82 protein-coding genes, 1 pseudogene and 1 riboswitch (2 of these 84 only partly in view) are annotated in these 115,343 nt (G+C 44.4%); of the genes and pseudogenes, 58 read left to right on the forward strand and 25 right to left on the reverse strand.

All coding sequences use genetic code 11. The features are described 5' to 3' along the window. Positions 1–4,186: the 5' portion of a S8 family serine peptidase gene (locus BK582_RS07945; protein ID WP_078594046.1), read on the reverse strand. It extends 1,124 nt beyond the left edge of the window; only the first 4,186 of its 5,310 coding nucleotides appear in the window; the start codon lies at positions 4,184–4,186; the stop codon falls past the left edge of the window. Between the two features lie 775 nt (positions 4,187–4,961). Between BK582_RS07945 and BK582_RS07955 the strand changes: the two genes are divergently transcribed. Both BK582_RS07955 and BK582_RS07960 read left to right on the forward strand, forming a co-directional pair. After that, complete coding sequence (locus BK582_RS07955; protein ID WP_078594050.1) at positions 4,962–6,005, forward strand: M42 family metallopeptidase; 1,044 nt, start codon at positions 4,962–4,964, stop codon at positions 6,003–6,005. A 335-nt stretch (positions 6,006–6,340) separates the two neighbouring features. Next, the gene (locus BK582_RS07960) at positions 6,341–8,386 is read left to right on the forward strand and encodes a sensor domain-containing diguanylate cyclase (RefSeq protein ID WP_169910901.1); all 2,046 of its coding nucleotides are present in this window, start codon (positions 6,341–6,343) and stop codon (positions 8,384–8,386) included. Between the two features lie 42 nt (positions 8,387–8,428). Here the strand turns inward: BK582_RS07960 and BK582_RS07965 are convergent, their stop codons facing one another. Continuing rightward, positions 8,429–9,403, reverse strand: a complete 975-nt coding sequence (locus BK582_RS07965; protein WP_078594054.1) for a M20/M25/M40 family metallo-hydrolase — start codon at positions 9,401–9,403, stop codon at positions 8,429–8,431. 470 nt (positions 9,404–9,873) lie between these two features. Here BK582_RS07965 and BK582_RS07970 point away from each other — a divergent pair, with 470 nt between their 5' ends. Beyond that, positions 9,874–11,106 carry a M14 family zinc carboxypeptidase gene (locus tag BK582_RS07970; protein ID WP_078594056.1) on the forward strand — a complete coding sequence of 411 codons (1,233 nt, stop codon included), beginning with the start codon at positions 9,874–9,876 and terminating at the stop codon, positions 11,104–11,106. A gap of 655 nt (positions 11,107–11,761) precedes the next feature. Here the strand turns inward: BK582_RS07970 and BK582_RS07975 are convergent. The 6 genes from BK582_RS07975 to BK582_RS08000 all read right to left on the reverse strand — a co-directional run bounded on the left by BK582_RS07975 (position 11,762) and on the right by BK582_RS08000 (position 18,037). Continuing rightward, the gene (locus BK582_RS07975; RefSeq protein ID WP_167553049.1) at positions 11,762–13,330 is read right to left on the reverse strand and encodes an esterase/lipase family protein; all 1,569 of its coding nucleotides are present in this window, start codon (positions 13,328–13,330) and stop codon (positions 11,762–11,764) included. Between the two features lie 94 nt (positions 13,331–13,424). Continuing rightward, on the reverse strand, positions 13,425–13,814 hold the full coding sequence (locus tag BK582_RS07980; protein ID WP_078594060.1) for a 5-carboxymethyl-2-hydroxymuconate Delta-isomerase: 390 nt from the start codon (positions 13,812–13,814) through the stop codon (positions 13,425–13,427). A 51-nt stretch (positions 13,815–13,865) separates the two neighbouring features. After that, positions 13,866–14,624: a fumarylacetoacetate hydrolase family protein gene (locus tag BK582_RS07985; protein WP_078594062.1), complete on the reverse strand. Its 759-nt coding sequence runs from the start codon at positions 14,622–14,624 to the stop codon at positions 13,866–13,868. Continuing rightward, positions 14,621–15,412, reverse strand: a complete 792-nt coding sequence (locus BK582_RS07990) for a fumarylacetoacetate hydrolase family protein (protein ID WP_078594064.1) — start codon at positions 15,410–15,412, stop codon at positions 14,621–14,623. Before BK582_RS07990 ends, BK582_RS07985 begins: the two co-directional genes overlap by 4 nt. A gap of 845 nt (positions 15,413–16,257) precedes the next feature. Beyond that, on the reverse strand, positions 16,258–16,917 hold the full coding sequence (locus BK582_RS07995) for a GntR family transcriptional regulator (protein ID WP_078594066.1): 660 nt from the start codon (positions 16,915–16,917) through the stop codon (positions 16,258–16,260). Positions 16,918–17,086: 169 nt separating this feature from the next. Continuing rightward, positions 17,087–18,037, reverse strand: coding sequence for a LysR family transcriptional regulator (locus BK582_RS08000; protein ID WP_078594068.1), 951 nt, complete (start codon positions 18,035–18,037; stop codon positions 17,087–17,089). Between the two features lie 159 nt (positions 18,038–18,196). Between BK582_RS08000 and hpaI the strand changes: the two genes are divergently transcribed. The 8 genes from hpaI (at position 18,197) to BK582_RS08040 (ending at position 32,865) form a co-directional block, all read left to right on the forward strand. After that, positions 18,197–19,132, forward strand: coding sequence for a 2,4-dihydroxyhept-2-ene-1,7-dioic acid aldolase (gene hpaI / locus BK582_RS08005; protein ID WP_078594070.1), 936 nt, complete (start codon positions 18,197–18,199; stop codon positions 19,130–19,132). Between the two features lie 147 nt (positions 19,133–19,279). Next, complete coding sequence (gene hpaE / locus BK582_RS08010) at positions 19,280–20,797, forward strand: 5-carboxymethyl-2-hydroxymuconate semialdehyde dehydrogenase (protein WP_078594072.1); 1,518 nt, start codon at positions 19,280–19,282, stop codon at positions 20,795–20,797. A 164-nt stretch (positions 20,798–20,961) separates the two neighbouring features. Next, positions 20,962–22,437 (forward strand): 4-hydroxyphenylacetate 3-monooxygenase, oxygenase component, encoded by a 1,476-nt coding sequence (gene hpaB / locus BK582_RS08015; RefSeq protein ID WP_078594073.1) that lies wholly within the window; start codon positions 20,962–20,964, stop codon positions 22,435–22,437. Positions 22,438–22,451: 14 nt separating this feature from the next. After that, a complete protein-coding gene (gene hpaD / locus BK582_RS08020) occupies positions 22,452–23,435 on the forward strand; it encodes a 3,4-dihydroxyphenylacetate 2,3-dioxygenase (RefSeq protein WP_078594074.1) in 984 nt (327 codons plus the stop codon). Between the two features lie 287 nt (positions 23,436–23,722). Beyond that, positions 23,723–24,625, forward strand: coding sequence for a hypothetical protein (locus BK582_RS08025; RefSeq protein ID WP_078594075.1), 903 nt, complete (start codon positions 23,723–23,725; stop codon positions 24,623–24,625). Between the two features lie 599 nt (positions 24,626–25,224). Beyond that, positions 25,225–26,637, forward strand: a complete 1,413-nt coding sequence (locus tag BK582_RS08030; protein WP_244895363.1) for a Glu/Leu/Phe/Val family dehydrogenase — start codon at positions 25,225–25,227, stop codon at positions 26,635–26,637. Between the two features lie 243 nt (positions 26,638–26,880). Continuing rightward, complete coding sequence (gene cls / locus BK582_RS08035) at positions 26,881–28,329, forward strand: cardiolipin synthase (protein ID WP_078594076.1); 1,449 nt, start codon at positions 26,881–26,883, stop codon at positions 28,327–28,329. An 810-nt stretch (positions 28,330–29,139) separates the two neighbouring features. Beyond that, positions 29,140–32,865: a chitobiase/beta-hexosaminidase C-terminal domain-containing protein gene (locus tag BK582_RS08040; protein WP_078594077.1), complete on the forward strand. Its 3,726-nt coding sequence runs from the start codon at positions 29,140–29,142 to the stop codon at positions 32,863–32,865. Positions 32,866–33,047: 182 nt separating this feature from the next. Here BK582_RS08040 and BK582_RS08045 read toward each other — a convergent pair whose 3' ends face one another. Genes BK582_RS08045 through BK582_RS08060 form a run of 4 tightly spaced genes read right to left on the reverse strand, consistent with a single transcriptional unit; the run spans position 33,048 to position 37,200 of the window. Continuing rightward, positions 33,048–34,175 carry a GerAB/ArcD/ProY family transporter gene (locus tag BK582_RS08045; protein WP_078594078.1) on the reverse strand — a complete coding sequence of 376 codons (1,128 nt, stop codon included), beginning with the start codon at positions 34,173–34,175 and terminating at the stop codon, positions 33,048–33,050. Further along, a complete protein-coding gene (locus tag BK582_RS08050; RefSeq protein ID WP_078594079.1) occupies positions 34,172–34,393 on the reverse strand; it encodes a hypothetical protein in 222 nt (73 codons plus the stop codon). The genes BK582_RS08045 and BK582_RS08050 overlap by 4 nt, the downstream gene beginning before the upstream one ends. A gap of 2 nt (positions 34,394–34,395) precedes the next feature. Then, complete coding sequence (locus tag BK582_RS08055; RefSeq protein ID WP_078594081.1) at positions 34,396–35,559, reverse strand: Ger(x)C family spore germination protein; 1,164 nt, start codon at positions 35,557–35,559, stop codon at positions 34,396–34,398. 21 nt (positions 35,560–35,580) lie between these two features. Next, a complete protein-coding gene (locus BK582_RS08060; RefSeq protein WP_078594083.1) occupies positions 35,581–37,200 on the reverse strand; it encodes a spore germination protein in 1,620 nt (539 codons plus the stop codon). 285 nt (positions 37,201–37,485) lie between these two features. Here BK582_RS08060 and BK582_RS08065 point away from each other — a divergent pair, with 285 nt between their 5' ends. The 15 genes and pseudogenes from BK582_RS08065 to fabG all read left to right on the forward strand — a co-directional run bounded on the left by BK582_RS08065 (position 37,486) and on the right by fabG (position 55,975). Continuing rightward, on the forward strand, positions 37,486–40,965 hold the full coding sequence (locus BK582_RS08065; RefSeq protein ID WP_078594085.1) for an ATP-binding protein: 3,480 nt from the start codon (positions 37,486–37,488) through the stop codon (positions 40,963–40,965). A 30-nt stretch (positions 40,966–40,995) separates the two neighbouring features. Further along, positions 40,996–41,715: a response regulator transcription factor gene (locus tag BK582_RS08070; protein ID WP_078594087.1), complete on the forward strand. Its 720-nt coding sequence runs from the start codon at positions 40,996–40,998 to the stop codon at positions 41,713–41,715. A gap of 66 nt (positions 41,716–41,781) precedes the next feature. After that, positions 41,782–41,887, forward strand: a riboswitch (cyclic di-GMP riboswitch). Between the two features lie 29 nt (positions 41,888–41,916). Next, a complete protein-coding gene (gene sinI / locus BK582_RS08075; protein ID WP_078594089.1) occupies positions 41,917–42,048 on the forward strand; it encodes a DNA-binding anti-repressor SinI in 132 nt (43 codons plus the stop codon). A gap of 276 nt (positions 42,049–42,324) precedes the next feature. Beyond that, a pseudogene (locus BK582_RS08080) lies at positions 42,325–42,900 on the forward strand (peptide-methionine (S)-S-oxide reductase MsrA); the annotation flags it as partial. A 438-nt stretch (positions 42,901–43,338) separates the two neighbouring features. After that, a complete protein-coding gene (locus tag BK582_RS08085) occupies positions 43,339–44,541 on the forward strand; it encodes a substrate-binding domain-containing protein (RefSeq protein WP_078594093.1) in 1,203 nt (400 codons plus the stop codon). Positions 44,542–44,569: 28 nt separating this feature from the next. Next, on the forward strand, positions 44,570–45,331 hold the full coding sequence (locus tag BK582_RS08090; protein WP_078594095.1) for an ABC transporter ATP-binding protein: 762 nt from the start codon (positions 44,570–44,572) through the stop codon (positions 45,329–45,331). Beyond that, a complete protein-coding gene (locus tag BK582_RS08095) occupies positions 45,324–46,022 on the forward strand; it encodes an ABC transporter ATP-binding protein (RefSeq protein ID WP_078594097.1) in 699 nt (232 codons plus the stop codon). The genes BK582_RS08090 and BK582_RS08095 overlap by 8 nt, the downstream gene beginning before the upstream one ends. 24 nt (positions 46,023–46,046) lie before the next feature. Further along, positions 46,047–46,934: a branched-chain amino acid ABC transporter permease gene (locus BK582_RS08100; protein WP_078594099.1), complete on the forward strand. Its 888-nt coding sequence runs from the start codon at positions 46,047–46,049 to the stop codon at positions 46,932–46,934. Positions 46,935–46,938: 4 nt separating this feature from the next. Further along, entirely contained in the window at positions 46,939–48,003 is a 1,065-nt protein-coding gene (locus BK582_RS08105) for a branched-chain amino acid ABC transporter permease (RefSeq protein ID WP_244895364.1), read from the forward strand. Next, positions 48,000–48,191, forward strand: a complete 192-nt coding sequence (locus tag BK582_RS08110) for a hypothetical protein (protein ID WP_078594101.1) — start codon at positions 48,000–48,002, stop codon at positions 48,189–48,191. Before BK582_RS08105 ends, BK582_RS08110 begins: the two co-directional genes overlap by 4 nt. A gap of 161 nt (positions 48,192–48,352) precedes the next feature. Further along, positions 48,353–49,390 (forward strand): 3-oxoacyl-ACP synthase, encoded by a 1,038-nt coding sequence (locus tag BK582_RS08115; RefSeq protein ID WP_244895365.1) that lies wholly within the window; start codon positions 48,353–48,355, stop codon positions 49,388–49,390. After that, complete coding sequence (locus BK582_RS08120) at positions 49,387–50,895, forward strand: class I adenylate-forming enzyme family protein (protein WP_078594105.1); 1,509 nt, start codon at positions 49,387–49,389, stop codon at positions 50,893–50,895. Before BK582_RS08115 ends, BK582_RS08120 begins: the two co-directional genes overlap by 4 nt. A 74-nt stretch (positions 50,896–50,969) precedes the next feature. Further along, a complete protein-coding gene (locus tag BK582_RS08125; RefSeq protein ID WP_078594107.1) occupies positions 50,970–54,206 on the forward strand; it encodes a winged helix-turn-helix domain-containing protein in 3,237 nt (1,078 codons plus the stop codon). A 4-nt stretch (positions 54,207–54,210) separates the two neighbouring features. Continuing rightward, positions 54,211–55,116: an intracellular short-chain-length polyhydroxyalkanoate depolymerase gene (gene phaZ, locus BK582_RS08130; RefSeq protein WP_078594109.1), complete on the forward strand. Its 906-nt coding sequence runs from the start codon at positions 54,211–54,213 to the stop codon at positions 55,114–55,116. Between the two features lie 118 nt (positions 55,117–55,234). Continuing rightward, positions 55,235–55,975 carry a 3-oxoacyl-ACP reductase FabG gene (gene fabG / locus BK582_RS08135; protein ID WP_078594111.1) on the forward strand — a complete coding sequence of 247 codons (741 nt, stop codon included), beginning with the start codon at positions 55,235–55,237 and terminating at the stop codon, positions 55,973–55,975. Positions 55,976–56,066: 91 nt separating this feature from the next. Here fabG and BK582_RS08140 read toward each other — a convergent pair whose 3' ends face one another. The 9 genes from BK582_RS08140 to BK582_RS08180 all read right to left on the reverse strand — a co-directional run bounded on the left by BK582_RS08140 (position 56,067) and on the right by BK582_RS08180 (position 66,258). Further along, positions 56,067–57,995 carry a 5'-nucleotidase C-terminal domain-containing protein gene (locus tag BK582_RS08140; RefSeq protein ID WP_078594113.1) on the reverse strand — a complete coding sequence of 643 codons (1,929 nt, stop codon included), beginning with the start codon at positions 57,993–57,995 and terminating at the stop codon, positions 56,067–56,069. 301 nt (positions 57,996–58,296) lie between these two features. Then, positions 58,297–59,742 carry a YjiH family protein gene (locus tag BK582_RS08145; RefSeq protein WP_078594115.1) on the reverse strand — a complete coding sequence of 482 codons (1,446 nt, stop codon included), beginning with the start codon at positions 59,740–59,742 and terminating at the stop codon, positions 58,297–58,299. Positions 59,743–59,940: 198 nt separating this feature from the next. Then, on the reverse strand, positions 59,941–60,201 hold the full coding sequence (locus tag BK582_RS08150; RefSeq protein ID WP_078594116.1) for a DUF1292 domain-containing protein: 261 nt from the start codon (positions 60,199–60,201) through the stop codon (positions 59,941–59,943). A gap of 398 nt (positions 60,202–60,599) precedes the next feature. Next, the gene (locus tag BK582_RS08155) at positions 60,600–61,049 is read right to left on the reverse strand and encodes an Lrp/AsnC family transcriptional regulator (protein WP_078594118.1); all 450 of its coding nucleotides are present in this window, start codon (positions 61,047–61,049) and stop codon (positions 60,600–60,602) included. Between the two features lie 67 nt (positions 61,050–61,116). Then, entirely contained in the window at positions 61,117–61,956 is an 840-nt protein-coding gene (locus tag BK582_RS08160; protein ID WP_078594120.1) for a 1,4-dihydroxy-6-naphtoate synthase, read from the reverse strand. Then, entirely contained in the window at positions 61,957–62,637 is a 681-nt protein-coding gene (locus BK582_RS08165; RefSeq protein ID WP_078594122.1) for a futalosine hydrolase, read from the reverse strand. Between the two features lie 353 nt (positions 62,638–62,990). Next, positions 62,991–63,890 carry a homoserine kinase gene (gene thrB, locus BK582_RS08170; RefSeq protein ID WP_078594124.1) on the reverse strand — a complete coding sequence of 300 codons (900 nt, stop codon included), beginning with the start codon at positions 63,888–63,890 and terminating at the stop codon, positions 62,991–62,993. Then, a complete protein-coding gene (gene thrC / locus BK582_RS08175) occupies positions 63,887–64,960 on the reverse strand; it encodes a threonine synthase (protein WP_078594126.1) in 1,074 nt (357 codons plus the stop codon). The genes thrB and thrC overlap by 4 nt, the downstream gene beginning before the upstream one ends. Then, positions 64,960–66,258 (reverse strand): homoserine dehydrogenase, encoded by a 1,299-nt coding sequence (locus BK582_RS08180; protein ID WP_078594128.1) that lies wholly within the window; start codon positions 66,256–66,258, stop codon positions 64,960–64,962. The genes thrC and BK582_RS08180 overlap by 1 nt, the downstream gene beginning before the upstream one ends. Before the next feature lie 333 nt (positions 66,259–66,591). Between BK582_RS08180 and BK582_RS27630 the strand changes: the two genes are divergently transcribed. From BK582_RS27630 to BK582_RS08295, 24 genes are all read left to right on the forward strand, one after another. Further along, entirely contained in the window at positions 66,592–66,765 is a 174-nt protein-coding gene (locus BK582_RS27630) for a hypothetical protein (RefSeq protein ID WP_218190712.1), read from the forward strand. Continuing rightward, positions 66,762–68,303, forward strand: a complete 1,542-nt coding sequence (locus BK582_RS08185) for an AbgT family transporter (RefSeq protein WP_078594129.1) — start codon at positions 66,762–66,764, stop codon at positions 68,301–68,303. Before BK582_RS27630 ends, BK582_RS08185 begins: the two co-directional genes overlap by 4 nt. Before the next feature lie 447 nt (positions 68,304–68,750). Beyond that, entirely contained in the window at positions 68,751–69,956 is a 1,206-nt protein-coding gene (locus BK582_RS08190; protein ID WP_078594131.1) for a M20 metallopeptidase family protein, read from the forward strand. Next, the gene (locus tag BK582_RS08195; RefSeq protein ID WP_078597897.1) at positions 69,949–71,253 is read left to right on the forward strand and encodes an amidohydrolase; all 1,305 of its coding nucleotides are present in this window, start codon (positions 69,949–69,951) and stop codon (positions 71,251–71,253) included. Before BK582_RS08190 ends, BK582_RS08195 begins: the two co-directional genes overlap by 8 nt. Positions 71,254–71,721: 468 nt before the next feature. Next, a complete protein-coding gene (locus BK582_RS08200) occupies positions 71,722–72,966 on the forward strand; it encodes a M20 family metallo-hydrolase (RefSeq protein ID WP_078594133.1) in 1,245 nt (414 codons plus the stop codon). A gap of 369 nt (positions 72,967–73,335) precedes the next feature. Then, on the forward strand, positions 73,336–74,658 hold the full coding sequence (locus tag BK582_RS08205; protein ID WP_078594135.1) for a hypothetical protein: 1,323 nt from the start codon (positions 73,336–73,338) through the stop codon (positions 74,656–74,658). A gap of 339 nt (positions 74,659–74,997) precedes the next feature. Further along, a complete protein-coding gene (locus BK582_RS08210) occupies positions 74,998–75,957 on the forward strand; it encodes a Gfo/Idh/MocA family protein (protein ID WP_078594137.1) in 960 nt (319 codons plus the stop codon). 270 nt (positions 75,958–76,227) lie between these two features. Next, positions 76,228–77,409, forward strand: coding sequence for a galactokinase (locus BK582_RS08215; RefSeq protein WP_078594139.1), 1,182 nt, complete (start codon positions 76,228–76,230; stop codon positions 77,407–77,409). 24 nt (positions 77,410–77,433) lie between these two features. Next, a complete protein-coding gene (gene galE, locus BK582_RS08220; protein WP_078594141.1) occupies positions 77,434–78,432 on the forward strand; it encodes a UDP-glucose 4-epimerase GalE in 999 nt (332 codons plus the stop codon). 24 nt (positions 78,433–78,456) lie between these two features. Continuing rightward, positions 78,457–79,968 (forward strand): UDP-glucose--hexose-1-phosphate uridylyltransferase, encoded by a 1,512-nt coding sequence (gene galT / locus BK582_RS08225; protein ID WP_078594143.1) that lies wholly within the window; start codon positions 78,457–78,459, stop codon positions 79,966–79,968. A 72-nt stretch (positions 79,969–80,040) separates the two neighbouring features. Further along, entirely contained in the window at positions 80,041–81,258 is a 1,218-nt protein-coding gene (locus tag BK582_RS08230; RefSeq protein WP_078594145.1) for an ROK family transcriptional regulator, read from the forward strand. Positions 81,259–81,703: 445 nt separating this feature from the next. Then, entirely contained in the window at positions 81,704–83,035 is a 1,332-nt protein-coding gene (locus tag BK582_RS08235; protein ID WP_078594147.1) for an ABC transporter substrate-binding protein, read from the forward strand. A gap of 344 nt (positions 83,036–83,379) precedes the next feature. Beyond that, a complete protein-coding gene (locus tag BK582_RS08240) occupies positions 83,380–84,276 on the forward strand; it encodes a carbohydrate ABC transporter permease (RefSeq protein ID WP_078594149.1) in 897 nt (298 codons plus the stop codon). Beyond that, positions 84,273–85,112 (forward strand): carbohydrate ABC transporter permease, encoded by an 840-nt coding sequence (locus BK582_RS08245; protein WP_078594151.1) that lies wholly within the window; start codon positions 84,273–84,275, stop codon positions 85,110–85,112. Before BK582_RS08240 ends, BK582_RS08245 begins: the two co-directional genes overlap by 4 nt. A 140-nt stretch (positions 85,113–85,252) precedes the next feature. Then, positions 85,253–87,484: an alpha-galactosidase gene (locus tag BK582_RS08250; protein WP_078594153.1), complete on the forward strand. Its 2,232-nt coding sequence runs from the start codon at positions 85,253–85,255 to the stop codon at positions 87,482–87,484. A 118-nt stretch (positions 87,485–87,602) separates the two neighbouring features. Beyond that, positions 87,603–89,588, forward strand: a complete 1,986-nt coding sequence (locus BK582_RS08255) for a beta-galactosidase (protein ID WP_078594155.1) — start codon at positions 87,603–87,605, stop codon at positions 89,586–89,588. A 15-nt stretch (positions 89,589–89,603) separates the two neighbouring features. Next, positions 89,604–90,596 carry a LacI family DNA-binding transcriptional regulator gene (locus BK582_RS08260; protein WP_078594157.1) on the forward strand — a complete coding sequence of 331 codons (993 nt, stop codon included), beginning with the start codon at positions 89,604–89,606 and terminating at the stop codon, positions 90,594–90,596. Positions 90,597–91,316: 720 nt separating this feature from the next. After that, complete coding sequence (locus tag BK582_RS08265) at positions 91,317–91,973, forward strand: ABC transporter permease (protein WP_476729630.1); 657 nt, start codon at positions 91,317–91,319, stop codon at positions 91,971–91,973. 89 nt (positions 91,974–92,062) lie between these two features. Beyond that, positions 92,063–93,031 carry an ABC transporter ATP-binding protein gene (locus BK582_RS08270; RefSeq protein ID WP_078594161.1) on the forward strand — a complete coding sequence of 323 codons (969 nt, stop codon included), beginning with the start codon at positions 92,063–92,065 and terminating at the stop codon, positions 93,029–93,031. A gap of 491 nt (positions 93,032–93,522) precedes the next feature. Continuing rightward, on the forward strand, positions 93,523–94,278 hold the full coding sequence (locus BK582_RS08275) for an ABC transporter permease (protein ID WP_078594163.1): 756 nt from the start codon (positions 93,523–93,525) through the stop codon (positions 94,276–94,278). Between the two features lie 101 nt (positions 94,279–94,379). Beyond that, on the forward strand, positions 94,380–95,297 hold the full coding sequence (locus BK582_RS08280) for a glycine betaine ABC transporter substrate-binding protein (protein ID WP_078594165.1): 918 nt from the start codon (positions 94,380–94,382) through the stop codon (positions 95,295–95,297). A gap of 222 nt (positions 95,298–95,519) precedes the next feature. Beyond that, positions 95,520–97,028 carry an asparagine synthase B gene (gene asnB, locus BK582_RS08285; RefSeq protein WP_078594167.1) on the forward strand — a complete coding sequence of 503 codons (1,509 nt, stop codon included), beginning with the start codon at positions 95,520–95,522 and terminating at the stop codon, positions 97,026–97,028. A 965-nt stretch (positions 97,029–97,993) separates the two neighbouring features. Beyond that, entirely contained in the window at positions 97,994–100,147 is a 2,154-nt protein-coding gene (locus tag BK582_RS08290; RefSeq protein ID WP_078594169.1) for an ATP-binding protein, read from the forward strand. Next, complete coding sequence (locus BK582_RS08295) at positions 100,147–101,553, forward strand: sigma-54-dependent transcriptional regulator (RefSeq protein WP_078594171.1); 1,407 nt, start codon at positions 100,147–100,149, stop codon at positions 101,551–101,553. The genes BK582_RS08290 and BK582_RS08295 overlap by 1 nt, the downstream gene beginning before the upstream one ends. 237 nt (positions 101,554–101,790) lie before the next feature. Here the strand turns inward: BK582_RS08295 and BK582_RS08300 are convergent, their stop codons facing one another. The 4 genes from BK582_RS08300 to BK582_RS08315 all read right to left on the reverse strand — a co-directional run bounded on the left by BK582_RS08300 (position 101,791) and on the right by BK582_RS08315 (position 106,320). Further along, positions 101,791–103,161, reverse strand: a complete 1,371-nt coding sequence (locus tag BK582_RS08300) for a GntP family permease (protein ID WP_078594173.1) — start codon at positions 103,159–103,161, stop codon at positions 101,791–101,793. A gap of 29 nt (positions 103,162–103,190) precedes the next feature. After that, positions 103,191–104,195, reverse strand: a complete 1,005-nt coding sequence (pdxA, locus tag BK582_RS08305; protein WP_078594175.1) for a 4-hydroxythreonine-4-phosphate dehydrogenase PdxA — start codon at positions 104,193–104,195, stop codon at positions 103,191–103,193. Positions 104,196–104,267: 72 nt separating this feature from the next. After that, positions 104,268–105,554, reverse strand: a complete 1,287-nt coding sequence (locus tag BK582_RS08310; protein WP_331248148.1) for a four-carbon acid sugar kinase family protein — start codon at positions 105,552–105,554, stop codon at positions 104,268–104,270. Next, entirely contained in the window at positions 105,523–106,320 is a 798-nt protein-coding gene (locus BK582_RS08315; protein WP_078594179.1) for a DeoR/GlpR family DNA-binding transcription regulator, read from the reverse strand. The genes BK582_RS08310 and BK582_RS08315 overlap by 32 nt, the downstream gene beginning before the upstream one ends. A gap of 195 nt (positions 106,321–106,515) precedes the next feature. Between BK582_RS08315 and BK582_RS08320 the strand changes: the two genes are divergently transcribed. From BK582_RS08320 to BK582_RS08365, 8 genes are all read left to right on the forward strand, one after another. Continuing rightward, complete coding sequence (locus tag BK582_RS08320) at positions 106,516–106,707, forward strand: spore coat protein (protein WP_078594182.1); 192 nt, start codon at positions 106,516–106,518, stop codon at positions 106,705–106,707. A gap of 66 nt (positions 106,708–106,773) precedes the next feature. Then, positions 106,774–107,079 (forward strand): spore coat protein, encoded by a 306-nt coding sequence (locus BK582_RS08325; RefSeq protein WP_139368224.1) that lies wholly within the window; start codon positions 106,774–106,776, stop codon positions 107,077–107,079. Positions 107,080–107,334: 255 nt separating this feature from the next. Then, positions 107,335–107,799 carry a redoxin domain-containing protein gene (locus BK582_RS08335; protein ID WP_236939115.1) on the forward strand — a complete coding sequence of 155 codons (465 nt, stop codon included), beginning with the start codon at positions 107,335–107,337 and terminating at the stop codon, positions 107,797–107,799. 648 nt (positions 107,800–108,447) lie between these two features. Continuing rightward, positions 108,448–108,615 (forward strand): hypothetical protein, encoded by a 168-nt coding sequence (locus BK582_RS26875; RefSeq protein ID WP_169910903.1) that lies wholly within the window; start codon positions 108,448–108,450, stop codon positions 108,613–108,615. Between the two features lie 626 nt (positions 108,616–109,241). After that, positions 109,242–109,733, forward strand: coding sequence for a VanZ family protein (locus BK582_RS08345; RefSeq protein ID WP_244895367.1), 492 nt, complete (start codon positions 109,242–109,244; stop codon positions 109,731–109,733). Between the two features lie 115 nt (positions 109,734–109,848). Beyond that, on the forward strand, positions 109,849–110,691 hold the full coding sequence (locus tag BK582_RS08350; protein WP_078594192.1) for an SGNH/GDSL hydrolase family protein: 843 nt from the start codon (positions 109,849–109,851) through the stop codon (positions 110,689–110,691). Between the two features lie 551 nt (positions 110,692–111,242). Next, positions 111,243–113,294 carry a penicillin-binding transpeptidase domain-containing protein gene (locus BK582_RS08360; RefSeq protein WP_078594197.1) on the forward strand — a complete coding sequence of 684 codons (2,052 nt, stop codon included), beginning with the start codon at positions 111,243–111,245 and terminating at the stop codon, positions 113,292–113,294. A gap of 162 nt (positions 113,295–113,456) precedes the next feature. Then, positions 113,457–115,343 carry the 5' portion of a peptidoglycan-binding protein gene (locus BK582_RS08365; RefSeq protein WP_078594200.1) on the forward strand. It continues 516 nt past the right edge of the window, so 1,887 of the gene's 2,403 nt are visible here — the first part of the coding sequence; the start codon lies at positions 113,457–113,459; the stop codon falls past the right edge of the window.

Raw genomic sequence — 115,343 nt, forward strand, 5'->3', positions numbered from 1 at the left:
CGTTGTCAAAATGAGGCTGGAAAGCTCCCTGGATGTACAGGTAGGAACGTTCTGCATTTGGATGTTCTTCATCGGTTCCTACCGCAGGAGACAGATCGCCGATTTGATCCTGCAGCGTTGTAATAAAGAAGTCACGGTCAGTAACAAAGCCGAACTCGGAAAGGTCGATATAGTTCCAGCCGCCTCGTTCAACTTCTACCGGTACTGGGCCGATAACCCTGCTGTCTGGATTGCCGTTCGCATCTGTATCGTAAACAACGATATTAATTTCATTCCCGCCAGGAGAAGGGAAGTCAGTACCCCAGATGTACATATTCACTCCCCTGAGCTGAGCCATATCGTCCGGAGTAAACTTAACCCCGAGTCCGTTGCCTGCAGCATTCAGTACAAGGGCGTTTTCGGCGACACCGGTATCATAGGCGATTTCATCCTCATAGCCAATGAATGGGCGAAGCTCCACTGTAAGTTCTGTAACTTCCCCGCCGGAAATTTCAACAGGCACTTCCTCCAGATTATATCCGTCCGCACTAATGCGAAGCGTGTACTCTCCTTCAAAAAGGGTTAAATCAAACGCTCCTGTTTCGTCAGAAGTCACTTCAGAAACCCGCGGATCTTCTAAAACCCGAATAGCTGCATCTGCCACAGGCTCCCCAGTACGCTGATCCACAATAGCTCCCTCAACGGTGCCTGACGGAAGCGGCTCCATCATAAAGTTTTGAACAGTTGTAGTATCTTCTTCTACAGTAACTTCAGCTTCCTGCGGATAGTAGCCATAGGCTTCAGCCCGCACTGTCCATGATCCCCCGTCTTCATTTGCAGCATGGCGAAGATCGTACGTGCCGTCTACAGGATTTGTGCGTGCTGTGCGGTTCGTTTCCAGTACAGTAACAGTACCTGAAACCGGAAGGCCGCTTTCTGACAACATAAGCTGGCTGCTGTTGCTGACTTTTTCAAAATTGTAAGCTGATGAATCTTTCTGTATTTTATAATCGATTACAGGCGAAGCAGGTTTTTCATCCTTTACTTCCATGTCTGATTTTTCCGTTTGTTTTGGTTCGGAAATATAATCCACATTGTCCGTTGTTCTAGTGACAAGGACTTCGTCGATATACCAGCCAGGATAGGTAACGGATCCGTCTGTATCGAAATGAAATCTTAACTGGATTGTTTCATCTGTATAGTCTGAGAGAGAGATTTCGTCATGCCCCCAGGCTTGTGCCCTGCCTGTATAAGTGGCCAGAGTATCCCAGGAGTCCCCTCCGTCGCTGCTTGCCTGGACATAGCCGTAATCCCAGTTGTTTTCGATATCCTGCCAGTAGGAGAAGCTCAGCTCAGCGGAGGTCTGCCCGCTTAAATCAATCTCAGGGCTCATAATCCAGCTGTCTTCATTATTGTTATAATTTCCTGTCAGATTTGTTCCCCATAAGTTACCGCCTGTAAGCGACTCTCCAGGACCGGATACAGGGTCGCCCCAAGCCCAGGAATTATTGGATCCGCCTGTTGTAAATCCACCATCGTCTTCCCCGAAGTTACTGTGATAAACAACTTCAACGGAAGGAGCCACTGCGGAAGCTTCATTGGAACGGTCACTTTCATTATTGGAAAAATCGTAAGCTGTTACGGTATAAAAATACTCCTGGCCGCCCTCTGTATCTGAATCTGTGAATCTGGTATTTGAGGTAGACCCGAGCAATTCATAATTGTCTCCGCCGTCGGTAGAGCGGTAGACATTATAACCAGCTACATCCATATCGCCTGGAGCCTCCCAATTAAGGGTAATTCCGATAGAACTCGATAAGGCTTCCAGGTTTTCAGGAGCGCCTGGTGGATCCGTATCTGCTCCCACAAGGTTTACATCATCAACATACCATCCATTGTAGGCTACGCTGTGATCTGTAACGTGAAGAAAAGCAACAAATACCGGGTCAGATGAACCAGCGTAGTCATTGAGGTCAATGAATAAGTCTCTCCATTGCTGGTCCCTGCTCGTTACTTCATGAACGATTTCCCAGTTTTCGCCGTAATCGCCACTGACAGCTGCAACACCAAAGTCCCAGCCATTTTCATAGTCAAACCAGTGGCTCAGGCGTACAGACGCTTCGTCTGTGTCCCGAAGATCCAACGGTGGAAGCAATAGCATATCGTCCGCATTATGTGAATAAGAACCATCAAGGTTTGTGCCTATAAGCCGGCTTCCCGCCACTGGATTCGGACTTGCACCGGATGGTTCTCCCCATTCCCAGTCGCCTTCCATCATCCAGCCAACAGGGAAATTCTCAAAGTCCTGCTGGTATTCATCCGGCACTACACCGAATTCTATTGTAACGGAGTACCGGTCGGTAGCTGCGGTATTACCGCCAAAGTCTCTTGCGATAACCTGGTACTCAAAGCCAGGCTCCTGTACAAACATATACGGGATATATCCTTCGTAGCTGCCTTCCAGGTGATCGCCTGATTTTCGTTCCATAGGGATGAGGACATCATAATTGTGGTCCTCATGGCTTACTAGTATTTCAGCCCTTGTCACAGCGATATCGTCTGTAATTTTTGCTTCCACAAGAAGGTCAAGCCCAGCGAAAGCAAAATCAAAAGGTGTATGTTCAATTTCCGGTGGTGTATCATCCGTGCCTTCTGTTAATACACTGCCGGAAATCCTTCCAAGTCCATCTGCGATACTTGCAACAGCATCGTATGCATTGATCAGCCCAACCCCATAACCATCATTGGGAACGGAGGTATACTGGCTGTCTGTTAACGGAATAGCTGTTTCGTCCATGATTTCTTCCAGTTCATCAATTGTTAAGGAAGCATCAATGGATAAGAGTAAAGAAGCGACTCCGGCTATGTGCGGTGAAGCCATAGATGTGCCATTCCAGCCGCCTTCATACCCGTTTCCTGGTACGGCAGATCGGATATTTACTCCTGGAGCTGATATGTTTGGCTTCTGGTCTCCATCATAGTTTGCCGGCCCGCGGCTGGAGAAGCTGGCAACGGCATCATTGCTGTCAGTAGCTGCAACCGCATAGCTTTCCGGATAGTTTGATGGAGGTGTAACTGTCTGTGCTCCCGGTCCTGAGTTGCCGGCGGAGAATACAGGTAGTATGCCGGAATCACGCCAGGCCTGTACCATTGGACGGAACCATTCACTTATACCTGGCGAGCCGCCCCATGAGTTTTGCACGATATCAGGCGCGAGGTTCGGATCCCCGTTTGGTGCAAGCATGAATTCACCAGATGCAAGAAGGTCGGCCTGGCTTCCTCCTAAGGCAGAAAATGCCCGGGCCGCAATCCACTGTGCATCAGGTGCAACCCCAATAATATTTGTTCCATCTGGTCCTTGCCCCATCACTGTACCAGTAACATGGGTACCGTGTTCCAGGGTATCCACAGGAAGGGAAGAACTGCCAATCCGGTCCAGCCAATTGCCGGACGGGTCAGGGTTATCAGGGTCTTCAGGGTTATATCCACGGAAATTTTCCTTCAGTGCTTCATGGTCCCACTGGACACCTGTGTCGATGACACCGACTACAATTCCCTGTCCTGTAGCTCCAAAGGCCTCCCATGCTTCAGGTGCCTGTACTCTGTCAATATTCCATTCGATATTATCGTCAGTAACGGACAGAGGAGGTTCATCCGTTTTCTCCGGTAAAACTAATTCGATCATCTCGTTTTCAGTTATTCTCTCTACTTCTGGAAAAAATGATAGTTTTTCTACTACCTCTTTTGTAGCTGTTACTGAAATGACATTCATAATGTAGAAGCTTTCGTACTCTTTTACATCTCCCTGATCGAGAGCCTGTTCTAAGGTGGACAGGAGAGGGGCTTGAGTAGTTTCTGCAGTTGTCCGTAACGCGTCAACTACCGCATATCTTGCTGCCATTTTTTGATTATATGCTGTTGTTTCCGGACCAGCCTGCTGTTTAGCTTCGGCTGCAACTTTAGAGGTATCAACCTGTTCGGACAATTCAATGAGTACGTCCACATATTCTTCTTTTTCAAATTCTTTTTTGACCTTATTGTCGATCTTAGAAGAGGCTGCTGACTTTGTTGATTCTTTTAAGGTGGTGATTTCTGAGGCATTTCCTGGTGAGTTGGCGCCTGCTGTTAAAGCTGTAAATGGTGTCAATAGCAGCAGCAGGGTAAGGAGAACTGCAATACGTTTTGTAAAGCGGTGATTAATTACCATAAGATCCTCCCTTTTAATTTATTTACAGGGACAGCGGTTTTACAAAATGACCACTCCTCTCTCTGCCAGATTACCTGTATATGATTGCTGAATATTTCCAGGGGAAGCAGGATGGGGAAAAGGGAGAGCCGCCACGCGCTGCTGAAATAATTACTTAAAGAGCAAGTAACGCTCAATGCCTGCTGGCGAACGGATATATTGGGTAAGGGATAACAGCTGCAAACTCTCCGTTATTCCACCCATTTTCCCCAACTTTAAGCCCTCTTCAGCAATGTAGTTATTATAGTATTTGTAATTTTCTAATAACACAAATTGGTTATTTCGGGCAATTTCTTCCAAATAGGCTAAATCAGACGAGATTATGATAAGAGAAGTTCTATCAATATCTGGAAAAATGATTTTTTTGAGGAGAAAAGCCAAATAACCACGAAAACAAATTTCCAATTTAATGGGGAAATACTATTGGTGATAGTCGATAAAGCCCTATTTAATTACCTATATTTGTATTTTTTAGGATTTAAAATAATAGTTTTTTATGACAAAAACATTCCAGGTGTTCAATTAAACCCGTGTTAGAAGATATAATAGAAAAAAATACTATTTTTTCCCGATGTAACCGTCCGTAAAATTCCCGCCTCAAAATATGAGTGGAAGTGAAGATGTTCAGGCGGGAGATAACGGACGCTAACATCCCGATTGGTTCAGCTAACAATCAGTGGTGAGGAACAAAATCTCCACTGATTGAAGGTTCACTTTATAATTGGAGGAGATTAGTTTGGTATATCCTGACACGAAAGAAACGGTGCAATTAATAAAAGAACTCGTATCCATTCCGAGTCCTTCGGGCAATACAGACAAAGTGATTACCTACGTGGAAAACTTTTTGTTGGAGCATGGTGTGGAAACAAAGCGTAACCGAAAAGGAGGACTTATCGCGGTTTTACCGGGAAAGGACAACAATAACCATCGGATGCTCACAGCCCATGTTGATACTTTAGGAGCGATGGTTAAAGAAATAAAACCGAGCGGCAGGCTGAAACTGGATCTTATTGGAGGCTTTAAGTACAACTCTGTAGAAGGAGAGTATTGTGAGATTGAAACGTCAGCTGGAGAAAAGTTTACTGGAACGATCCTGATGCATCAGACTTCTGTCCATGTTTACAAGGATGCAGGAAAAGCGGAACGGAACCAGGATAATATGGAAGTCCGGATTGACGAAAAAGTACATAGTGCGGAGGAAATAAGGTCGCTCGGCATTGAAGTTGGGGATTTTGTTTCTTTTGATCCGAGAGCAGAGGTGCTGGATAACGGGTATATCAAATCCCGCCATCTTGATGATAAGGCGAGTGTGGGCATTCTTTTGCAGCTTATCCGCCAGATAAAAATGAATAACATTGAGCTGCCATATACAACACATTTTCTTATCTCAAATAATGAAGAAATTGGTTACGGCGGCAATTCGAATATAACTCCGGAGACAGTAGAATATCTGGCGGTGGATATGGGAGCGATGGGCGACGGGCAGTCAACAGATGAGTATACCGTTTCCATCTGCGTAAAGGATGCGAGCGGACCGTATAATTACGGCCTCCGAAAAAAGCTCGTTCAGCTGGCTAAAGACAATGGAATAGATTATAAGCTGGATATTTATCCTTACTACGGATCCGATGCCAGTGCAGCAATCAGGTCGGGCCATGATATTGTTCATGGGCTTGTCGGACCGGGGATCGATTCGTCTCACGCCTTTGAAAGAACCCATACTGATTCCATAGACAATACGACAAAGCTGCTCTATCACTATCTTCTCTCTGCAATTTAAATGCCAGTTACGCGACCAGACCCCATACTAATCAAGTTAAGAGGATTGGACGATAATTTGCACTTAAATATGTGGTTTGAGCGTCGGGCAGCCGACTCCTTCGGAAACAGCAATAGGTGAAGAGCCATTCGGGAGCGATTTTCGTTCCCGAATTAGCTGAAGCATTGCCCGAGGAAAGCGGCTGCCTGGAGAGAAAGCCAGCATTACGATAACCAAGATTTATTAACTTGATGGCAACGGGGCCTGATGGCAACGGGGCCAGACCCCGCACGATTTTGTGAATTTTTCTTGTATGTCATGTAATGGAGGAGATTGAAGGGGAGGGGGGATTTTACTTGCTTAAGAAATTATTTGAGGATAACAGAGATGAATTTATAAACTTCATAAATTACATGTCTGATGCTATTTTCGTCATGGAAGTGGAAAATGAAGGAACTGCTTTCAGGTATCTGGCTGTTAACAAGGCAGCGGAAAACCAGGCGGGTTTCACAGGAAATGTTATTGGTTTACTGATCGAAGACGTCATGCCGGAAACGCCGGCCAGGGAGCTAAACGAGCAATATGAAAAAGTAGCCAAGTCGGGCGAAGAGGCAGTATTCGAACATGGAGGAGAAAACGGCATGATTGGCGAGTCTGCATTCACTCCTATATATGATGACGAAGGAAGGATCAGGCAAATCCTCTCAGTGACAAGAGACATTACAAAACGGAAGAGAGCCGAAGAGAAGCTCCAGGAAAGTGAACAAAAATACCAGTCACTTTTTGAATATAATTCCTCAGCGGTCTTTCTCCTTGATATGGATGGACGGCTGCAGAGTATAAACAAAGCTGCTGAAAGTCTTATAGGGTATGAGCCTCAGGACTTGTTGCAGCAGTCATTCGTCCCGTTCGTCCATACAGAGGAACTGGAAAAGGTTCTCGCTAAATTTTTCCAGGCAAGAAATGGAGAAGCACTGGAATATGAGACAACTCTCATTCATCAGAACAAGCACGAAATAGACTGCTCTATTATTAACCTCCCTGTTAAAGTAAACGGAGAAGTTGTAGGTATTTATGGGATAGTTAAAGATGTGACGGAAGAGAAACGGATGATCAGAGCTATCAGGGACAGTGAAGAAAGATTCAGCCGCCTGATTAATCACTCCCCCGACGCTATCCTGATTCACAGCGAAGGGTTCATTGATTACGCGAATGAGGCAGCGATAAAATTACTGGATGCTCCAGGTTTAAGCAGTCTCATGGGAAAATCAGTATACGATTTTCATCCAATCCGTATGAGAAAAGAGGTAAAAGGACATATTCTTGACCTTGAAGAAAATGAAAAAAAGCAAAACCTTTTTGAAGAAAAAATTCTTACCTTCGACGGAAAAGAGGTAGATGTGGAAGTCTCCCGAATTGCAATCGAGGATAGGGGGAAACAGGCAATTCATTCCTCTATACGTGATATCTCTGGCCGTAAGAGAATGGAGAGGGCTCTGAGAGACAGTGAGGAAAGATACAGGCTTATCGCAGATAATGCGACTGACCTTATCGAACTGACAGATATACACGGTACCTTTCTTTATATATCACCATCACATAAACGTGTTCTTGGTTATGAAATCGAAGCACTTAAAGAGTATTCAGCGATTGGCGAGTGTATCCATCCCCAGTGGAAAGAAGAGTTTCAGGAAAATTTCCAGGAAATTTGCCATTCCGGCGGCTACAAGTCAATGGAAGTGAAAGTGAAGCATGCTGATGGGAGCTGGCTCTGGCTGCACGTAGATCTTATTTCTATTAATAATACAGACGGGGAAGCAGAAAAAGTACTGCTGGTAGGGGAAGAAATAACGGAGAAAAAACAATACCAGCTAAAAATCCATCAAATGGCTTTTTTCGACCAGTTAACAGGCCTGCCAAACAGGAGTCTGTTTAAGGAAAAGCTGGAGCACGCGATGAAGGAAGCTGACGATAAAAATAACCAGTTTGCCGTCCTGTATCTCGACTGTGATAATTTTAAGCCGATTAATGATGAACTCGGCCATGACGCTGGAGACCTTTACCTGCAGTCCCTTGCCAAACTTTTAAAAGATAGTATTGGTGAGGAGGATACGGCTGCAAGGATCGGGGGAGATGAATTTAATATTCTCCTTAAAGGGATAACCAGCCAGGCTGAAATAGAAGGAAAAATAGAAAGGATCCTGGATCTTATAAGGGAGCCGTGGCAGCATGGTGGGACAAGCTGGCAGGTGACTTCCAGTATTGGAGTCGCCGTTTATCCTCATGATGGGCGGACTGTCCAGGAGCTCATAAAGAATGCAGACAAAGCTTTGTATATGGCTAAGGAAGAAGGAAAAAATAATTATTCCTTTTACACTTCAGCCTGCCAGAGCCGTCTTTAAAAACCCCTGCAGGGCAGATAACTGCCCTCAGGGGTTTAATTTTTACTTTGCCGTGCTTGTTTTATTCATAAATTTGATCAGGTCGGTAAGCAAAATACTGTAGCTGGAAAGATGTTTTTCCACTCTCCCAGGAAATTCACGTTCAATAAACTCGAGAGTATCCATGTTGGTGTGCCAGATGCCCCCATGTTTTTCAGTTTGTGTATATCCGTCGAAAGCACCGATTTCCCAGTTCGTTGCTTCCATGTAACCATATGGAATACCAAGTCTCTTAAATGGCGCATGGTCGCTCCAGTCACCGGTCGTTCCCTCAGGATAGGAAGGATTTAAACCAGGGTTAATTCGAATATCGAGCTTCTTTTTATCAGCAATATTCAGTGCCTGGTCCCTGATAAAACCATCTTCTCCTTCACTGCCGTGCATATACATATAATCACCGGCAATCAGGCTGTCCAGGTTGATCATACCTACAGTACTATTAATTTCATCCTCTGTCATATTATTAGCATAGTAGTTAGAACCTTGCAGGCCAACTTCTTCCGCGCCGAATGCGATGAAGACGACAGAATAAGGCGTGCTCACTTTGTGGAGCTTCTCTGCCACTTCCAGCATGATACCTACACCGGAAGCGTTGTCGTCAGCGCCAAGCCCAGCGCTTACAGAATCATAATGTGCACCTACGATGAGCTGTTCACTCGATCTTCCAGGTTTATAGGCTATTACGTTAGAAGACTCTGTTGTTACCCCACGTCTCGTATAGCTGAACTCCTGCACTTCTGTTTCAAAACCCATTCTTTCAAACTGGCTGCGGATGTATTCTTCCGCTTCCCGTTCCGCCGCACTACCTGCAACACGGCGTCCGATTTCCTGTGATAAATATTTCGTGTGCTCATAGGCCATAGCTCCAGGCTTATGTACAAGGGAAGGATGAAACGTGACTGTCTGAGCCGAAACACCACCGAAAGTAACAATAAGTAAAATTAGCGCCAGAATACTTGCAGTTACTTTTTTCTGCAAAACAACTCACTCCTTTTAAGATAAGTTTAACAACTTCATAGCATGTTCGTTATTAAGTACAAATTTATGGGGTATTTTTTAAAAATTTCGAAAAATAGTTCACTAGTCTTTCATCACGCATTAGAATACAACCGGGACTTTTCCCTGAATGTACTCTTGGGAATACAGCCATTATGGACGTGGATAGCATGGAGAGGGGTTAGTCGTATCACTTGAGGAGGAAAATTGGCCTGTTTTTTTCATACAAACATCAATATTTTATTTCTGAGTATCCAAGAATTGTAATTTGAAGCGACCTGACAATAAAGGGCCTATTACTCCGGAACTAAAATTCAGATAATTCAGAAACTAGTACTTTTTTTGAGATTTATTTTGGTACACTAAATATTAAAGGAGGTGATTCCCCAGGTTGACGCAGCAAGGTTTTACATAAGTAAGTTAAATCTGATTTAAACAGAGGAGGCGTTAAAATGAAAAAAACATTTAGTTTATTATTGACCTTAGTTCTCGTAATGTCTATGAGCATTTCTGTTTTTGCTCAGCCTCAATCGAAACCTAACGGTCCGTGGATCCAGCCAAACCAGACAGTGAAGCTTGAGAGCATGGCATCACCTGAAGATCTTGAGAAAGCACTCTTCCAAATTAATGATCGTGCGCGGGAAGGTCGTATGGAGCTGGAGGTAGTTGGTCATTCAGCGACATATGAGTACCCAATTTATGCTGTTAAATTTGGTGAAGCGGACACGGATAATCCAAAAATCTTCATTCAGACTCAAATTCACGGAGACGAGCAGCTTGGCACAGAAGCTTCTATTGACCTCATTCAGCAGTTAGCAATGAGCAACCATCCTGATATTAGGGAAATCCTTGATAACGTGACAGTTTGGTTTATTCCAATGTTGAACCCTGATGGTGCAGTGGTGTTTGAAACACCGCAGGGTCAATCCAAGCAGCGTCAGAACCTGCAAATTTGGGATCCGGCAGAGTTTGGGTTAGCAGAGGATACTCCGGCACCTTGGTATTATCGTCCTGATGCTGTAAGCAGAGAAATGGGTTTTGACGTGAACCGGGATTTCCATCCGGCGCTTGACTTTGATATTTCAACAGAATACACAGCTGGTTTGACGCCAGGGAGAAGTACAGCTCCAGGATTTTATGTCACACCTGAAGCAAGAGCTTCAAGAGCAGTATTTGAAGAGTTGCAGCCGGATTTGTTTATCGATCACCATCACCGGTACAGTAATGTAGTATCTGAAGATGACGACCGACTGAATACTCTTCAGCTAATCGCTCAGGTAGTAGATCAGGATAATGTAGTGGAGCATAACGGTGTGGAATATCGTGTAGACGATGAGTCACTTGCGTTGTCAAAACAAGTAAACAGCCTTGTGTATCAAGTGCTGCAAAAAGGAAACTCTCCATTTGGCGCTGTTTCCAGATATCCAGAAGTAAACCTTCCTGGTACTGCCCTTGGAAGTTACTCCATGAATGGTGCGGCGATTATGCTTTATGAAACTCGCGGCCAGCAGCATCCTGGAGGGCATACTGGCCAAAAAGCAAACGGCCAGTATACGAAGCAATCCTTTATCGGACTTTATGAAACGTTAAGAGGATTTGCTTCTGGGGAAGTGTATGAAATCGACCCTGCATTCTATGATGAGGAAATCCCATACGGAAGCCCTAGGATCGGTCGACCGAACTAAGGTTTTCAGTGCTTTAAAGTGGAAGCCACCCGTTTTTATACATAGCGGGTGGCTTCTTTGAATTCCCAGTTAAATACTCTTTAATATTATAAAGGGGGGGGGGCGGTGAATCTGGACAAATATTGGCTCAACAAGCAAAATTTGTCCAGCAAACGGGAGAATCTGGACAAATCTTCTTCGAAAAGTGAAAATTTGTCCAGCAATGGCAGGTTAGACCGGTAATATAATGAAATGCAACCACATTAAGTTACATTTAAGGAATTTTATGTAAAAATAATCGATAAATCAACGGTGAATCTGGACAAATATTGGCTCAACAAGCGAAATTTGTCCAGTAAACGGGAGAATCTGGACAAATCTTCTTCGAAAAGTGAAAATTTGTCCAGCAAAGGCAGGTTGGACCGGTAATTTATTGAAATGCAACCACAGTAAATTACATTTAAGGTATTTTATGTAAAAATAATCGATAAATCAACGGTGAATCTGGACAAATATTGGCTCAACAAGCGAAATTTGTCCAGTAAACGGGAGAATCTGGACAAATCTTCTTCGAAAAGTGAAAATTTGTCCAGAAAGGATGCCCCTTTGATAACCAGTGCCTGCCTTACTTATAAATATGGGAGATTACAGCTCCCCCCATATTATAGTCAGAATCTCAATAAGCCCTCCCTTTCCTGTCCACATACACAGTTTTGACTGCTGTACGCTGTATTTTTTCCCCGGAAGGTGTGAAGCCTTCAATGTTTATCGTTGTGTTATAGGTTCCTTCTCCTTTGTCAGGCAGTGTAATAGTTAATTTCTCGTCCTCAGCAGACTTGGAGGAGACAAAATAATTATGATGTGCAGTTGCTGAAGGGCGTTTTGCTGCCTGTCTTCCATTCACTGATGGTTCGAAATCGACTTCGTAAGTAACGTTAAAGTTTCTGGAAGGGAGCCTGTAGGAAGCAGCTTCCGGGACAGCAATCTGCCAGCTCTTTTTATCAAGTGCGGGAACGAGTCTGTAAAGGTTGTTTTGAGCAGAATGAAACTTTACGAGAAACAGATAAGCAGACTCTTCCTCAGTAAAAACGGAGATATTCCATTCCCCTTGCTCCGGTGTATCCAGCTCTATGCAATGATGCCAGGCTCCGTAAAAATACGCATCATCACGAACTGGGTTCACATCATAGGCTTTCTTTTTGTTAGAGCGGGGACTTGCTAAAATTATTTTGCTGACTTCCTGTGAGCATACCCAATTTAGTACAACCCGCTCCACTCCGTTTTCCACAAAAAAGGACTCTGCTGCTGTCCCCGCCTGTTTACCCCCTCGTGCAAATATAGCCAGTGCCTCATCGCTTTCTTCCTGAATAAAACTATGGTTTTCACTATGCGGAAATGGAGTTTTTAAAGTTTCCCTGAAAACCGGGAAAACATTAGTGCCGAGACGCACTTCAGCATGGTTCCAGTCTCCAACGGCGAGTTCGTTGCCATAAGGAAGACGGCTGCTTGAAACAGAGACGACACCGTCACTGGGACCCTGGATAAACATTCCGCCGATGCTGTACAAACTTAACAATGGACCAGCTTTATCGCCAGCAATCGTATAATACTTGTTACGTCCCGCTTCAGAAAGTCCGTCTGTTATCGCCCGGAAGTGATTCATGACGCCAGTCTGCAGGCTTTTCGTCCCTTCATTATTTGCCCCGATGAGATTTGCGAGCCACCCGGCCGGCCTGCTGTTTGCCAGATCAGCAAGTTCGCTTCCATAGTGAGGGGCAGCGATAGAAACGACCCCTTCCACTAGGTGATGTTTTCCAAAATGAATGAGGGCCGTCTGTGCATCTACAGCTCCTTTGCTGTAACCGATAAGAAAAAGTTTCCTGCCTTCGAAATAAGAAAATATTTGTTCCAGCTGGCTGGCCAGAAGTTCACCATTTTCCCAGTTGCTTTTCGGAACGCCGGCTGTGTCGTGAAGTTCAAGAAAAACAGTTTGAAACTGTGCCCCCGCAAGGCCATACATATCATTATCCCTGTACCAGAGAGCGGAGTCGTTTCTGAGCCCCTGAATAAAAACGATGACCGGCAGGGAAGAATCCAGGCCGGAAGGGGCATTGCCGATCATAATAGTCCCAGGCTTCATTGGCTGGCCAATGATCTCTGCAAAATCGTCCCTGTTAAATACAGTTTGTGGCATGTTTACACTCCGGTTATCGTCCATATAGATTTCCTTTCTGGTTAATGACATTTGAAATTCGCAGTCAAGCATGGTCAACTTCTTCCTGCAAAAGCAGTCCCCGCCTTGGAGGGGGGACAAGACGGGGGCTATACGAGTATGAATATTATTTGTTTTTAAATCTCTGATGAATATTATTATGTTTATACGTCCCTGCTTCGCTGAATTCAATGAGTTCAAGGGACAGGGCCAGATAACGTTTTTCGTATAGTACAGAGAAGTGACTTTTCATCGTCTCAAACAGTTCCTCGCAAACGGAATCTTTGTCGTCTTTCGAGCGGCCTGCTCCAATTTTCAGGGAGGCATGGACAAAGGCGTCATTTTCTTCTCCATCAGCTATCTCGTAATCTTTCAATTCTATTGCCCGTGAGCGGATGCCCCCGGGGGGAAAAATATCCTTTCGGGACAAAAGCACCGTGTTCACTTTTTTCAGCAGCTCAGGTATGTTTCCGTCTTCTTTAATGTTATCTGTGTATTCAAGAATGAAGTGGGGCACGGAAATTCAGCCTCCTTTTAAAATTGCCCAGAGTATGTGTCCATCCAGGCGTCACGTTCTTAGTGCTTCGTCTGAAATAATCGTGTTTTCAAGCCTGCCGACACCTTCCACTTCGGTGACTACATTATCGCCAGGTTTTGTATCCACAGAGCCTTTAGGGGTACCTGTCAGGATGATGTCTCCTTCGTTAAGCGTCATGAAACTGCTCAAGTATTCGATTAAATAGGGGATGGAAAATATCATATCTTTCGTGTTGCCCTCCTGAACTAACTCCCCGTTAATATATGTTCGTAATGACAGATTCATAGGATCTGCAATGTCTGAAGCATCCACAAACCAAGGACCTAGCGGCGTGCATGTATCCCGGTTTTTGACACGGAGGTTCGGGCGGTAATAGTTTTCAAGATAATCTCTTAAAGCATAATCATTTGCAACCGTATAGCCTGCCACATAGTTATAGGCATCCTCCCGGGAAACATTCCGGGCCTGGCGCCCGATAAGTACAGCGAGCTCACATTCATAATGCATATAGGTGACATCAGAAGGCCTGACTGTTTCTCCCCGGTGGCCAATGAACGTGTTCGGCCCCTTTAAAAATACAAGTGGTTCGGCAGGCGCATTGAAATCGAGTTCCTTCGCATGATCCGCATAATTCAGCCCCAGTGCAAAAACAGTCCCAGGCTCCACAGGCGGAAGCCAGGCTACTTCTTCCTGTGAGACAGTACGCCCATCCGCCAATCTGAGAGAATTGCTGTCCTTTTCTGTAGCGGAGTGGACAGTGCCTCCGTATACTACACGTGCTCGTTTCATTTTGCCACCTCCTCTAAGTACTGCTTTTCCGGAACGATCTGATTTTTCAGCTGACCTATTTTTTCAATAACGATTTTCACTTCATCCCCGGCTTTTACAAGAGGAGGATCTTCCGGGACGCCTGCGAGGAGGACATCTCCTGTTCTGAGTGTCATAAACCCGGTGACATCAGCGATAAGGCGGGGGACAGAGCGAATCAGGTTTTCTGTATTGTTTTTCTGGCGGAGCTCGCCATTTACAAATACCTGTATGCCAAGTTTTCCAGGATCTCCGGCATCTTCTGCCTTTACGATCCACGGTCCGGCAGGGCAGAAACCGTCACGGCATTTCTCTTTAATGGCCGGCCGGAAAAAGCTGTCGTGAGGGATGCTTATGTCATTAACGACTGTATAGCCTGAAACATACTCTAAAGCTTCTGCTTCAGAAACCCGGGTTGCGTTTTTCCCAATGACTATCCCGAGACATGCGCCTGCCTGCAGGTATTCTGTGTTTTCCGGCAAGGGAACAGGCGACCCGTATGCAGCCAGGGTGTTCGCAGGTTTAATATAAAGGATTGGGGCTTTCGGCTCCCCTTTATATGGAGGTTCATTAAGCTGATCTTTCATCTTTTCAAGGGCGCCTTTAAAGTTTAATAATGTCCCGTAAACAGTACCGGTAACAGGGGTATCAAAGGGTACTGAATCCGGTGAAATGAATTGGCCGTTTAATTCGGCTTTGTTATTTTGCAGATCTGCTGTGATTTCCTTATGTACCGGAGAACCAGGTAATTTTACTTTTGCGAGGATCATTCTTCAGACTCCTTCCGTGTATCTGGTGATTTAATAGTTAAGCTTTGTTAAAAACAAATGCTGAATTTTAATAGTAAGGTGATTGTAGATAAAAGTGTGATACGCCTTCGGGAATAGCATTAGCTGAAGCAATGCCCGAGGCAAGCGAGCGTCTTTTATCGAAAATCAACAGCAAATTTAACAAAACCAATAGGTTATTATAAATGATATCATAAATCATATATTATTTTAAAATTCGAATAAATCCCAAATATAAGTTTTAAATAAAAAGACGAACATTACTTTTCGATTGCAGCGTAAGACGGCGACTGTCTCTTCCTCTGCTCCTGCGGTTACTCGTCGCAAAAAGAGTTTTGCCAGCTTAGCTCCGTAGAATATACATCGAGACAACTTGATGCATTTACGGTGAAGAAGATGCTCGTTCCTGCGGGTACAGTGCGAGCTGAAAATCCATTTTTGTCGGAGTTCAGCCGTCAAAAATTAGTTGAGGCCGTGCCCGCAGAACGCATCCGTCTGAAGCGTAAATCGAACAACAAAGTAACTTTTTTATGAAGGGTTCATATTAAAATTGATAAACTTAACTTATGAAATTGATTCATTCTTATAATTTTTTTATGCAAAATACTGGGACAAAGACGATTGCTACCAAAAAGAAAACACCTTCCCTTGTATAGAAGATGCTCCGTGGTGTGTTATCCCGATGTAAAACGTCCGTAAAACTCCCGCCTCAAAACATAAAGTGAGGCGAAGATGTTCAGGCGGTAGCTAACGGACGCTAACATCCCGATTGGTTCAGTTGACAATCAGTGGGGGTGAAGAAAACCCTCACTGATTGAAGGTTCACTTTATATCGTTCCTGCTTTCCGTTTTTCGAAAGCAATTAATGTATTTAACTTATGCTGGCGGGAATAACTTTCAATCTCGGACATATCCTTTTTTTCCGTAAGAAGCTTAATAATCTGGTCGTGCTCCTTAACAGATTCCGGCGCCCGTTTCGGATAAAAGACCGCCCCTGTACGCCTGACTGTGTCCAGTCTTTCCCAAACCTGATTTATATTGTTGATTAAGTACTCGTTCGGGCAGTAGGAATAAATGATGAAGTGGAATTCTTTATTTCTTGAACCTATTACTTCCAGCTCATAATTCTTCACAGCTTCTCTCATAGTGTCATTGATATTTACCAGCCGGGAAATTCCTTCTTCGGTTATAAAAGGGACGCTGAGCACAGTAGCGTATCCTTCAAGAAGAGCAAGCATCTCAAGGCTTTCTTTGTAAAGAGTATCATCAATGGCAAGGACAACCGCGCCTGAATTCGGGCGGTATTTAATCAGCTGATCTGCTTCAAGCTGATGAATTGCTTCCCGGACAGGTATATGGCTTGAGCCGACCTCCTTTGCAATTTGATCAATAATAATCCGCTGCCCCGGTACATAGGTACCGTCTAAAATCCGTCCCCTGATCACTTCATAAGCATATTGGCGTTTGTTTAATTTTTTATAAACCATATTTTAAATATATATTAAATTATATATTATGGCAATTCTGTTTCTTTAAGTAAATGATTGAATTTACAGAAAATTTTGTATAACATTACTGAAGGCGGGTATGGAGCCGTAGCTCCGCTGATCGCATTAATTAGGAAGGAGGTGTGCCAGCTTTACCGGGAGTGTTTCTCTATACTCCTGCCCCAGTGTTTTCAAACATCTTAAGAAAATACTTTGCTCCTTTAGATAAGTATCGATCCTTGAGCCAGATGACAGCAGACTTCGAAACGACATCAGAATCAGTTATTACCTTGTATCTGAGATTTTCTGACGGGAAAAAATTAAGCGTTGATTTCGGAAGAACAGCAGCGCCTGCTTTTGCCGAAACGAGGGAAAGGATCATCGCTGCATCCGGGCATTCGCAGATTATATTCGGTTCAAAACCGTGTTTCCTGCACTCGTTGACAATCAGCTCAAACTGCCCGACACCATTAACCCGGCGAAGCAGCAGAAGCGGCACACTCTCCAGGTCTTTCATCCGGATTGTTTCCTCTGAGGAAGAAGATGTGAACGGCAATGAAGGGCTTTCAACAGTCGCAGCTGAATCTTCTGTTTGTGTAAAAAATTCATTTGAGTATACGAACACATAAGGTTCATCGGGCAGCGGCATGACAATGAAATCTTCTGAGGAATCAAGTGGGAGTCTCACAAGCCCAAGCTCGACTTCCCTTGTTCTGACAAGTTCGCTGATATGGAAAGTATCGCCCTCCCGAAGCTGGAAAGTTACTTCAGGGAAGTCATCACGAAAGGAGCGTATTCTTTCAGGCAGGAAGGAAAAGCAGGTTTTTACGGAACCTATAGAAATGATACCGCGGATTCCCTCACTAACTTCCTTTACTTCGCAGGCGGTGTCTTCCACGAGCTGAAGAATCTTTTCAGCTTTCAAAAAGAGTACTTTACCTGCTTCGGTAAGTTCCATTCTTTTTCCGTACCGCTCAAGAAGAGGGGTGCCCAGTTCCTGTTCCAGAAGCTTAAGCTGCTGGCTTAAAGGAGGCTGGGCCATATGCAGCCTCTTTGCTGCACGGGTAATCTGACCTTCCTGAGCAATAGTATAAAAGTACTTCAGCTGTTTAATGTCCAATCTGAGTGCCTCCTATGTATATGATTTTCATATAGTTAACCAACTTTTTTAATATTTATCATATATGATTTCATATGATACATTGTATATGAAACCGCTTACAGATTTTTTCGACAGTTAAAAAACTAATAATATAAATCTTTAAAGGAGAGAAAGCCCATGCCAGCATATCAGGAAGCAAAACAAAGATTACGAGGTTCTATCGCCCCAATTGTTACTCCATTCAATGAAGACTGCTCCATTGACTTTGACACATTTAAGGACTTAATTAACTGGCATATAGAAAGTGGAAGCCATGCTATTTCTGTAACAGGGACTACCGGGGAGCCAAGTTCCCTTACATTGGAAGAGAGAAAGCAGGTTATGAAAACTGCCGCTGAAACAATTAACGGTCGAGTGCCGTTTGTGCCTGGAACCGGTTCTACAAACCATGAGGAAACTCTTCATTTAACACAATATGCCCAGGAAATCGGCGCCGATGGAGCTCTTGTCATCGTACCGTATTACAACAAGCCTTCTCAGCATGCTCTTTATAAACATTTTAAGGCCGTTGCAGAATCCGTTGAAATTCCAATCATTGTCTACAATATTCCGGGGAGAACCGCAACAAACCTTGAAGTGAAAACACTTGCGAAACTCAGCCAGGACTGCCCGAATATTATTGGTGTAAAAGAGTCCAATAAAGACTTTGAACATATTAACCGAGTACTTCTCCACTGCGGCCGGGATTTCCTGCTTTATTCAGGAATTGAGCTCCTTTGCTACCCGATGCTTGCTATCGGAGGAGCGGGGCACATCAGCGCTACAGCGAATGTGGCACCGGACAAAGTAGCGGAAATTTACGATGCCTGGAAAGACGGAGATGTAGAGCGTGCACAGAATCTCCATTTTGAATTAATGCCTCTGAACGATGTGCTTTTCAAAGACACGAATCCTGCACCCCTTAAAGCAGCTTTAGGAATGATGGGGAAAATCAAGCCTGTCCTCCGCATGCCGATGGACCTGCCGGCACAGGAACTTCAGGACGAAATCAGAGAAGTTCTCGGCCAGTATCAGGAACTGCCTGAAGCAGTAGGGGTAAGTGATAAAGAATAATTTTTGTTGATTTTCACTTCAGGACACTCATGTGCCGCGGGCATTGAGCCCCGGCGGCTATACTAAAAACCCAGCTGCCCGTCTTATTGAAGATAATATTTAAAGTGATACTTAAGGCGGGCAGTCTTACTTAAGAGGTGATGCGAAATGGCAAACGGAGCAGTAGATAATAAAAGCACTGCCGTTCACAAAAAAGTGGACGATGTGAAACTGTACATTAACGGACAATTTAAAGAAGCTGCAAGCGGACGCTCGTTTGAAAATGTGAATCCCTTTACGAACGAAGTAATCAACAACGTGGCGGAGGGGGATAAAACGGAGATCGACGAAGCGGTTTCTGCGGCGGACAAGGCATTTAAAGAAGGTCCGTGGGGGTCTATGAAACTCGCAGAGCGGATGAAATATATCGAACGGATCGCAGACCTCATCGATGAAGAAGTGGAAGAAATCGCGGTTCTTGAATCCCTTGATACAGGGCTTCCGATCAAGCAGACAAGGAAAATGACTGCCCGTGCAGCGGAGAACTTCCGTTTCTACTCCCGTATGGTGCAGACAAAGCTTCATGGTGAAGCATACCAGGTAGATGATGAATTTATTAATTATACAGTTTACAAGCCTCTTGGCGTTGTAGGGCTGATTACTCCGTGGAATGCACCGTTTATGCTTGAGACGTGGAAGGTGGCACCGGCGCTTGCTACTGGAAACACGGTAGTTTTAAAACCGGCGGAACTGTCGCCGCTTACAGCGAACAAGCTCGCGGAAATCATTGACAAAGCTGAATTGCCTGAAGGTGTATTTAACGTTGTCCATGGTTTTGGCGAAACGGCAGGGGCTTCATTAGTGGGCCACCCTGATGTAAAAGCGATTTCGTTTACAGGGGAAACAGTGACAGGATCCACAATTATAAAAAATGCAGCTGATACATTAAAGAAAACATCGATGGAGCTTGGAGGTAAATCCCCGCTCATCGTTTTTGAGGATGCGGATCTTGACCGTGCCCTTGATGCGGCAGTATGGGGGATCTTCTCCTTTAACGGTGAGCGATGCACTGCCAACTCCAGGCTGCTCCTCCATAAGAATGTTAAAGACGAATTCGTCGAAAAACTCAAAAAACGAGTAGAGAATATTAAAATTGGCGACCCGATGGATACGTCCACACAACTTGGTCCGCTTATTGAAAAGAACCACTTTGAAAAAGTGAAGAAGTATATCGAAATTGCCAGAGAAGAAGGCTGTGAAGTTGTGCAGGGGACTGTGCCGGAAGAGATGAAAGCTGGGAACTTTGTACCGCCGACACTTCTGTTAAACGCGACGAACGAGATGACCGTCAGCCAGGAAGAAATTTTCGGTCCGGTAATGGCAGTCATTGAGTTTGAAACGGAAGAAGAAGCAGTAGCTATGGCAAACGATGTGAAGTACGGACTTGCAGGTTATGTATGGACGAATGACATGAAGCGGGGCCACCGTGTTGCACAAGCTGTGGATGCAGGAATGCTCTGGGTAAATTCCCAGAACGTACGGGACCTAAGGATTCCTTTCGGGGGCATGAAAGACAGCGGTATTGGCAGAGAAGGCGGCCACTTCGCCATCTTCGAATTTTACACAGAACCGAAAGTGATTCACGTAGCTATCAGTGACCACCATATCCCGCAGTTTGGGAAATAGTGTCCTGGATGTAGATAAGGATTCGTGGAATTGCGAGACCCAGGGGAGGATTCGTACGAATTCGAGGGCGGATCGCACGAGTTATGAGGTGATTCGCACAACTTCGGGAGCAAACCGCACAGGTTTAGATTAATTGCGCAGTTCAAATTAAAGGAGGGAACTATATGCCAGCTAAAACAGGCAAGGAGTATATTGAACGGTTAAAGAAGGCGAAAAATAATGTTTACGTCCACGGGGAAAAAGTAGAAGATGTTACGGAGCACCCGGCTTTCAAAGGTGTTGTAAAATCAATGGCACGCCTTTATGATCTCCAGTATGAAAAGCCGGAAAAAATGCTTTACACTTCCCCATCCAGCGGTGAAAAAGTAGGGATGACTTTTCTGCAGCCGAAAACTATTGAGGATCTGATCAGAAGGAGAGAAGCAATTCAGGAATGGGCGCTTACATCCGGCGGAATGATGGGGCGGTCCCCTGATTACCTTAACTCGGAAGTTATGGCTATGGGGATTTCCAACGGACTTTTCGCTGAGGCCGACCAGATGTTTGCGGACAATGCGGCAAATTATTACGAGTTTGCAAGAGAAAATGACATCAGTCTCACTCATACGCTGATCCATCCGCAGGTTAACCGTGCAAAAGCACAGTATGAGCAGAAGGACGCTAATGTAGCGCTTCACCTTGTGGAAAAGAATGCTGACGGCATTATCGTAGATGGTATTCGCCTGCTTGCAACACAGGGAGGCATTACAGACGAAATTCTTGTCTTCCCGTCGACGGTTAAGAAGGCGGGCGAACTGGACGATCCGTATTCCCTTGCTTTTGCTATTCCTAATAATACGCCTGGCCTGAAGTATATCAGCCGTGAATCCTTTGACTACGGCAAAAATGAATGGGATCACCCTCTGTCTTCCCGGTTTGAGGAGGGAGATGCAATTGTTTCTTTTGAAAACGTTTTCGTGCCTTGGGAGAGAGTCTTTGTATGCGGCAACTCTTCAATCTGTAACAGAACTTTCCGTGAGACAAACGCAGTTGTCCATATGTCTCACCAGGTCGTTTCAAAAAATGTAGTGAAAACGGAGTTCCTTCTGGGTACTGCTCTTTCGATTATGGACGCCATCGGAATCGATCAGTTCCAGCACGTGAAAGATAAAGGAACAGAAATTATGCTTACTCTTGAAGCGATGAAATCCCATCTGTATAAAGCAGAGCATAATGCGAAATTAGACAAGTACGGAACGATGACACCTGATTACTCCGCACTTGATGCAGCGAGAAACTGGTACCCGCGTATTTATCCTAAACTGGTGGAAATTATCAGAGTACTTGGCGCATCGGGCTTAATGGGAATTCCAACACAGGCGGATTTTGAAAATGATGAAATCGGCCATCTGATCCACCGTGGACTTCAGGGCAAGAATATTGAAGGCTATGAAAGAGTACAGCTGTTCAGGCTTGCCTGGGATATGACAATGAGTGCCTTCGGAAGCCGGCAGATGCACTATGAATATTACTTCTTCGGTGACCCGGTTCGCATGGGTATGACATACTTTGATAACTATGAAAAAGATATGTATAAAGAAAGAATTGCAAGTTTCCTGAAAAATACGAGCGTGCCAAAGCCTAAGGCGACAGAAGTATAGAGGGGGAAAAATAAATGGACTTTAATATTCTTCGTACCGCAAGAGCAGTTCTTAATGTTACTGATCTGGAAGCTTCAAAGAAGTTTTACGTAGACGCGCTTGGTTTTATTGAAACAGAAACTGTGGGGAACAGGATTTATCTCAGGGGGCTGGAAGAACATACGCACCACAGCCTCGTTCTTCAGAAAGCAGAGACTCCAAGTGTGGAAGTAATCAGCTATAAAGTGTATGCAGAAGATCAGCTGCAGGCACTTGCAAAGCTTTTTGCTGAAAAAGGACTGGACGTTACCTGGGTGGAAGATGGAGAGCAACATGCAGTTGGCCGAAGCCTTCGGGTCCAGGATGTATCCGGATTACCGGTTGAATTTTTCGCTAAGATGGAGACGGTTGAACGGATGCTCCAGCGGTATGATCTCTATAAGGGAGCGAAAGTACAGCGAATTGACCACTTTAACTGCATGGTTCAGGACGTGCAGAAAGCCTATGATTTTTACATTGAAGAACTTGGGTTTGCCTGTTCTGAGTACACAGCGACGGAGAAGGATGAAATCTGGGCGGCCTGGCTGCACAGGAAGCCAAGTGTCCATGATGTTGCATTCATGAATGGCAAAGGGCCGCGCCTGCACCATATTGGCTTCTGGCTGAGCGATCCAATGAGCCTGATTAATGCCTGCGACGTCCTGGCGTCTATGGGCTACACGAAGAATATTGAGCGTGGTCCTGGCCGGCATGGTTTGTCAAATGCATTCTTCCTTTATCTGCGGGATCCTGATGGTCACCGGATTGAGCTTTATAATGGAGACTATTTAACAAGTGATCCTGACTTCAAACCGATTAAATGGGATATTAATGACTCAAGGAGACAGACGTTCTGGGGGCACGAAGCACCAGACAGCTGGTTTAACGAAGCTTCTGAGGTGCTGAATATACTTTCCGGTGAACCAGTTGCACTGGCGGATGGTAAATTGAAACAGCGAAAGCCGACTTTTGTAATCTAGTAAGCGAGTAAACAGGCTGCGGTTCCGGCAATTGGGGATGCTGGCCGCAGCTTTGTTTTTCTGAGGAGTGTGAAAAACGGCGGGAGGATGCAGTTTTTATTTGTATTTTGGATCCTATCTGCGAAATCAGCGGATTAACCTGCGAAGTACGGGGCTCATCATGCGAAATCAGCTGGTCAACTTGCGAAATCACTCACCCAATTTGCGAAGCTGGATTCTATTCGTCTTCAAAACTTTAATTGATAAACCGTTAGATTGAAATAATTTTACGGACCGGGGGCAATAACATGAAAACAGTAAACTTAAGCTATTCTCCAGCTGATGAAAACTTAGATTGTAATCCGGAGCCATGTGTAATGGCGCTGGGTTTCTTTGACGGAATCCACCGTGGCCACCGAAAGATAATCGAAACAGCAGGAAAGATTGCCAGGGAGAAAAACCTGAAGCTTGCTGTCATGACTTTTTCGCCGCACCCGAGCCAGGTAATACCGGGAAATAAAAAGATCGTTAACTACTTGACCCCGCTCCCTGCCAAAGAAAAATTATTCCGGGACTTAGGAGTAGAGATACTTTACATAGTTAATTTTAATAAAGATTTCTCGCGGCTTTCTCACGATGGATTCACTAAGCTGTTTTTAGAGGGGTTAAAATGCAGGCACGCTGTGGCGGGCTTTGACTTTCAGTTTGGCTTTAAGGGACTGGGGAATATGGAATGGCTAACTTCTGCGGGGAAAAATAAGTTCGCCGTCACAACAGTAACAAAGCTGACGGAACGGGATATAAAAATAAGTTCCACTCATATAAGACATCTCCTGGACTCAGGAAAAGTCGACTCGATACCTGCTTTTTTAGGGAGGCAATATGAGACATCAGGAATCATAGTCAAAAAAGCCTTCAAAGGTGCAAAAGGCAAATGTAGATTAGTAAGTATTGAAGCCGCAGAAGAATGCTACCTGCCAGCAGACGGTTATTACCTTACTGAAATAAACGACGGTAAAAGGCTGTACAAAGGGATTTGTAATACATCAGGGGGGAATGTATTAGAAATACTCCTTTTTGAGTTTGCCCGGTTCGAAGCTGAAGAGGTAACTGTCAAATGGCTTGAAAAACAGACCGGCAGTTATTCAGAACAGGTAAAACAGGACCTGCATGATTATAAGGCGAAGCGAGAGGCGACACGAGTAATATAACAAGATAAAGGGTATAAAAAAGTACGGGTCCGCAGGGATTCGTGCTTTTTAGTGTTTCATTATTTTTACAATAATTTATAACTGATACTCTATTTCCATAGTTGTTGATTTTTGCTCCTGCGATTACTCGTCGCAGGTAAATAACGCTACAGTACGCTCGCGTGCCGCGGGCATTGCTTCAAAGAGCGTTACTTCACCGAAAACGCGTCGATTTGTTTCGACGGATATTCTGCGAAAGCCTAAGCTGGCAGAGGAAGAAACAGCTACCGTATGTAGAGACTTCTGTCTCTTCCTCTTAGAGCATCGCTTCGAAGCTGCATGTCGAGACAACTCGCAGTATTTCATGATGCTTTGCTCGTTGCTATTCCCGCAGGCGTCTTGCAACTTTCGCGTAAATCAACAATATATACAAAAATCAACATCAGCTCTTAACTAGCTTTTATTAAAGTCCACTTAGATGACAGAAGACTATGGAAAATCTATACTTGAGACAGACAAACTGATTTTTTAGAAACCAGAACTAGTGAAAACATTAAGTAAACCAACGAGCGTGGAAAAATTAACGCGCCAGGAGTTAAAGCAATTGCTGTAAAAAGGAGATGATGAAAATTAACAGGGAAGAGACGAGCGGTTTAATTGAAAGTGTTATGGACGATCTGGCTGAAAAGAAAGGGTTTCTTTCAATTACAGATGAAGCTGAACTGAGAAAAGTTTGCCGATCAGCAAAGGAAATTCTGAAAACCACGGATAAAATAATTAAAAGCTATATTCGCGTCTCGACGGATAAAGAAGGAATAGTAAGAATTCCCGCTTACAGAATACAGCACAATAATATCAGCGGTTTTTATAAGGGCGGCATTCGTTTCAGCGAGCATGTTAATGAATCAGAGGTGGAGAACTTAGCAATACTTATGACGTTGAAAAATGCTCTCCATCAGCTTCCTTACGGCGGGGCAAAAGGCGGGGTGCACGTAAATCCCCGAAAGGTGACGGAGAGGGAGCTTAATCTGATCAGCAAGAAATATGTACAGAGATTTAAGCCTGATATTGGACCGGACCACGATATACCGGCTCCGGACCTTGGTACGAATGAAAAGATTATCGACTGGATGGTAGGGGAATATAAAACAATCCACCCTGGAGAACCTTACTTAGGTTCTTTTACCGGAAAAAGTGTCGAGAACGGTGGTGCTAAAGGCAGGAGGGAAGCAACGGGGATTGGCACGTTCCTGAGCTATTCCTGGTTGATGAATGAATGGTACAAGAGTTTTTCAGATGGAGCCGGGGAGAACCTTGCCCGGAATAAACAATGGGAAACTATTCAGAGGCTCCATGAAAAAGCTTCAAATAAAATAGATATTAATGTAGCAGTTCAGGGGTTTGGAAACGTGGGCAGTGTTGCAGCTCTTGAGGCGTATAATTACACGAATCTAAGGCATAAAATTGTCGCGGTCTCTGACCAGCATGCAACACTGTATAGTAGCGATGGCCTTGATATTGAAACGCTGGATCAGTATGCTAAAATACATTTCAGCCTGCCGAAAACACAGGAAGAAGCGGACAAACTGAACCTGGGAGCAGAAGTGCTGCCTCCGGAAAGTGTACTTACTTGTGATTCTGATGTACTTATTCTGGCAGCGATAGAAGATCAGGTACGTAAAGACAATATGAAAGAGATAAAAGCTGATATACTTGTGGAAGGTGCAAATGCTCCCGTCTCCCTTGAGGCAGATGAACATTTTGAGAATGTGGGGAAGGTAGTCATTCCTGATATTCTCGCCAACGCAGGGGGAGTGATTGTTTCTTATCTCGAATGGAAACAGAGCAGAGTGAAAGAAATGTATACGCGGGATGAGATCATCGGGGAAATGTCCAGACAGATGAAAATGACATTTGACCGTGTATATGATGCATACTTTACTTCAGACAGTGATACGATGCGTTACCGTTGTTTTATGCTGGCGCTGGAACGCCTTACTTCGCTTCTGTATAAACAGGGGAAGCTGTTTTAGCCAGTGAGGGTTTCAAAACAATCGGGAAAATTAATTAAGCCATCTGCCGTCGAGCGGATGGCTTTCATATATGGATGGAGGCTGGCCGCTGCATTTCACAGGACCTGTCTTATCGTCCTGCATAAATCCTGAAGAGGAATGGAAGCTTTTGTATGTCTTGCACATATACTGTACTATAAAAGGAGTAAGGCTGCTTGTCTTAAAAGTAAATTATAAGGTAAAAGAGAAAGACAGGGATTAATTATGGACATTTTATCTGTGTTTGTATCATTAGTGTTTTTAGTAAATATTCTGTTTGCGGCAGTCTTGATTTTTATCGAACGGAAAGATGCCAGAACAACCTGGGCATGGCTGATGATCTTGTTTTTTATCCCGATTCTCGGTTTTATCATCTATATGTTTCTCGGACAGAATCTCACAAGAAGAAGGTTATTTGACTGGGAAGGGATAAAAAAGATAGGGATTGAGGACTTGATCCGACTGCAGATGAAACAAATAAAGGATGCTGATAACTTTTATGATGATCCTGCTGTGGATAAATACCGGGATCTGATTTATATGCATCTTGTGAACAATGATGCGCTCCTGACAAACAATAACAGAGTGGAAATCCTCTTTGACGGGCGAAAAAAGTTTGAAACGCTTTTGAGAGACATCCGTAAAGCGAAGAGTTTTATTCATATGCAGTATTATATTTTCAGGGATGACAACCTTGGCCGGGAGATTATTAATGCACTTACAGAAAAAGCGAAACAGGGCGTTAAAGTCAGGATTTTATATGATGAGCTGGGTTCCAGGAAATTACGGCCAAGAAAGTTCAGGGAATTGACGAAGTTCGGGGGAGAAGTAGGTGTCTTCTTTCCTTCCAAGCTGGCTCTGATCAATTTGCGTCTTAATTACCGCAATCATCGTAAGCTTGTAAATATTGACGGCCAGGTAGGGTATATTGGCGGTTTTAATGTAGGAGACGAGTATCTTGGCCTGAAAAAGAAGTTTGGGTACTGGAGAGATACACATTTAAGGATTCAGGGACAGGCTGTTGACGCTATTCAGACGAGGTTTATTCTGGACTGGAACCAGGCTTCCAAACAGTATCATATCGAATACGAAGAACGATATTTTCCGGAAAAGAAGCCAAGAGGGAATGCGGCAGTGCAAATTGTATCAAGCGGTCCGGACTCAGAATGGGAGCAGATTAAACACGGATATATAAAACTGATCCTGTCTGCCCGCAAGTCCATTTATATACAGACTCCTTATTTCATACCAGACCAGAGTCTGCTGGATGCGCTCCGAATCGCAGCTTTATCCGGTAAAGATGTCCGGCTGATGATCCCGAATAAGCCAGACCATCCGTTTATATACTGGGCTACTTTGTCCCATGTTGGAGAGCTGCTGAAGGCAGGAGCGAAAGTGTATATCTATGAAAAGGGATTTATGCATGCGAAAGCTATTGTTATTGACAGGGAAATTAACTCTGTAGGTACAGCGAATATTGATATACGAAGTTTTAACCTGAATTTTGAAGTAAATGCATTTATATATGACACTCAATCATCTGAAAGGCTGGCACAGCTGTTTGAAAAAGATATGGAGGATTCCACGCATTTAACCCAGGAGCTGTATGACAAACGATCTAAATGGATCCGGTTTAAGGAGTCGATTTCCCGGCTGCTGTCACCAATTCTGTAATTACAATACGGGAGAGTTCCGCCAAAAAGCTTAGCTCTTGGCGGAACTCTTTTTTTTATGGGGCAGACCCCTGAACGAAAAGTTCAGGGGTCTGCCCCATTGCTATCAAGTTAATAGAACTGGACAAAACATTCGTGCCCTCACTCGGAGCAAAACCAATACTCAAGTAAAGAAAGCGATTTTCGCTCCCGAATCAGTGAAGCATTGCCCGAGGCAAAGAAAACACTGCTAAATCGAACGAAGTGAAGATTAAGCAGATGTTGCACTTGTACCCTTGCGGTGAAAGTGGCTTCCCAGAGCGAAAGCCAGCATTACGATAACCAAGATCCGTTAACTTGATGGCAATAGGGACTGGTCCCGTGATTTTTGTCAACCTGTGACTTTTTGGCATAAATATTTCCTGTAGGGGTGTAAAGGTATTTTAACAGGGACTTATGGCCTGAGGGGAGGTTGGTGACTGGACAATCAAGAGAGGGCTACTGGAAACATAGAATTGATAAGGAGCAGATAGAGAGACAGAACGTTATTAAATCGCCAACATAATCAGAGCAGTTATATTTATATAAATTTTAAATGAATTTCCTTCCAGATAACAGTCCTTTTCAATCCCTACAAAAGTCATATGAAAATTATTCTGTTTAAGATTCAGAAAAGTGCGCATTTACTTCTTGCGGGAGCAGAACTATAATGTAAGTGCTTTCTGGCGGGACAGGCTTTACTCCGCCTCGGGCCAGTTTAAATTCCCATAACCTATACTGGAATGGTGGAAACGGGAATTTGAGCTGAAAACTTTTTACAGGAGGGAAATAAATGCCTTACCAATCATTTTGGTACCGTAAGTTTGCTGCAACGTTTTTAGCCGTGGTACTTGTTCTTTCTGGTTTTGGACCGGCAGCAGGCGCTGTGCAATTCACTTCAGCTGCTGCAGAGGGGGCTCCTGTACTTGACAGAACCCCGGCTGCTGATAATGAGAGCAGCGTCGGAGAAGCAGGAAAACGCGCAAACAGGACAGTGGAATCAGCAGAAATAATCGACTCAGTAAGTTTTTTAGCAGAATTCGATAAAACATATCCAAAGGGCAGGGACATAAATGATTATCTTGACCTGCTCATCGTTACAGGAGACGGAACGGAAATAGTTCCTGAAATAACCTCCTATGAAGTACAGCATGGAAGCCGCGAGAATGTAATTATTACACACACGAATGACGATTTAACAGGAACATACGGGACTTTATATGTAAATGATATTTCTGTCGGGTTTGATTTTGCTTCTATTTCAATAGCTGAACTAAGGGAGCAGGAGCTTGGCACAGTACATACGGTAACAGGGGTTGTTACCGCGCATTTTGAAGCTGGCGGCCAGACGAACATGTACATTCAGGATGATTCAGCCGGAATCCTTGTAAGAGGTACTGGCCTTGGCAGCATGTTCTCTATTGGGGACAAAGTCCGGTTTACCGGGGAACTTGACCATTTCCGTGACATGAAACAGCTGCTCGTAAATGATGGCGTTTCGGAACTCGTAGAAAGAAATGCGGAGCAGGTGACACCGGAATTAGTAACTTCCGCCGACTTAAGTGATGAAGATACTGCAGAAAACCTTGAAGCCCGCCTTGTAATGGTGCAGGATGCTAGGGTGGAAAATAACATTGGTTTTAATGATTTCCAGGCAACTGATTCTGCCGGAGAGTTCCTCGTTCTCGGAGAGGCGGCAACAGTTAGAGAGCACACGGATTATGACTATATTATTGGTGTAGTAAACTATCATTTTTACGAACATAAAGTAATGCCTCGTTTTGAATACGATTTAATCGAAGATGCAGCAGTAGTGCAGCCAGTAATAGCATCTCCTGGTTCAGGAGAAGTGGAACAAGGCACAGAAGTTTTCCTTTCTTCTTTTACAGAAGGGGCTGAAATCTATTACACAGCTGACGGCACAGAGCCAACTTCAGAGAGCACACTCTATGAAGGGCCGATCGAAATTACTGAAGAAACAACGATTAAAGCAATTGCAGTAAAAGACGGGCTGACAGACAGTCCTGTCAGGGAATTCAGTTATACGGTGCTCCCGGAAGCAGGATCTCTGGAAATTTACGATATTCAGGGAGCTTCTCATATTTCTCCATATGAAAATATGGTAGTAAGAGAAGTGCCAGGGATTGTTACTTATACGCAAAACAACGGTTTTTATATGCAAAGCGCCGAATCAGACGGTAATGTAAATACGTCAGAAGGTATTTTTGTATATAATCCGGGCCACGGTGTGGCGGCAGGCGACTCAGTGCTTGTTGACGGACGTGTAGTTGAGTTTGAGGAGAGGGGCTACGATGATAATAATGATCTGACTACCACACAGATTGTTGGTTCATCTCTTGAAGTGGAATCAAGCGGAAATGAACTGCCGGATCCTGTGGTAGTGGGAGTGGACAGAGATATTCCTTCCGTACTCCTTGAGGATCCTGATAACTATGATATTTTCGATCCGGACACATTTGACGCGGAAGCAAACGCACTCGATTTTTATGAAAGCCTTGAAGGTATGCTTATAGAAATTCCAGGCCAGGTTACAGTAACAGGGCCGCAGCAGTATAACGAGCTTACCGTTATCTCTGAAGAATTTGACTTAAGCAACCGGACTCCGGACGGGGGGATTTACCTCGAGGATGACGAGCCGAATATGGAAATTATGTTTGTAAATGTACCAGGTGGTACGGTTGCAAAAACAGGGGATTACTTTGAGGAGTCCATTCTCGGAGTTGTTGGATATAATTTCGGGAACTTTAAAATCCAGCCTGTGCAAGGTCTGCCTGAACTTCATGACGGCGGTACTGTTAGAAGAGATGAAACGACTATTGAGTTTGATGAAGATAAGCTTACGGTAGCGACTTATAATGTGGAAAACTTCTATCCTGGGGTTGGAAGTGAAAAAATCTTCAGGCTTGCTAATTCTATGGCGACTGAACTGAATGCGCCGGATATTGTTACACTTGTGGAAGTAATGGATAATGACGGAACGGCTGACAGCGGAAATACAGATGCAAGTGAAAGTTATCAAGTGCTAATTGACGAAATTCAGCGACTTGGCGGTCCGCAGTATGCTTATACGGATGTGGCTCCGGTTGACGGGGCAGACGGGGGCATCCCTGGTGGTAATATTCGTGTGGGGCATATTTACAGGACGGATGGCGTGCATTTGCCGGCTGGAGAGATCGGCGGGCCGGAAGATGCTCTGGAAATTGATGAAGATGGCAATTTAAATTACATTTCCGGACGAATTGATCCGTCTAATGATGCATGGGAAAGTGCCAGGAAATCTCTCGTAACTGAATTTATTTTTAAAGGCGAATCAGTTTATGTGATCGGCAACCACTGGAACTCTAAGCGTGGCGATACAGCAGTGTTTGGCATGGATCAGCCGCCTGTCCAGGTGAGCCGGGATCAGCGGGAAGAGATTGCAGAGGTTATCCATGATTTTATTGCGGAGCTGAAAGATAAGCAGCCGGAAGCAAATGTGGTCGTGCTTGGTGACTTTAATGATTTCCCTTGGTCGCCTCCGCTGCAAATTCTTGAAGGGGAAGGCATGCTCTATAACGCAATTTATGAGCTGCCAAGGAATGAACAGTTCACATACGTGTACAACGGAAATTCCCAGTCACTGGATTCCATTGTTGTATCCAGCCACCTTCAGGAGGGGCTGAAAGCGGATATTATGCATATTAATTCTCAGTTCATGGAAACACACGGACGTGCCAGCGACCACGATCCTATGATGGTGCAGCTGGAAATTCCGAACATTGATCCGGATTATGATATGGGAGATACAACCCCTCCGGTGATTGAATTTGTTGATCCTGAATTGAATGAAGATCCGAAAATCGTTCTGACAGTGGGAGATTCATTCGAAGTGCCAGCGGTAACAGCTGTGGATAATGTTGATGGAGATCTGACAGACCAGGTTACTGTGGAAAATAATGTGGATACTTCCCGTGCTGGAACATATACGGTTAGATACATTGTGGAAGACGCAGCTGGAAACCGTGCCGTAAAAACGTTAACGGTAATTGTTGAAACAGACGCAGCTCCTCTTGAGGAATTGGCCAATGGCTCGTTCGAAAGCTGGGTTGACGGCTATCCGGAAAACTGGGGAGGAAGCTCTACAAACATTGCAAGATCACGTGTTTCACAGTCAGCGGACAGCTATGATGGTGATCACTCTGTAAGGCTTGAAAACACAAGCACCAGCCATAACCGTTTTACAACACAGCCTTATTCCATGGTAGAGGGTGTGACATATGAAGTGACCTTTATGGCAAGGGGAAATGGAGAAATCCGGAACGCCATGTTCGCTCCAGGATATCACGGTAATAATTACAGCAACTATTCTCCTTATACTGTACTGGACGGTGAGAACTGGCAGGAAATCACCTGGGAATATACGGCTCCGGGAAATGGAGAAGCACAGATTATCTTTTCGGTGAGAAGTACGAGCGGTGACCATGTGCTGGTGGATAATGTGCAGGTGCAAGTAAAATAACAGATTGGAAGCATGTTAGCGCAGGAGAGGAAGGTTCCTCTCCTGTTTTCCATTTCCACCAATATATTAGTTGAAGGAACTACCGGCAGTAAGCCAAGAACAGGAAGAGCATAGTGTATACCAAGTAAGTCATGAATTGTCAATAAGCACGGGCGAATTGTGCGGGGTCTGGCCCCGGACTTTCATCCGAAGTGGCCAGGACTTTCTGAGCTGCCGGCAGACTGCTGCCCGGGAGAATGTTTTTCCTTTCTTCTTATCCTCCATATCAGAACAGCAAACATTACCGCGATCAGTAGTTCAAGCATAAGACCTAAGGTAGCCCAGGTGAAGATTTCAAAAGTATAGTTATGTATGGGGTTTTTAAAAAGGGCTATTGACATTACGCCTGCTAAAAGAGCAAGAGGGACTAGTTGCAGCCTTGATTTTTTGTTTAAAACAATTTCCAGGCAGCGATGTATGCCGTACAGGGAAAAAGCCATTTTCGCAAAGACGGAAGGATAATAGAATGAAACTATTACTAAATCGAGACGGTCCAGAAATTCAGTCAGCCGGATTTGCTGTACAAGCTGGTAGCTTGGATATAATGAGAAGCTGGTAATAACTGCACTAAGGACACTAATCTGTGAAAAAATCATGACAGATAACATAAACATCCCGATGGCCCCTCCAAGAATAAAAGACCTTCTTGCATCACCGATTGGCTTAACCATTGTAATAACCAGTATAAAAACAATCAGTTCCCCTGCAGAAGCAAGGCCTATAAAACCAGACTGAAGTATAGAGGGAATAGTCCCCAAACCGAGGACCGGCTCAAATCTGCTTAATTCAATTTGGGGAATTAAGGAGAGTGGCAAAAATATCATAATAATAATTAAGTACAGGAAATAAAGCTCTGTAAAACGGGCAATGACCTCAATGCCCGCCCATGCAATATATAAGATAGAGAGGACAAACAGCATAGTAATAACGAAACCGGGTGTTAAAGGAAGCAGGACATGCTTTGTGAAATTGGTAATTGTCCTGAGGTCCCTTGCAAGAATATGAAACAGGAACACAAGGACCAGTAAGGCAGTGCCTCTCGCGAGCAGGTGATTACCTCCCCATATACCATCGTAATTTTTTACTTTTTTAAATCCCCACAGCGCTATAGTTACTAATACGAAAATGTACCCGAACAACAAGGGAGGAATGACCCATGTGTTTTGCATGGACAAATCAATTAGTGCCTGGGGAACAGAAACTATTGTGGTAGAAACGACAAAATTGCCTGAAAGCAATGCAATTTGCAAATTAGAAATACGGGATGTCATTTTCCAACCATCCTTTCTGTAATGGAGCCGAAGGTGTTTGAGAGCAAGTCAGTGTAACGGAACATGACCTGGTCGTAAATTAGGAAAACAGAGGAAAGAGCAGTAATTATACAAAAGGTAAGGAACAGCCATTTCTCCTTCTTATCATTTTTCAGGGTTTTATAGTTGAAAATTCCGGTTGCGAGTAAGAAGCCAATAATAAATAAAACCTCCAGCACAGCTATTCATCCTCCCTTCCTAAAGACTGTCCAAATAAACCAAGGGATTCAATCTGGCTGTCTACGGTCACCTCCACCTCAATATCGGAGAGCATTTCCCGCCAGTTGTCCTTCCATTCCTGCCATTTTTTTGACTCCTTGCGGTATAAAAGCCAGCCAAAACCGAAAGAATCTATTCCCTGGGTCTTGTTTTCCTCGATTACCGCCATCACATTTGATTTGATTTTTTCATTGATCTTATTTTCGGCTTCTTCTAATACACCAGGCTCCTCCAGATTGAGGTCAGACTGACTTTCAAGTATCCCGACTTTAGCGTTTATATCTACCAGTATTTTTGGCATCCCGTTAACTATTTCATAGTCCGTACTAGTGGACTGCTCCAGCACTCTTACATCGAGTGTTTCTTCCTCCTTAATGGGGGTGGGCATTACGTTTCCGTTAAACTTTCCGAGCATCCAGAGCACTCCCTGGCTTTGAGCGTCATCAGTGATATAGGCAAGCTCATCGTCTTTAAATATCCCTGCAGATTTAATCTGAATTTGTTTTGTTTGTATATCAGGGTTTCCTGTTTCATTTTCCACAAGGTCAACTACAGGAATGATTGGGTCATTCCCTTCCTGTAACAGGTCATTGAGTATATCCCTCAGCGACTGCCAGTAATCATCCTGGGCGATCTCGCGTATTGCTTCACTGGGGAGCTGTTCAAGGTATGGATTTGTGTCAAGGACGTCTCTTCCTTTTTCCGTGGAAATCAGTATGAGGGTTGATAATCTGCTTTCCCGGGATCTGGTTAGATCATCAAAAACGGATTGTATGCCCTGCTTAGCCAGATCCTGGCCAATAACTGCTACTCTTCTGTGGCCGAAAGTCAGCCTTCGGGACATCCGTTTTTGAATTTTTCTGTTCGCATCCCGTATCGAAGAAGCAGCGCTGGAATCGATGTAGTAGGGCTGATCGCCCGACGTACCGCCTCCCCCACCTTCACTTCCAGCACCACCGAGCTGGCTCGGGAGTGGTATCAAAATTGATGCCCGGATATCTGATTCTCCTTCCAGGTCCATGGCGGAGGCTGAAATAAGAGCTACATCATTAAGTTCTATACGGTCCCAGCATCCAGTTTGCACTATGATGAGAAAGAGTAAAAAGACGACCAATATTTTTTTCACAGTAAACCCCCCGGTGGCAGTTTATTTTCTGGCTTCAGGTGTCATTTCGTCTGTCTCACGCTTTAAATTCCCCCCGATGATATGCTTCGGCCTGTTTCTCATTGCCCACCATGGCATGCGGATAAATACATCCTTCAGTTCACCCACTGATAATGGTGAAAGGGGGGAAAGGTAAGGGATCCCGAATGATCGAAGCTTAATTAAATGAGTAGAAATCAATACGATCCCCACCACGATGCCGAATAGTCCAAACACAGAGGCGATGATCATCAAACCAAATCGCAGTAACCGGATTGTAATTCCAAAGGTGAATCTTGGGATGGTGAAAGACGCGATTCCTGTGAGAGACACGACAATAACCATCGGTGCAGATACGATTCCTGCTTCTACAGCTGCTGTCCCGATAACTAACGCACCTAAAATACTGACAGCCTGGCCAATTGTTTTTGGCAGCCGCACCCCTGCTTCCCTTAGTGCTTCAAAAGCTATTTCCATAATCATCGCTTCTACGACGGCCGGAAAGGGGATAGCTTCCCGGCTCGCTGCAAAACTGTAAATCAGAGTTGTAGGAAGCATCTCATGATGAAAAGTAGTCAGAGCGATATAAAGAGCAGGAAGAAACAAAGCAACCCCTAAAAAAAGAATCCTCAGCCAGCGGAGAAAGGTACTGATATAAAATCTTTCATAATAATCTTCACTGGCCTGCAGCATCTGCCAGAAGGTAACAGGAAGAAGCAGGGCGAAAGGGGTTCCGTCCACAAGTATGGCCACCCTGCCTTCCAGAAGGTTTGCAGCAACTGTATCAGGTCTTTCTGTTGCCTGAAGCTGCGGAAAGGGACTTGCCGGGGAGTCTTCAATTAGTTCCTCGATATATCCGGTCTCAAAAATACCATCGATTTCAATGCGGTCAAGGCGTTTCTCCACTTCTTCCACAAGCTCGCTGCTGGCAATACCATCCAGATAAGCAATTACTATATTGGTATTAGTTTCCTCGCCAACTTTTTTTGAGATGATCTTTAGTTTTTCTGATCTGATTTTCCGGCGGAGCAGAGAGACACTTGTACCGACATTTTCATTAAAACCTTCCCGTGGCCCACGGATACTGGACTCCGTATCAGGCTCTGAAATGGATCTGTCTTCAAATTTCTTAGCATCCAGGACAAGGACTTTGTCTCTGTTCTCAGTAAATAACAGAGTATTTCCGTCAAAGAGCTGTTCCAGTGCATCTTCAAAGGTTGTCTGTTTGCTTACGTCTCCTATAGTCAGGATCTTTTCTTCAATCTCCTCAAAAGTCAGTGAGGGGCCTTTATATTTCAGCAGTTTTTCAAGAGCACTGAATTCAATAGCGTTCGTATCAATAAGGCCGTTAATATAAACGAGGCAGGCATTCTGTTCACCAATCTTAATTGGTCTGAATACAATGTCTGTGCTTTTTTCCAGTCTTTTCTTCAGGATAGAAATATTCGCAGTAAGGTGAAAACGAAGCGGTTCCTTTTCTTTTTTTCTGCTGTCGTTTTCATTCTTCTTCTTCTGCTTATCCTGTTGATCTGTGTTTTCGCTGCTTTCCGGGTTTTGCCCCGTCTCTTTACTATTGCTTTCTGTTTGTTTCGATTCCTGCTCTTTATTGCGCCCCTCTGCCATCCCATACAACTCCAATAAATAGATTATTTGTAAGTTGCCCCTGCAACCGGCCAATTATCCAGAATCAGCCTTACAAATTTCCGTGCAGAAATTGCAGGGAGACAGACTCCATTGTCATCAAGTTAACAAAGCGAGGTGCCGTCAGGCGGCTTCTTCGCTCTGAGCTGCTGATAATATATTGTCTGAAATTTCCGAATTGTTATTGCGTTTTTTCTCTGAGCTTGTCATAATTACAATCAAAAGAAGCCATTTTAATTATTTCGCTGCTATTCAGGGGGAGAAATTGTGAGAAAGAACTGGTTAAAAGCGTGTAGTAAAAACAGATGCATGGGATATCTTCGTTATCTGCTTATTATTTTCATTGTGGTTCCCGGCATGCTCATACTCTCTCCCGGGGAAAATGCCAAGGCGGATTCTTCAGAACAGCACTTATTTCTGACAAATGAAGGGAAGAAGGTGGAACTTAATTCATATATTCAAATATTTGAAGATGAAGAAGGTTCATGGACAATTAACGGCATTCATGAAGAGCTTTCTGCTAAAGAATTTCATCCTGTGGAAAAGTGGACGCCAAGCCTGGGATATACGAATTCGGTGTACTGGATAAAGCTTCAGATAACGAATACATCTTCAAAAGAAAGATGGCTCCTGGAACTTGATAATCCAACCATGGACTACGTGACCTTATATTATCCCGACCCTCCAGGCGACCAGACAGCTTTGGATGAAGAAGACATGGGGTTCGCTGACGGCAATTACTCCGAGTCATCTGGTTTACAGTCAGACTTATTTGTTTCAGCAGATGGTTTCCAGGCATTCCAATCTGGTGATCTTTATCCTTTTCAGCAGAGAGATTTAAATCATCGTAATTTCGTTTTCACCCTTTCTCTTCCGGTGAATGAAACAGTACCCGTGTACCTCCGATTTGAGACAGAAGGTGCTATGCAGATGCCCCTCACTCTCTGGCGGGATGGGGCGTTTATAGAAAAAGCACAAAAAGAATACACCTTCCTGGGCCTGTTTTTCGGACTTGCTTTAATTATGAGCGTGTATAATTTGTTCTTATTCTTTGCTCTCAAACACAAGAGCTATCTGCATTATGTAATTTTTATTTTATTAAATATTATGACCCATCTAACTTTTACTGGAATAGGTTTTCAATATTTCTGGCCGGAAGCAGTATGGTGGAATAACAGAGCAATCGTATTTTTCATGTGCCTTTCAAATATCTGGGCATTTGTATTTGTTAAAAATTTTCTCGACACAAGGTCACGCCAGCCTGTGTTTGACCGAATTTTTACAGGGCTGATCGCTTTTAATTCCATTATTCTGGGCTTATTGCTTTTTTCCTACCCGGCGGCGCTGAGGTTAATTATGTTCAGTCTTGTGCTGACCATTTTGTTTATCCTCGCTGCTGCAGTAATGAGCCTGAGATCTGGTTACAGGCCGGCGAGATTTTTTCTGCTGGGATGGTGTTTTTTCCTGACAGGTGTCCTCATATCCAGCCTTGCTGATATAGGGCTCATCCCTTTAACCACGGTGACCAAATACGCCTGGCAGGGCTTTTTATCACTGGAGGTCATCTTATTTTCTTTTGCTCTCGCAGATAAAATAAACATCATGCGGTCAGAAAAGGAAAAAGCAGAAAAAGAAGCTGTAAAAAGCCAGCAGCTTGCCTTACAGAGCCTGAAAAAGGCCGATAAACTAAAAGACGAATTTCTCGCTGTGACTTCTCACGAATTGAGAACCCCGTTAAATGGGATTATCGGGCTGACAGAAGCCACTCTTGAAGAGCGTGGTGAAAAGCTGCCTGAGAAAGCAGCGGAAAACCTTGAAATGATCAAGGTGAGCGGAAAAAGACTGGCACAATTAATTGATGATATACTGGATTATTCAAAGCTCAGCTATAATGCGTTAGATCTGGACAGGAAAGAAGTGTATTTAAAAGAATTAACCGATGTAGTAATGACAATCTGCCGCAGCCTTGTCGGAAACAAGGATGTAAAACTTATTAATAAAATTCCTCCATTAATCCCACCTGTATATGCAGACGAAAACCGATTGCAGCAAATTCTTTATAATCTTATAGGCAACGCAGTTAAATACACAAATGCCGGTGAAATTACCGTAAGTGCGCTACAGATTGAGGATTATATTGAAATGAAAATAAGTGATACGGGAACAGGCATACCAGCCCATAAATTAAACACAGTGTTCTTACCGTTCAGCCGGGCGGAGGATACTTCAGCAGCCGGCTCTGGAAAAAATACAGAAGGCTCCGGTATCGGGCTGGATGTGACAAAAAGGCTTGTGGAACTTCATGAAGGTGAAATTAAAGCAGAATCAACCCAGGGAACAGGCACCGTTTTTAGCTTTACGCTTCCAATTTTTAAAGTGAGCACATCAGAACAAGTGATACAGGAAACAGCAGCTGCTGCTATGCCAAAGTCTCCCATGCCTTCCCAGCCTCAGGAAAGGGTAATAACAACAGCAGAGCAGGGGCAAATAAGAGTATTAATCGCTGATGACGAACCGGTTAACCGGCACTTGTTAAAGAGCCAGCTCTCAGCGAAAGGCTTTTTGATAACGGAAGCAGCTAATGGGGCAGAAGCCCTTGAAAAATTAAGGAATGAGCCGCCCTTTGATTTGTTAATTGCGGATATAATGATGCCTAAATTATCAGGGTATGAACTATGCCGGGAAATCCGGAATTTATATTCTCTTACAGAGCTCCCTGTACTAATGCTTACGGCGAAAAATCAAATTGAGGACCGGATCGCAGCTTTTGAAATGGGGGCAAACGATTATCTTGTGAAACCATGCAACAAACAGGAACTGCTGGCGAGAGTGAACACGCTTATCGAGTTAAAACGGTCAGCGACATCAGTCAGAAACTATGTATCCAGGCTGGACATGGCAAATAAAAAACTTGAAAAGCTCAATAATCAGCTTGAGGAAAAAGTCCGTGAGCGGACAATGGAACTCACAAATTCTAACAAAAAACTGGAAAAAGTAAACGTCGAACTAAGGAAGCTGGAAGAATCGAAACGCCTGCTGCTGTCCAGCATCTCCCATGAACTGGGCACCCCGATGACATTTATTCAGGGATACATTCAATCTCTTCAGGAAGGTGTTATTGCATTAGACGACAGGAGATATAATGAACTTGTGCAAAACAGACTTAATATGCTCGAGAGGCTGATTCAGGATATCTTTGAGCTTTCCAGATTTGAAACAGGGAAGATGACGCTGAATATTGAGGAAGTTATTCTGCCGGACTGGCTTGATGACCTTTTTGAAAAATACAGCTTAATGGCTGAGGAGAAAGGAATCGTCTTCACGTACCCGGAGATTAACAGCCTTCCTGTAAAAGAAAAGGTTCTTGTATATATTGATAGGGGAAGAATGGATCAGGTTTTTTCTAATTTAATCGGAAACGCTCTGAAACATACGGAACCGGGAGGGATAATTGAACTGCATATAACTGTGTGCCAGGGCAGTAACCATGCAGATAATGGGGCCGATTTTGATGGCAAGGTTGTGATGGAACTAAGGGATAATGGACAGGGCATCAGGGAAGAAGACCAGCCTCATATTTTTGAAAGATTTTATAAAGGAACTGCAGGTAGGGAAATAAAAGGAACAGGCCTTGGGCTTGCTATAACAAAGGAAATTATCGAGTACCATAAAGGGAAAATCGCCGTGGAAAGTAAATGGGGGGAAGGAAGCAAATTCATCATAATGCTCCCCATAGTTCTGGAATGAAGAATAAACACATGGAAAGGAGATGTCGCTGTGTCCGGGGTAAAAATTATTCTTGCGGAAGATGACAGGGGCATAAGGGATTTGACGACTCTGTATCTTACGCAAAAAGGCTATGATGTTTTTAGCGCGGAAGATGGAAGGAAAGCAATTAAACTAATTGAAGAAATCCGTCCTGACTTAATGCTGCTTGATATTATGCTTCCTGGTATGAACGGCTATGAAATATGTGAGAAGGTAAGAGAGATAACAGATGCCCCGGTTATATTTCTCAGTGCAAAAAGGCATTCCGCTGATAAAGTGAAGGGTTTCGAGAGCGGTGGTGATGATTATATGACGAAGCCGTATAACATGGCGGAGCTGGAGGCAAGAATAAAAGCCCATTTACGAAGAAACACCAGAGTGGCGGAAAGAAAAATTAAAAGCTCTGTGCTGAAGTATGGGGAACTCTCGGTTGACACCAGCAGTTGTGAAGTATACATATCGGGTGAGAAACTCATTCTTTATGCAAAAGAGCTCCAGCTTCTTCTGCTGTTAATTAATCATCCTAACCAGGTATTCAGCGCCGAACAGATTTACGATCAAATTTGGGGATCAGATAAATTTGGCGACCTGAAAACAGTCATGGTTCATATAAGTATGCTTCGAAAAAAGATAGAAAAGGACCCTTCACGGCCGGAATTTATTAAAACGGTGCGGGGGTTTGGTTATAAATTTAATGCCCCGTCAGAAACGATTGTCCAAAAAATTTAAAATATTTTACCTATTTTTAACCTTGGTTCATTATAGTGAATTTAATGAAGACTATGGTGCTTCTCCTCCTGATAAGGGCAAACCTGCTGAAAGGCAGGGACGCAAAGCTTCGGGTCTAAAGGGCTGCTTTCCTTAATATGGATAAGAGCCATATGACAGCCGGGCCGCCTGGTTGGCGAATGCGGAAGGAGGAAAGGGTGAATGCAAAAGGTAATCGAAACTGCTACTGAGAAAGAATGGGAGGAACTTTTACTCGAAGCAAAGAAAATTGGCCTGACACCAGCTGAAATCCGCAACTTTTTTCAAGGGCAAAAAGAACTGAACAGGGCATAATCATTTTGCAGCTCATATTGCATGGCAGCCAGTGAATGAAAAGGCGCATGCAGTTTTTTTGTTTTTATAATGTCGAAAATTGTTATGGTATAAATTTCCTGTACGAATAACTAAATGCATTGAAGGGAACAGAAGAATAATAAGCTTGATGCAGCCAGCAAGATATGATGAAGGCAGGAATATTCGGATCAACTTAGGGAGGTTTTTAGTATGTCTGAAGATAACAGAAATGCACTTGAAACAGCAACGTTTGGAATGGGCTGATTCTGGGGCCCTGATGCCCGGTTCGGTCATCTCAGAGGAGTTGTTAGTACACGAGTCGGTTACGCTGGAGACACAACGGAGCAACCGACTTACAGAAAAATGGGAGACCATTCGGAAACACTGCAAATTGATTTTGATCCGAATGTGATTGATTATAATGAGATCCTTGAACATTTCTGGTATAACCATAACCCTCGGCGACACGGCTACGGTGGACGCCAGTACATGTCTATTTTGCTGTATTCTTCCGAGGAACAAAAAGAACAGGCTCTCAGGAAAAAAGAAGCATTTGAAAAATCAGAAGGGATGCTTATTGAAACAGAAATATCCCCTTTGAGAGAGTTCTGGCTGGCGGAGGATTACCATCAAAAATATTATTTAAAACGGTGGGCGTCTGCAACTGAGGCGGTGATGAGCCTGTATGAGGAACATGATGACTTTGTGAACGCCACACTTGCCGCACGGCTGAACGGATTCATCAAAGGATTCGGGTCAATAGCGGCAATCAAGGAGGAGGTTCAGGAATGGGAGCTGCCTGAAGAAGAAAAAGCGAGATTAACAAACACTATTCGGTCAATTAAATGGTAAGGGAGGGGAAACAAGGCGAATGGATCCATTCGCCTTGTTTTTTATTGGAGTGATTGCGCCCCCCCCCCCCCGGGTCTAGTTGCGAAAATGGAGGTTCTAGGTGCGAACTGCGCCCTTCTATTTGCGAAACGAGCCCCTTGTCGCCACACCCCCAGGTCTAGTTGCGAAAATGGAGGTTCTAGTTGCGAAATGCGCCCTTCTATTCGCGAAACGAACCCCTTGTTGCGAAAATCCCAGGTCTAGTTGCGAAAATGGAGGTTCTAGTTGCGAAATGCGCCCTTCTATTCGCGAAACGAACCCCTTGAATTAGCCAAAAGCGTCAGACCGCCATTATACAAACAGAGCTTCTGCAGTTTTTCTGTGTGTAACTAATTTGTAACCGCTTTCATATACAATAGGTTTGCAATATTATGAATTATCTAAAAAGGGGGATGTGTAATGAATACTAAACGGATAATTGGGTTTGGAGCAGCGGCGGGGCTGTCACTTTTGGCTTTAACTGCGTGCGGGGATAACGAAACTGCCTCTGAAAGCTCTCCAGTGAAAGTGGGGGTCCTCACCTCCCAGACAGGTCTTCTGGAAGCATACGGCAACCAGATGATCAACGGATTTGAAATCGGTCTGGATTACGCTACTGAAGGGACACGGGAAGTGGAAGGGCGTGAAATAGAAGTAATCCTCAGAGATACTCAGACAGATCCTCAGGTGGCCGTGCAGCAGGCAACGGAACTTTTCGAAGACGAAGAGATTGATATTTTAGTAGGAGCTGCGGACAGCGGGGACACCCTGGCTGTTTTACCCCTGGCGGAAACTTATGAGCGGATAATGGTCGTGGAGCCAGCAGTAGCCGATGCAATCACAGGTGAGGAATGGAATCCTTATATTTTCAGAACAGGCCGTAACTCCTCTCAGGATGCTGTAGCAGGAGCGGCGGCAATCGCGGATGAAGGAACACGGATTGCGGTCTATGCTCCAAACAATGCTTTCGGGTTAAACGGGGCTGAAGCATTCATTGATGCAGCGGAAGATCTGGGAGCGGAAATCGTGCTGGAAGAATACCCGGCAATCGATGCAACTGACTTCACTGCCAGTGTCCAGCGGGTTATCGAAGCGGATCCGGAATACTTATTCGTTATCTGGGCCGGAGCGAACAGCCCATGGGGAACTTTTGCCGACATGGGGATTAAGGACAGGGGGATCACAATTTCCACTGGGGCACCTGATATCGCAGCACTGCACCTGATGGGAGATCTCGTTGGTATGGAAGGGTTTTCGGTTTACCATTATTCACTTCCAGATAATCCAGTTAATGATTATTTAGTTGAAGAGCATATGGAACGCCACGACGGAGCTGTGCCGGACCTGTTTACAGCAGGAGGAATGGCCAGTGCGATAGCAGTAGTGGAGGCTTTGAAGCAGAGTGGAGGAAACACTGAAGCAGATGAGCTGAGGGATGTGATGAAAGGGATGGAATTTGAATCTCCTAAAGGTCCGATGACATTCAGAGAAGAGGATCACCAGGCGATGCAGACCCTTTATGCGGTCAGGCTGGAGGAAAGTGATGATTATGATTATCCGGTTCCAGTACTGATAAGAGAGCTTTCACCAGATGAAACTGCACCGCCGGTCCGTAATCAGTAGAATCATGGCAGACCAGGAGGATAAAAAAATGAGCGGGATACTGGAAACAAAAGATTTAACGATTAATTTTGGGGGGCACACGGCCGTGGACCATGTGTCCCTCTCCATTAAGGAGAAAGAACTTAAATCAATTATCGGCCCTAACGGTGCTGGAAAAACAACTGTGTTTAACCTTATCTCGGGACAGCTGAAACCTTCAGCAGGGCAGGTTTATTTTAAAGGAAAGGAAATCGAAAAGCTCCCGCCCCATAAGCGTACAAAATTAGGTATAGGGCGTTCCTTTCAGATAACCAATGTTTTCCCGAACCTTTCAGTCCTGGAAAACGTCAGGCTGGCTGTCCAGTCGAAAGAAAATATCATGTACAACATGATCAGGCATTTTAAATATTTTTCCAGACTTGAAGACGAAGCGATGGGTTTTCTCGAAAAGGTGCAGTTAGACAAGAAGGCGGATCATCCCGCAGCTTCTCTGGCACACGGGGAAAAGCGAAAGCTGGAAATAGCTATACTCCTTGCCCTTGACTCGGAAGTTCTCCTTCTTGATGAACCGACTGCGGGAATGTCCCTGGAGGAAGTACCGGATATTATTGAGCTTATTAAAGAAATACGCGATGAAAGGGACAGGACAATAATTCTCATCGAACACAAAATGGAACTTGTTCTTAATTTATCCGATTCTATTGCCGTTCTGTTTCATGGCAAGCTTCTGGCGGATGGAGATCCGGAAGACATAATGAAGAACGAGCAGGTGCAGTCGGCTTACCTGGGAGGTGACATAGCGGATGCTTAAAGTGAATCAGCTTCAGACGTATATCGAACAGTTTCATATTTTGCAAGGAGTTGAGTTCGAAGTTCCCGAGGGTCAGGTGACAGTAATCCTCGGGAGAAACGGGGCGGGTAAAACAACGACGATGCGCTCCATTATGGGGCTCACTCCCGCTAAATCCGGAGAGATTCTGTTTCAGGGAAAAAACATTATGGCACTGCCTCCATACGTAACTGCTAAAAAAGGCATTGGTTATGTACCGGAGGACCAGGATATTTTCGGAACACTTACAGTGGAAGAAAATATGAGGGTGGCAATGCGAAAGGAAGATAAAGCCACTCTGGAAAGACAGGAATGGATTTTAAGCCTGTTTCCTGACTTGAAGGCTGCCTGGAAACGAAAAGGCGGAAATTTATCCGGCGGGCAGAAACAGATGCTCTCCATTGGAAGAGCCCTCGTAAATGAAACGCCCCTTCTCCTTATCGATGAGCCTTCCAAGGGGCTTGCTCCGATTATGGTGAAAAAAGTAATGGAGGCTCTGCAGATTATTAAAAACGATACAACAGTCCTTCTCGTTGAACAAAATTTTATGATGGCAAGCAGGATTGGGGACTATTTTTACATCCTTGACGAAGGCAGGACGGTATATCAGGGAGAAATGGAGCAGCTGAGGAAAGACGAAGAGCTGCGGAAAAAATATCTTGGAATTTCCTGATAATAAAAGAAAGGAGCTGAGTTTGTGGAACTGCATTTAACATTAATTTTTAACGGTATCGCCACGGGCATGCTGATCTTTCTTCTGGCCGCAGGGCTTTCTCTGATTTTCGGCTTAATGTCTGTACTGAACTTTGCCCACGGCGCCTTGTTTATGTTCGGCGCCTATGCTGGTACTTATGTGTATATCCTGCTTGGGGGCTGGGCTGGCGGCTGGAGTATTTTTTACTTTGGACTCGGGCTTCTTGCAGCAGCTGTGATTGGTATCATACTTGGATTTATTGTGGAGAGGACAACTATAAGACAGGTGTATGGCGACCATCTGCGCCAGATTCTCGTAACTACCGGGGTTATGCTCGTAGTGATGGAGCTTGTGAGAGTATTCTGGGGCTCCAACGTTATACAGGTGGGGAGACCTCAGGTGCTTGATGGGCGAACGGAAATGATGAACGTTCTGTTCGGGCATTACCGTCTGTTTATTATCGCCTTCGGTGTCATTGTGCTTGTCGGAATGCTCATTATGCTGAAAAAATCTAAAATCGGCCTCGTTGTGAGGGCAGGTGTAGAAAATAAAGAGATGGTGCAGGCTCTTGGAATCAATGTAAGACGGGTTTTCACTTTTGTATTTATTTTCGGTACGACACTTGCCTGTATTGGAGGATTTCTGTGGGGGCCTTACCAGGGGCAGATAAACCCCAATATGGGCATGGATTTAATGCTCATTGCTTTTATTGTAGTGGCTATCGGAGGTATGGGGAGTGTTGGCGGATCAGCAGTTGCTGCCATTTTAGTAGGTCTGTCGGAAGCGTATATGGCTTATTTTTTTCCTCCAGGAGCTCTTGCGGTAAACATGCTTATCATGGCAGTTGTGCTGCTCGTAAAACCTACAGGACTACTTGGAGCAACGAGGTGATGATATGAAATCAAATCTGAACGAGATGCCAAACAAAACAGAAACCACTCCCGACGTGCCCCGGCAGTTTCAGAGAAATACACTGATGAAGCAGCCGAATTACTGGATTTTCGCCGCAGTAACGCTGCTCATGATGGCTGTGCCTTTGTTTACAAGCAGCAACTCGGTATTATTTATGCTCACCAACATATTTATTCTCGGTGTGTTTGCGATGAGCTATGATCTGCTCCTTGGGTACACCGGAATCATTTCTTTCGGGCACGCGATGTTCTTTGGGATCGGTGCCTACAGTATGGGACTGTCGCTGAGGTTTTTTGATAACGCAGAAGCAGGAGTGCTTGTGGCTCTTGCCGCTGCCATCGTCCTCTGTTTTATAGTCAGCTTCTTTGTAGGCTTGTTATCCCTGAGGCTGAGAGATACTTTCTACGCTTTGATTACCTTAGCGGTCGCCACGATATTTCTCATCGCTGCAGAACAGTGGCGCAGCCTGACCCGGGGAAGCGATGGATTCAACTTTACGGCGGACATACCGAATAATCTATTCGGGTTTATTAATCTGCTGGACCGGCAGACGGTCTATTACCTCGGTCTTGTATTCATCGTAGCGATGTTTTTAATAATGAGGCGTTTCATCTATTCCCCTGTTGGCAGGACCTTGCAGGCTATCCGGGAAAATGAAAATCGTGTCGCATCCCTTGGCTTTAATGTGCTTCACTATAAGCTCATTTCCAATGTGGTTGCAGGTGTGATTGCAGGCCTTGCAGGAATTATGTACGCCTTTTCTATCAGGTTTGTAAACCCGCACAGTGTTCTTGGCGTGGAACTGACCATTGATGTACTGCTGATGACAGTTATCGGCGGGGTGGGTACCCTTGTGGGAGCCATCGTCGGAGCGGGAATTATTGAAATTTCCTCTCACTGGCTGATGGGCCTTCGGGATGTTCATCCTATATTTGAAAGATGGGTTATCTTATTCGGGATAATTTTTATTCTTATCGTAATGTTCTTTCCAGCTGGAATTGTGGGGACGATCAGACAGAAATGGAAAGCAAGGAGGTCTTCTCTGTGACACAAAATATCACATCCTATGTGCTCAGGATTATCGAAACATACAATGACAAAGGAGAGCAGGAACGGAGAATTAAACTGCGCCATGTACAGACAGAGGAGGAATACTATTTATCTTCCCTTGAAGAAGTGCCTCATTTCATAGAAACCCAGCTTGAAAGAGTGAAAACATCAGCCGGCAAAAATTAGTTGAAGCTATGTCCGCAGAAAGCGTCCGTCTGAAGCGTAAATCGAACAACAAAGCAACATTATTGATTCACCTGGCTAATAGTTTTGCTCTCTGTAAGTGTGGCCTGAAAAGGAAAGGGAAGATGCAAGCTCGATGGGCAGAGGAAAGGAGGCAGGATCAATTGGCAGCAAACAATGGATTCATTGATCAAATAGGGATTCTCAGTTTTGCATCGTATTTGCCGGATGACCGGATAACAGGAAAAGAAATTGCCAGATTAAGCGGACTGCCTGCTGAAGTAGTAGAGCAGAAAATGGGCATTAAGGAAAAAACGGTCCCGGGGCCGGATGACCATACTGTTCAAATGGGAGTTTGGGCCGCAGAGCGGGCGATCGCAAAGGCGAATATAGAAGCTGAGGAGATAGACTTAATCATCTATACTGGGGAAGAGCATAAAGAATATCCCCTCTGGACTGCGGGAATCTACCTGCAAAAGAAACTGGGAGCCGTCAACGCATGGGCTTTTGATGTTTCTTTAAGATGCTCCACGACGGTAATGGCAATGCATGTAGCCAAATCATTAATGCAGGCTGACAAGGAAATAAACACTGTACTTCTGGCTGGTGGATACAGAAACGGCGATTTTATTAACTATGAAAACCCCAGAACCCGGTTTATGTATAACCTCGCAGCAGGAGGAGGGGCAATTATATTAAAGAAAAACCATGAGGAAAATATTCTTCTGGAGACAGAGGTAATAACAGACGGCAGTTTTTCCGAAGATGTTTATGTTCCGGCAGGCGGAACGAAACAGCCGTTAACCGGAGAACTGCTGGAATCAGGTGCATACCAGCTTGATGTCCTTGATCCGGAAGGAATGAAACAGCGCCTGGAGCAAAAATCAATGGATAATTTTCTGGAAGTAATTCGGCAGTCCCTGGCAAAGAGCGGGTTTTCCGAATCCGACCTGGACTATCTGGCTATCCTTCATATGAAACGGTCTGCCCATAACCATGTCCTTAAATCACTTGGCTTAAAAGAGGATCAGGCAGCATATTTAAATACAACGGGACATGCGGGCCAGTTTGACCAGATTATCTCCCTGGAAAAAGCGGAGGAGAGAGGCTTGCTGCAGGATGGAATGGTCATAAGCATGGTAAGCGCAGGAATCGGTTATGCCTGGTCAGCCAATACGATCAGATGGGGGCGGTCAAAATGAAGTGGGATGTTGACTGGCTCGAGGCACGATCCCGTTTGTTTCCTGAGAAGACAGGTGTCGTGGATAGTGAGTCGGAGCAGGAGTGGACGTACAGGGACCTGTATGTAAGAAGCTTATATGCAGAAGAGAAACTTAAAAATGCAGGGGTCCAAAATGGAGACAGAATTGCTTTTCTTGGGCCAAACCATATAAGCTCCATTGATTATATGTTTGCCGCAAAACGGATGGGAGCCGTTTTTGTCCCGCTGAACTGGCGTCTGGCAGAAGAGGAGCTCGCATATATCATTTCCGACTGCAGCCCCCGCGTTCTCATCTACCATGAGAAATTTTGCGATAAAGCAAGCTTGCTCCATTGCCCGGTAAAGATTTCTTCTGGTGGCGCGGATCCTGATACAGAGCTGGAATCCGATGTGGGATCCAGCCGTCCGGAAGCGGCTTTTGTGAGCATGGATGCCCCCTGGATGATCATTTACACCGGGGGAACGACAGGAAAACCGAAAGGGGTAGTCCTTACTAACCGATGTGTGTATACAAATGCAGTAAATACAATTATCAGCTGGGAAATCAGTTCTGACGATGTAACCCTTTCTGTTATGCCTATGTTCCATACTGGAGGGATAAACGCCCTCACATTGCCTGTTTTATTTGCTGGAGGCAAAGTGGTGCTCGCTTCCGGGTTTGAACCAGACAGGTCTGTTGAACTGTTGCGGAAATATGGATGCACGCTCGTTCTCCTGGTCCCGACAATGTATCATGACCTAATCCAGAGTGAAGCTTTCAGACAAGCCCTTTTTCCTGAAATGAAAGCATTTTTATCCGGAGGGGCTCCGTGTCCACTATCTGTTTACCAGGCATTTGCAAAGAAGGGACTTCCGTTTAAAGAAGGGTACGGCTTAACGGAAGCAGGGCCGAATAATTTTTTTATACCTACAGAACGTGCACGGCTGAAACCAGGAACGGTAGGAAAGCCCATGGTTTACAACTCTGTGAGAATTGTAGATGATCAATTCCGGACGGTAAGCCAGGGAGAAGCAGGGGAACTGGCAGTTTATGGCGAACATGTATTTAGTAACTACTGGAAGAATGAAAAAGAAACAGCCGGAGCATTCAAAGGAAGCTGGCTTCTCACCGGAGATATGGCAAGGCAGGATAAGGACGGGGACTATTATATTTTAGGCAGGAAAAAGGATATGGTGATTACCGGAGGGGAAAACGTATATCCTCAGGAAGTGGAGCAGGTGATCAATGAGCATCCTGCTGTAAAAGACATCGCTGTTGTAGGCATACCAGATGAAAGATGGGGCGAAATCGTCACCGCAATCGTTGTTCCTTACGATGGGAAAATGGTAACAATTCATGCCATTGAAGAGTACTGTGCTAAGCGGCTCGCCCGTTATAAAGTGCCAAAGAGAGTATATATAACTGACAGACTGCCTGTTACTCCTGTAGGAAAGATAGATAAAAAGCAGCTGGTATCTGCGTATGCTCCGACAGAAAGCGGATGATCCGCCATTTAGTGTGCAAATAACTGGCAAAAGGCTGAAAGAAAGTTAAGTTTTGCATGAGGGAAGGTGCCTGAATGATGAATTCCTTATATGGACAGATTTTAAAAACAAAGCTGGTTCCTCCCAGGATTACTGACCATATTCTGTTCCGTTCAGCATTGAGCAGGCGTTTTAAGGAGATTGGAAAAAATGCAGTGACACTAATTCATTCAGGGCCCGGGTCTGGAAAAAGCACGGCACTGGCTTCTTTCCTTCGCTCTGAAAAGTACACTTACTGCTGGTACAGCGTAACGGAGCATGATAATCATTTGTTCCGTTTCTTTCATTATATTGTGGAATCAGTGCGTGCGGAATTTCCTGCCTTTGCCCGGGAACTGGAATCGGAGTTCTTTCAGAAGCTCCAGATGGCAGGAGAACAGGATATTTATGCTGCCTGTGGCAAGTTTAGCAACGAATTGTTTGCCCTTGAGGAAGAAATCCTCCTCGTAATTGACGACTTCCATCTTGTTGAAAACTCCAGGGATATAGAAACTTTCATTAAATGGTTTATCCTTCATATGCCCGAGCATATCCATCTTGTTTTATCAGGCAGGTCCAGACCAGGATGGGAACAGCTGACAGCCCTCAAAATGAAGGGGAAGCTGTGTGAGCTGTCTGAGAAAGATCTCAGCTTCAGTAAAGAGGAGATTGAAGTACTGTTTGAAGACCATTATGGCTACAGGCTTCCTGATAACGCCGCCGGCAGAATCTATGAAAGGACGGAAGGCTGGATCATTGCGATTCAGATGATCTGGCAGCAGCTGAACGAAGGTCTTGAATTATCGGAAATTTTAGACAAAAACACTGGTAGTATGGTTGATCTGTTTTCGTTTATGGCCATGGAAGTGATGGAGAAACAGCCTGAAAACGTACAATCCTTCCTGAAGCAGTCATCCATTCTCGACACCATTACTGCAGAAACGTGCGCAGGAATATTTAAAAGGCATGATGCGGGGGAAATGATCAATTATCTGATTCATAAAAATCTATTTTTAATTCCGGAAGGAGGCAGCCAGTACCGTTACCATAGTTTATTTAAGGATTTTTTATATGAGCAGTTGAAAGATCAGGGAAAGCTTGCTGATTCCCTCCATAAACGGGCAGGGGATTATTTTGCTGATTGTCGGCAGACGGAAGAGGCCGTGCACCATTATAGGAAGAACAACGACAATTACTCTATTGCCAGACTGCTTCACGAACAAGGCGACTTAATGATGAAGCGGGCGAGCCTCGAAAGCCTTTTTCATATACTGAACAGCATACCGGAAACGATTAAAGACACTTATCATAAGCTCTGGATTTTTGAAGGGGATATTTACCGGTATCGCTCAAAGTATGAGCTGGCTCTGATTTGTTATAAACGTGCACAGGATAAAGCGGAAGCTGCCGGGGATCTCGAGGGAGAAAGCCTTGGCCTAGAGGGAATCGCTAAAATTTATCTGGACACGATTCAGCCAAAACAGGCTGAACAGTGGCTCAGGAAAGTAATAGATCTGGAGGAGCAGGAATACAACGGGGATTCCGGCCGGCTGATCCATCTTTACACATTAATGGCGGAGAACTCCATCAACTCAGGCAGAGCTAAGGAAGCAGAGCATTGGTATGGAAAAAGCCGTAAAATTCACCTGGATTTCTATGAAGAAGAGCTTGAAGCAAGGATCCACTTAAGGACGGGAAGGTTTGCTTCCGCTCTTAAGATACTGGAGAAACCACTGTTTCTGGATGGGAGCGGAAAAATGGAACGGCTTCCCAGGTCCCACAGGGAAAGGGAGCTGCTGCTTTCCTTAGTCTACGCTTTTCTTGGAGATGGGCAGAAAGCTAAAGAAAGCGCGGAACGAGGAATTATGCAGGGGGTGGAAAACAAGTCCCCTTATGTAGAAGCCTGCGGGTGGATCAGGATGGGGCATGCGGTCCAGCTGACGAATGAGGGAGATACAAAGCTTGCTGAGCAATGCTATAAGACAGCCCTCTCGATCATGGAAGAAATCAATATGTCCCGGGGAAAAGCAGAACCGCTTATGGGGCTCAGCTTCCTTTACGGCCGCAGGAAAAACCTTAAGCTTGCCTTGCAATATTCGGAAGCCGCTTTGCAGGAAACTGAAAAAGTGGATGACCTTTGGCTGTCCAGCCTGATACGGGTCAGCAGGGGCATCAGTTTTTTAACTTCAGAAAAGTACCCGGAAGCCGGTGAGGAATTTGCCATGTGCCGAAGTGGTTTTCAAAGATGCGGCGACAGCCATGGCCTTGCAGTCACTCTCCTGTGGGAGTCCTTCCTGGCCCATCAGCGGCAGGATTGGCAGACTTTTTTCACTTCTATCAGCCATATGCTTAAACTCGTTGAAAATGAGGGTTATGATCACCTCTTCCAGGAGAGGTGCTTACTTGGCCCAGGGGATGTGCAGAAGCTTTCCCCAATGCTGCTTGATGCCCAGCAGCAAATACTGGATGATTCCTATCTGGACCGGCTTCTTATTAACATGGGAATTGAAGATGTTGAAAACCACCCAGGATACACCTTAAGAATTAACACACTTGGAGGTTTTTCTGTGTATCTGGGTGATGAGCTTGTTTCGGAAAAAAGCTGGAAACGGGAGAAATCAAAGGAACTGCTGCAGCTGTTTATTACTAAACGTAAATATCTTCTTCCAAAAGAAGAGGTTTTTCTTATCCTCTGGGAGGACCAGGATGGAAAGGTAGCAGAACGTGATTTTAAAGTGGCGCTGAACGCTCTGAATAAGGTTTTAGAGCCTAAGCGAAAAGCCCGCAGCCAGCCTTTCTTTATCCAGAGGCATGCTTCTTCCTATGGAATAAACCTGGCCGCGCCTTTTGAGCTTGATACGATTACTTTCGAAAGCGGAGTAATGAAAGGGCTTGGGGAAAAAGACAGTGAGAAAGCTGCCGCATTCTTAAGAAACGGCCTTCAGGCATATAAAGGGGACTATCTCCCAGAGCGAAGCAGTGACGATTGGTGTATTGAAGAAAGAGAGCGGCTTCAAGTGCTTTTCCTGCGGGGAGCTGAACGGCTTGCGGAACTTTGTATCGAAAGCAGCCAGTTTTACGAAGCAATCGACTTGTGTGAACAGATCATCGCAAAAGATAAATGCTGGGAAGAAGCATACAGACTGCTTATGAAATGCTATATGATGAAAAATAACCGTTCCATGGCTATCAAATGGTTTGAGAGGTGCCGGAAAACGTTATTAGAAGAACTGGGAGTCCAGCCTATGAGAAAAACACTGGAAGATTATGAACAGTTATTGGAGGGTGTATAAGAAAATGGCGGAGATAGTATTGAAGTCTGTTGAACTTGATAATGGCGAGACTTTAGGCTACAGGGAACGGAGCGGGGGGGATAAGGTACTTCTTCTGGTGCATGGCAACATGCAGTCCTCTAAACACTGGGATATATTGATGGAACGTCTGTCTCCGGAATTTAAAGTTTACGGGGTTGATTTGCGGGGGTTCGGTATTTCCACCTATCATCAAAGCTTTGATTCTCTGAAAGAACTTGCGGGGGATTTGAAACAATTTGTGGATAAACTGGGCATAAGCCGTATGTTTTTAATGGGCTGGTCAACTGGAGGAGGTGCAGCTATGCAATTCGCGGCGGACTATCCACAGATGACAGAAAAGCTGGTTCTCCTTGCATCCCTTTCTACAAGAGGGTTTCCGTTATACAGAGTGAACGAAGCAGGGGAACCTGTACTTTCCGAACGTTTAAAAACGAAGGAAGAAATCAAAGGAGATCCGGTCAGATACATCCCTCTTTCCGGAGCTTATGCCACAAGAAATAAAGACATGCTGCGCACGGTCTGGGACAGCCTGATTTATACACATAACAAACCTGAGGAAGAGAAATATGAAGAGTATCTGGAAGATATGCTTACTCAGCGCAACCTTCTGGATATTTATTACGCAAATAACAGATTTAATATGAGCCGCCATCATAACGGACTGACAGAAGGAACTGGAGAGGTGGACAACATAAAAGCCCCTGTTTTAGTGCTGTGGGGAGAAAATGATCGTGTAGTTTCAAGGAAGATGACAGATGAAATTCTGGAGGACTTTGGAGATAAAGCGGAATTTGTTTTGCTGAAAAACAGCGGACACTCTCCATTAATAGATGACCTGGAGGGTTTAATAGCCGAAACCGAGAAGTTCTTGAAATCATACCTTTGTTAAAGAGCCATGACAATTTTTACACTTGTATTGATTGTAGCGAGCGTCCTGTAGTGAAAAAATCAACATTTAAGTTTAATATAGCAAAATTAATAAAATGGTATAAAGGGAGAAGGGTATTATGAAGCTCAAAGACAAAGTTGCGATTATTACTGGAGGAGCAGGCGGTATTGGCAGTGAAACAGCGAGGTTGTTCGGTAAAGAAGGGGCGAAAGTTGCCATCGCCGACTTTAGCGAAGACGAAGGGGAAAAAACTGCAGCAGAACTGAGGGAATCTGGCATAGACTGTATTTTTGTGAAAGTGAATGTTGCAGATCCTCATAGTGCTGAACAAATGGCGGAACAGGTTACAGACCAATTTGGAAAAATTGATATATTGATTAACAATGCGGGGATTACAAGGGACGCGATGCTCAAGAAACTGTCTAAAGAGCAATGGCAGCAAGTGATTGATGTGAACCTTAGTGGTGTGTTTCATTGTACACAGGCGGTTCTTCCCTATATGACCGCCCTGGGGAGCGGCAGTATAATAAATACTTCTTCGGTAGTAGGCGTACACGGAAATGTAGGCCAGACAAACTATGCCGCCACTAAGGCAGGGGTTATTGGAATGACGAAAACATGGGCAAAAGAACTGGGCCCGAAAGGAATCCGTGTAAATGCCGTTGCTCCAGGATTCGTGGATACAGCGATGGTTGCTTCTGTACCGGAGAAGATTATGGAGACCCTCATTGAGAAGGTACCGTTAAAAAAGCTTGGCAGGCCGGAAGATATCGCGAATGCTTACCTATTCCTCTCCTCAGAAGAAGCTGCTTACGTAAACGGAACAGTGCTTGAAGTAACCGGGGGACTTGTAATCTGAGCTGATATGAGCATGCGCATCATTTTTCAAACAAACAGAAAGCCTGCCCCTCATCTAAGGGCAGGCTTCTGTTTCTGATATTATACGGGTTTTACTGGACGTTAATTCTTCCTTCCACTCCAGGTATCTGAATATCTTCTCTCTGAAGATAATCTATCAGCACTTCACTCAGAAGCTGGCCTGTATCGGAAGTTACCGGTGCACTGGCAAGCCACTCATACCCGTCTCCACCGCTCGCCATAAAGTCATTCGTAGCAGCAGTATAAGTAGCTTCCGGGTCTACCGGCTCTCCGCCAATATACATTTCAATGACCCTGTCGCCAGCCGGGCGGGAAGGATCAAATGTATAGCTCATTCCGGAAACGTGGAAGAACCCGCCGTTTTCCGCTGGATATAATCGTGCCCCGTGTTCTGCACTTTGGAGGAGATCTGCTCCGGTAACTTCAATTTCCACCACAAAGTTGGAGAACGGGAATGCAGTAATAACATCGCCAATTGTTACGTCACCAGCAGAAATACTGTCTCTGATTCCGCCGCCGTTAGTAAAGGCAACATCCGCACCGGTGAGGTCTCTCATGGCATCAGTAATTAAGTTGCCAAGATTAGTTTCCTGTGTGCGAACAAGAGAACGTTCACCATTGAGATCGACATCAATAGTTGCAATAACCTCATCCATTGCTTCTCTTACTTCCGCCTCAATGTTTTCAAGCATGCTTTGAATTGCCGGTTCTTCATCAAGGCCAGCATGGTCACGGGCAAGGAAACCATTAATACCTACAAGATCGTCTTCGTAAAATAGAACATGGTTAATGCTTAACGCTTTGCCGTATTCCCACGCTTGTGTTATATAAGTTCCATCATGGAGCTGAGGGTATTCCAAAGTAGTATGGCTATGTCCGCCCAAAATCAGGTCTACTCCATCTATCTCCTGGGCGAGCTCCATTTCAACATCATACCCTGAGTGGGATAAAACAAAAATATGGTCCACTTCGTCCTGTACTTCCTCTACTAATGACTGAAGGGCAGGAAGCTCATATTCAATGTGAAGCCCTTCCAGATTTGCAGGAGCTGTTTTTACCGTTGTATCCTGTGCTGTAATAGCAATCAGGGCGATCTCTTTTCCGTTAACTTCTACGATATCATAAGGATCAGTTAAAAACTCACCAGTCTCCTCATAAGTAACATTTCCGCTCATTACAGGGAAATCAGCCATCTCCATTAATTCATGAAGACGCTCCTGGCCAAAGTTAAAATCATGATTTCCAAGGACCATAGCATCGTAACCCATTGCATTCATGAGATTAACAGCCGCAGCCCCTTCACTGAAGTTAACATAGTTAGTTCCGTGGAAAGTATCACCAATGTCAAAAAGGAAGGTATCATCATTTGCGGCTCGAACCTGTTCAGTAATCGCCGCGATTCTTGCCATACCCATTTCTCCGTTTTCCTCATTGTGGAGAATACGTCCGTGCATATCGTTAGTCGCTACAATCGATATACGGTCAAAGTTGTCCGCGTATCGCGCAAGCATATCGGCCATATCGCCCGCTTTTAATGGAGCGTTTGGACGCAGTACATGTCCAGGATGGCCCACTACCAGATCCAGTGCGCTGGCAGCAGCAAGCTCATCTCTTGCCTCATTACTTACAGCGTTTGCGTCTCTGAACTGATTGAGATAGGAATGGTCATATTCATTCATTAAATTCAACGATCTTACAAGAAAAACATATGCCTGTTCCCTCGTGATTTTTTCGTTGGCCCCGAATACATCATCTTCTGTTTCATCAATAATGTCTAATCTCATCGCTGCATCCAGGTAAGGAGCAAGCTCATCCGGCACATCAGTAAAGGTAACGTCCTCTGTATCAGCATAAGGTGCAGTGTCTACTCCCATGGTATCAAGGAGTCCAGTGAGAAACTCCCCTTTTGTCACATGGCCTGGTTTGGAGGCTGCAGCAGGCTGCACTACAAGTGACAAAAGTAATAAAGTTGACAGGAGGGTAATAATACTTTTTTTCACAAAAAATTCCCCTTTCCTCTATTAAATTGCAATCGCTTTCAGTATATAAGAGAAAAAGTGAAATTTGTATGAGCTAAGAGACATAAGGTTTTTTCCGGTCTCATCAAAAAAAGAGCAGACAGGACTTTTAACTATGATAATGTTCCTGGAAACGAGGGATTTGTTAACAATTTAAGGTTATATCACTAGTCCATTATTCATGCTTTGTCAGATAAATATATGTAGAAAATTCTGTGATCGACAGGAAATAAAGTTAAAACAGGCGGGATAAACCCCGCCTGGTAAGTTATTTGAATGTAAGTTAAAACAACAGGTGCATAAATAATGCGACAATCGGAATCGCGATCAGAGTGCGCAGGAAGAAGATGATTATCAGATCTTTCACTTTTACAGGGATTTTTGTAGAGAGCATAACTGCCCCGGTTTCAGAAAAGAATATGATCTGCACCATTGATAAGGCGGCGATAAAGTATGCAGCTGCCGGTTCAATCGTTCCAACCTGGTCGGCAATCATTAATACTGGAAGAAACATTTCCGCTATTCCGACAGTTATTGCCGGGGAAATTTCTGCAGCATTCGGAACAGCGAATAACTGCAGGAGCGGGACAAAAAGCATTCCGATCCAGGTAAATACTGGTGTATACTCAGCGATTATCAAACAAGTAACGCCAATCCCTGTCAACATACAAAGCACCTTCGGAAGCACAGCAAGACCTTCAAGAAGGCTCCTTCCTGATTCTCTGAAGATGCTGCCGGCGTTATAGCCGCTTTCAGCTGCTCTTTTTACTGCCTTTTTAAACAATATTCGCTCAAATTTTGCTTCCTGCTTTCTCTCTTTCTTTGTCTGGACAGCCCCGTCATAATATTTGTCCGGTTTCTTTGCAATAGGAGGTATTCTTACCATAATCGCCGATACGAGAAAAGCGATAAAGAAAGAGGAGAAATAGACAGTGAGAAAGCGATCCATCAAACCTGCAGTAGAGATAACCACCGCTGCAAAACCAATGCTCACAGCACTAAAGCTCGTTGCTATCGCAGCTGCTTCTCTTTTTGTATACGTATTGTTTTTATACAGGTTATTCGTAATGATTACTGCTACGGAGGAAGAACTTACAAAGGAAGCGATACCGTCAACGGCACTTTTTCCCGGCACCTTAAAGACTGGTCTCATAAGCGGTTCGAGCAATGTACCGACAAAATCAATTCCTCCATATCTTAAAATAAGCGGGATAAATACAGCACCAAGCGGTATAATCCATAGGACCTGTAAAGCGATACCTGACATTACTTCCCCTGTGTCTTCGCCAACAACAGGTGCAGGACCAGCAAATCCGGCAAAGCTTACATGCAGGCTGTAAAAAACAGCAAAAACTGCGCCTGCAAGGTATATAATTATGTGAATGATTGTATCGTCCTTATAATACCGGCCTGCCCGGGAATTCTCCGGGGCGATATATTTTCCATATATACTGGCCGCAGCGTTAAGAGATGTAAGTACAGCAATTGCCCAAACACTGGCAAGCCCTGTAATATCAATAAAAAAGTTGTAAATATAACCAAAAAGTATTTCCGTTGTTCCGTTAATGGAAAAAGGAATGAAGAAAATCATTACTGCAATCGATGAGTAAAAAATGCAGCGTAATAGTCCGGTTATAAAATTTTTTCTTCCTGTAAGATTGGGCAAGGGCTTAAATTCCGTATCGCTATGCGATACGCTGTTAGTTTCCCCAGCAGGGCCATTTTTCATCAAATACCTCCTCGATGTTTTTCTTCCATGCATCTCAGCGGTTAACAGATGTTCTGCAACAGAACCGCTCACTTGGTTAACTGATATGGGAATTCTTTTTCCCGCTGAAAGATAAATTAAACGAGATACCTAAGGACAAAAAAGGCAGAAAAAAGAGAGGATGCCTCTGCACAACCCTCTCAGAATGTGTTTATTAATTTAACCCTGAAAATTTTCTGGCTCATCAATATCCGCGTCAATAGCAATGTTATATGCATCCATGAGGTTTTCTATTTCTTCGTCTGTTGCGGAAACGAGAGACTGACTGCCGTTTTCATCTTCTACTTTCATTACCATTGTCTCTTCCCCGGAAGTGAGCATTGCGTATGACTCGCCTTCCATGTCGAATAAGGCATCCACCTGAAAAACTTTTTCATTGCCCTGGTCATCCTGTACGGTAACATAATCTTTCTCTGCCATAAACACACCTCTTTCCACGTAGATCAAAACCTGTACTTTAATAAATTGCCCTTTATTTTGCTTTTTAACAGCAAAATGGAGCGCCTATTTTTCATAATAAATGAAAGGCTTTGTAAATCTTGTTGTTATTTCCGTTAAAAGACGCTCGCTTGCACCACAGGCATAAGCGCAACATCTGCTTAATCTTCACTCCGTTTGATTTCGCAGTGTTTTCTTTACCTCGGGCATTGCCTCAGCTACCTCAAAAGCAAAAAGTGCTTTCGAGGGGATCTTCGGCTAATGCTATTCCTGAAGGCGTCTCGCGTTTTTAACTACAATCAACATAGTTCTAAAAGCAATATTCGTTTTTAACCGTCTAAATGAAAAAAGCATGCGGTGCTTAACCGCATGCTTTATTACTATAGTTTTAACCCGGTACGGCTTTTAAATCTGCGGAGCAGGATGTGGCTTTCAACCCGGGTAATACCTTCAAGAGCGTACAGCTCTTCGTTTATAAAATGCTCCAGGGAAATAAAATCTTCCACAAGTACGTGCATATGCAGGGTGCTTGGCCCGGTCATCTGGTAGCAACTTGCCACTTTAGGGTTGTTTGCAAGGGTTTCTGCCACCTGTACAAGGGAACTTGGCTCACAGTCAACTTCAAAGAAAGCAGAAACGCTTCTGCCTACCTTTTCGGAATTAATGACTACCGTGAATTTTTCTATAACTCCATTTTCAGAAAGCTGGTTAATCCGATCCCTGATTGATACCCGGGATAAATTAAGTTCTTTTCCTATATCTACGTACGACATCCTTCCGTTTTCCATGAGCAGTTCTAATATTTTCTTATCTGTTGCGTCAATTTTCATAACTTTACCCTCATTTCTATGGAAAGTTTTATTGAGTTTTGTGAATGGACGAACCGTCAGGCTCTCCTTATTTTTGCAGCAGAAGAGAAGAGAAGTCGATCTTCGAAACGAGTCCTTCGTCTGCAGCACGGTTAAGCAGGGAAGTTACAGCTGCATAGCCGTCTTTTCCAAGGTCTTCAGAAAACTCATTTACATATAAATCAATATGGGCTTTCGCCACGTCGCGGGACATTTCCTGCGCATGTTCCATCACATAATCTTTTGAAGCTTCCGGATTGTTCCAGGCGTACTGAACAGACTGCCTGATCCAGCTTTCGACTGCTTTTAAGTCTAGAGATTTTTTTGCAATGATCGCTCCGAGAGGGATTGGCAGGCCTGTATCTTCTTCCCACCAGTCACCAAGGTCAGTCAGCATCGTTAAGCCGTATGCTTCATATGTAAAACGAGCTTCATGGATAACAAGCCCTGCATCAACTTTCCCGTCTCTTACAGCAGGCATAATTTCATTAAATGGCATAACGATAATTTTTCCTGCTCCGCCAGGAATCTTCTGGGCAGCCCATAATCTGAAAAGTAAATAGGCAGTGGACCGCTCACTTGGTACAGCTACTGTTTTTCCTGACAAGGAAGAAGGTTCCGCGGCAGAGTCATTGCTTAATACGAGGGGGCCGCATCCGCGCCCGAGTGCTCCTCCACAAGGAATAAGTGCGTAGTCTTTATGGATCCATGGTAGGGCGGCGTAAGAAATTTTCATTATATCTGCTCTGCCATTGGCTTCGGCTAGATTATTTGTAACATCAATATCTGCATAAGTAACATCAAGCTCTGGAGCTCCAGGCACAAGACCGTGCACTAATGCGTGAAAAATAAAAGTATCATTTGGGCATGGCGAGAAAATGATTTTCATTTATAGTTCCTCCTTCAATATTCTTGCTGCTTCAGTTAATGAATCTAATGCTTCTTTTATTTTCCAGGACCCTTTATCCCGTGGGCCAACCTCATTTGATATTGCTCTGATCTCCATGAAAGAAACTGCATTCTTATGTGCTGCCCAGGCAACGCCGAAGCCTTCCATTGCTTCCGCTGCCACTCCTGGTACACGTTTCTGGAGCTCTTCTGCAGTTTCGGCCGTACCGGTTGCAGTTGAAACAGTGAGGACAGGGCCTGTGCGAGCAGGAAGTCCTGCTTTAATAAAAGCTTCAGTTATTGTCTCGGCAAGATGTTTATTCACGGTGAGTCTGGAACATCCAAAACCTAATTCTTCCACAGGGAGAAAACCTTCCTGGGATTCAGCGCCAAAATCTGCAGCAATAATCTGGTCGGCTGCTACGATGGAACCGATCTCTGCCTGTCCGGTAAAACCACCGCCGATTCCTGCGTTTATAACAAGATCGTATGTATCTTTTGCCAGGAAGCACGCAGCAGATACCCCTGCAGCGACAGGGCCTGCTCCGCCGGCTTCTACAGTAAATCGGCTGTCATTATTAAGTCCTTTAAGTAAGCTTTCTTTTTCAGCATCTACAGCTGTGATGATAAGAATTTTTGTGAATCGTCCAGAAACAGGACTTGTATTTTTTGAAGAAGTCATCATTTGTCTCCTAACTCGTTACATCCTTTTAAAAATAGTTCTTACTAAATATAGTAAGTGATAATTCATCTGTTGAAAAGTGAGCGGGCTGATTTAACTCTTTATATATTTTATGCCTTCTAAGCTGATGCTTATATTATACGGTTTTGGTTAGTTGAAAGGGATAATATAAAGAGCCTGGTTGTAACGAAAAAAGGGGATTCGTTACCTGAGTGAGCGAATGGTCCGAGCTGAGGTAATGAAAGGGGGAGGTTCGTTACCTGAAGTAAAAAGCACAGCTTCATCTAAAGCTGTGCTTAAAACTTCTATATGGAAAGGGATCTGATCTGCTGCTATAGAGCCAACAACTTACTTTATTCATACTCCACTTGAACCCCTTCTTCAGAAACCTTTAACAGTACTACCTCGTGTCCGGAGAAGGCCCCTGCCTCCTGGAGAGTATCTAAAACTACCTGTCCGCTGCCAACGGGAGCAAAGCACAAAACTGTCGGTCCTGCTCCGCTGAGGGAAACGCCGTACACATCCTTTCCCTCCACAACTGCCGATATTTGATCAAGTTCCGGAACAAGGCGTTTACGATAGTTCTGATGAAAAAGGTCATTTCCCATCATTTTTCCTGCAAGAGGCCAGTTGTTTTGCAGCAAAGCAGCAACAAGGACATTGCTGATGCTGCTTGCAGCTACCGCTTCCGGAAATGTAAACTGCTCCGGCAGACTGTTCCGGGAATCTTTCGTCATCAATTCATATGGAGGAATGACGGCAACTATATCTACCTCAGGGACTCCCCCGGAAATAACATCAGTTGCATCTGCCCGGTGGCTCCCAATTACGAGCCCTCCATATAAAGATGCGGCTACATTGTCCGGATGCCCTTCTGTAACAGAGGCCCGTCTTAATTTTTCCCCAGCATCCAGTTTTAAATCAAGAAGGACATTTGCAAGCTCGATTCCAGCAACGATTGCTGCGGCACTGCTCCCCATTCCCCGTGATAATGGAATTTCACTTTTAATGATGAGCTCACATGGGGGAAGAGTGCGCCCATAGTCAGAGGCGACAGAAGCAGCTGTCTGGTAAATTAGATTATCTTTATTGGCTGGCAGCCCATCGAGATTTTCCCTCGAACTGAAAGTTATCGACCATTCGCTGGCAGGGGAGACCTGAATTTTTATATACCGGTTCAATGCCATGCCTACGGAGTCGAAGCCTGGTCCCATATTTGCTGTGCTGGCGGGGACGGTAATGGTGAACTTCATTGTTTTGCACTTCCGCTTCTCCCCAGTATTTCTCTGAAAACAACAGATTCATCGTTTGGCAGTTTAAAAGGTTTTACAAGGGCATGATCGATAGCGCAGTCAGGATCTTTCAGTCCGTTACCTGTTAAAACTGCTGCAATTTTTGCTCCTTTATTAATTTCCCCGCTGGCAAGCTGCTTTTTGATGCCAGCAATGGAGGCACAGGAAGCAGGCTCTGCAAATATTCCTTCTTCCCGGGCGAGGAGCTGATAAGCTTCGAGTATTTCCTGGTCAGTGACGAAATCAATTTTTCCCCCTGATTGATCTGCCGCATTCTCTGCCTGACTCCAGCTGGCAGGATTACCGATACGGATAGCAGTAGCGAGTGTTTCAGGGGACTCGATTACTTCTCCTTTAACAATGGCAGCGGAACCTTCCGCTTCAAACCCTCTCATTTGAGGCAATCCGGAACCTTGAGCTTCATGGTATTCGGTGAAGCCCTTCCAGTAGGCGGTTATATTCCCGGCGTTGCCCACGGGAATGGCCAGTATATCAGGAGCGGTTCCTCCGAGCTGGTCCACCACTTCAAAGGCGGCTGTTTTCTGTCCTTCAATCCGGAACGGGTTTACAGAGTTTACTAGTGCCACAGGGGAATCTTCGCAAAACTTCCGAACCATTTTTAATGCATCATCAAAATTTCCTTCAATCGCGTATACTTCTGCTCCGTAAACGATCGCCTGGGCAAGCTTTCCCATGGCGATTTTTCCTTCCGGGATGATGATGATACAGCGAAGGCCGGCCCGGGCAGCGTATGCAGCGGCGGAGGCAGAAGTATTGCCTGTTGACGCGCACATTACTCCTTCCGCACCTTCTTCTTTTGCTTTTGCAACAGCCATTACCATCCCTCTGTCTTTGAATGAGCCAGTAGGATTGGCGCCTTCGTATTTTGCGTATATTTCTACTCCCCATTTTTCAGACAGGCGTTCAAGGGGGATGAGGGGAGTGTTTCCTTCCTGCAAAGTTAGAAGGGGAGTTTCCTCATTAACCGGTAAATATTCTTTATACCCTTTTAGTAATCCGTTCCATATCACTAGCGCTCATCTCCTTCTACCCGGTAGCTGCTTTTTACATCCACGACTTCCTCCAGAAGGTCCAGCTGGCGGAGGACATTTTTATAATCACTCTTTGCAGCTTTATGGGTGACAATAATTATTTCTGCCAGCCCGCTGTTTTTCAAAGGGAGCTGCAGGATTTTTTCCAGGCTTATTTCCAGCTCGGAAAATAATGTAGTTAATGCGGCAAATGTGCCAGGTTTGTCTTTAGCGTGAATGCGCAGAAAATACTTTGCAAAAACTTCATCTTCTGTTTTCAGTTTTTTGACAAACTGGGGAATAACAGCACTGTTTCCGTTAACATCAAGGCGCATATTTTTCAGCACTTCCACAAGGTCGGAAACAACAGCTGTAGCAGTAGGAAGTTTCCCGGCCCCGGGCCCGTAAAACATCGTTTCACCAACAGCCTCGCCGTACACGTAGATAGCGTTGAATTCATTGTGAACTGAGGCCAGAGGATGAGCATCCGGGAGAAGCACCGGTTCTACGCTTACTTCTGCTTTATCCTCAGTGCGGCTGGCAATGCCAACGAGTTTCATCGTGTATCCGAGCTGTCTGCAATATTCCAGGTCTTCTGCTGTAACGGATGAAATTCCGGATACGGACACGTCATCCAGATCAATGTGCATGGAAAAACCGAGTGTTCCTAAAATTGCAATTTTTCTGGCTGCATCAAGGCCTTCTACATCCGATGTTGGGTCTGCTTCCGCGAAACCGAGTTCCTGTGCTTCTTTCAGCACTTCATCATATCCCCGGCCTTCCTGGCTCATCTTAGTGAGTATGTAATTGGTTGTCCCATTAACTATACCCATCATTTTAGTGATTCTGTCAGAGGAAAGACCTTCCGTAAGACTTCTTAAAATTGGAATTCCGGCGGCAACGCTTGCTTCGTAGAAAAGATCGCAGCCATTTTCGGCAGCTGCCTGGAGGAGCTCTTTTCCGTGTAACGCCATCAGGTCTTTGTTGGCGGTTACTACATGCTTATGATTTCTGAGCGCCTTTAACACATGTTCCCGCGCAGATTCTATTCCTCCCATGACTTCAATGACAACATCGATTTCTGAGTCTTCGAGTATGTCGTCCGGGTTTATCGTAAGCCTTGATCCATTGGTCTGCACATCACGTTTTTTCTCTAGCTGGCTGACAAGGATTTTTGTAATTTTAACATTGCAGCCAACCTGGTGTTTCAATTTATCCTGGTGATTGTCTATAAGATGAACGACTCCGCTTCCAACAGTTCCTAAACCTAAAAGCCCTACAGAAATTACATCCTTCATTTTTCCTCACCCTTTATGTCCATTTATTGTGTACCTTTGTCTTTGTATAAGAGACATTATAGGGTTTGAATACTATTAATTGCAACATGAAATTACCTGCGGGAGGATGGAACCTTAGAATCTGCTTTTTCCCAGGCTAGTGCTACTCAAGGACTTCGACAAGTGTAAGCGTTTTCCTTTTCGGGGAAAATTTTATTTTTTTCAGAATAGAAAAACATAGAAGAAATAAGAGTTTAAGAGTTTATCTGGGTTGCACCTGAAAATTTTTTGCAGACAAATAAAAAAATCTGTGATAGTGTAAAAATACGGAATAATTAAGGAAACATTCCTTAAATGGTCGGAGTTCAAAAAGCGACTAAGAAACCCAGGAAAGAAAGGAGGCGGGCAAGACAGCCGCCGCACGCTTCCGGTTCTGTATGGTCCTTCCAGACAGCTCTTATCATTTATTCAGGAATCTTCCTTAATTACTCCATTCCACTACATATCAGAAGGAAGGTGTTTGTATGACAGAACCAAATTTACAGCACGAGGGAACAGAGAAGAAAGGCTTATTTATGCGTTTTCTGGACGGAGTTGAAAAGGTCGGTAATAAACTTCCCCATCCGTTTATCCTGTTCGTGTATCTTGCTCTGACAGTTATTGTTGTTTCAGCGATTGTAAGCGTTTTTGGCGTAAGTGTTGTCCATCCTGGCACCCAGGAAGAAATGGCTATCCGCAGCTTATTATCAGGAGAAGGTCTTCGCTATATTATTGACTCCATGCTTGATAATTTTACAGGCTTTGCACCGCTTGGCCTTGTACTTGTAATGATGCTCGGTATCGGGCTTGCTCAGAAGGTAGGGCTGATTCAGGCGTTCATGAGAAAGTCGATCATTAATGCTCCTCCTGCGTTAGTTACATATGCTGTTCTTTTCGCAGGTGTAATCGGAAACCTTGCTTCAGATGCAGCATTTATCATTGTACCGCCACTGGCAGCGATGGTATTCTACGGGCTTGGGAGACACCCCCTGGCAGGTCTTGCAGCCGGATTTGCCGGTGCCGGAGCAGGTTTTACAGCAAACATCTTTATTGCCGGAACAGACGCATTGCTTTCCGGAATATCTACAGAGGTTGCTCAGACAATTGACCCTAATATGATTGTTACTCCGGTAGATAACTGGTTCTTCATGATTTTCTCCGTGGTTATGCTTATGATCGTAGGTGCGTTCGTAACGGAAAAAATTATTGAACCGAAGCTTGGCAAGTATGAAGGTGACGCGGAGAAGCGTCTTGAAAAAGTTACAGATGAGGAAAATCGCGGACTTCGCAACGCATTAATTACAGGCCTTATATACATCGGACTCATTTTGCTTGTGCTTCTTCCGGAAAATGCTCCTCTCCGCGGTGAGGACGGTGGAATTGTTCCATCACCGTTTCTGAACGGTATAATCCCGATCATCTTATTCTTCTTCATCTCTGTTGCTATCGCTTATGGTATGACTGTTGGAAAAATTAAAGGGACGAAAGATATTCCAAACTATATGGCGGAAGCAATGAAGGATATGTCTGCGTATATCGTCCTCATATTTGCAGCTGCACAGTTTATTGCTTACTTTAACTGGAGTAACCTAGGAATCTGGATTGCGGTAAACAGCGCGGAATTTTTACAGAATGCTAACTTAACAGGAATCTACGTGATTGTCGGCTTTACTTTGCTGACAGCTGTACTGAACTTGTTTATCTTCAGCGGCTCCGCCCAGTGGGCGCTTATGGCACCAATTTTTATTCCGATGTTTATGCTGCTTGATTACAACCCGGCATATGTCCAGCTGGCATACCGTCTTGGGGATTCAGCAACAAACATCATTACACCGCTGAACCCGTATATGTTAGTGGTGCTCGCATTCATGCGTGACTATGATAAAAAAGCCGGGTTCGGAACATTGTTCGCAATGATGCTTCCTTACGCGTTGTTCTTCCTTGGCTTCTGGATCGTTATCTTTATCGCCTGGACGCTGCTTGGACTCCCGATCGGCCCAGGTGTGGAAATGTATATTAACCAGTAAACCACTTGAAGTGGCGAATGGATGTTATGCTGAAGGGAGCAGGTGAAAAACTTGGCTCCCTTTGGGTTTACTTATAAAATTTTTTCTGTCGAATCAATTTCATTATTCAAGATTCTCAACTTTAAAATGAATTTTATCTTAAAATGTACTTTGTAGTTCGATTTACGCTTCAGACGGACGCGTTCTGCGGGCACGGCTTCAACTAATTTTTTCCGGCAAAACGCCGTCAAAAATGGATTTTCAGCTTTTCATGCTTTTCCCGCCAGAGTCGCCGTCTTACGCTGCAATCGAAAAGAAACGTTCGTCCTTTTTTATACAAAGTATATATATAATATTCATTCTGTCGGAAGGAGAAAAAGCTCTTTCCAACAAGCAAAATAGTTTCAATTTTTCAAAGGAACTAATAATTAATGAACTATACATACAAATTCGATGGAGGGATACATCATGAATAAGCCAACTGTAAAAGGACAGGGAGAAAAACATTTTGACGAAGTAGTTTCCATTCGGAGGCACTTTCACCAAAACCCAGAGCTTAGCGGCGAGGAAGCGGAAACGTCTAAAAAAGTTCAGGAAAAACTTACCGAGTATGGAATTCCCTATAAAACCGGCTATGCAGAGCATGGAGTGCTTGGTGTTATTGAAGGAGGCAGGCCAGGACCCACTGTAGCGCTCCGGGCCGATATGGATGCTCTTCCAATCCATGAAGAAAATGACCACCCGTATATTTCCAAAGTGCCGGGAAAAATGCATGCTTGCGGGCATGATGCTCACACGGCGATGCTTCTTGGAACAGGAAAAATTCTTAACAGCATGAAGGATGAGCTGCCAGGTAAAGTGCTTCTTGTTTTTCAGCCATCGGAAGAAATCACCCCAATAGGCGGCGCTCAGCCGATGATGGAGGACGGTGTCTTTGATGAACACAAACCAGACATGATTTTTGCCCAGCATGTATGGCCTGATCTTCCGGTTGGGCAGATTGGCTGTGTTCCAGGACCGATCATGGGGGCATCTGACAGATTTAAAATAGTTATTAATGGTGCCGGAGGCCATGCGAGTATGCCTCACCAGACTGTTGACGCAATTATAGTTGCCAACAATGTGATCTCCAGTCTTCAGACAATCGTCAGCAGAAATGTGGATCCGGTCGACTCTGCGGTCCTGACAGTTGGCCGCATAGACGGAGGAAGCAGGTACAACGTCATCGCCAGCAAAGTGACGATTGAAGGAACGATCAGAACCTATAAACCGGAGACGAAGGAAATGGTGAAAAGACGGTTCCATACAATCGTTAATGGAGTTGCTGAATCTATGGAGGCTTCCGCAAGCATTGAGTATTACGACGGATACCCGGCTACGGTGAACCATGCAGAATGGGCGGAACATGTGACGGATACTGCGAAGGAAATGTATGGGGACAGTGCGGCTCCCGAAGTGAACCCTGTCCTTGGAGGAGAAGATTTCAGCCGGTTCCTTTTGAAATATCCTGGAGCTTATTTCTGGCTCGGTACAGCCCTTCCTGGAGTGGAAAAACAAAAGCCGCTCCATGACCCGCAGTTTAAAATTGATGAGCGGGCAATTGTTTACGGCACTGAGATGATGGCCCAGGTGGCTGTAAATGCTCTGTTTAAGGGAGCAGGTAAAAATGAATGATCAGATTAATAGTTTTATAGCCGGACAAAAGGAATTTCTTGATAGTTTGAGGAGGGACTTGCACAAGCATCCGGAAACTGGCTGGACGGAGTACTACACAACATGGCGGATAGCCAGTGAACTGGAAGTGCTCGGTTTTACATTGGCAGTTGGCCAGGATGTACTTGTTTCAGAAGCTCGGATGGGAGTGCCTGAGCCTGAAGAGCTTGCCGAGGCAGAGGAACGTGCTCGTTCCCTCGGTGTGCCACAGGAGTATGTCGTAAAAATGAGCGGGGGGCATACAGGGCTGGTTGCCTGTTATGATTCAGGAGTTGAGGGCCCGCACCTGGCCTTTCGTTTCGATATAGATGCTCTGCCGATAAAAGAGGCAGTTATTGACAGCCATCTCCCGGCTAAGGAAGGATTTTCTTCAAAGTGGGATGGCAGGATGCACGCCTGCGCCCATGACGGCCATACAACGATAGGTGTTGGACTTGCCCGGTTTATTTCCGAGGTGAAGAACGATCTGAAGGGAAAAATTACGCTTATTTTTCAGCCTGCAGAAGAAGGGAGCAGAGGAGCTGTTTCCATGGTGGAAAAAGGCTGGCTTGACGATGTGGATTACTTCCTGTCGGGCCATATAGGGATTACTTCCATGGAAGTTGGTGCCATTGCAGCCGGAACAGACGGATTTCTGGCAACGAGCAAAATAAACGTTGTTTTTCGCGGAAAATCCGCCCATGCAGGAGTAGCTCCTCAGGATGGAAATAACGCCCTTCTGGCAGCAACATCTGCAGCTGTTCATTTGCACGGGATTTCCCGCCATTCAGGAGGGGCAACAAGGATTAATGTTGGCCGGATTGAAGCTGGCAGCGGAAGAAACATTATTTCCGACCTTGGAAAGCTGGAACTGGAAACCCGCGGAGAAACAACGGAGCTGAATGAGTATATGGCTCAGGAAGCAAAGCGGGTGATTGAAGCTGCCGCAGCAATGCATAATGTGGAATCAGAAATCGAAGTTGTGGGGCAAGGGATCGGTGCAGAGAGTGATGAGTGGTTTGTTGATGAGGTTGAGCGGGCTGTGGAAGGAAGCGCACGCATCAGCCGGGTGATTCCGAGATTGTCGCTAGGGGGCTCTGAGGATGCCACCTATATGATGAAAAGGGTCCAGGAAAACGGCGGAAAGGCGACATACATGCTCTTCGGAACGCCACTTCCAGCAGGGCACCATCACCCTGAATTTGATTTTGACGAAGGTGTACTGGCAGCAGGCGTGGAGACATATGCCAGGATGCTGATGAGGTATCTGGAAAAATAATGTGTTTGTTTTGGAATATTGGGTGGCGTTTTATATAACGAATCGGGCTGTGGTTGCGAAGTTGTGGCATTAACTTGTGATATAGGGATGCCAACCTGCGAAAAGAAGATTTCCATCTGCGAAAACAGGGTGCCAATATGCGAAGTGAGTTTCAACCTGCGAAAAGAAGGTTTCAATTTGCGAAAATAAGGTGCTAGCCTGAGAAAACAGGGTGCTAACCTGAGAAAACGGGATGCTAACCTGCGAAAGTAGAGGTTCAATTCGCGAAACAGGAGACCCCATTCTCGAAATCAGTGTGTTTATTCTCGAACCCGAACCCAATTCTCGAAAACAGCACTTCCATTCTCGAACCAAGGGACCCAATTCTCGAAATCAACTTGTTAATTCTCGAAACAAAACCAAACCCTATCAAATAATACCGCGGTTTCGCTTCACAGATAGTAGAAATCTTATAAAGGATGAAAGCATATGAAAGAATGGCTGGAGAAAACGTTAAAAAAACTAAATTTAACAGATTCGATGATCCAAAAAGATGGTTTTACCCGGCTTGGCTACAGCGAAGACGAGATGAAATCAATGGAAGTTTTTAAGAAGGTTTCAAGAGAGCTGGGGTTAACTGTACGAACTGATGAGGCAGGAAACGTAATCTCTCGCTGGGAAGAGGGCCCGCAAGCAAGCGGCCTGCCTGCAGTTACCTTAGGCTCCCACGTTGATACAGTTAAGCACGGAGGCGGATACGATGGAGTTGCTGGTGTACTTTGTGCCCTCGGAGCGGTGAAAAAGCTCAAAGATGAAGGCTATAAACCAGCATACCCTGTAGAGGTCATTTGTTTTGCCTCCGAAGAATCTTCCCGATTTGGAGTTTCAACAATTGGAAGTAAAGCGATGGCTGGAATTCTCGACCCAGATCAGCTGGCAATTATCGCGGATGAAAACGGAGTAACGATAAAAGAAGCTGTGGAAAGCACCGGGCTTGACTGGTGCGCAATCGGGCAAGCTGAGCGTGAAACTGATGAGATTAAAAGCTTTGCAGAGCTCCATATTGAGCAAGGCACAGTTATCGAAAACGCAGGTGCCCAGTTCGGAGCAGTATCAGCGGTAGCTTGCCCCATCAGACTGAAGCTGACGATTAACGGGAAGATGGGCCACACAGGAACAACGCCCATGGGGATGAGGCAGGATGCTCTTACGGCGGCAGCACCTATTATATCCTTTGTTGCTGAAGAAGGAGCAAGGCTGTCCCGGGAGTCAGAAGACCGCCTTGTTGCCACGGTGAGTACGATAAATGCTATGCCGAATGCTATGAATGTGATACCGGGGATTGTGGAGCTCGGCATCGATATCCGCAGTGTTAACGATTCACTGAAGGAAAATATGGCGAGATTGATCTCTGATAAAGTTGTGAGTGTGGAAAAAGATTATACTGTGAGCATCGAAGTGGAAGAACTCGTAAACAATCCTTCAGTCACCCTGGATAAAAATCTGATGGAATTACTGGCACAATTAGGGGAACAGGAAGGCTACCGATCCCACGAAATGATCAGCGGTGCTGGCCACGATGTGATGAATATGGCAAAAAAATGGCCAGCGGGACTAGTGTTCATTCCATGCAGGGACGGGCTCAGCCACCATCCGGAAGAGCATGCCTCGCTGGAGGACCTGGAAATGGGGACAAACATTTTAACTGCTTATATAAAAAATGAAGCTGAGTAAGGAAAGGGAGACAGCGTCTCTCTTTTTCTGTGTGGTTAACGATGTATTTATCGTTATAAAAAATCAGAGAAGCTGCACGGAGATTTCTTGAATACCCGAACCTCAGTAAATCTGAAGAGAAAGGTAATGCCAGACAGTTTCACATGCCAGACAGATTAAAAACGAGCACCGCACACCTGCTCACAATTAATTAACCTGCAGGACTTAAGTTGCAGAGTATGTTATTTTTATAGTAGGCGTTACTGTAAGTAAACTGCAGTCAGCCGCCTTAGAATATTAAACCGTAATTATTAATGGAACTATTTTTCAAAATTAAACCATTCAAACATACATAAATATGTTTTTCAACATCAGGAGGAGGAAGTTAAAGTGAGGATCAGGATTGGGGTGGTTGGCCCGACAGATTCGACAGAACGAATTCTGGATGTCTCAAAGAGCTTCGAAGATTATGAATCTCTGGAGATTATTTCATTTCCATACGAGCACACAAAGGAAGCGGCTGAGATTGTCCGTAAAAACAGGCACCGGATTGATCAATGGTTTTTTTCAGGGCAGGCTCCTTATTTTTTTGCAAAATCACAAGGAATATTAAAGGGTCTTGAAGTAAGTTATCCCCCATTGTACGGTTCCAGCCTCCTTGGAGCGCTCATAGAAATGCTGATGGCTAAGGGAAATCAGGTGAAAAACATAAGCCTGGATACAATTAAAAAATCGGAAGTGGCCTTTATAAGTAAAGCCCACTCCCTGGACGACTTTAACTTTCAAATTTTTTCATATGATGACTACAGGCCTCCGGAAGAAATCATTGCCTTTCATGAAAAGAACTTTAAGGAAGGAAAATGTGAGGTAGCGTTTACGTGCCTTAAAGAAGTTTATATGACACTCCAGGAACGGGAAATTCCATGTTACCGGATTATTCCTTCTCAGCTTGCTATAAAACTTGTCCTTCGTTATTTGAAAGAGCGGGGCGAGTCAGCGAGGTACCGCCAGTCTCAGATTGCAATTCACGGGTTTGAGGTCATCCATACAAATGCAAGTGAGGAAGGCCAGTACTATTCTTATGAAATGAAGCGGCAATCTCTGGATTTGAAACATATGCTCCTTGATTTTGCCGAGAAGGTTCAGGGATCATTCGTTCAGATTGGCGATGGCTTGTTCTTCATATATACGACAAGAGGAGAAATCGACTCCCACTTTAATGATAAGTCCCTTTTTAAAAAGCTTTCGGAGATTCATCTGAAAAGTAAATTGAAGGTAAGAGTCGGAATCGGGTATGGTATTACGGCAGTAGACGCGGAACGGAACCTCCGTCTGGCACTTCATTATGCGGAAGAGCAGAAAGAAGCCGTCCTTGTCAGCGTTAATGAGGAAAAAGAGGTAAAACAGTTTACCGAGGCAGAAGTAAATTCAGCAATATCCTTTCAGCCGCGTAACTGGGGGGCTGAGTGGGAAGAAAAATTTAAAGATGCTCAGATTAGCCCGACGATTGTCAGCAAAATAGAGTCACTGGCCTTCCACTATAATACAAATGTTGTAACTGTAAAAGAAGTTGCCAGCTGGCTTAAACGTACGGAACGAAACGCAAGGCGGATTCTTACAGAAATGGAAAGGCTCGGCATAGCAAAGGTCAGCGGCATGGAACAGCCTGGCAATGCAGGTCGGCCAAGAAAAGTGTATGAACTGAAGTTTTAAAATGAGTCTGAAAGGGGGAGTCTTCTTTCAGGCTTTTTTTCGAGCTGAAACCGGTGCCGCTTAGAGCAGCTACCATATACTCTCGAAATCTCACGTTTACCCGCTCATTTAACATGGCACTTTGGTTCCAGGAACCCCGGTGCCAGGTTAAAACAACTTTTATCCACCTTCAACTTTATTCTCGGCTAAGACTGACCCGCCTATTGTCAGGTTTGCCACCAGTCGAATGAAAAGGCTAAAATGAAAGAAGACACCGATAGGCTGGTGTCTTCTGTTTTCCTGCAGAGGAATCTCTCGGGATGAAAAAGTACAATCCACACTTATTAGGAGGAATGGCAAATGAAATGGGGAATTCTTGGGGCTTCAGGTATTGCTGAAAAAGCGGTTGTTCCTGCACTTATCCGTGCGGAAAACACAGAAATAACAGCTGTTGCGAGCGGAAGCGGGAAAGGAAAAGAGTTCGCGGAAAAGTTTCAAATTAAAAAAGTTTACACCGATTATACAGAGCTCCTGAAAGATCCAGACGTGGAAGCAGTCTATATTTCCGTACCGAACCATCTACATAAAAAATGGACGATTGAAGCAGCAAAACATGGCAAGCATGTGCTGTGCGAGAAACCAGCGGCACTTAACGCAGCAGACGCAGAGGAAATGCTGCAAATATGCAAAGATAATAACGTGCAGTTTTTAGAGGCATTCATGTACCAGTTTCATCCCCAGCATCTCCAGGTTAAAGATATTATCCAGTCAGGTGAAATAGGGGACGTTAAATTAATAAAAGCAGGATTTTCCTTTCCGCTGGACCTTGGGAAGTCTAACATCCGCCTTGATAAAGAAAAAGGCGGCGGAAGTCTGTTTGATGTAGGCTGCTACGGTATCCATTCTGTTCTTGATCTGTCCGCCAGCACGCCTGCTGAAATAAAAGCTGTCTCCGTAGTACATGAAGAGCTGCAGGTGGATACAAGTACTGTCGTTTCTTTAAAAATGGAGAATGGCATACTTGCACAAATAGATTCAAGCTTCGAGCAGCAGTTCCGCAACGAGTATATTGTCATTGGAACGAAAGGCAGTGTTACCGTGACAGATGCATACAGGCCCGATAAGCCAGGCGTGGGAACAATCATTATTAAGGATATGGAGACAGGGGATACACGCACGGAAAAACTGGACGGGGACACTTACCGGCTCGAAACAGAAGCTCTCACAGAGGCCGTTACAAAAGGACGCTCGCTGGAGCATTATCACCGGCTGACTCTGGAAACATTGAGGGTCATAGGAAAGTGTCTTGAAGAAGTATAATACACATAGCAAGCGCTGACTTAGCGCTTGCTCTTTTAGTATTGGTTTTCAGGGGAGGAGTCCGCTCACGTGATTAATTAATTAATTAATTTAATAAAGTTAGTTTACCGAACCGTATTTTTTCGATATAATAGCAACTGTAGAGGTGTCTCATTAATGGATACCCGCACACTTTATTAATTAAATAAATTAATTACCGGTTTTGATACCCGGAATTACTGGCATACTACCTGTGTTGGAAGAAATTACTTTATATAAAGGATGAGTCTGATGAAAGAGAAACTGCAAAAAGAATATACATCTGTTTTCGGAGCAGGCTCTGAGGCGGAGGAAAACGCACGTTTGTTTTTTGCCCCTGGAAGAGTCAATCTGATTGGTGAGCATATTGATTATAACGGCGGATACGTACTACCGGCGGCATTGAGCCTTGGAACATACGCGCTCACCGTGCCGCGGCATGACAATAAGGTGAGGTTATATTCGGTAAACTTCCCTGATAAGGGAGTCATTGAGTTCACACTGGATGAGCTTGTATACAAAAAAGAAGATGACTGGGCCAACTATCCAAAAGGTGTCCTTGCAGTATTTGCTGAAAAGGGTTATGCAGGAGAGACAGGGTTTGACGCTGTATTTTACGGAAATATTCCAAATGGAGCCGGCCTTTCTTCATCTGCTTCCATTGAAGTCGTGACCGCTTTCCTCTGGAACGAACTTAACGAATTCAAAGCGGATCCGGTAACACTCGTTCAATGGTGCCAAAGGGCGGAGAACGAATTTATCGGGGTGAACTGCGGGATCATGGACCAGTTTTCCATCGGTCTTGGAAAAAAAGACAATGCCATTCTTCTTAACTGTGAAACACTTGAGTATAAATACAGTCCTTTGAAGCTTGGTGGCCATGTTCTCGTTATAGCTAATACAAATAAACGCAGGGGACTTGCAGATTCCAAATATAATGAACGGCGGAGCGAGTGTGAACAGGCATTGGCCGGGCTGCAGGAGAAACATTCCATATCAGCCCTGTGCGAGCTGGATGCAGAAACGTTCGAGCAGGACAAGCATTTAATTAAAGACGACACAGTGAGGAAACGGGCGAAACATGCCATTTATGAAAATGAAAGAACTATTCATGCTGCAAAGCTTCTGAAAGAAGGTGACCTTGTAGGGTTCGGCCAGCTTATGAATGAGTCTCACATCTCTTTAAGGGACGACTACGAGGTGACCGGAAAAGAACTTGATTCTTTAGTGGAAGCAGCATGGGACGAAGAAACAGTAATCGGAGCAAGAATGACAGGGGCCGGTTTTGGCGGATGTACCGTTAATCTTGTCCATAAGGATAACCTTAAAGAAGTGCTTGAAAGAATCGGCGAAAAATATGAAAAGGCGACAGGCATTCAGGCAGAATTTTATGTTGCGGAGAGTGGGGAAGGAGCCCATGAAATCACAGACTGACAAACCAGAAAGGGGTAATGTGAAATGGCGGTACTAGTATGCGGGGGAGCAGGGTACATTGGCAGCCATGCCGTTGCAGAGCTGTTAAATAAAGGGGAAGAAGTTGTTGTTGTCGATAATTTACAGATGGGCCACAAAGAAGCGGTACTTAATGGGGCAAAGCTGTACGACGGGGACTTACGGGATAAGGAGTTTCTGAACAGAGTTTTTGAAGAAAATGAAATAAACGCTGTTATCCATTTCGCGGCGGATTCTCTCGTAGGTGTAAGTATGGAAGAACCGTTGCAATATTACAACAATAATGTTTACGGAGCAATGTGTCTCCTTGAAGTGATGAGAGACCACGACGTTAAGGTAATCGTGTTTTCTTCCACAGCGGCGACTTACGGAGAGCCTGTCAATATCCCGATAATGGAGACGGATCCGACAATTCCTACAAATCCATATGGTGAAACAAAGCTCGCAATAGAAAAAATGCTTAAATGGTGCGAAGAGGCTTACGGTATCCGTTCTATCTCCCTGCGTTACTTCAATGTTGCCGGAGCACATGTGAACGGGGAGATTGGCGAAGACCACACACCGGAAACCCACCTCATTCCAATCGTGCTTCAGGTTGCAATGGGGCAGCGGGAAAAAATCATGATTTTCGGTGACGATTATGATACACCGGACGGAACGTGCATCAGGGATTACATCCATGTGAATGATTTAATTGACGCCCACCTGCTTGCTCTGGAAAAACTAAGGAGCGGCGCTGGCAGTAATGTATTTAACCTTGGAAACGGAAGCGGCTTCAGTGTGAAAGAAGTTATTGATACAGCGAGAAAAGTAACCGGGCATGAAATTCCGGCAGAAACAGCACCGCGACGAGCAGGGGACCCTGCAAAACTTGTGGCATCTTCAGAAAAAGCTCAGGAGGAGTTAGGCTGGAAACCGAACTATCCATCTCTGGAAGCCATTATTGAAAGTGCCTGGAACTGGCATCAGAAAAGGCCAGGAGGCTATAAAGGGCTGAAGAGATAAAAAGCAGAAAAGGAAGTGGCAAAAGTGAGCATCTATACATCCATTGAAAGGCTGATGCAGTACGGTCTTCAAAAAAACCTGTTTCATGAAATAGATAAGGATTATGTACGGAACCAGATTTTGCGCGTCCTGGAACTGGAGGACTATGAACAGGCTTCTGCTCCTGAAGAAACCGAGGAAACTCCTGTACGCATATTAAAGGAGATTCTTGACTGGGCTTCGGGAAATGGAAGGATGGAAGAAAATACCATTACACATCGGGACCTCCTGGATACAGAACTGATGGGCTGTCTTGCCGGCCGGCCGTCTGAGGTGCTCAGGAATTTTCAAGATAAAGCGGACAAGAACGGAATAGAAGCAGCAACTAAGGATTTTTATCAATTCAGCAAGGATGTTCACTACATCCGTACAGACAGAGTTGCAAAAAATGAAAGCTGGTTTACTGATACAGAGTACGGAAAACTGGAAATTACAATTAATTTATCAAAACCTGAAAAAGATCCAAAAGAAATTGCTGCGGCTAAACTTGCCAAACAAGCATCATATCCAAAATGCCTTTTGTGTAAAGAAAATGTCGGCTATACTGGCAGGCTGAACCACCCTGCCCGGCAGAATCTCAGGACGTTGCCTGTCTCACTTGCAGGAGAAAACTGGCATCTGCAGTTTTCCCCATATGTTTACTATAACGAGCATGCGATCCTGCTAAAGGAAGAGCATGAGCCAATGAAAATCACCAAAAAAACTTTTGACAGACTGCTTAGTTTTGTGAAGCAGTTCCCGCATTATTTTCTGGGATCGAATGCAGACTTGCCAATCGTTGGGGGTTCTATTTTAAGCCATGACCATTTCCAGGGAGGAAACCATGATTTCCCGATGGCGAAAGCGGAGTATGAGACTACATTTGAACTAAATGATTTTCCTCATATCCGAGCCGGAATTGTAAAGTGGCCAATGTCAGTGATCCGGCTGCAGGGAGAGCAGGCGGGAGACCTGGCGGAAGCGGCAGACTATATTTTCCGGAAATGGAGCGGATACTCTGATGAAACTGCCGGCATCTACGCTTTTTCAGGGGAAACTCCTCATAATACGATTACGCCGATCGCCCGTAAGAGGGACAATCTGTATGAGCTTGATCTTGTACTGAGGAATAACCGTACAAATGAAGAGCACCCCGATGGGATTTTTCACCCGCACAAGGAAGTTCATCACATTAAAAAGGAAAATATCGGTCTGATCGAAGTGATGGGGCTGGCAGTCCTTCCAGGCAGACTTAAGGAAGAACTGGAGCTGCTTGCTGAGGCGATGACCGGCAGCCATCCTGAAGAAAATATTAAATCCGATGACAGAATAGAAAAACATGCCGAATGGGCACTCAGCATTATGGAGAAACATACTTTTAAAGATAAAAATGACTGCCTAAGGATATTAAAGGAAGAAACAGGCCTTGTTTTTTCTGAAATTCTTGAGCATGCCGGTGTATATAAAAGGGATGAAGCAGGACGGGAAGCTTTCCTTTCCTTCGCTCAAACATTATAAAATATTTTCGCTGCGAACGCCGTCGGCGGCTAAGCAGCTGGGGAGATCAAATGACAGAGGAGGGGCTGACTGATGGGATCTGAGTTGACAGGCAGTTTTCAGCTGATGAAATCAATGAACCGCGCTCTTATTCTGAACACAATTCGTTCAGAAGGCCCTATATCAAGAGCGGACATTGCAAAAACGACAAAACTGACCCCTCCCACGGTAACAAATATAGTTGGAGAACTGCTGAAAACCGGGCTTATTAAAGAAAGTGATACAGGAGTTTCCAAGGGCGGAAGGCGTCCGATAATGCTGACTGTAAACTGGCCGAGCAGAAATGTTATTGGCGTGGATATTGGAGTAAATAAAATCCGGGTCGTACTAACAGATTTAAACGCGAATATCCTTTATAAAACTGTTGCTAAAATGCCTGTTCCCGTAACTGAAGAAAAGCTTCTGGAAACGTTGAAGAAAAGTATACACAGGCTGATTACCCAATCAGGTGCAGATAAAGAAAGGCTGATTGGAATAGGGGTAGGTATGCATGGAATGGTAGATTCTGAGCAAGGTGTATCTTTATACGCCCCGTCCTGGAACCTGAAAAATGTAGCGGTGAAGGAGGAGCTGGAAGGGGAGTTTCTCCTTCCGGTGAAAGCAGAAAATGATGCGAAAACTCTGGCTCTTGGAGAAAGATGGTTCGGGCAGGGGAAAGACACGGAAAACCTCGTCTGTATTAATGTAGGGATGGGCATCGGCGCTGGCATTATTCTTAATAATCATATTTATCGCGGCAACGACCATATAGCAGGAGAGATAGGGCATATGGTAATTGATGTGGACGGCCCGAAGTGTTCTTGCGGAAATTACGGCTGTTTCCAGACGCTTTCCGGGGGTTCGGCACTACGGGATTATGTTTTAAAAGAAATTGCGCTGGGAAGAGAAACTATCCTTTCAGACAGAATAGAGAAAAACCCGGAATCAGTTGATGGAAAAGCAATTTACGAATGTGCGAAAGCAGGCGATGCTCTTGCATTGGAGGCTTTCTCAAAAACCGGGAGTTTCCTCGGGATAGGACTGCTTAATTTGCTGCATCTGATCAACCCGCCATTAGTAGTTATCGGCGGCGGAGTGTCCCGGGCAGGAGACTTAATATTAGAGCCTGTGCGGAAAATTATAAAGTTACGGGGCCTGACAGAAACAGTAAAGGCGACGAAGATTGTGGAGTCCGGACTGGGGGAGAACGGGACAGTTATTGGGGCGGCAACCCTTATTTTAGCTGATCTGTTTGCTTCAAATAACAGTTGAACTAAATACAATTATAATAATTAAAACCTTATAATCAGGCAATCATAAGGCAGAGAACTCTTTCTCTGTCTATTTTTTATGCTCATTAGCTTAGTAAAATTTTAGTATAAATAATTGGTGTTGATATCTTTGTTTTTCCCGCTTAAAAGTTACCAGGATTGCTGGTACTCTCAGAAATACAGAATAGTAAAATTTAGTAGTAAAATATGAGTAAAATTTAAGTAAAATTTTATTGACAGTTTTATCGGGTTAGATTATTATCATAGTATGACAGCGTTTTCACTCTGGATAACCGAACTCGGCTAAAAATGCTGAAATAAATCTTCCTTTTTGAAAACGGTTGCTTGATTGAACCGGGCTTTATAAATAGAAAACTGTCGAGGCAGACAGCCAGATATCTATAAAGCACTAGTACTAAATAAATAATTTTTTAGGGGGCTATAAAATGAAAGCATGGAAAAAAGCTTTAGCCGGAACATTATCTTTAGCTGTTCTAGCAGCCTGCGGAGGAAATGATAACAATACAGAAGAAACACCAGCAGGCAATAATAACGGAGACAATAACGGAGGGGAACTTTCAGGCGAGATTGAAGTCTGGGGCTGGAACGTGGCGGCAGCTTCTATGGAACTGGCGATTGAAGGCTTTAACGAAATCCACCCTGATGTTGAAGTAAATGTACAGGATATCGGACGCCTTGATTTATATGACAGGCTCACTGTAGGTTTAGCTGCCGGGGGAGCAGGGCTTCCTGATGTAGTATTAGTTGAAACAGACAGAATCGACAACTACATGAGCGAGTTTCCTGAAGGATTCCTGAACTTGTCTGAATACGGTTTTGACGAGTATGAAGACCAGTTCGCACAGGCAAAAATCAACTCTATGAAAAATGCAGACGGCGATTTTATCGCAGCACCTTGGGATTTCGGTCCTGCGGCAGTTTTCTATAACGTAGAAATTTTTGAAGAAGCTGGAGTAAATCCAGACGATATCGAAACATACGACGACTACATTGAAGCTGGAATACAGATTCATGAAGCTACAGGAGCACAGCTGCTTCCAATTGATATTTCTCAGGACGATGCTCAGTTCCGAATGATGATGAACCAGCAAGGTACGTACTACTTTGATGAAGACGGCAATATCGACATTGCTTCCGACGATGCAGTACTTGCAATGGAAAAGATTAAAGAAATGCGTGAAAATGACCTGATTGCCAACGTTGACGGCTGGGACGGAACAGTAACGGCTACAGTAAACGGAAGAGTGGCAACAGTGCCATTTGGTGTATGGTATGCAGGAACAATTATGGATCAGGCACCTGAACAGGAAGGCAACTGGGATATCTTCCCGCTGCCTGCACTTGAAGAAGGCGGAAACCGTGCAGCTAACCTTGGCGGATCTGACCTTGCAGTAATCGGAGCTACAGAAAATCCAGATGCTGCTTACGCTTTCGTTGAGTACTTCACAACTGAAACAGATCCGCAAATCGCGGCTCTTGAAGAATACGGCATGTTCCCTTCACTTCTAGAAACTTACGAGCACGAAACGTTCGATGAGGAAAGCGAGTTCTTTAACAACAGTGCTATCTTCCGTACATTCGCGGAAATCTCCGAGGACGTTCCATTTGCGAACTACACAAGTGACTATGCACGTGCATTCAGATATTCCGCTGACGCACAGGCAAGCGCACTACTGCAGGACGCAGAACCTGCTGACGCTTTAAGAGAAGCAGCTGAAAGAATTGCTAACGAATCAGGCAGAGACATTAACGAATAACATCTGTAACAGACAGGTGGCTGGGACAGAAATAAGTATTTAACTTGAAAAAACGAATGATGAACTCATTTAGCGGAGGAAATATACGTAGACTCCTGCGGGAATAGCATGAGCTGAAGACCCCGCAGGTTGGTTTTTACCGAGGAGGCTGAGGCCATGCCCGCGGACGCGAAGTATATTTCCGGAGCGGTGTCTATGCTCCTCTTCTGATTCTCATTCGTTTTTTCTTTTAATTGTAAATACTTTTGTCCCGGCCTCTTCCTCTTAAAAGAGAGGGCTGGTGCAGGGCAGCTAAGACGTTCAGCATAAACCTGCCTGGCGTTTCAGCAAGAAAGGAGTAAAAAATGAATTCAACAGCTAAAGCAGAAAAGAAAAAGAGAAAATTTGTTACACCTAAGACAGCTCCTTATATATTTATTGCTCCTGCAGTAATCCTGTTTTTGCTTTTCACTGTGTATCCCGTAATTTCATCATTAATCTTAAGTTTCCAGACTACTACAGGAGGAGTAACTGAGTTTGCAGGACTCGATAACTACCGGAGATTATTTAATGACCCATTGTTCTATCAGGCTCTTGGAAATACATTTATAATCCTGATTATTCAGGTTCCGATCATGCTGACACTCGCAGTATTGCTGGCAGTTCTGATGAATTCAGCACTCCTGAGAATGAGAGGGTTCTTCCGGGTAGCGTTCTTTATGCCTGCGATTACCGCACTTGTTGCATACGCAATCGTATTTATGATTCTTCTTGACGAAAACTATGGAATTGTGAACTATGCTTTATCCCTCGTAGGAATTGATCCTATCGCATGGCTTAATGACCCTTTCTGGGCTAAAGTATCGTTGATTATTGCAGTTACGTGGAGATGGACAGGTTACAATATGGTTATTTTCCTTGCCGGGCTTCAAGGTATTTCCAAAGACCTTTATGAGGCGGCCAGCATTGACGGAGCGGGAAAAATCCGCCAGTTCTTTTCCATTACACTCCCTCAGCTGAAGCCGATTTTCCTGTTTACTTTCGTACTCTCTACAATTGGTACATTACAGCTCTTCGATGAGCCGTTTATTTTAACAGGCGGAGGACCGAATAACTCTACATTAACTATTTCACTTTATCTGTATTTGAACGGTTTCCGTTATTTTGACTTTAACTATGCCTCCGCGATCGCATATGTGCTTGTAATCATCATTGCGGTGCTGTCATGGCTCCAAATGAAAGTGGCAGGTGATAAAGAATGACGACTAAGAAAAAGACAACTAATATACTCAAAAAAATCGGCCTGTATACTTTATTGCTAATCGGTGTATTTATATCTGTTTTCCCTTTCTACTGGATGTTCATTGGAGCTACAAATCCATCCGGACAAATCTTCAGCATACCGCCTAACCTGACGCCGGGAGATCATTTCTTTGAAAACCTGAGAAACCTGAATGAAACAGTGGGTATCTGGCGTGTAATGATGAACTCCCTGATTATTACGCTGGTGTTTACCCTTTTCAGTGTAATTATCTGCTCGGCAGCAGGCTATGCTTTTGCAAAATATCAGTTCAAAGGCCGGGAAGCGATCTTCTTTGCATTGTTACTGGCTATCATGATTCCTTACCATGTAACACTGATACCGTTGTTCCAGCTAATGGCTGACCTGGGCTGGCTGAACACTTACCAGGCGGTTATTCTGCCTAACCTGGCATATCCTTTTGCGATCTTCTTAATGCGGCAGAATATGAGATCACTTCCTGATTCACTGCTGGAAGCAGCACGTGTTGACGGTGCCGGGGAATTCAGGATTTTCTTCACAGTCGTACTGCCGACGATGAGGCCTGCTCTTGCAGCAGTTGCAATCTTCCTGTTTATGTTCCAATGGAACAACTTCCTGTGGCCTTTAGTTGTGTTAGGCTCCAGCGATATGTATACCTTACCGGTAGCTTTATCGAGCCTTGTAGGATTATCACGGGTGGACTACGGACAGATCATGCTTGGTACTACCTTATCCACTTTGCCGATAATGATTTTCTTCCTGCTTCTGCAGCGCCAGTTTATCTCAGGTATTCTTGGAGGCTCTGTTAAAGAGTAAGAGCAGTTACAGGAGATGAAAAATAAAGGGATGGAGGGCTGCCTCCTTCCCTTTCTCTGAATATACCTCCTTCGATAGAGGAGGCAGCAGACAATAACAAAAATGAACCGACAAACCGGAAACGGGATGAGGGATGAAAAATGGCAGTATTTATTAACGCAGAAAAGCAGCAATTCCATTTAACTAACGGACAAGTAAGCTATATATTTCATGTGATGAAAAACGGCCATTTAGGCAGCCTTTACTATGGCAAAGCGGTCAGGGACCGGGAAGATTTTTCCCACTTTCAGGATTACGGGAACCCGGTGCCAAACAGCTCCCATATCTATAAGGAAGACCCTGCCTTTAGTCTTGAGGCGGTAAAACAGGAATTTCCGGTATACGGGAAAACGGATTTTCGCGAACCGGCCGTGAGTATTAAAACTATAGAGGGAAGCCATATAACGGATTTTAAATATAAGGGCTATAAGGTACTCGAAGGGAAGCCGGAACTTGAAGGACTCCCTTCCACCTACGTAGATGACAGGGGAGAAGCGACAACTCTCCAGATTTTCCTTGAGGATAAAAACCTTGGTGCCGAACTTACTTTAAATTATACGATTTTCCGTGACCATGCTGTTATAACAAGAAGCAGCAGCCTGCGCAATAACGGCTCTGAAAAGTTTTTTATCGAGAGGCTTATGAGCACTTCCATTGATTTTAACCACAAGGATTTTATAATGCATCAGCTCTCCGGTGCCTGGACGAGAGAACGGCACGTTATTGAACGGAGACTCGAACATGGAATTCAGTCTGTTTCCAGTGCAAGGGGAGCAAGTTCCCACCAGCACAATCCATTTTTAGCTTTACAGAGCCTTTCTGCCGATGAGCATCAGAGAAATGTGTATGCATTTAACTTCGTTTACAGCGGGAACTTTCTCGCTCAGGCTGAAGTGGACCACTATGAACAGACGCGAGTCTCGATGGGCATTCATCCATTCCGGTTTGAATGGAAGCTTGAACCGGAAGAGACGTTCCAGAGCCCGGAAGCTGTACTCGTTTTTTCCGATGAAGGCCTGAACGGAATGAGCCGGATATTCCATCAGTTTTACCAACGTCATCTTATCCCTCCATACTGGCGGGAAAAAACGCGTCCTGTACTGATCAACAACTGGGAAGCCACCTATCATGATTTTGATGCAGATACGCTGGAGCGTATTGCTGCAAGTGCAAGTGAGCTTGGAGTTGAGCTGTTTGTCCTGGATGACGGCTGGTTCGGCAAAAGAAATGACGATACCTCTTCCCTCGGAGACTGGGATGAAAACAGGGAAAAGCTTCCGGACGGACTGGACGGACTCGCAGAAAAAATCAGAGGGACCGGCCTTCAGTTCGGCCTCTGGTTCGAACCGGAAATGGTAAGCCAGGACAGCCGGCTGTTTGAAGAGCATCCTGACTGGATTATCGGCAAGCCTGGGGAACATTTTTCTTACGGAAGAAATCAGCTTGTACTCGATTTTTCAAGGCAGGAAATTGTGGAGTACATGTATGGAAAAATGGCTCAGATTATCAGAAAAGCAAAACTCTCTTATATTAAATGGGATATGAACAGAAGTATTACTGAAGCGTACTCTCGTTCCTTAAATGCGGAGGATCAGGGGAAGTTTTTCCATAAGTACATGCTCGGAGTGTATTCCCTGTACGAAAAACTGACAGCTGAATTTCCGGAAGTATTGTTTGAGTCATGCGCAGGAGGGGGCGGCCGTTTTGACCCTGGGATGTTCCGCTACGCGCCCCAGGCATGGGCAAGCGATAATACTGACGCCGTGGAAAGGCTGAAAATACAGTATGGAACTTCCTATGCTTATCCATTATACAGCATCGGCTCCCATGTTTCGGCAGTGCCTAACCATCAGACATTAAGAGAGACCTCCCTTGAAATGAGAGGGAATACAGCGTATTTTGGCACTTTTGGATATGAGCTGAACCCGCTGGAATTGTCTGAAGCTGAGCGGCAGGAAGTAAAAGAGCAAATCATTTTTTATAAAAAACACCGGGAGCTTATCAGGGACGGAGTTTTCCGCAGGCTTAAAAGCCCTTTCCAAGGGAACGAAACGGCCTGGGTTGTTACGGCAAAGGATGGCTCTGAAGCACTTGCCGGCTGGTACAAGGTTCTTGCGGAACCAAACCCGAAAAAGGAACAGACACTTAGGCTTAAAGGGCTGGATCCATCCGCAGAATACATGCTGGACGGAAGCGGTGTGACTTATTTTGGCGATGAATTAATGAACAGAGGACTGAATTTATCCAGAGAGTTCAACGGTGCAAATGGAGCACAGGCGGAACGAGGCGGCGATTTTCAGTCGCAGGTGTTTTACTTGAAAAAAATTAACTAGAATTGTTCAATGCAGCCTCATGCTGCCTGGAACATAGACGAGCTGTGATAATTAAATCCCGGCTCTGGAAAAAGAGCACAGGAAAATTTCAGAGACAACAAAGGGCGGGGTGAAGACGATGTATTTAGGCGTAGATTACTATCCTGAACACTGGGATGTTAACTTTATAGACGATGATCTTACGAGAATGAAAGAGATGGGCGTAAACATAATCCGTATTGGAGAATTCGCTTGGCATATGATGGAGGAGAAAGAAGGGGTTTTTGATTTTTCCTTTTTCGATATGGTAATTGCAAAGGCGAAAGAGTATGGCATGAAAGTAATGTTCGGTACGCCGACAGCTACGTTTCCTGCCTGGCTTGCAAATGCTCATCCGGATATTTTTATAGAGGATGAAGCTGGAGTAAAAATGGCCTTCGGGGGCAGAAGACAGTACTGCTATAATTCGAAAACATATCAGTTTTATTCGGAGCGTATTGTGGAAAAGCTGGTGCAGCATTACAGCGGTGAGGAAGCAATTATCTCCTGGCAGATTGACAATGAATTCGGCCATGAAGGCAGCGATATGTGTTACTGTGGGAGCTGCCATCAAGAGTTCATCGCATACCTGGAAAACAAGTACGAGGATATCAATGAGCTTAATGAAGCCTGGGGAACGATTTTCTGGGGCCAGACGTACAACACATTTGAAGAAATTCCTGTTCCGACAAAAACAATAACTATCCATAACCCGGCAATGAGACTGGACTGGAGCAGATTCAGATCTTACTCCCTCAGCAGGTTCGCTAACAAGCACACTAACCTTGTTAAGCAGCTGAAAGGAGATCACCAGGAAGTTACTACCAATCTCCCTGGCGGATTCTTCGGGAAGTGGTTCGACCATAACGAATTCACCGATGAACTGGATTTCGTATCCTATGATAACTATCCTGTCTGGGGAGGCTTAGTGAAGCCAATTACCCCAGGGCATTTGTCTATGACACTTGATTTTGTAAGAGGGACCAAGGGCCAGGATTTCTGGATCGTTGAGCAGTTGATGGGAGCTCAAGGGCATGATGTAATCGGCTATCTGCCCCGCCCGAAGCAGGCTCAGCTCTGGGCTTATCACGCCTTCACCCACGGCTGTTCCAACATGCTGTTCTTCAGATGGCGGGGGATGAACCGGGGAGCGGAGCAAAACTGCCTCGGTATCATTGATGCGAATAACAGAAAAGGCCGGAAATATTATGAAGTGAAAGAGCTATTTGAAACAGTTTCTGCTCAGAAAGACATTTTGACTGCACCTGTTGAGGCGGAAGTGGCATTTCTTTACGACTTCGATAACATCTGGTCATGGCGTGTGCAGCAGGAAAGCAGTGAATTTGATTATACGAATGAACTGTTAAGGTTATATGAGCCATTTCATGCAAATAATGCTAAAATTGATGTTATCAGGTATGATCGTGATTTTAGCAAATACAAAACAGTCGTAGTGCCAGTTCCTAAATTAATTGATGAAAAACTGGCGAAGCGTCTTGAAGAGTACGTTGCAGACGGCGGAACTTTGATTGTGTCCTTCCGGGCGGGCGTGAAAGACCGTCAGAATAATCTTGAAGTAGGCGAGGTTATTCCCGGAAAACTGTCCAGACTGCTGGGAATAGAGATATTTGAAGCGGAATCATTGAATAAAGATCAGAATGTTCCGGTGGAAGCAGTGTCAGGCGGGAAGCAGGGCGAGTGTACAGTCTGGCGGGATCTTATCACTCCTGTAACCGCAGAACCTCTTTATAAATATGCTGACAAATTTTACAGTGAATATGCCAGTATTACAGTAAATAAGTTTGGAAAAGGGAAAGCTTACTATGTTGGCGCCGGCGTGGAGCCAGCTGTAGCAGAAGAAGTTGTGGCACTTGCAGCGGCTGAAGCCGGGCTGACTCTTCGGGAAACGGAGCAGGGAGTAGAATGTGTGGAAAAGAAGCATGACGGCACTACTTACCTTCTTGTGATGAACCACCAGGACGAGGCAAGGAATTTCAGCGGACATCAATTACAAGCTTTTGAATACAAGCTGTTTGTTGAAAAAGATGGAGAAATACAAGTGGCAGACGAGGTAATGCCCGGATAAAACGGAGGATGTGTTATGGCAACGATTAAGGATATTGCAGAAAAAGTTGGTGTTTCCATTGCAACCGTTTCCAGGGTATTAAATTATGATATGTCCTTGTCTGTAGCGGACGAAACAAAGAAGAAAATCTTTGAAGCAGCGGAAGAGTTTTCGTACAACAAGCATAAGAAAAAGAAACCTGTCCCTTCAAAAATAGCTCTGGTTGATCGTTATACGGAAAAAGAAGAGCTGGATGATCTCTATTATATGTCCATCCGTCTTGGTGTGGAAAAAAGCTGCCAGGAGAAGGATATACAGATTCTGAAATACACGTATAACGATATTGAAGCGATAGATGCGGCTGAAATCAGAGGGGTTATCGCTCTGGGCCGCTTCAGCGACAGACAGATTAATAATCTGAAAAAGCTTGCTGATGTAGTTGTTTTCGTGGATTCCAGCCCCCGCGAAGAAGAGTTTGACGCGGTAGTTGTGGATCTTGAAAACGCCACACGGAAAGTGCTCAATCATTTCATTGAAAATGGCCATGAGAAAATAGGGTACATCGGCGGTTATGAAACTTATAAAGGCGAGCCTGGTAAATATACCGAGCCGCGGGAAATAGCTTTCCGTACCTATTTAACTGAAAAAGGGCTTTTCTCTGATAAATACACTTATTTAGGAGACTTTACTGACCAGGATGGTTACACCCTGATGAAAAAGGCGATTGAAGACCATGGGAGTGACCTGCCGACAGCTTTTTTCGCGGGTAATGATTCCATGGCAATCGGCTGTCTGAAAGCGCTCCATGAGGAAGGGATTAAAGTGCCTGAAGAGGTAAGTATCATGGGTGTCAATGATATAAGTATTTCCAAGTATATCTATCCTCCGTTAAGCACTGTAAAAATACACACGGACTTAATGGGCGAGACAGCTGTCGAGCTTCTGCTTGACCGCCTTGACTCAGAAAGGAAAATCTCCAAAAAAGTAGTCATTGCAACTGATCTGATAATCAGGGAAAGCAGTGTTTAAGAAGTTTGAGGTTTGGCTATGAACGAGTAAAAACGCCTGGATTTTATTATCCAGGCGTTTTTTGTTTGTTGTTGTGTATAGGTTCACCTTAACTGCCCGATTAATAGCGGATCATATGCTTATTTGCTGAACAAGGATCTGTTAGCCCTCCCAGGAGTACCGACTTTTTCGATTTGGCGGAATGAGGATTGGTTTTGCTCGTTTTCTGAAACATGGTTCAAGGCCCAACTTCCGTGAGGCGATATTACCTGTTTAGCTTATTACAATCAATATAGCATCACAGCGTTCTTTGTTGAAAATTGTAAAAAAAATTTTCTGTGTAAAAATATTTTTACGTAAAAATTATTTTATTCTTCTCTCTTTCCCCCTGTAGCAAGAAGGTAAAACGTATGAATCTGCTATTAAGATGTTTGCTGGAAGAAAACAACAAGTGTCTGGAGGCAAGGGAAATCGCAGTCTGAAACGAATTTTGTCGATTTTTTTGCGGTGTTTTGAAAAGTTGGCATGGATTTTGCAAATAAACTATATAAACAGAGTCTGCAGCACCTGATAATCAAAATAAAACACCCATACACAATTTTACACAAAACTGTCGGGGGTCTGGCCCTTGTCGGGGCTCTTGTCCGGAGTCCTTGTCGGGAGCCCTTGGTCGGAGTCCTTCCCGAAGCTTTTTTCGGGCGCTGGCTGGTCGAGACCCTTTGGCTGAATAATTTTTAGGAGGTGGAGAGTTTGCAGAGTGTTTTTCAATATTTCACAAATAACTGGTCTTATATTTTAGAGCTTACATTCCAGCATTTTCAGCTTGTTGCAACAGCGGTTGTGATTGCAATCCTGATCGGCGTGCCGCTTGGAATTTATCTTACTACTAATAAAGCGCTGGCGGAGGCGGTATTGCAGATTTGTGCAATTATCATGACGATCCCGAGTATCGCTTTGTTTGGCCTGATGATTCCGCTGCTCTCGGTAATTAACCAGGGAATTGGCTTTTTGCCGGCTCTTATCGCATTAATCCTTTATTCCCAGCTGCCAATCATCCGGAACACATATGTGGCGATTAACAACGTTAACCCGGACATGCGTGACGCTGCGATAGGCATTGGAATGACAACGTGGCAGCGCCTGCGCCAGGTGGAGATCCCAATTGCGCTTCCAGTCATTATGGCAGGTGTAAGAACAGCTGTCGTGCTGAGCATTGGAATTGGGGCGATTGCCGCATTTATCGGTGCCGGGGGATTAGGAGTTCTGATCGACCAGGGAATTTCAAGGTCGAACCGGGATATGGTAATTGCCGGTGCGATTGGAGTATCCCTTCTGTCAATTATCGCTGACTCGCTCCTCGGTCTCGTACAGAAAAAACTGTCGCCAAAAGGCGCATAAGCAACCAAGCATAACAGCCGGAACGCACTTTTATACCGGCAGGCTTATTAAAGCAAACAAATGAAAACTCAAGTAAGGAGGAATAACGGATGATTCAATTCTCAAACGTTACGAAAATATATAACGGCAATGTTAAAGCTGTCGATGATGTGAATTTTACAGTGCAAAAAGGTAATATCTCCGTATTTCTCGGTCCGTCCGGCTGCGGTAAAACAACGCTGCTGCGGATGGTAAACAGGCTAGTTCCTATAACGGACGGGACGATTTCCATTAATGGAACAGATACTTCTTCATTAAATGAAATTGAACTGAGAAGAAAAATCGGTTATGTCATTCAGAGCAACGGGCTTTTTCCTAATATGAATATTGAGGAAAATGTTTGTATCGTACCTAAACTTCTCGGCTGGGACAGAAAAAAGCAGCGGGATCGTTTCAACTACTTGATGGATCTCGTGGGCCTGGCACCTGATGAGTACAGAAACAGATACCCTCATGAGCTATCTGGAGGACAGCAGCAGCGTGTAGGAATTGTCCGCGCCATGGCAGCTGATCCGCCGGTAATGCTGATGGACGAGCCGTTTGGAGCGCTCGACCCGATTATCCGGACACATATTCAAAACGAATTCCTTCAAATTCAGAAGGAAGTTCAGAAGACGATTCTGTTTGTCTCCCATGATATTGACGAAGCTATCAAAATGGGTGACCGTGTTGCTATTTTCAAAGACGGAAAGCTAATGCAGTATGACAGCCCGGCTGAGCTGCTCGCCAATCCGAAAAATAATTTCGTCCGCCAGTTTGTGGGATCAGACCGCGCTATTAAGAGCCTGAGCCTCTACACAGTTGCAGATTTGCTGGACCAGACAAAACTGAAGCCGGTGAAAAATAAATTAACGACTCCACGTGTTTCTGTAGATACGAATTTAAGGGAAGTACTATCCACTTTATTCAACGGTTCAGAGAGCGAGCTTCTCGTGGAAGACCATAACAAGCAGGTTATCGGCTCCCTGACCATCGCAGATGTGCAAAACTACCTTCAGTCCAACTCCCAGACTGCGTGAGGGTTGTAACTTGCATAGTCTCGCATACCCGCTCGAGTGAAAAAAGCAGAAGAGCGGTAACGCAAGGAGGTCTTGCATGCCCGCTCGAGCGAAAAAAGCAGAAGAGCGGTAACGCAAGAAGGTCTTGCATGCCCGCTTGAGCGAAAAAAGCGGTAGAGCGGTAACGTAAAAGAGTCTCGCATACCCGCTAGAGAGAAAAAAGCAGAAGAGCGGTAACGCAAGAGAGTCTCGCGTGCCCGCTCGAGTGAAAAAAGCAGAAGAGCGGTAACGCAAGAGAGTCTCGCATACCCGCATGAGCGAAAAAAGCAGTAGAGCGGTAACGCAAGAGAGGCTTGCATACCCGCATGAGCGAAAAAAGCAGAAGAGCGGTAACGCAAGAGAGTCTCGCATGCCCGCTTGAGATAACAAAACCAGTCAGAGGTAACGCAGGAAAGTCTCTTGTACCCGAGCAAAACATAAAATCAGGAAATTTTTAAGAAAGGAGTGAGAGAATGAGCAGACAGCTTCTTTTTACAAAAATATTTAAATGGACTTTTACGCTTTTGATTGTAATTTTCTTCATATGGGCTATTACAGGCGGATATTTCCAGATTATTTTTGACCGCCCGCAACAGTTTTTCCATCTGCTGCGCCAGCATGTTCTGATGGTGGCGGTATCTTCAGCCCTTGCCATTGCTGTGGCGATTCCATTAGGTATTTTTGTAACGAGACCGAAGTTTAAAAAGCTGGAGTGGATTGTGCTTAACACAGCTAATCTGGGACAGACAATACCAAGTATCGCAATTCTCGCTATTGTTATGACTTATTTAGGAATTGGTTTTAACTCAGCGGTCTTCGCTTTATTCGCATTTTCCGTACTTCCTATTTTAAGAAATACAGTTGCAGGGATTAACTCTGTGAATCCTTCCTTAAGAGACGCAGCTAAAGGGATGGGGTTAACTCCGGCTCAAGTTTTAAGGAAAGTGGAAATGCCGAATGCTATGTATCCGATCATGGCAGGGGTCAGGACAGCAGTTGTAATGAACATTGGTACTGCCGCACTTGCTTATCTTGTTGGAGGAGGCGGTTTTGGAGACTATATTTTTACCGGAATTGTCATGCGAAGCAATGAATATCTCCTTTCCGGCGCAGTGCCTGTAACGCTTATGGCAGTACTCGTAGATTATATGCTCCGTCAGTCGGAAAGGGTGCTGATTCCGAAAGGTCTTCAGCGTTCCGCTCCATCAGACAACGGGGAAGCGGCTTAATAAGTAAAAGTGCGCAGATAAAACTAAACGGGGGGCCTTCCCGTCAAACGGGAGATTTCCCTAACCATGCAATAATAATTAAAATACCAGGAGGAATAAATATGAAAAAGTTTTTAACAGCTACAGTTTTAAGTGCAGCAGCATTAACACTAGCAGCTTGCGGAGGAGACGACGCGAGCGGCGAAACGAAGGGTGAACTAACAGTTGGAGGTAAGAACTTCACTGAGCAGTTCGTACTTGCAAAAATAACATCTTTGTACCTTGAAGAAAACGGGTATACGGTCGATGAAGCAACCAACATGGGAAGCGAGGTGCTCCGCCAGGCACTTGAAAGCTCTCAGGTGGATCTGTACTGGGAATACACAGGTACAGGACTTGTAAACTACCTTGGTCAGGATCCGGTAGCATCTTCCGAAGAAGCTTATAATATCGTAAAAGAAACAGATGCTGAAGAAAATGCTATTGAATGGCTTGATATGGCTAATCTTAACAACACATATACGTTAATGATGCAGCAGGAAGCAGCCGATGATTTGGGTATTTCCTCCGTTTCCGACCTTGCAGAATATGTTAACAGCAATCCTGGAGAGCTGACATTCGCATCTAATGCTGAGTTTGCCAGCCGTGCAGATGGACTTGCCGGTGTAGAAGAAACTTATGGTTTTGAGTTTGGCGATGCTAATATCGTTCGTATGGACTCCGGTCTAACATACCAGGCGCTTAACGACGCACAGGTTGAAGTAGCCATGGGCTTCTCCACAGACAGCCGTATTTTAGGTTTTGACTTGCTGGCTCTGGAAGATGACTTAGGCTTCTTCCCGGCATACAATGCTGCCGTAACAGTTCGCAGTGAAGTACTTGAAGAGCATGGAGAGCTTGAGGAGCTTTTAGCACCACTAGCTGAATTACTGGATACAGAAACAATGTCAGAACTCAACTATCTGGTTGATATTGAGCAGCAAAATGAATCAGAAGTGGCAAAAGAATGGCTTGTTGAGAACGGCCTTATTGAAGAATAATCTAAAGGTTATTAACAAGCTGTGCTGTTGTATGATTACGCGGTACAGCTTGTTTTTATAAAAATACGGGAAACGTTTGCACTATAAAGCTGAAATAGCCGGTACATAAAAAAATATAAAAAGTACGCCTTCCACATCAGGAAGGTCTGTAGTGAAAATCCGGAATGTTCAAGCAGTTTTACAAGGCAGCTTTTTCCCAAAACTAATCTGAGGTGAATGTTAATGTGTGGCTTTATAGCCGTAACAGGACAATTGCAGGATGAAAAAATGAACGAAATTTTAACGAGCATGAAGCACCGGGGACCAGACGAAGGAGACCATATCAAACTGGATTCCTTCCATTTCGGCCACAGGAGACTTTCCATTGTCGGTGTGGATGAAGGCAAGCAGCCGATAGCCAATAAGGCAGCGGACAAGTACATTGTCTGCAACGGAGAAATTTATAACTTTCCGGTTCTGAAAAGGGAGATGGAGCACGACACGGAATTTTTAACCGAGTCAGACAGTGAAATCGCCCTTAAATTGTATGAACGCATTGGTGTGGAAGGGGTAAAACTTCTTGACGGGATGTTTGCTTTTGTCATTGCTGACGTGAATAAAGGTTCATTTTTCGCAGCCAGGGACACCCTAGGAATTAAGCCTCTTTATTACGGAGAGGACAAGGAAGGGAACCTTGTTTTTGCTTCAGAACTTAAATCTGTTTACTTCATTGCCGAGGAGGCGAAAGAGTTTCCGCCAGGGCACTACTATACTCCTGAAACAGGATTTGTGCAGTACAGGAGGATTGAAGCGGCAAAGGAAACTTTCCCGGCAGATTCAGCGGAAAAAAAGATTTTGTCAGGATTGAAAGAAAAGCTGGAACAAGCAGTAGAAAAACGGCTCATGGCCGATGTTCCTCTTGGCGTACTCCTTAGCGGCGGCCTGGACAGCAGCCTGATAGCCGCGATTACAGCAAAGAAGCACAAGGGGAAAGATCCGCTCAATTCTTTCTGTGTAGGTATCGAGGGAAGCCCGGATATCGCAGCAGCAAGAGATGTAGCGAAAGCTATCGGGACGAAGCATTATGAATATGTATATACGAAAGAAGAACTCATCGAGGCGCTCCCAGAAGTTATTTATCATCTGGAATCGTATGATCCGTCACTTGTGAGAAGTGCAATACCGTGCTTTTTTGTTTCAAAAATTGCTGCTGAAAAAGTAAAAGTTGTTTTGTCTGGAGAAGGTGCTGACGAATTGTTCTCCGGATATGCTTATTTACAGGAGCTGAAGGACTCCGGTAAGCTGAATAAAGAGCTTGTGCGCATTATTAATTCTCTGCACAATATTAATCTCCAGCGTCTTGACCGGATGAGTATGGCTCATTCACTTGAAGGGCGTGTACCGTTTCTCGATCTAGATCTCATCGATTATGCCTTGAGAATTCCTGCAGAGATGAAGCTGTCGTCCGATGATATAATGGAAAAAGCAGTGCTTCGCCGCGCATTTGAAGGGGAGCTTCCGGAGCATATTTTATGGCGTAAAAAAGCAGAGTTCTCTGAAGGAAGCGGAGCTGTAGATATTCTGGAGGAATATGCGGAAGCAGCAATTTCCGATGTGGAGTACCAGAAAGAAAAGAAAGAGCACCTGGTAGAGATTCGTTCAAAGCAGGAACTTCTTTACTACCGGATTTTCAAAGAATATTTTCCACACGACTCTGCCCTGGAAACAGTAGGGCACTGGGCAACGAGCTGATAAAAATTGTGTAAAGAGACTGTTCTTCGGAGCAGTCTTTTTGCTTTCCAGGAGAGTATGGAAAATTGATGCGAAGCTGATTTGGCGGGTGAAAGTTTTTATTAGAAAGCCCCCCCCTGAGTATGTCCAGCTTCATTATTCAAGGGATGCAAGAAGGCCTTGCACCCCATGAGAATGTCCGGCCTCACTACTCAAGTGATGCAAGAAGGCCTTGCATCCCATGAGCATGATCGCCTCCCCTATTCAAGGGATGCAAGAAGGCCATGCATCCCCTGAGTATGGCCGGCTACACTTTTCAAGGGATGCAAGAAGGTCTTGCACCCCATGAGCATGATCGGCTCCACTTTTCAAGGGGTGCAAGAAGGCCTTGCAACCCATGAGAATGTCCGGCTCCACTGTTTAAGGGATGCAAGAAAGCCATGCATCCCTTGAGTATGTCCGGCTCCACTACTCAAGGGATGCAAGAAGGTCTTGCATCCCATGAGAATGTCCGGCTCCACTGTTTAAGGGATGCAAGAAGGTCTTGCATCCCATGAGAATGTCCGGCTTCACTATTAAAGGGGCGCAAGAAGGTCTTGCACCCCATGAGAATGTCCGGCTTCACTATTCAAGGGATGCAAGAAGGTCTTGCACCCCATGAGCATGAGCGGCTACACTTTTCAAGGGGCGCAAGAAGGCCATGCACCCCATGAGCATGACCGGCTACACTTTTCAAGGGATGCAAGAAGGTCTTGCATCCCATGAGCATGACCGGCTACACTTTTCAAGGGATGCAAGAAGGTCTTGCATCCCATGAGAATGTCCGGCTTCACTATTCAAGGGATGCAAGAAGGCCATGCACCTCATTAATATGTCTGCACCGTTTTACAACCATTCAAGTACTTCACTACTTACCCAATAAATACCCCATTTCACCTTTGTGGTAAAATAATAGTAAAGCACCGGAGAAAAGTGAGGCACCCAGGATGAAATTTATCTTTCCAAAAGGCTTAACACATCGTTTTTTTACATTGGGTCTGTTTCTTGTGGTTATTCCGATTACGATTATTTTTGTGCTGGCGATTTATTTGTCACAGAATGTGCTGCAAAATCAGGCCGACGAGCATACCCTTCAGGGTGCTAGAACAACGGCAAATCAGACACAGCAGCTGTTTCTGTCGCAGATCAATATGCTGGAAACAATCGTGGAAAATTACACCGGAGAGGAAGACTTCGATAATTTTATAGAAAGAATTGAGACGGCTTATTTAAAAGATCCGTTTTTTATAGATATTGCATTTATTAATCAGGATGGGGAGAGGGAGAATGAGGCACGAAGGAGTACTTTAGACAGCAGCTCCCTAATGATGGAAGAAAGTGTTTACGAAGAAATGCTCTGGCGAAATTCTTCGTTCGTAACAACGAGAAAAGCGGAGGATGAGAGCAGCCTTGGTGTTTATATAGCTGTGCCCATCCCAGAACCGGCAGCTCCAGAATTAGAAGGAGCGGTCATAGCCAGGACGAATATGTTTTACTTAAACAGACTGCTGCAAAACAGCCGGATAGGGGAAGATAGCAGGACATTATTAGTGACTAATGATGGGGATATATTTGTAGATACTGCCGGAGCAGCAGATGAAGCCCCACCTCAGTCCCTGACAGGAGCAGGATTTTTAAACGACATGCAGCGGGGCAGGATTGGTGTATACAGAGGTGAAGCCTTTGGAGAAGAGGTCCTTGCCGGATATTATCCCGTGGACAGGCTTCCCCTGTACTCTGTGGCAATTCAGCCAATGGAAGAGGCGAATGCACCAATTGGCACATTAAGTGCTGTGCTGACATTTGGCTGGCTCGTAATTTTGGCAACCGGGCTGATTCTCCTGACTGTAAGCATACGCTGGATTGTAAAACCTGTGAAGGAGCTCACTGACCAGGCTGCAGACTATGCTAAGGGAGAAGGCTGGCATTTAAACATTCTAAAAGAGAAAGATGAAATTTTTACCCTTGGGACAGCAATGAAACATATGGCTGAATCTTTACAGGAAAAAGAAAGGTTCCTCCAGCTGATTCTGGAATCCTTTCCGTACGGGGTTATTACAACCGGTACAGATGGAAATGTGACATCCATGAACAAAGCGGGGGCGAAGCTTTTTTCAGGAAGGCGGGAGGATTTTGTTGACAAATCTATCGCCGTTCTCCCTTCGAAAGGGCTGAGGGAGCATCTGCTGAAATACCGGAAAGGTAGCGGGAATTTCAGTGAGACGGAAGAGGAGATCCCCTTTGTTAATAAGGATGGAAGAAGCCTGACGTTAAAAGCAGCCAGCTCACCTCTGCTGGATGAAAAGGGAAAAATGATAGGTGTCCTTACAACATTCTGGGATTATACAGAATTGAAAAAGCTTCAGCAGCATTTACACAGGTCTGAACATCTCGCTGCAATAGGCCAGATGACAGCAGGGCTTGCCCATGAGGTTAAAAATCCTCTCGGTACGATTCAGATGGCTTCTGACGTAGTGGAAGCAGAGTTTGACGATCTAGCCAGGAAACGAGATATTAAAGGGCCTGGACCGTCAATGATTAAAGAAGCGATAACTGATATTCAGGCAGAAACACAGCGGCTGAATGAGCTTGTTACAAGATTTCTGAAAATGAGCCGCCATCATAAAGAAGAAGAACAAAATGTGGATATAGGAAAGCTTGTCCTTGAAGTAAGCAGGCTGCTTTCCCACCAAATGAAGCGGGAAAATATTAATATGGAACTGGATCTGCCAGAGAAACCTCTTTATGTGCTGGGAGACCGGAACCAGCTTGTCCAGGCGTTTTTGAATATATTTTTAAACAGCCTGGAAGCGATGAAAAATCAAGATGACGGGCTTCTGAGTGTCAGTGTGAGAGAAAGCGGCACAAATATTCAAGCCATTGTGGATGATAATGGCATTGGAATACCTGATGGAAAAATTAACAGGATTTTCAACCCGTTTTTTTCAACAAAGCATGAAGGAAGCGGACTTGGGCTTTCAATTACCCATGATATCATTCAGGATCATAATGGAAGTATCGAAGTGGCGAGTCAGGCGGAAGAAGGAACGACGTGTTTCGTTTATCTGCCTGAGAGCATAGAGACGGAGAAGGTGATGTAATGGAGAAAACGATTTTGCTCGTAGAGGATAATGACAAATTAAGAAGACTCATAAAACAGACGCTGCAAAAGGAAGGCTACCGTCTCTTAGAAGCTCCTGACGGGAAAACGGCCAGGAAGCTCTATGAAAATGAATTTATAGATATCGTTCTGATGGATATTTTGCTCCCGGATACGACCGGAATTAAGCTGCTTGAGGAGTGGAATACAGTCAAAAGCGGAAATAACGTCTGTTTTATTCTTTGCACTGCATACGGGGAAGTGGAGGACGCGGTGCAGGCAATGAAGATGGGGGCCTTTGACTATCTGGCCAAGCCTATTAAAGCAGAAGAGCTTAAAGTGGTGATCCGCCGTGCCGTTGAATGGCTGGAATTGAATTTGGAAAACCGCTATTTAAAGCAGGCTTTTGAGGAAAAGAGCCAGCTTCACGACATGGCTGGCAAGAGTGAAAAAATGCAGCGGGTGTTTGAACTGATTGAGAGGGTGTCAAAGCAGAATATTACTGTATTGCTTCAGGGAGAGAGCGGAACCGGAAAGAGCCGGTGTGCTCATGCGATACATCTTGAAAGCGACCGGAAAGACGGGCCGTTTATAAAAGTGAACTGCGCAGCAATTCCATCCCAGCTCCTTGAAAGTGAACTATTTGGTTACCAGAAAGGTGCTTTTACAGGCGCGACACAGCCGCAAAAAGGAAAATTTGAAGCAGCGGACGGAGGCACGTTATTTTTAGATGAAATCGGTGAGATTTCCCTTGAACTCCAGGCGAAGCTGCTGCAGGTTACCCAGGAAAAGACATTCATCCCATTAGGGAGTACGGTGGAGCGTAAGGCAGACATCCGGCTGATTACCGCTACAAACAGAGATTTGTGGCAAATGGTGCAAAGAGGCGAGTTTCGTGAAGACTTATATTACCGGTTAAATATTATCGGCATCCATCTTCCAGCTTTAAGGGAGAGGGAAGAGGATATCCCCCTGCTGGTGAGGCAGGCGCTTGAAACTTTGAAGGAGGAACACGGGAAAAATTACGAGCTGGAAAAAGGACTTCTGAAAAAGCTGACGGATTACCCATGGCCAGGTAATATCAGAGAGCTTCATAATGCTCTTGCAAGGGCGGCTGTACTAAGTCCTGATGATATACTTCGCCTCGAAGATTTTCCTAAGGAAGTTAGAGAATACAGGCAGGAAAAGGATGATAAAGGCACGGCTGCAACAGGACTGGTGCAGCCAGGAGCAGAACCAGGAGGAGAAAATATCTCACTCCCTGACCAGCTGCAGACTTATGAACAGCAGGCAATCGAGGACGCTCTCGCCAAAGCCGGAGGAAGCCAGTCTAAAGCTGCTGAACTTCTTGGCATTTCAAGGCAGAGCCTGCTGTATAAAGTAAGGAAATACGGGATCGAGGTTTAGGTTAGGCTGCTTTGGTTCCATCTAAAGAGGTGCGGTTCCCGCATCTTTTTTTAGGTTGAGGAGATTTCATTCGTGGAACGGAGGATTCTATCTGGGAAATCGAGGTGTCTTGTTTGCGAAGCAGAATCCAACCTTGAACAGATAATTTGATGAAATCAACAGCGAGCATCAATTAAACTATAAAAAAACCTCCACCTTTTCTATTAAAGGCGGAGGTTTTAATTTGCGAACCAGTATTTAACCGAAGAACATATTTGCCACAATCAGCATGACTAATGCGGTGAGCCATGCAAGAGTGGTTGGGACTGACCAGACAAGAATCTGTTCTTTTACGTTCTTAATTCCCATCATTCGGTTAACAACCCAGAACAGGCTGTCGTTAAAGTAAGAGAAGATCATTGCACCGAGCGTAGCAGCTTGTGCGGCTAACACCATGTTCACATCCATACCCACGAGAATTGGCGCAGAAATAGATGCAGCGGTGATCATAGATACTGTTCCAGAACCCTGGATCAGGCGGACAAGTGTCGCGATAAAGAATGGAAGGAGTACTGGCGGCAGTGCTGTAGCAGCAATCTGCTCGGCGATATAGTCCCCGCTTCCACTCTGGCGAAGCACCTCTCCAAGCGCTCCACCGGCACCAGTAACTAACAGGATAATACCGGCTGTTTTGATTCCTTCCTCCATACGCTCAATTGCTTCAGCTTGCTTTACTTTGCCGAATAAACCGTAAATAGCAACAATTAAACCAAGTGCAACCGCGATTACTGGTGAGCCGAAGAACTGAATGTACTCAACAGCGGCACCTTCCATGCCAAGAGCCCCAACCGTTGTGTTTGCAAAAATTAAGATAATCGGCACAAGAATTGGTGCAACAGAACGTGCTAAGGAAGGCAGGTTCTTGCTTTCCTGAAGCTCATAGTATTCTTCAAGAGTGGAAGGCATATCAGGACGGTGAAAATCAAGTCCGTCTTCCGTTGGCAGCTGGTAGATTTTCTTACCAATCCATTTTGCATAATAAACACCGACTACAATGATTGGACCTGCAAAAACAAGTCCCCATAAGAGCATAAGACCAACATCAACGTTAAAAATACCGGCAACGCCTAACGGACCTGGAGTAGGCGGTACAGCATGGTGGGTAGCGGCAAGTCCGATACCGAGTGCAACACCGAGGCCTACGACGGATTTTCCAGTTTTTGTTGAAAGCGCTTTAATAAGAGGCATTAAGATAACAAATGCAGAGTCAACAAAAATAGGAATTGAAACGATATAACCAGCCATAGCCATTGCCCATTCTTCTTTTTTCTTTCCAAGCCATTTAATAAAGGAATAAGCCATTCTTTCTGCGGCCCCCGAGACTTCGAGAATCCGGCCCATCATAACTCCTAAACCAATAACAATACCAATTGTACTTAATGTACTTCCGAATCCCTGTGTAATCGCCGTCACTACATCAGGGGCTGGCATGCCCCCGATGATTCCTGTGACAGACGCAGAGATCAATAGTGCTAGAAAAGCGTGAATTTTAGTTTTTAATACTAATACGATTAGAAGGAAAACCCCGATTACTAATCCTAATATCATTTGTGCTCCTGAAACTTCCATTATTGATCCCCCTTATCTGTAAGTGCGTCTTACTTACTTGTAAAATGTGGTGCGTATTTTGCAGATAGTTTAATGCATTCTTCCATACTTACGGAACTTGCAATGCCTTTTCCAGCGATATCAAAAGCTGTACCGTGGTCTACGGACGTACGAAGGAACGGAAGGCCGTTTGTAATAGAAATAGTTTTTTCAAAGTCTGTCATTTTCGCAGCGATATGCCCCTGATCGTGGTAAAGAGAAAGAACTGCGTCATATTTTCCTTGCAGTGCCTGGTGGAAGACAGAGTCTGCAGGTACTGGACCAACCGCATCAATGCCGTCTTCTACGGCTCTTTCGATTCCCGGTCGGATTTCGTCTACTTCTTCACGTCCGAACAACCCATTTTCACCGCTGTGAGGGTTTAGTCCTGCTACGGCAAATTTACGTGTTTCTACACCTAAACGCTGAAGAGCTTCGTCACAGCGCTTTAAATAATCATGGACACGCTCAGCAGTCATCTGATCAATTGCATCTTTAAGAGACAGGTGACGGGTTAAGAAGAAGATTCGCATGTTTTTAACTTCAAACATTGTTAATGGATCATCAGTGTCTGTCATAGATGCAAGCATTTCAGTATGGCCAATATGCGGTACTTCTGCTGCTTTTAGTGATTCTTTGTTGATTGGTGTTGTAGCGATAACGTCTGCAGTACCGTCGTTTGCAAGCTCAACCGCTTTTTGAATATATTCGAAAGCAGCTTGTCCGCACTGTGCCTGAACTTCTCCATACTGGAATTCGTCCAGGTTGACATTGTCCATGGATAAAACATCAATAGTGCCAAACTCGAATTTAGCTTCGTCTACTGAGCTTACTTCATTGATTGTCAGGTCGAGTTTCATGAGTTCTGCAGCTTTTTCTAAGATTGCCGTGTTTCCGATAACAATTGGATTACCTGACTCAAATACTTCTTTTTTCGCAAGTGCTGCTACTGTGATTTCCGGTCCGATTCCTGCTGGATCTCCCATTGGAATTGCGATTACTGGTGTTTTAGACATATGACATTTCTCCTTTATAATTGGTGTTTTTAATATTCTGTTTGAAACTGTTTTCCCCGTGTAAAGCTGCGGCTAAAACTTAGCCTGAAGGAACTTTACACTGTCGTAAATTGCTTTTTTATCTCCAACCATACCGCCTTTTGTAATAATCGGGAGACCGTCGAAGTATCCTCCGATCATTTTTCCATAGGCGGCAAGGGGAAGGACTTCGTCGAGAAGCTCAATGCCGCTTGCACGGCTGACAGAGCAAAGGGACGCTGTGACATCTCCGCCACTTGAGAAGCACCCTTTAAACATAGCGCTTTTGTCTTCAAGCACCTGGCGGCTGATTTTAGCAAGTCCGTCAGTAATTCTCTTTGCAAGTGCCTGTTCGCTGGCATTTTCCTGCTTTGCCTTTTCTTCCAGATTGAGAAGCGAGTGCCCTGGAAGATGAGTGGTTAAAATGAGCACTTCCTGTTTTTTATCAGCCAGCACAGCTTCTGTGGCCCTCTGGATTTCCTCGTCCCAGCTGCTTGTGTAACTTGCAAGCTTATCAGGATCTACATATACAGGGTCTGCATTCAGCTTTCCGATTAGATAATTAAGCTGCTGCCCTGTAAGCTTTGTAGCACTTCCTACAGCTACCAGAATTCTTTCCTGCTTTGCCTGCTGGCGCATTACCGCTTTTGAATAGGCAGCTGTGAGCGGACCGGGGTCGGCGGAAATTATAAATCTTTCGAGCTGGCACATTGCTTCAGCAATCACTTCAATCTGATCATTAGTCGTAGCGTCGCAAACTACTATTCTGCAGCCTTCGGAAAACGCAGCATCAAGTGCTTCACTGAGCTTGTCAGCCCCTTTCAATACTTCCTGAAGTCCGAGAAACCCAACTTTGTTTTCAGACTGCATTTCCGTTAATGCCGGTATGAAAGATTCTGTTAATGGCCGGACCGGGTCGTTAGCTACATCCGTCTGCTGAAGCGGAACCCCGTCAACAAGCAGATAGCCTCCAATAACGATTCTGCCGGAATCAGGGAAAGACGGAACGATGACGGCTACCGCTTCTTCTCCAAGCTGCTCAAGCATAGTATCTATTTCAACACCGATATTTCCCCGGTAGGTGCTGTCAATGCGTTTGGAAAAAAGCTTTGCCCCCCAGCTCTTAAACTGGTCGATTGCCTGGATCGTACGTGATCTGGCAACCTCTGTAGACTGATAACGGCTGTCTGTATCTACAATAACGGCGTCATAGTTAATTTCTTCAGGGAATGGCGCCCCCTGCACCATTGTTGCAGACTTAAAACCTTGTTTACTCATCCTGACTCCAGTGGCATTCGCACCAGTCAGGTCATCCGCGATAACTCCTATTCTCATTGACATTACCTTCCTTCTGTGATGGTACCCTTATTATTGTGTCGTGGTAGGCCTCCGATTCCTTACTGGAAACGTTGTCATTTGTGATAATTCCCTGCAATGCCTCCAGCCTGCAGACGGAAGCAAAAGAACTTTTGCCAAATTTGCTGTGATCCGCAACGAGCCATGTTTTTTCGGCAGCCTGTACCATAAGCCGCTTCACCTTTGCTTTCTCCAGCGTTGGTGCGGTTATACCGGCAGCCGGATGAACGGCGTGAGTACCAAGGAAGAGCAGATCTACATGAATGTCTTCCAGCAGACTCTCTGTATGAGGGCCAAACATAGCACCTACCTGGTTTTGCAGCTCTCCGCCTGTAACAATGACATGTACATGAGTGTTCAGAAATTCAGCTGCGATTAAAATATCATTTGTTATAACCGTTAAGTTTTCCCGGTTTTTTAGCACCCGTGCTATTTCATGAGTGGTAGTGCCCGAGTCCAGTATGATTGTATCCCCAGGTCTTACAATGGTTGCCGCATGGGCAGCGATTGCTTTTTTCTCTTGCAGATACTGTTTTTCTTTATTTTCGTATGAGGTTTCGTCAATTATCCTTTTTACAGGAACTGCTCCCCCGTGGGTCCGGATCAGTTTATTTTCCTTTTCCAGGTGCATTAAGTCCCGGCGGATTGTCATGGCTGAAACACCAAGCATTTTTTCCAGATCCTCAATATCGATTTTTCCTTTATCAAGCACTTCTGTTTCAATTAACTTTCTTCTCTCGTTTATGTTCATTTTTTTCACCTTTCTGTTTAAAACAAACATAATATGATTTTTATTATGGGGTTTATGTTCGTTTTTGTCAATTATTATTTTTCGTTTGTTCGTTTTTATCATTATAACTTAAATATACTCGGTTGTTTACAGGAGGGACAGGGCGGGTATTTGAAAGGATGTCAGATTAATTTAAAGAAACCAGGAGGTGCCGGGATGGCTAATAAAGAATTGGCAATGCATGAAAAGCTCGAAGTACATGAAATACTGCAGATTAAATCTGCATGTGTGGCAAAGTCAGCAATGATGCAGGGGCTTGCATCCGACAAAAAGCTGAAGGAACTGCTGGAAGAGGATGTTAAAAAATCGAAAAAAGTCGTTGAGGAACTTAAAGATATATTATCTTAAGTAAGATATAGCGAACGGAAGAGAGTGCCTGTAAAAAATAATTCAAAGACAGGAAGGTGACTTTTTATGGGAAGTATTTTAGATAAAATTGCTAATAAAGATGCGATCACTGACGAAGTAATCGCGACAGATATGCTCGTTACAGCTAAAGCAACTGTAAGAAGCTATGCAGTTGCGATTACAGAAACAGCCAGCCCGGAAGTCCATAAAATTCTGAAGAAGCAGCTTGACGAAGCGATAGAAACGCATCATAAAATTGCCACGTACATGATTGAGAACGAAATGTATCATGCATACGATATTGATGAGCAAATTAAACATGACCAGCAAAAAGCCGATATGGCACTGGATATGCCGGAAGACAACCGATAAATATGGACTGAAAAGAACCTGGAATGCTTCCAGGTTCTTTTTGTTTAGGAAGATAACGAATAATGTGTTTTGAGTAAAATTTGGTTTGATATCCTGGCGGAAAGATAATAGTAATAGGGAGGAAGATTCGGGAGACTGCGCGAATCTTTTATAGAAATGAGGGAAAAGCTTATTTATAAAACAAGCATAAACTGTTCAGCCGAATAGAGTGATTCAGCCTGAATGGCGGAGCTGCTTGTATAGGAGGTGGGCTTAATGGCGGAACCTGAAGTTGGTTCGGCAGCGCCGGACTTTTATTTATCTTCGACCAGGAAGGAAAAGATCTCACTGGAAGACTACAGAGGAGAAAAAAATATTCTCCTTGCTTTCTTCCCGCTTGATTTTACCCCTGGTTGAATTAGAGAACTAACCTCTTGGAAAGAGGACTACGAGAAACTTGAACGGCTCGATACAGAAGTTTTAGCGGTGAGTGTCGATCATATATACTCCCATAATGTTTTTGAAGCAAGCCTGGGAACCCTTCCTTACCCTTTGCTGTCCGACTGGTTTAAGGAAACGGCGAGGGCTTACGGGGTGCTGAATGAAGAGGATCTCACTGCCAAAAGATCAGTGTTCATCATTAACAAGAACGGTGATATAGTCTACAAGAATACCGCATTTAAAGCGGATGTCCATGAGGATTATGAAGCATGCATCCGTAAGCTGGAGGAATTGATTTAGTGGTTTGTACCCTCTCCTTTATGAAGGAGGGGGATTTTTTTGTTGTGTGGTGGAAGAACGGATAGGGGCGAGAGAGTATAAGATATGAAATGGTGTTGGCGGTTTGCAGATGTTGAACAAGTTACTAGCTTGGCTGGTTATAATTTGAGATTGGTGAGAGAGCTTGTCACATTTTTTATTGATGAGTCATAAAATAATAGCAGAAATACCGTTGGTGGTGTATAAATTCCTCTTTTTTCCACAAAAATAATATAAAAAGGCGGGGTGATGAAGAATGGGTCTGTTTCAGTCTTTCTCCAATTGGCAGTCTGGAAGAAAGCAGAGAAGAATTAGTGAAATGCAGGCAAAGAATAAGTGTCCGGATTGTGGAGGGAAGGGATTTTATATGTTTTCCAATGAGTATTTTATGACGACGCCATACGATTGTCCAGGATGTAACGGCAGCGGCACTTTTTCTGATTGGGTTAAGTAGCAGGTTAGTTGTGGTTTAGTTGCTGGGGCAGGGAGCTGTGAAGGTGGGAAGGCGGTCTTTTGTCCACTCAATCGCTAATTTAGTTATAGTCTTGTCGTTGGATTGGTTGTCTTCGAAGAGATGCTCCTCGGAAATTAATTTATGGTTCTTTCCAGCAGGAGAGTTATGAAAGACTGATGGATGAAAAACCGTGCTGGGTTGAGAGACTTACTTCGGAGGAGGAGCAGGAAAGAATAGTTGACGAAGAGCCGTTTGGGTTGAGAGTGAAGCTTCGAAGTGTGAAAAAGGTCAATATAACTGCCGGTTTCAATTGGAACTGTGTTATGGCTAGAATGCAAAGGTGATTTGCATTCTTTTTTGGGTTAGGAAGCAGTGCGAGAGCGTCTTGCATCCCATGAGCGAGAGAAAGGGATGACCTCAAGTAGTGCGAGAGCGTCTTGCATCCCATGAGCGAGAGAAAGGGATGACCTCAAGTAGTGCGAGAGCGTCTTGCATCCCATGAGCGAGAGAAAGGGATGACCTCAAGTAGTGCGAGAGCGTCTTGCATCCCATGAGCGAGAGGAGGGCGTTAACCCAAGTAGTGCAAGAGCGTCTTGCACCCCATAAGCGGGAGGAGGGCGTTACCTCAAGTAGTGCAAGAGCGTCTTGCATCCCATGAATGAGAAGATAGCATAAACTCAAGGGATACAAGAGTATAAATAGCCTCATTTATAAATAATAAGTTTACTTCCCTTTTTTTATTAATTTATAGTTTTTCCAAAAAACGGGTTGGATGGCTTTCTTTGAATACAAGTAATTACACCAGTGTTTTATTACATTTATGGTTACCAACCTAAATCCAGACAATCTGAAAAAACAAGCTAAACTATACGCCGCTTGCATTTCCCACATTGAAGTTTTCGTCCCCTCAAAGGGCTAAAACCCGCTCCATTCATGATAAAATAAGAAAAAAACAACGTGGGGTGTCTTTTTGAAGTTTGCGAGATTTGATTTTTATTTAAAGTATGTTTTGCCTTTTACGGCCTGGCTAGGGCTGATTCACTTTTCTTCGTCTCAGTCGTATGAAGACCAGAATGTCCAGCCTATACTGGAAGGTTTTCCGCTGGACTGGGTTTACACCTTATTTTCGTGGGTTTCTTTTAGTTACGGAGATTCGGTAGTCAGTCTGGAAACCCGTTCCCCGGAGGCTTTCGTTGAATTTTTTATCAGGAAAGGTGCTCATGTATTTGTCTATGCAGTGTTGGCAATTCTTGCATTCCGGCTCATATATCAGATTTTGCCTAAAATATATCCTTCAGCGGCTGCTGCCTGGCTTTTCGTCACTTTATATGCGGCAATAGATGAAATAAGGCAGTACTTCCATCCGGATCGATCAGGTATGATAGAGGACGTTATCCTCGACTCAGTGGGCGGGATTATTGGTCTGGCGGTTTATATTGTCTGGATGAAAAAACGAAGCTAATTATGAGAAATTTTGGTGAAACAGGAAGAAATATTAATATAAAGCATGAATAATGTGAAACAAAATTGTATAATGAAAAAAGTATATAAGTTTTGCGGATCGCTGGAGGTATAATATGAAAAGATGGCTGGTATTTTTAATAATTTTTATCTCAATAGGGGCTGTAATATTTGGCAGGTTTTCCTATCAGGCAAAACTGTCCGATATAGCAGAAGCAGCAAAAGAGCACAGCAGCACACCGATTTTACAAGCTGAAGAGAACGCAGCCTCAGAGCCTGAAGAAAACAATGGTAGAGATAACAATGATTCATCAGAGATTAATATAGCTGAATTAACGGAGGATCTCGATTCTTCCGTAAGGGATTTAATTGAGGGCCGATATGCTGAGGGTGAAAAAATAGAAATTGCTGCCTTTGGTTCAAGAGCGCTGACAGACTCTGAAAGTGAGGGACTTATACCATGGCCTGAACTTTTAGAAGATAATCTAAATGAAAGTTACAGTACAGAACTCTTCGAAGTGACTACCTATTCTTTTGACCGCCTTACCAGTCTGGAAGTTTACCAGGATTCTCTATATGAAGAGGCAGCTGTTTCACATCCTGACTTGTTAATTCTTGAACCATTTATGCTGTCAAACAACGGAAATGTAAGAATAGAAGATTCCTTGGATATTACTGAGAGATTAATAGAGGAGTTTGAGAAGGAAAACGAGGATATTATTATTTTTGTGCAGCCTCCTCATCCGTTATATAATTCCGTTTTTTATCCACAGGAGGTCGAAGCACTTAAAGACTTTGTTGAGGAACAGGGGTTAAGTTACGCGGATCACTGGGAAGAATGGCCTGGTATTCAGGATGAAGAATTATTAACATATACAGATGAAGAGCATAATATGCCCACAGAGGCAGGGCATGAATTATGGGCAGAAGCTTTGAAAAAATATTTTGTTAAAGAATAAAAAGAACAGGAAGACTCTTTGAGTCTTCCTGTTCTTTTTATTCGAAATCAAGCAAATAGGCCGAAAAGCCTTTATGACATTCGGGGCATTGAAAAGGAAATGAGATCTTTTTGTTTAGAGCAGCATTTCGTATTTCGGGGCTGTCTTCACCGTATACGTGTCTGGCTATGTCATTCCATTTCTCTACCTCAGTGCTGCTATTACAGCTGGGACAGATAACCTGGGTACTTTCCTGAATCTTCTTCTTCTGAAAGATCTTCAGCATTATATATTCACCTCGAAAACTGGAAAACAAAACACACTATTCCTATTTTTACATCCTTAGTTATATTTTAACGCAAAGAATGAGTAAAATTAAGTTTTTTTATCGAAAAATATAAAAAATGTCCAAATTTCTATCTTAATAACTACAAAAAAGACATTCTTACTTTGTTTAGAGCATCTAAATTATTTTTCCATTTTATTGGGCTGGAGTTAACAATTATTAGTAACTGCGATAGAATTAGGAATATACACTATAAAAAATAAAAGATATTTCAGGGGGAAGAGTGATGTTATTACATAAAAGCAAGATTATGTTTTCTGCAGGGGCAGCAGTTCTGCTCCTTGCAGGCTGTTTTGGAGAGGACCCTGCAAATCCTGAGGAAACATTAGATGAGTATATTGACTACTGGGAGACTGGGCAATTTGGAGGAATGGAGAATACAGCTACAGAGGAAACCCAGGAATTAATAGGAGCCATGGAATTGGAACTGGAAGAAAGAATGAATAATGTATACAGCGATATAGGTGTTGATAATATCCAGGTGACCTATGAACCAATTGATTTTTCAGAAGAAGAAATTGATCTTGGTGAAATTGAGGAAATCACTTATGAGATTGATGTACAGATGGATACCATGCTTGGAGAGCTGAATTATTATACGGATGTAACGCTTAGAAAGGAGACAGAAGAAGAGGATGGAGATGAATGGTCCTGGAAAGTGGACTGGCATCCTACTCATTTTTTCGCAGGGCTTCAGGAACCTGATGATTTAATCCTGGTAAATAGAGAAGAGCCTGAACGAGGTGGTATTTATGACCGTAACGGGCTTAAGCTCGCTGTAAACGATATAATATACGAAGCAGGATTTAAGCCGGAGGATATGGATGATTTCGACGCTGCTACGGAAGAATTTGCAGAGATTCTCTCTCTTGATGTTGATTTTGTCCGTGAAAGAGCGAACCTTTACCCTGATAACCCGGACTGGTTTACTGATGTCGTACGGATTTCTCCAGAAGACCCGAGAAGGGAAGAGCTGGGAGAAGTGAGTGGTGTAATGTTTAACAGGGTTGAGGGAAGAGTTTATCCCCACGGGGAAGCATTAGCCCATCTTATTGGCCATATTGACTCTGTCAACGCAGAGGATCTGGAAGAACGAGATGGGGAAGGCTATACATCCTCATCTTATATTGGAAGAAGAGGTCTTGAAGCAGTACTTGAAGACCAGCTTCGGGGAGAACCAGGAGTATCAATAGTTGTTGCAAATGCAGATCGTGAGACGAGAGACGTGATCAAAAGCAGACAGGTAGAGCATGGGGAGGATATTACACTAACAATCGATGCAGAGATGCAGGTTGAACTGGCTGAAGCCATTGGAGATGATGCTGGGACCGGGCTTGTAATGAATCCAGCCACTGGAGAGGTACTCGCCCTTGCAAGCATGCCGGCATATGATTCTAATCTCCGGTATTTGAATCTTAGCGACCCTCGGGCGGAGGAACTGGAAGACACAAATATTCTTTATCAGCTTCGCTTTCGGGATTCGTATTCTCCAGGTTCCGTCTTTAAACCTTTTACAGCTGCAATTGGCCTGGAAGAAGGAACGCTCGATCCGGAAGAAGTAATTGAGATTGATGGGAAACAGTGGCAGCCGGAGGACAGTGACTGGGGAAGCTATGAAGTTACGAGGGTGAACGAAAATGTTTCAGAAGTGGACCTCAACAGCGCGATGAAGCATTCTGATAATATTTACTTTGCTCAGCAGGCACTGGAAATCGGCAGCGGAACTTTTGAAGAATGGGCAGAACAGCTTGGGTTTGGGGAGTCTTTAGATTTTGTCTATCCAATGCACACTTCTACGCTGTCAAATGACGGGCTGGAAACTGAGATGCTTCTGGCTGATACTGGTTACGGTCAGGGAGAGGTACTCATCAATCCGCTTCATTTAACAACGCTTTATACGATGTTTACTAATGAAGGAAGTGTAGTACAGCCGACTCTGTTGCAGGAGGAAGAGACGGGTGTCTGGCTGGAGAATATTGTATCACCCGATACAGCAGAAAGAGTACTGGAGAGCTTAATCACAGTTACAGAAGATGAAAACGGTACAGCATATCGGGAAAACCCAGGCCATAGCCGTTCCATGGCAGGAAAAACAGGTACAGCGGAACTGAAAGAATCCCGCGATGACGTAGAAGGAGAACAGCTCGGCTGGTATACCGCCTTTGATTACGAAGAACAGGATCTCCTGGTTACCGTAATGATTGAAGGTGCAGAAGAACACGGCGGCAGCGGGTATGTGGTGGATTTAGTGAATGGTTTTTTGGGGGAGATAGACTAGTAAATGATATTTGAGCCCGCTTTCCAAGCGGGCTATTTCTATTAGAGTAGATATTTATAAATTATTATATGGAAAAGTCAATAATAATAAAAATGGCCCTCCTAAAAAAAATAGATTAGAGGTATAATTTGTCTAATAAATATCTTTAAGAAGGAGTGTCTAATGAAAAAGGCTTTTTTAGTTTTATTACTATTATTTGTAGCTAGTTTAATATTCTTTAGTAATGTCTCTCTTGCTGAGGAAGAAGATATAGAGAACGTTATAATTATTTTTAAAGAAGTGATTGATGAAGAAGCAATTACTAATCTTAATGGTAAGATCGAGAAGTCATTTAGTCATGTACCCATGGTGTCTGGCGAAGTGTCTGCAGAGGCAATTGAAGAGCTTGAAAATAACCCAGATATAATAGCAGTTGAGATTGATCAAATAGTCGAGATTCATAACGATAATTTAGAATGGAGTATTAAAAAAGTAGAAGCTCCGAGAGCATGGAATTCTGGTCTTACCGGCAAAGGAGTTAAGGTGGCTGTCTTAGATACTGGAATAGCACAACATAAGGATTTATCTGTTGCAGGAGGGGTGGGGTTAACTGCTAATACGAATTCCTTTGTTGACGATAATGGGCATGGAACTCATGTAGCTGGTATTATTGGTGCTAAGGGCAGCGGTTCTGGGGTAACTGGAGTTGCTCCTGGAGTAAGTTTATATGCTGTTAAAGTGCTTGATAATACAGGCAAAGGTTACATGTCTGACATTATAGCCGGGATAGAATGGTCTATTTCTAATGGAATGGACATTATTAATCTAAGTTTAGGGACTGCGAGTGAATCAGCTTCTCTGAAAAGAGTAATTGATGATGCAGTCCAAAAAGGGATAATAGTGGTGGCATCCGGTGGAAATAATGGACGCGAAGACGGAAGAGGGGATACTGTTTCCTATCCAGCCCGCTATGACTCTGTTATAGCTGTGTCTGCAATTGACAGGAATAATAAGAGATGGATGTTATCAGCGACTGGATCAGCTATTGAAATCACAGCGCCGGGAGTAAATATCCTAAGTACTGATTTAAATAATAAATATACTATTCGAAGCGGAACATCGATGGCTGCGCCACATGTCACTGGCGCTTTAGCATTGTTAAAAGAATCAGCTCCAAATCTTAATAACAATGATTTGAGGAAAAAAATGCAAGACACAGCGTTAGACATCGGGCAGCCAGGAAAAGATTCCTTTTATGGTTTTGGTGTGGTACAAGCCCCTTTCATAGATCATATTGAAGTTGGCTTACCTTATAAATTAGGAGATCAGGGAGATGGCGTTTACAGGGTAAAACAAAAACTGCAAATTACCGGTTTTTATAAATCTCCTGTAATTTCAGATACTTTAGACGAGACTACCGAGCGAGCGATCAAAGAGTTTCAGCAATATTACGGTTTAAAAGTCACAGGAATAATCGATAAAGAAACATATAATAAAATTAAGGGAATAACAGAGAGTCCTTATCAACAAGGAAAACGGAGTAATGAGATCCAAACCTTAAAAATGGACTTAGTGAGGGCAGGTTTTGGTATACACTGGATTAATCCCACCACTTTCTACGGGGCTGACACTGTAAAAGAAGTTAAAGCATTTCAGCAATATTATGGGTTAATTGAAAATGGAATAATGGATTCAGTAACAATTTCTAAACTGAAAGAAGTACTTGAATCACCGTTTCAGCTAGGAAATAGAAGCGAACACGTTCAAAAAATCAAAAGAGATTTAGTTCAAGTTGGCTTTGGCACACACTGGGCTAATCCAACAACTTACTATGGTCATGATACGGTTAACGTTGTTAAATCGTTTCAACAGTTTTATGGCTTAAGAGTTAGTGGAATTATAGATGAAATTACGCTTGCAAAACTAAAAGATGTGACACCTGCCGTATACAAGCAGGGGGATCGTGATGAGCAAATAAGAATTATAAAACTTGATTTAATGAAAGCTGGGTTTGGAAGACACTGGTCTAATCCGACTATTTATTTTGGTCCCGATACTGTAAGAGAGATT

It is taken from the genome of Evansella clarkii (assembly GCF_002019695.1).
In the GTDB taxonomy this organism is placed as follows: domain Bacteria; phylum Bacillota; class Bacilli; order Bacillales; family Salisediminibacteriaceae; genus Evansella; species Evansella clarkii.

Coding starts and splice junctions, on each gene's coding strand:
- BK582_RS08040 (WP_078594077.1), top strand. CDS start 29,140: ATGCCTTACCAATCATTTTGGTACCGTAAGTTTGCTGCAACGTTTTTA.
- hpaI (WP_078594070.1), top strand. CDS start 18,197: ATGCCAGCATATCAGGAAGCAAAACAAAGATTACGAGGTTCTATCGCC.
- BK582_RS08180 (WP_078594128.1), bottom strand. CDS start 66,258: ATGAAGGATGTAATTTCTGTAGGGCTTTTAGGTTTAGGAACTGTTGGA.
- hpaD (WP_078594074.1), top strand. CDS start 22,452: ATGGACTTTAATATTCTTCGTACCGCAAGAGCAGTTCTTAATGTTACT.
- BK582_RS08160 (WP_078594120.1), bottom strand. CDS start 61,956: ATGAAAATCATTTTCTCGCCATGCCCAAATGATACTTTTATTTTTCAC.
- BK582_RS08045 (WP_078594078.1), bottom strand. CDS start 34,175: ATGACATCCCGTATTTCTAATTTGCAAATTGCATTGCTTTCAGGCAAT.
- BK582_RS08190 (WP_078594131.1), top strand. CDS start 68,751: ATGAATAAGCCAACTGTAAAAGGACAGGGAGAAAAACATTTTGACGAA.
- asnB (WP_078594167.1), top strand. CDS start 95,520: ATGTGTGGCTTTATAGCCGTAACAGGACAATTGCAGGATGAAAAAATG.
- BK582_RS07975 (WP_167553049.1), bottom strand. CDS start 13,330: ATGTCATTAACCAGAAAGGAAATCTATATGGACGATAACCGGAGTGTA.
- BK582_RS08325 (WP_139368224.1), top strand. CDS start 106,774: ATGGGAAGTATTTTAGATAAAATTGCTAATAAAGATGCGATCACTGAC.
- BK582_RS08310 (WP_331248148.1), bottom strand. CDS start 105,554: ATGTCAATGAGAATAGGAGTTATCGCGGATGACCTGACTGGTGCGAAT.
- fabG (WP_078594111.1), top strand. CDS start 55,235: ATGAAGCTCAAAGACAAAGTTGCGATTATTACTGGAGGAGCAGGCGGT.
- BK582_RS07990 (WP_078594064.1), bottom strand. CDS start 15,412: ATGATCCTCGCAAAAGTAAAATTACCTGGTTCTCCGGTACATAAGGAA.
- BK582_RS08145 (WP_078594115.1), bottom strand. CDS start 59,742: ATGAAAAATGGCCCTGCTGGGGAAACTAACAGCGTATCGCATAGCGAT.
- hpaB (WP_078594073.1), top strand. CDS start 20,962: ATGCCAGCTAAAACAGGCAAGGAGTATATTGAACGGTTAAAGAAGGCG.
- BK582_RS08360 (WP_078594197.1), top strand. CDS start 111,243: ATGTTATTACATAAAAGCAAGATTATGTTTTCTGCAGGGGCAGCAGTT.
- cls (WP_078594076.1), top strand. CDS start 26,881: ATGGACATTTTATCTGTGTTTGTATCATTAGTGTTTTTAGTAAATATT.
- BK582_RS08315 (WP_078594179.1), bottom strand. CDS start 106,320: ATGAACATAAACGAGAGAAGAAAGTTAATTGAAACAGAAGTGCTTGAT.
- BK582_RS08125 (WP_078594107.1), top strand. CDS start 50,970: ATGATGAATTCCTTATATGGACAGATTTTAAAAACAAAGCTGGTTCCT.
- BK582_RS08215 (WP_078594139.1), top strand. CDS start 76,228: ATGAAAGAGAAACTGCAAAAAGAATATACATCTGTTTTCGGAGCAGGC.
- BK582_RS08240 (WP_078594149.1), top strand. CDS start 83,380: ATGAATTCAACAGCTAAAGCAGAAAAGAAAAAGAGAAAATTTGTTACA.
- BK582_RS08200 (WP_078594133.1), top strand. CDS start 71,722: ATGAAAGAATGGCTGGAGAAAACGTTAAAAAAACTAAATTTAACAGAT.
- BK582_RS08235 (WP_078594147.1), top strand. CDS start 81,704: ATGAAAGCATGGAAAAAAGCTTTAGCCGGAACATTATCTTTAGCTGTT.
- BK582_RS07970 (WP_078594056.1), top strand. CDS start 9,874: ATGAAAAAAACATTTAGTTTATTATTGACCTTAGTTCTCGTAATGTCT.
- BK582_RS08165 (WP_078594122.1), bottom strand. CDS start 62,637: ATGACTTCTTCAAAAAATACAAGTCCTGTTTCTGGACGATTCACAAAA.
- sinI (WP_078594089.1), top strand. CDS start 41,917: ATGCAAAAGGTAATCGAAACTGCTACTGAGAAAGAATGGGAGGAACTT.
- BK582_RS08270 (WP_078594161.1), top strand. CDS start 92,063: ATGATTCAATTCTCAAACGTTACGAAAATATATAACGGCAATGTTAAA.
- thrB (WP_078594124.1), bottom strand. CDS start 63,890: ATGAAGTTCACCATTACCGTCCCCGCCAGCACAGCAAATATGGGACCA.
- BK582_RS26875 (WP_169910903.1), top strand. CDS start 108,448: ATGGATGAAAAACCGTGCTGGGTTGAGAGACTTACTTCGGAGGAGGAG.
- BK582_RS07995 (WP_078594066.1), bottom strand. CDS start 16,917: ATGGTTTATAAAAAATTAAACAAACGCCAATATGCTTATGAAGTGATC.
- BK582_RS08195 (WP_078597897.1), top strand. CDS start 69,949: ATGAATGATCAGATTAATAGTTTTATAGCCGGACAAAAGGAATTTCTT.
- BK582_RS07985 (WP_078594062.1), bottom strand. CDS start 14,624: ATGAAACGAGCACGTGTAGTATACGGAGGCACTGTCCACTCCGCTACA.
- BK582_RS08320 (WP_078594182.1), top strand. CDS start 106,516: ATGGCTAATAAAGAATTGGCAATGCATGAAAAGCTCGAAGTACATGAA.
- BK582_RS08260 (WP_078594157.1), top strand. CDS start 89,604: ATGGCAACGATTAAGGATATTGCAGAAAAAGTTGGTGTTTCCATTGCA.
- BK582_RS08250 (WP_078594153.1), top strand. CDS start 85,253: ATGGCAGTATTTATTAACGCAGAAAAGCAGCAATTCCATTTAACTAAC.
- BK582_RS08255 (WP_078594155.1), top strand. CDS start 87,603: ATGTATTTAGGCGTAGATTACTATCCTGAACACTGGGATGTTAACTTT.
- BK582_RS08210 (WP_078594137.1), top strand. CDS start 74,998: ATGAAATGGGGAATTCTTGGGGCTTCAGGTATTGCTGAAAAAGCGGTT.
- BK582_RS08350 (WP_078594192.1), top strand. CDS start 109,849: ATGAAAAGATGGCTGGTATTTTTAATAATTTTTATCTCAATAGGGGCT.
- BK582_RS08280 (WP_078594165.1), top strand. CDS start 94,380: ATGAAAAAGTTTTTAACAGCTACAGTTTTAAGTGCAGCAGCATTAACA.
- BK582_RS08105 (WP_244895364.1), top strand. CDS start 46,939: ATGAAATCAAATCTGAACGAGATGCCAAACAAAACAGAAACCACTCCC.
- BK582_RS08095 (WP_078594097.1), top strand. CDS start 45,324: ATGCTTAAAGTGAATCAGCTTCAGACGTATATCGAACAGTTTCATATT.
- BK582_RS08290 (WP_078594169.1), top strand. CDS start 97,994: ATGAAATTTATCTTTCCAAAAGGCTTAACACATCGTTTTTTTACATTG.
- BK582_RS08060 (WP_078594083.1), bottom strand. CDS start 37,200: ATGGCAGAGGGGCGCAATAAAGAGCAGGAATCGAAACAAACAGAAAGC.
- BK582_RS08090 (WP_078594095.1), top strand. CDS start 44,570: ATGAGCGGGATACTGGAAACAAAAGATTTAACGATTAATTTTGGGGGG.
- BK582_RS08085 (WP_078594093.1), top strand. CDS start 43,339: ATGAATACTAAACGGATAATTGGGTTTGGAGCAGCGGCGGGGCTGTCA.
- BK582_RS08155 (WP_078594118.1), bottom strand. CDS start 61,049: ATGAAAATTGACGCAACAGATAAGAAAATATTAGAACTGCTCATGGAA.
- BK582_RS08150 (WP_078594116.1), bottom strand. CDS start 60,201: ATGGCAGAGAAAGATTATGTTACCGTACAGGATGACCAGGGCAATGAA.
- BK582_RS08025 (WP_078594075.1), top strand. CDS start 23,723: ATGAAAACAGTAAACTTAAGCTATTCTCCAGCTGATGAAAACTTAGAT.
- BK582_RS08275 (WP_078594163.1), top strand. CDS start 93,523: ATGAGCAGACAGCTTCTTTTTACAAAAATATTTAAATGGACTTTTACG.
- BK582_RS08120 (WP_078594105.1), top strand. CDS start 49,387: ATGAAGTGGGATGTTGACTGGCTCGAGGCACGATCCCGTTTGTTTCCT.
- BK582_RS08245 (WP_078594151.1), top strand. CDS start 84,273: ATGACGACTAAGAAAAAGACAACTAATATACTCAAAAAAATCGGCCTG.
- galE (WP_078594141.1), top strand. CDS start 77,434: ATGGCGGTACTAGTATGCGGGGGAGCAGGGTACATTGGCAGCCATGCC.
- BK582_RS08230 (WP_078594145.1), top strand. CDS start 80,041: ATGGGATCTGAGTTGACAGGCAGTTTTCAGCTGATGAAATCAATGAAC.
- BK582_RS08185 (WP_078594129.1), top strand. CDS start 66,762: ATGACAGAACCAAATTTACAGCACGAGGGAACAGAGAAGAAAGGCTTA.
- BK582_RS08300 (WP_078594173.1), bottom strand. CDS start 103,161: ATGGAAGTTTCAGGAGCACAAATGATATTAGGATTAGTAATCGGGGTT.
- BK582_RS27630 (WP_218190712.1), top strand. CDS start 66,592: ATGGTCGGAGTTCAAAAAGCGACTAAGAAACCCAGGAAAGAAAGGAGG.
- BK582_RS08030 (WP_244895363.1), top strand. CDS start 25,225: ATGATGAAAATTAACAGGGAAGAGACGAGCGGTTTAATTGAAAGTGTT.
- pdxA (WP_078594175.1), bottom strand. CDS start 104,195: ATGTCTAAAACACCAGTAATCGCAATTCCAATGGGAGATCCAGCAGGA.
- hpaE (WP_078594072.1), top strand. CDS start 19,280: ATGGCAAACGGAGCAGTAGATAATAAAAGCACTGCCGTTCACAAAAAA.
- phaZ (WP_078594109.1), top strand. CDS start 54,211: ATGGCGGAGATAGTATTGAAGTCTGTTGAACTTGATAATGGCGAGACT.
- BK582_RS08295 (WP_078594171.1), top strand. CDS start 100,147: ATGGAGAAAACGATTTTGCTCGTAGAGGATAATGACAAATTAAGAAGA.